Annotated in this window: 115 protein-coding genes and 1 pseudogene (2 of these 116 running past the window's edge); 52 read left to right on the top strand and 64 right to left on the bottom strand. The window is 62.4% G+C overall.

The window, feature by feature from the left end:
* The 3 genes from HCN58_RS13635 to HCN58_RS13625 all read right to left on the bottom strand — a co-directional run.
* Nucleotides 1-711, bottom strand: the 5' portion of a protein-coding gene (locus HCN58_RS13635) for a phenylacetaldoxime dehydratase family protein (protein WP_171579880.1). The gene continues 339 nt to the left of window position 1, outside the view; the window shows 711 of its 1,050 coding nt (coding positions 1-711); it begins with the start codon at nt 709-711; the stop codon falls past the left edge of the window.
* A 27-nt stretch (nt 712-738) separates the two neighbouring features.
* Entirely contained in the window at nt 739-1,752 is a 1,014-nt protein-coding gene (locus HCN58_RS13630) for a carbon-nitrogen hydrolase family protein (protein WP_171579879.1), read from the bottom strand.
* A 173-nt stretch (nt 1,753-1,925) separates the two neighbouring features.
* Entirely contained in the window at nt 1,926-2,879 is a 954-nt protein-coding gene (locus tag HCN58_RS13625) for an AraC-like ligand-binding domain-containing protein (RefSeq protein WP_311966810.1), read from the bottom strand.
* Between the two features lie 261 nt (nt 2,880-3,140).
* Here HCN58_RS13625 and HCN58_RS13620 point away from each other — a divergent pair, with 261 nt between their 5' ends.
* On the top strand, nt 3,141-3,773 hold the full coding sequence (locus tag HCN58_RS13620) for a GNAT family N-acetyltransferase (RefSeq protein ID WP_171579877.1): 633 nt from the start codon (nt 3,141-3,143) through the stop codon (nt 3,771-3,773).
* A 91-nt stretch (nt 3,774-3,864) separates the two neighbouring features.
* Here HCN58_RS13620 and HCN58_RS13615 read toward each other — a convergent pair whose 3' ends face one another.
* Nucleotides 3,865-4,167, bottom strand: a complete 303-nt coding sequence (locus HCN58_RS13615; protein ID WP_028346396.1) for a hypothetical protein — start codon at nt 4,165-4,167, stop codon at nt 3,865-3,867.
* Between the two features lie 145 nt (nt 4,168-4,312).
* Complete coding sequence (locus HCN58_RS13610; RefSeq protein ID WP_171579876.1) at nt 4,313-4,999, bottom strand: DUF2161 domain-containing phosphodiesterase; 687 nt, start codon at nt 4,997-4,999, stop codon at nt 4,313-4,315.
* Nucleotides 5,000-5,250: 251 nt separating this feature from the next.
* Here HCN58_RS13610 and HCN58_RS13605 point away from each other — a divergent pair, with 251 nt between their 5' ends.
* A complete protein-coding gene (locus tag HCN58_RS13605; protein ID WP_171579875.1) occupies nt 5,251-5,904 on the top strand; it encodes a GrlR family regulatory protein in 654 nt (217 codons plus the stop codon).
* Here the strand turns inward: HCN58_RS13605 and fabG are convergent.
* Nucleotides 5,901-6,581 carry a 3-oxoacyl-ACP reductase FabG gene (gene fabG, locus HCN58_RS13600; protein WP_171579874.1) on the bottom strand — a complete coding sequence of 227 codons (681 nt, stop codon included), beginning with the start codon at nt 6,579-6,581 and terminating at the stop codon, nt 5,901-5,903. The two genes, HCN58_RS13605 and fabG, sit on opposite strands and share 4 nt — an antisense overlap.
* Nucleotides 6,582-6,706: 125 nt before the next feature.
* Between fabG and HCN58_RS13595 the strand changes: the two genes are divergently transcribed.
* From HCN58_RS13595 to HCN58_RS13585, 3 genes are all read left to right on the top strand, one after another.
* Complete coding sequence (locus HCN58_RS13595) at nt 6,707-7,414, top strand: SGNH/GDSL hydrolase family protein (protein ID WP_171579873.1); 708 nt, start codon at nt 6,707-6,709, stop codon at nt 7,412-7,414.
* A gap of 107 nt (nt 7,415-7,521) precedes the next feature.
* The gene (locus tag HCN58_RS13590; protein WP_028346392.1) at nt 7,522-7,722 is read left to right on the top strand and encodes a hypothetical protein; all 201 of its coding nucleotides are present in this window, start codon (nt 7,522-7,524) and stop codon (nt 7,720-7,722) included.
* Nucleotides 7,723-8,025: 303 nt separating this feature from the next.
* Nucleotides 8,026-8,202, top strand: a complete 177-nt coding sequence (locus tag HCN58_RS13585) for a hypothetical protein (protein ID WP_171579872.1) — start codon at nt 8,026-8,028, stop codon at nt 8,200-8,202.
* 1 nt (nt 8,203) lies between these two features.
* On the opposite strand, the gene HCN58_RS13580 is transcribed toward HCN58_RS13585, so the two are convergent.
* On the bottom strand, nt 8,204-8,950 hold the full coding sequence (locus HCN58_RS13580; protein ID WP_171579871.1) for a tyrosine-protein phosphatase: 747 nt from the start codon (nt 8,948-8,950) through the stop codon (nt 8,204-8,206).
* 86 nt (nt 8,951-9,036) lie between these two features.
* Between HCN58_RS13580 and HCN58_RS13575 the strand changes: the two genes are divergently transcribed.
* Entirely contained in the window at nt 9,037-9,354 is a 318-nt protein-coding gene (locus tag HCN58_RS13575; RefSeq protein ID WP_235983603.1) for an MliC family protein, read from the top strand.
* A 90-nt stretch (nt 9,355-9,444) separates the two neighbouring features.
* On the opposite strand, the gene HCN58_RS13570 is transcribed toward HCN58_RS13575, so the two are convergent.
* A complete protein-coding gene (locus HCN58_RS13570; RefSeq protein ID WP_171579870.1) occupies nt 9,445-9,648 on the bottom strand; it encodes a DUF2735 domain-containing protein in 204 nt (67 codons plus the stop codon).
* Nucleotides 9,649-10,214: 566 nt separating this feature from the next.
* On the opposite strand from HCN58_RS13570, the gene HCN58_RS13565 reads away from it, so the two are divergent.
* The 3 genes and pseudogenes from HCN58_RS13565 (at nt 10,215) to HCN58_RS13555 (ending at nt 12,733) form a co-directional block, all read left to right on the top strand.
* Complete coding sequence (locus HCN58_RS13565) at nt 10,215-11,252, top strand: glutamine synthetase beta-grasp domain-containing protein (protein ID WP_171579869.1); 1,038 nt, start codon at nt 10,215-10,217, stop codon at nt 11,250-11,252.
* A gap of 190 nt (nt 11,253-11,442) precedes the next feature.
* Nucleotides 11,443-12,028 (top strand): annotated as a pseudogene (locus HCN58_RS13560) (GrlR family regulatory protein).
* 6 nt (nt 12,029-12,034) lie between these two features.
* Nucleotides 12,035-12,733 (top strand): substrate-binding domain-containing protein, encoded by a 699-nt coding sequence (locus HCN58_RS13555; protein WP_171579868.1) that lies wholly within the window; start codon nt 12,035-12,037, stop codon nt 12,731-12,733.
* On the opposite strand, the gene HCN58_RS13550 is transcribed toward HCN58_RS13555, so the two are convergent.
* Complete coding sequence (locus HCN58_RS13550) at nt 12,723-13,166, bottom strand: DMT family transporter (protein ID WP_376701173.1); 444 nt, start codon at nt 13,164-13,166, stop codon at nt 12,723-12,725. The genes HCN58_RS13555 and HCN58_RS13550 overlap by 11 nt on opposite strands.
* 126 nt (nt 13,167-13,292) lie before the next feature.
* Between HCN58_RS13550 and HCN58_RS13545 the strand changes: the two genes are divergently transcribed.
* Both HCN58_RS13545 and HCN58_RS13540 read left to right on the top strand, forming a co-directional pair.
* Nucleotides 13,293-13,451, top strand: a complete 159-nt coding sequence (locus HCN58_RS13545; RefSeq protein ID WP_171579585.1) for a hypothetical protein — start codon at nt 13,293-13,295, stop codon at nt 13,449-13,451.
* An 82-nt stretch (nt 13,452-13,533) separates the two neighbouring features.
* Complete coding sequence (locus HCN58_RS13540; protein ID WP_171579866.1) at nt 13,534-14,238, top strand: GrlR family regulatory protein; 705 nt, start codon at nt 13,534-13,536, stop codon at nt 14,236-14,238.
* A gap of 144 nt (nt 14,239-14,382) precedes the next feature.
* Here the strand turns inward: HCN58_RS13540 and HCN58_RS13535 are convergent, their stop codons facing one another.
* The 3 genes from HCN58_RS13535 to HCN58_RS13525 are packed head-to-tail and all read right to left on the bottom strand — an operon-like array spanning nt 14,383 to nt 18,006.
* The gene (locus tag HCN58_RS13535) at nt 14,383-14,583 is read right to left on the bottom strand and encodes a hypothetical protein (protein ID WP_171579865.1); all 201 of its coding nucleotides are present in this window, start codon (nt 14,581-14,583) and stop codon (nt 14,383-14,385) included.
* Entirely contained in the window at nt 14,580-15,773 is a 1,194-nt protein-coding gene (locus HCN58_RS13530; RefSeq protein ID WP_311966809.1) for a PepSY-associated TM helix domain-containing protein, read from the bottom strand. Before HCN58_RS13530 ends, HCN58_RS13535 begins: the two co-directional genes overlap by 4 nt.
* Complete coding sequence (locus HCN58_RS13525; protein WP_235983647.1) at nt 15,742-18,006, bottom strand: TonB-dependent siderophore receptor; 2,265 nt, start codon at nt 18,004-18,006, stop codon at nt 15,742-15,744. Before HCN58_RS13525 ends, HCN58_RS13530 begins: the two co-directional genes overlap by 32 nt.
* Before the next feature lie 710 nt (nt 18,007-18,716).
* Between HCN58_RS13525 and HCN58_RS13520 the strand changes: the two genes are divergently transcribed.
* Nucleotides 18,717-19,592 (top strand): S1C family serine protease, encoded by an 876-nt coding sequence (locus HCN58_RS13520; protein WP_171579863.1) that lies wholly within the window; start codon nt 18,717-18,719, stop codon nt 19,590-19,592.
* A complete protein-coding gene (locus HCN58_RS13515; RefSeq protein ID WP_171579862.1) occupies nt 19,589-19,966 on the top strand; it encodes a response regulator transcription factor in 378 nt (125 codons plus the stop codon). The genes HCN58_RS13520 and HCN58_RS13515 overlap by 4 nt, the downstream gene beginning before the upstream one ends.
* Before the next feature lie 29 nt (nt 19,967-19,995).
* On the opposite strand, the gene HCN58_RS13510 is transcribed toward HCN58_RS13515, so the two are convergent.
* The 5 genes from HCN58_RS13510 to HCN58_RS13490 form a co-directional block, all read right to left on the bottom strand.
* Nucleotides 19,996-20,220 carry a hypothetical protein gene (locus tag HCN58_RS13510; protein WP_171579861.1) on the bottom strand — a complete coding sequence of 75 codons (225 nt, stop codon included), beginning with the start codon at nt 20,218-20,220 and terminating at the stop codon, nt 19,996-19,998.
* Between the two features lie 11 nt (nt 20,221-20,231).
* Nucleotides 20,232-20,732 (bottom strand): hypothetical protein, encoded by a 501-nt coding sequence (locus HCN58_RS35755; RefSeq protein ID WP_235983601.1) that lies wholly within the window; start codon nt 20,730-20,732, stop codon nt 20,232-20,234.
* Nucleotides 20,729-20,953, bottom strand: a complete 225-nt coding sequence (locus HCN58_RS13500) for a hypothetical protein (protein ID WP_171579860.1) — start codon at nt 20,951-20,953, stop codon at nt 20,729-20,731. Before HCN58_RS13500 ends, HCN58_RS35755 begins: the two co-directional genes overlap by 4 nt.
* Before the next feature lie 13 nt (nt 20,954-20,966).
* Nucleotides 20,967-21,149: a hypothetical protein gene (locus HCN58_RS13495; protein WP_171579859.1), complete on the bottom strand. Its 183-nt coding sequence runs from the start codon at nt 21,147-21,149 to the stop codon at nt 20,967-20,969.
* A gap of 97 nt (nt 21,150-21,246) precedes the next feature.
* Nucleotides 21,247-21,696, bottom strand: coding sequence for a DUF2267 domain-containing protein (locus tag HCN58_RS13490; RefSeq protein ID WP_171579858.1), 450 nt, complete (start codon nt 21,694-21,696; stop codon nt 21,247-21,249).
* A 260-nt stretch (nt 21,697-21,956) separates the two neighbouring features.
* Between HCN58_RS13490 and HCN58_RS13485 the strand changes: the two genes are divergently transcribed.
* Nucleotides 21,957-23,579, top strand: coding sequence for an ABC-F family ATP-binding cassette domain-containing protein (locus tag HCN58_RS13485; RefSeq protein ID WP_171579857.1), 1,623 nt, complete (start codon nt 21,957-21,959; stop codon nt 23,577-23,579).
* Nucleotides 23,580-23,592: 13 nt separating this feature from the next.
* Here the strand turns inward: HCN58_RS13485 and HCN58_RS13480 are convergent, their stop codons facing one another.
* From HCN58_RS13480 to HCN58_RS13470, 3 genes are all read right to left on the bottom strand, one after another.
* Complete coding sequence (locus tag HCN58_RS13480) at nt 23,593-23,961, bottom strand: avidin/streptavidin family protein (protein ID WP_171579856.1); 369 nt, start codon at nt 23,959-23,961, stop codon at nt 23,593-23,595.
* Between the two features lie 102 nt (nt 23,962-24,063).
* A complete protein-coding gene (locus HCN58_RS13475; RefSeq protein WP_171579855.1) occupies nt 24,064-25,038 on the bottom strand; it encodes a glycerophosphodiester phosphodiesterase family protein in 975 nt (324 codons plus the stop codon).
* Nucleotides 25,039-25,159: 121 nt separating this feature from the next.
* On the bottom strand, nt 25,160-26,035 hold the full coding sequence (locus HCN58_RS13470) for a dienelactone hydrolase family protein (protein WP_171579854.1): 876 nt from the start codon (nt 26,033-26,035) through the stop codon (nt 25,160-25,162).
* Between the two features lie 118 nt (nt 26,036-26,153).
* On the opposite strand from HCN58_RS13470, the gene HCN58_RS13465 reads away from it, so the two are divergent.
* The gene (locus tag HCN58_RS13465; protein ID WP_171579853.1) at nt 26,154-27,029 is read left to right on the top strand and encodes an MBL fold metallo-hydrolase; all 876 of its coding nucleotides are present in this window, start codon (nt 26,154-26,156) and stop codon (nt 27,027-27,029) included.
* Nucleotides 27,030-27,050: 21 nt separating this feature from the next.
* The gene (locus HCN58_RS13460; protein ID WP_171580366.1) at nt 27,051-27,728 is read left to right on the top strand and encodes a nitroreductase; all 678 of its coding nucleotides are present in this window, start codon (nt 27,051-27,053) and stop codon (nt 27,726-27,728) included.
* Nucleotides 27,729-27,736: 8 nt separating this feature from the next.
* Here HCN58_RS13460 and HCN58_RS13455 read toward each other — a convergent pair whose 3' ends face one another.
* Entirely contained in the window at nt 27,737-29,818 is a 2,082-nt protein-coding gene (locus tag HCN58_RS13455) for a methyl-accepting chemotaxis protein (RefSeq protein ID WP_171579852.1), read from the bottom strand.
* Nucleotides 29,819-29,980: 162 nt separating this feature from the next.
* On the opposite strand from HCN58_RS13455, the gene HCN58_RS13450 reads away from it, so the two are divergent.
* Nucleotides 29,981-30,736 carry an SDR family oxidoreductase gene (locus HCN58_RS13450; RefSeq protein ID WP_171579851.1) on the top strand — a complete coding sequence of 252 codons (756 nt, stop codon included), beginning with the start codon at nt 29,981-29,983 and terminating at the stop codon, nt 30,734-30,736.
* 776 nt (nt 30,737-31,512) lie between these two features.
* On the opposite strand, the gene HCN58_RS13445 is transcribed toward HCN58_RS13450, so the two are convergent.
* Nucleotides 31,513-31,767 carry a hypothetical protein gene (locus tag HCN58_RS13445; RefSeq protein ID WP_171579850.1) on the bottom strand — a complete coding sequence of 85 codons (255 nt, stop codon included), beginning with the start codon at nt 31,765-31,767 and terminating at the stop codon, nt 31,513-31,515.
* Nucleotides 31,768-31,983: 216 nt separating this feature from the next.
* Between HCN58_RS13445 and HCN58_RS13440 the strand changes: the two genes are divergently transcribed.
* Entirely contained in the window at nt 31,984-32,223 is a 240-nt protein-coding gene (locus HCN58_RS13440; RefSeq protein WP_171579849.1) for a hypothetical protein, read from the top strand.
* A gap of 18 nt (nt 32,224-32,241) precedes the next feature.
* On the opposite strand, the gene HCN58_RS13435 is transcribed toward HCN58_RS13440, so the two are convergent.
* Nucleotides 32,242-32,676 (bottom strand): hypothetical protein, encoded by a 435-nt coding sequence (locus HCN58_RS13435; RefSeq protein ID WP_171579848.1) that lies wholly within the window; start codon nt 32,674-32,676, stop codon nt 32,242-32,244.
* Between the two features lie 311 nt (nt 32,677-32,987).
* On the opposite strand from HCN58_RS13435, the gene HCN58_RS13430 reads away from it, so the two are divergent.
* Nucleotides 32,988-33,776 (top strand): SDR family NAD(P)-dependent oxidoreductase, encoded by a 789-nt coding sequence (locus HCN58_RS13430; protein WP_171579847.1) that lies wholly within the window; start codon nt 32,988-32,990, stop codon nt 33,774-33,776.
* Between the two features lie 104 nt (nt 33,777-33,880).
* Here HCN58_RS13430 and HCN58_RS13425 read toward each other — a convergent pair whose 3' ends face one another.
* Together HCN58_RS13425 and HCN58_RS13420 are read right to left on the bottom strand one after the other, a co-directional pair.
* Nucleotides 33,881-34,036 carry a hypothetical protein gene (locus tag HCN58_RS13425; RefSeq protein ID WP_171579846.1) on the bottom strand — a complete coding sequence of 52 codons (156 nt, stop codon included), beginning with the start codon at nt 34,034-34,036 and terminating at the stop codon, nt 33,881-33,883.
* Between the two features lie 9 nt (nt 34,037-34,045).
* Entirely contained in the window at nt 34,046-34,279 is a 234-nt protein-coding gene (locus HCN58_RS13420; protein WP_171579845.1) for a DUF6894 family protein, read from the bottom strand.
* A gap of 250 nt (nt 34,280-34,529) precedes the next feature.
* Between HCN58_RS13420 and HCN58_RS13415 the strand changes: the two genes are divergently transcribed.
* Nucleotides 34,530-34,715 carry a hypothetical protein gene (locus HCN58_RS13415; protein WP_171579844.1) on the top strand — a complete coding sequence of 62 codons (186 nt, stop codon included), beginning with the start codon at nt 34,530-34,532 and terminating at the stop codon, nt 34,713-34,715.
* 213 nt (nt 34,716-34,928) lie between these two features.
* Here HCN58_RS13415 and HCN58_RS13410 read toward each other — a convergent pair whose 3' ends face one another.
* The gene (locus HCN58_RS13410; RefSeq protein WP_171579843.1) at nt 34,929-35,966 is read right to left on the bottom strand and encodes a hypothetical protein; all 1,038 of its coding nucleotides are present in this window, start codon (nt 35,964-35,966) and stop codon (nt 34,929-34,931) included.
* A gap of 211 nt (nt 35,967-36,177) precedes the next feature.
* Between HCN58_RS13410 and HCN58_RS13405 the strand changes: the two genes are divergently transcribed.
* Nucleotides 36,178-36,939, top strand: coding sequence for an alpha/beta fold hydrolase (locus HCN58_RS13405; RefSeq protein ID WP_171579842.1), 762 nt, complete (start codon nt 36,178-36,180; stop codon nt 36,937-36,939).
* 161 nt (nt 36,940-37,100) lie between these two features.
* On the opposite strand, the gene HCN58_RS13400 is transcribed toward HCN58_RS13405, so the two are convergent.
* Nucleotides 37,101-37,334: a DUF6894 family protein gene (locus tag HCN58_RS13400; RefSeq protein ID WP_171579841.1), complete on the bottom strand. Its 234-nt coding sequence runs from the start codon at nt 37,332-37,334 to the stop codon at nt 37,101-37,103.
* A gap of 324 nt (nt 37,335-37,658) precedes the next feature.
* Between HCN58_RS13400 and HCN58_RS13395 the strand changes: the two genes are divergently transcribed.
* The 4 genes from HCN58_RS13395 (at nt 37,659) to HCN58_RS13380 (ending at nt 39,610) form a co-directional block, all read left to right on the top strand.
* Nucleotides 37,659-38,009, top strand: coding sequence for a hypothetical protein (locus HCN58_RS13395; protein WP_171579840.1), 351 nt, complete (start codon nt 37,659-37,661; stop codon nt 38,007-38,009).
* 158 nt (nt 38,010-38,167) lie between these two features.
* The gene (locus tag HCN58_RS13390; RefSeq protein ID WP_171579839.1) at nt 38,168-38,758 is read left to right on the top strand and encodes an NADPH-dependent FMN reductase; all 591 of its coding nucleotides are present in this window, start codon (nt 38,168-38,170) and stop codon (nt 38,756-38,758) included.
* Between the two features lie 198 nt (nt 38,759-38,956).
* Nucleotides 38,957-39,310: a hypothetical protein gene (locus HCN58_RS13385; RefSeq protein ID WP_235983599.1), complete on the top strand. Its 354-nt coding sequence runs from the start codon at nt 38,957-38,959 to the stop codon at nt 39,308-39,310.
* A gap of 120 nt (nt 39,311-39,430) precedes the next feature.
* Entirely contained in the window at nt 39,431-39,610 is a 180-nt protein-coding gene (locus HCN58_RS13380) for a hypothetical protein (RefSeq protein ID WP_171579838.1), read from the top strand.
* A gap of 118 nt (nt 39,611-39,728) precedes the next feature.
* Here the strand turns inward: HCN58_RS13380 and HCN58_RS13375 are convergent, their stop codons facing one another.
* Nucleotides 39,729-39,953 (bottom strand): hypothetical protein, encoded by a 225-nt coding sequence (locus HCN58_RS13375; RefSeq protein ID WP_171579584.1) that lies wholly within the window; start codon nt 39,951-39,953, stop codon nt 39,729-39,731.
* A 115-nt stretch (nt 39,954-40,068) separates the two neighbouring features.
* Between HCN58_RS13375 and HCN58_RS13370 the strand changes: the two genes are divergently transcribed.
* Complete coding sequence (locus HCN58_RS13370) at nt 40,069-40,257, top strand: hypothetical protein (protein WP_235983598.1); 189 nt, start codon at nt 40,069-40,071, stop codon at nt 40,255-40,257.
* Between the two features lie 132 nt (nt 40,258-40,389).
* Here the strand turns inward: HCN58_RS13370 and HCN58_RS13365 are convergent, their stop codons facing one another.
* Nucleotides 40,390-41,298: a ketopantoate reductase family protein gene (locus HCN58_RS13365; protein WP_171579837.1), complete on the bottom strand. Its 909-nt coding sequence runs from the start codon at nt 41,296-41,298 to the stop codon at nt 40,390-40,392.
* Between the two features lie 247 nt (nt 41,299-41,545).
* On the opposite strand from HCN58_RS13365, the gene HCN58_RS13360 reads away from it, so the two are divergent.
* Nucleotides 41,546-42,130, top strand: coding sequence for a septal ring lytic transglycosylase RlpA family protein (locus HCN58_RS13360; protein WP_171579836.1), 585 nt, complete (start codon nt 41,546-41,548; stop codon nt 42,128-42,130).
* A 50-nt stretch (nt 42,131-42,180) separates the two neighbouring features.
* On the opposite strand, the gene pdxY is transcribed toward HCN58_RS13360, so the two are convergent.
* Nucleotides 42,181-43,035: a pyridoxal kinase PdxY gene (pdxY, locus tag HCN58_RS13355; protein ID WP_171579835.1), complete on the bottom strand. Its 855-nt coding sequence runs from the start codon at nt 43,033-43,035 to the stop codon at nt 42,181-42,183.
* A gap of 110 nt (nt 43,036-43,145) precedes the next feature.
* Between pdxY and HCN58_RS13350 the strand changes: the two genes are divergently transcribed.
* From HCN58_RS13350 to HCN58_RS13335, 4 genes are all read left to right on the top strand, one after another.
* On the top strand, nt 43,146-43,415 hold the full coding sequence (locus HCN58_RS13350) for a DUF2312 domain-containing protein (protein ID WP_171579834.1): 270 nt from the start codon (nt 43,146-43,148) through the stop codon (nt 43,413-43,415).
* Between the two features lie 544 nt (nt 43,416-43,959).
* Nucleotides 43,960-44,229 carry a hypothetical protein gene (locus HCN58_RS13345; protein WP_171579833.1) on the top strand — a complete coding sequence of 90 codons (270 nt, stop codon included), beginning with the start codon at nt 43,960-43,962 and terminating at the stop codon, nt 44,227-44,229.
* 357 nt (nt 44,230-44,586) lie between these two features.
* Nucleotides 44,587-45,225, top strand: a complete 639-nt coding sequence (locus HCN58_RS13340) for an FMN-binding negative transcriptional regulator (RefSeq protein WP_171579832.1) — start codon at nt 44,587-44,589, stop codon at nt 45,223-45,225.
* A gap of 454 nt (nt 45,226-45,679) precedes the next feature.
* Nucleotides 45,680-46,015, top strand: coding sequence for a hypothetical protein (locus HCN58_RS13335; protein WP_311966808.1), 336 nt, complete (start codon nt 45,680-45,682; stop codon nt 46,013-46,015).
* 12 nt (nt 46,016-46,027) lie between these two features.
* Here the strand turns inward: HCN58_RS13335 and HCN58_RS13330 are convergent, their stop codons facing one another.
* Complete coding sequence (locus tag HCN58_RS13330; protein ID WP_171579831.1) at nt 46,028-46,201, bottom strand: hypothetical protein; 174 nt, start codon at nt 46,199-46,201, stop codon at nt 46,028-46,030.
* Nucleotides 46,202-46,469: 268 nt separating this feature from the next.
* On the opposite strand from HCN58_RS13330, the gene HCN58_RS13325 reads away from it, so the two are divergent.
* Together HCN58_RS13325 and HCN58_RS13320 are read left to right on the top strand one after the other, a co-directional pair.
* Nucleotides 46,470-47,468 (top strand): Bug family tripartite tricarboxylate transporter substrate binding protein, encoded by a 999-nt coding sequence (locus HCN58_RS13325; RefSeq protein WP_171579830.1) that lies wholly within the window; start codon nt 46,470-46,472, stop codon nt 47,466-47,468.
* A 207-nt stretch (nt 47,469-47,675) separates the two neighbouring features.
* Nucleotides 47,676-48,665: an SH3 domain-containing protein gene (locus HCN58_RS13320; protein WP_171579829.1), complete on the top strand. Its 990-nt coding sequence runs from the start codon at nt 47,676-47,678 to the stop codon at nt 48,663-48,665.
* Between the two features lie 423 nt (nt 48,666-49,088).
* On the opposite strand, the gene HCN58_RS13315 is transcribed toward HCN58_RS13320, so the two are convergent.
* Nucleotides 49,089-51,158, bottom strand: coding sequence for an ATP-dependent helicase (locus HCN58_RS13315; protein WP_171579828.1), 2,070 nt, complete (start codon nt 51,156-51,158; stop codon nt 49,089-49,091).
* Nucleotides 51,159-51,535: 377 nt separating this feature from the next.
* Here HCN58_RS13315 and HCN58_RS13310 point away from each other — a divergent pair, with 377 nt between their 5' ends.
* The gene (locus HCN58_RS13310; RefSeq protein WP_171579827.1) at nt 51,536-52,456 is read left to right on the top strand and encodes a DMT family transporter; all 921 of its coding nucleotides are present in this window, start codon (nt 51,536-51,538) and stop codon (nt 52,454-52,456) included.
* 113 nt (nt 52,457-52,569) lie between these two features.
* Nucleotides 52,570-52,977 (top strand): hypothetical protein, encoded by a 408-nt coding sequence (locus tag HCN58_RS13305; RefSeq protein WP_171579826.1) that lies wholly within the window; start codon nt 52,570-52,572, stop codon nt 52,975-52,977.
* Nucleotides 52,978-53,460: 483 nt separating this feature from the next.
* Here the strand turns inward: HCN58_RS13305 and HCN58_RS13300 are convergent, their stop codons facing one another.
* Nucleotides 53,461-54,630 (bottom strand): DUF3644 domain-containing protein, encoded by a 1,170-nt coding sequence (locus HCN58_RS13300; protein WP_171579825.1) that lies wholly within the window; start codon nt 54,628-54,630, stop codon nt 53,461-53,463.
* 210 nt (nt 54,631-54,840) lie between these two features.
* On the opposite strand from HCN58_RS13300, the gene HCN58_RS13295 reads away from it, so the two are divergent.
* Genes HCN58_RS13295 through HCN58_RS13285 form a run of 3 tightly spaced genes read left to right on the top strand, consistent with a single transcriptional unit; the run spans nt 54,841 to nt 57,392 of the window.
* Nucleotides 54,841-55,545 carry a thymidylate synthase family protein gene (locus HCN58_RS13295; protein WP_171579824.1) on the top strand — a complete coding sequence of 235 codons (705 nt, stop codon included), beginning with the start codon at nt 54,841-54,843 and terminating at the stop codon, nt 55,543-55,545.
* Entirely contained in the window at nt 55,542-56,660 is a 1,119-nt protein-coding gene (locus HCN58_RS13290) for a uracil-DNA glycosylase (protein ID WP_210265987.1), read from the top strand. The genes HCN58_RS13295 and HCN58_RS13290 overlap by 4 nt, the downstream gene beginning before the upstream one ends.
* A 9-nt stretch (nt 56,661-56,669) precedes the next feature.
* On the top strand, nt 56,670-57,392 hold the full coding sequence (locus HCN58_RS13285; protein ID WP_171579823.1) for a hypothetical protein: 723 nt from the start codon (nt 56,670-56,672) through the stop codon (nt 57,390-57,392).
* Here the strand turns inward: HCN58_RS13285 and HCN58_RS13280 are convergent.
* Both HCN58_RS13280 and HCN58_RS13275 read right to left on the bottom strand, forming a co-directional pair.
* A complete protein-coding gene (locus HCN58_RS13280; protein WP_171579822.1) occupies nt 57,375-58,550 on the bottom strand; it encodes a nucleoside triphosphate pyrophosphohydrolase family protein in 1,176 nt (391 codons plus the stop codon). The genes HCN58_RS13285 and HCN58_RS13280 overlap by 18 nt on opposite strands.
* Nucleotides 58,551-58,765: 215 nt before the next feature.
* Nucleotides 58,766-62,512, bottom strand: coding sequence for a vitamin B12-dependent ribonucleotide reductase (locus HCN58_RS13275; RefSeq protein ID WP_171579821.1), 3,747 nt, complete (start codon nt 62,510-62,512; stop codon nt 58,766-58,768).
* A 732-nt stretch (nt 62,513-63,244) separates the two neighbouring features.
* Here HCN58_RS13275 and HCN58_RS13270 point away from each other — a divergent pair.
* Both HCN58_RS13270 and HCN58_RS13265 read left to right on the top strand, forming a co-directional pair.
* Nucleotides 63,245-64,141, top strand: coding sequence for a DMT family transporter (locus HCN58_RS13270; RefSeq protein WP_171579820.1), 897 nt, complete (start codon nt 63,245-63,247; stop codon nt 64,139-64,141).
* A gap of 101 nt (nt 64,142-64,242) precedes the next feature.
* Nucleotides 64,243-65,307 (top strand): ketopantoate reductase family protein, encoded by a 1,065-nt coding sequence (locus HCN58_RS13265; protein ID WP_171579819.1) that lies wholly within the window; start codon nt 64,243-64,245, stop codon nt 65,305-65,307.
* Nucleotides 65,308-65,342: 35 nt separating this feature from the next.
* On the opposite strand, the gene HCN58_RS13260 is transcribed toward HCN58_RS13265, so the two are convergent.
* The 4 genes from HCN58_RS13260 to HCN58_RS13245 all read right to left on the bottom strand — a co-directional run bounded on the left by HCN58_RS13260 (nt 65,343) and on the right by HCN58_RS13245 (nt 69,885).
* Entirely contained in the window at nt 65,343-65,675 is a 333-nt protein-coding gene (locus HCN58_RS13260) for an HNH endonuclease (protein WP_171579818.1), read from the bottom strand.
* 102 nt (nt 65,676-65,777) lie between these two features.
* Complete coding sequence (locus tag HCN58_RS13255) at nt 65,778-68,012, bottom strand: CHASE3 domain-containing protein (RefSeq protein WP_171579817.1); 2,235 nt, start codon at nt 68,010-68,012, stop codon at nt 65,778-65,780.
* Between the two features lie 15 nt (nt 68,013-68,027).
* Nucleotides 68,028-68,435 carry a response regulator gene (locus tag HCN58_RS35750; RefSeq protein ID WP_171579816.1) on the bottom strand — a complete coding sequence of 136 codons (408 nt, stop codon included), beginning with the start codon at nt 68,433-68,435 and terminating at the stop codon, nt 68,028-68,030.
* Nucleotides 68,436-69,126: 691 nt separating this feature from the next.
* Nucleotides 69,127-69,885 (bottom strand): BA14K family protein, encoded by a 759-nt coding sequence (locus HCN58_RS13245; protein ID WP_171579815.1) that lies wholly within the window; start codon nt 69,883-69,885, stop codon nt 69,127-69,129.
* Between the two features lie 269 nt (nt 69,886-70,154).
* On the opposite strand from HCN58_RS13245, the gene HCN58_RS13240 reads away from it, so the two are divergent.
* The 3 genes from HCN58_RS13240 (at nt 70,155) to HCN58_RS13230 (ending at nt 71,856) form a co-directional block, all read left to right on the top strand.
* Nucleotides 70,155-70,565 carry an NADH:ubiquinone oxidoreductase subunit NDUFA12 gene (locus HCN58_RS13240; protein WP_171579814.1) on the top strand — a complete coding sequence of 137 codons (411 nt, stop codon included), beginning with the start codon at nt 70,155-70,157 and terminating at the stop codon, nt 70,563-70,565.
* Nucleotides 70,566-70,640: 75 nt separating this feature from the next.
* On the top strand, nt 70,641-71,084 hold the full coding sequence (locus HCN58_RS13235) for a MarR family winged helix-turn-helix transcriptional regulator (RefSeq protein WP_171579813.1): 444 nt from the start codon (nt 70,641-70,643) through the stop codon (nt 71,082-71,084).
* Between the two features lie 70 nt (nt 71,085-71,154).
* Nucleotides 71,155-71,856, top strand: a complete 702-nt coding sequence (locus tag HCN58_RS13230; protein WP_171579812.1) for a DUF8737 domain-containing protein — start codon at nt 71,155-71,157, stop codon at nt 71,854-71,856.
* 535 nt (nt 71,857-72,391) lie between these two features.
* On the opposite strand, the gene HCN58_RS13225 is transcribed toward HCN58_RS13230, so the two are convergent.
* The gene (locus HCN58_RS13225; protein ID WP_171579811.1) at nt 72,392-73,096 is read right to left on the bottom strand and encodes a DJ-1/PfpI family protein; all 705 of its coding nucleotides are present in this window, start codon (nt 73,094-73,096) and stop codon (nt 72,392-72,394) included.
* A 110-nt stretch (nt 73,097-73,206) separates the two neighbouring features.
* Here HCN58_RS13225 and HCN58_RS13220 point away from each other — a divergent pair, with 110 nt between their 5' ends.
* On the top strand, nt 73,207-74,145 hold the full coding sequence (locus tag HCN58_RS13220) for a GlxA family transcriptional regulator (RefSeq protein ID WP_171579810.1): 939 nt from the start codon (nt 73,207-73,209) through the stop codon (nt 74,143-74,145).
* A gap of 14 nt (nt 74,146-74,159) precedes the next feature.
* On the opposite strand, the gene HCN58_RS13215 is transcribed toward HCN58_RS13220, so the two are convergent.
* The 5 genes from HCN58_RS13215 to HCN58_RS13195 form a co-directional block, all read right to left on the bottom strand.
* Nucleotides 74,160-74,645 (bottom strand): hypothetical protein, encoded by a 486-nt coding sequence (locus HCN58_RS13215; protein WP_171579809.1) that lies wholly within the window; start codon nt 74,643-74,645, stop codon nt 74,160-74,162.
* 265 nt (nt 74,646-74,910) lie between these two features.
* Nucleotides 74,911-75,792, bottom strand: coding sequence for a hypothetical protein (locus HCN58_RS13210; protein ID WP_171579808.1), 882 nt, complete (start codon nt 75,790-75,792; stop codon nt 74,911-74,913).
* Between the two features lie 156 nt (nt 75,793-75,948).
* Nucleotides 75,949-77,169 (bottom strand): citrate transporter, encoded by a 1,221-nt coding sequence (locus tag HCN58_RS13205; RefSeq protein WP_171579807.1) that lies wholly within the window; start codon nt 77,167-77,169, stop codon nt 75,949-75,951.
* Between the two features lie 62 nt (nt 77,170-77,231).
* Nucleotides 77,232-78,179, bottom strand: coding sequence for a LipP1 family hormone-sensitive lipase (lipP1, locus tag HCN58_RS13200; protein ID WP_171580362.1), 948 nt, complete (start codon nt 78,177-78,179; stop codon nt 77,232-77,234).
* A 129-nt stretch (nt 78,180-78,308) separates the two neighbouring features.
* A complete protein-coding gene (locus HCN58_RS13195) occupies nt 78,309-79,088 on the bottom strand; it encodes an SDR family NAD(P)-dependent oxidoreductase (RefSeq protein WP_171579806.1) in 780 nt (259 codons plus the stop codon).
* A gap of 338 nt (nt 79,089-79,426) precedes the next feature.
* On the opposite strand from HCN58_RS13195, the gene HCN58_RS13190 reads away from it, so the two are divergent.
* Entirely contained in the window at nt 79,427-80,419 is a 993-nt protein-coding gene (locus HCN58_RS13190) for a DUF2155 domain-containing protein (protein WP_171579805.1), read from the top strand.
* A gap of 43 nt (nt 80,420-80,462) precedes the next feature.
* Here HCN58_RS13190 and HCN58_RS13185 read toward each other — a convergent pair whose 3' ends face one another.
* A complete protein-coding gene (locus HCN58_RS13185) occupies nt 80,463-81,422 on the bottom strand; it encodes a LysR family transcriptional regulator (protein ID WP_171579804.1) in 960 nt (319 codons plus the stop codon).
* Nucleotides 81,423-81,525: 103 nt separating this feature from the next.
* Between HCN58_RS13185 and HCN58_RS13180 the strand changes: the two genes are divergently transcribed.
* Both HCN58_RS13180 and HCN58_RS13175 read left to right on the top strand, forming a co-directional pair.
* Nucleotides 81,526-82,707 carry an MFS transporter gene (locus tag HCN58_RS13180; RefSeq protein ID WP_171579803.1) on the top strand — a complete coding sequence of 394 codons (1,182 nt, stop codon included), beginning with the start codon at nt 81,526-81,528 and terminating at the stop codon, nt 82,705-82,707.
* Between the two features lie 29 nt (nt 82,708-82,736).
* Nucleotides 82,737-83,771, top strand: coding sequence for an aldo/keto reductase (locus HCN58_RS13175; protein WP_171579802.1), 1,035 nt, complete (start codon nt 82,737-82,739; stop codon nt 83,769-83,771).
* An 81-nt stretch (nt 83,772-83,852) separates the two neighbouring features.
* Here the strand turns inward: HCN58_RS13175 and aat are convergent, their stop codons facing one another.
* Nucleotides 83,853-84,533, bottom strand: a complete 681-nt coding sequence (gene aat, locus HCN58_RS13170) for a leucyl/phenylalanyl-tRNA--protein transferase (RefSeq protein WP_171579801.1) — start codon at nt 84,531-84,533, stop codon at nt 83,853-83,855.
* A 114-nt stretch (nt 84,534-84,647) separates the two neighbouring features.
* Between aat and HCN58_RS13165 the strand changes: the two genes are divergently transcribed.
* Both HCN58_RS13165 and HCN58_RS13160 read left to right on the top strand, forming a co-directional pair.
* Nucleotides 84,648-86,090: a DASS family sodium-coupled anion symporter gene (locus tag HCN58_RS13165; protein WP_171579800.1), complete on the top strand. Its 1,443-nt coding sequence runs from the start codon at nt 84,648-84,650 to the stop codon at nt 86,088-86,090.
* Nucleotides 86,091-86,399: 309 nt separating this feature from the next.
* The gene (locus HCN58_RS13160; RefSeq protein WP_171579799.1) at nt 86,400-86,786 is read left to right on the top strand and encodes a DUF1330 domain-containing protein; all 387 of its coding nucleotides are present in this window, start codon (nt 86,400-86,402) and stop codon (nt 86,784-86,786) included.
* A gap of 211 nt (nt 86,787-86,997) precedes the next feature.
* Here the strand turns inward: HCN58_RS13160 and HCN58_RS13155 are convergent, their stop codons facing one another.
* The 6 genes from HCN58_RS13155 to HCN58_RS13130 are packed head-to-tail and all read right to left on the bottom strand — an operon-like array spanning nt 86,998 to nt 91,624.
* Nucleotides 86,998-87,873 (bottom strand): amidohydrolase family protein, encoded by an 876-nt coding sequence (locus HCN58_RS13155; RefSeq protein WP_171579798.1) that lies wholly within the window; start codon nt 87,871-87,873, stop codon nt 86,998-87,000.
* Between the two features lie 22 nt (nt 87,874-87,895).
* Nucleotides 87,896-88,279 carry a RidA family protein gene (locus HCN58_RS13150; protein WP_171579797.1) on the bottom strand — a complete coding sequence of 128 codons (384 nt, stop codon included), beginning with the start codon at nt 88,277-88,279 and terminating at the stop codon, nt 87,896-87,898.
* A 29-nt stretch (nt 88,280-88,308) separates the two neighbouring features.
* Complete coding sequence (hpaH, locus tag HCN58_RS13145; protein WP_171579796.1) at nt 88,309-89,112, bottom strand: 2-oxo-hept-4-ene-1,7-dioate hydratase; 804 nt, start codon at nt 89,110-89,112, stop codon at nt 88,309-88,311.
* A gap of 3 nt (nt 89,113-89,115) precedes the next feature.
* Complete coding sequence (locus HCN58_RS13140) at nt 89,116-89,970, bottom strand: fumarylacetoacetate hydrolase family protein (RefSeq protein ID WP_171579795.1); 855 nt, start codon at nt 89,968-89,970, stop codon at nt 89,116-89,118.
* 47 nt (nt 89,971-90,017) lie between these two features.
* Nucleotides 90,018-90,635 (bottom strand): flavin reductase family protein, encoded by a 618-nt coding sequence (locus tag HCN58_RS13135; RefSeq protein ID WP_171579794.1) that lies wholly within the window; start codon nt 90,633-90,635, stop codon nt 90,018-90,020.
* Nucleotides 90,636-90,646: 11 nt separating this feature from the next.
* A complete protein-coding gene (locus HCN58_RS13130) occupies nt 90,647-91,624 on the bottom strand; it encodes a Bug family tripartite tricarboxylate transporter substrate binding protein (RefSeq protein ID WP_171579793.1) in 978 nt (325 codons plus the stop codon).
* A 170-nt stretch (nt 91,625-91,794) separates the two neighbouring features.
* Here HCN58_RS13130 and HCN58_RS13125 point away from each other — a divergent pair, with 170 nt between their 5' ends.
* Complete coding sequence (locus HCN58_RS13125; protein ID WP_171579792.1) at nt 91,795-92,583, top strand: IclR family transcriptional regulator; 789 nt, start codon at nt 91,795-91,797, stop codon at nt 92,581-92,583.
* Nucleotide 92,584: 1 nt separating this feature from the next.
* Here the strand turns inward: HCN58_RS13125 and HCN58_RS13120 are convergent, their stop codons facing one another.
* The 9 genes from HCN58_RS13120 to HCN58_RS13080 form a co-directional block, all read right to left on the bottom strand.
* A complete protein-coding gene (locus HCN58_RS13120; RefSeq protein ID WP_171579791.1) occupies nt 92,585-93,679 on the bottom strand; it encodes a sensor histidine kinase in 1,095 nt (364 codons plus the stop codon).
* Nucleotides 93,676-94,116: a response regulator gene (locus HCN58_RS13115; protein WP_171579790.1), complete on the bottom strand. Its 441-nt coding sequence runs from the start codon at nt 94,114-94,116 to the stop codon at nt 93,676-93,678. The genes HCN58_RS13120 and HCN58_RS13115 overlap by 4 nt, the downstream gene beginning before the upstream one ends.
* Entirely contained in the window at nt 94,113-95,645 is a 1,533-nt protein-coding gene (locus tag HCN58_RS13110) for a sensor histidine kinase (RefSeq protein ID WP_171579789.1), read from the bottom strand. Before HCN58_RS13110 ends, HCN58_RS13115 begins: the two co-directional genes overlap by 4 nt.
* A 106-nt stretch (nt 95,646-95,751) precedes the next feature.
* The gene (accC, locus tag HCN58_RS13105) at nt 95,752-97,113 is read right to left on the bottom strand and encodes an acetyl-CoA carboxylase biotin carboxylase subunit (RefSeq protein ID WP_171579788.1); all 1,362 of its coding nucleotides are present in this window, start codon (nt 97,111-97,113) and stop codon (nt 95,752-95,754) included.
* A gap of 87 nt (nt 97,114-97,200) precedes the next feature.
* Nucleotides 97,201-97,683: an acetyl-CoA carboxylase biotin carboxyl carrier protein gene (accB, locus tag HCN58_RS13100; protein WP_171579787.1), complete on the bottom strand. Its 483-nt coding sequence runs from the start codon at nt 97,681-97,683 to the stop codon at nt 97,201-97,203.
* Nucleotides 97,684-97,773: 90 nt separating this feature from the next.
* Nucleotides 97,774-98,253, bottom strand: a complete 480-nt coding sequence (aroQ, locus tag HCN58_RS13095; protein WP_171579786.1) for a type II 3-dehydroquinate dehydratase — start codon at nt 98,251-98,253, stop codon at nt 97,774-97,776.
* A gap of 390 nt (nt 98,254-98,643) precedes the next feature.
* Entirely contained in the window at nt 98,644-99,477 is an 834-nt protein-coding gene (locus HCN58_RS13090; protein WP_171579785.1) for a DUF1236 domain-containing protein, read from the bottom strand.
* Between the two features lie 187 nt (nt 99,478-99,664).
* Nucleotides 99,665-100,432 carry a DsbA family protein gene (locus tag HCN58_RS13085; RefSeq protein ID WP_171579784.1) on the bottom strand — a complete coding sequence of 256 codons (768 nt, stop codon included), beginning with the start codon at nt 100,430-100,432 and terminating at the stop codon, nt 99,665-99,667.
* 126 nt (nt 100,433-100,558) lie between these two features.
* A complete protein-coding gene (locus HCN58_RS13080) occupies nt 100,559-101,959 on the bottom strand; it encodes a M48 family metalloprotease (protein WP_171579783.1) in 1,401 nt (466 codons plus the stop codon).
* A 228-nt stretch (nt 101,960-102,187) separates the two neighbouring features.
* Here HCN58_RS13080 and HCN58_RS13075 point away from each other — a divergent pair, with 228 nt between their 5' ends.
* Nucleotides 102,188-103,375, top strand: coding sequence for a pyridoxal phosphate-dependent aminotransferase (locus tag HCN58_RS13075; protein WP_171579782.1), 1,188 nt, complete (start codon nt 102,188-102,190; stop codon nt 103,373-103,375).
* A 1,048-nt stretch (nt 103,376-104,423) separates the two neighbouring features.
* Here the strand turns inward: HCN58_RS13075 and HCN58_RS13070 are convergent.
* Nucleotides 104,424-105,317, bottom strand: a complete 894-nt coding sequence (locus tag HCN58_RS13070; RefSeq protein ID WP_171579781.1) for a ferritin-like domain-containing protein — start codon at nt 105,315-105,317, stop codon at nt 104,424-104,426.
* A gap of 493 nt (nt 105,318-105,810) precedes the next feature.
* Between HCN58_RS13070 and HCN58_RS13065 the strand changes: the two genes are divergently transcribed.
* Nucleotides 105,811-107,139 (top strand): dicarboxylate/amino acid:cation symporter, encoded by a 1,329-nt coding sequence (locus HCN58_RS13065; RefSeq protein WP_171579780.1) that lies wholly within the window; start codon nt 105,811-105,813, stop codon nt 107,137-107,139.
* 78 nt (nt 107,140-107,217) lie between these two features.
* Here HCN58_RS13065 and HCN58_RS13060 read toward each other — a convergent pair whose 3' ends face one another.
* On the bottom strand, nt 107,218-108,341 hold the 3' end of the coding sequence (locus HCN58_RS13060) for an Rne/Rng family ribonuclease (RefSeq protein ID WP_171579779.1). Its footprint extends 1,960 nt past the window's final position; only the last 1,124 of its 3,084 coding nucleotides appear in the window; the start codon falls outside the window, past its right edge — the gene reads right to left on this strand; it ends in the stop codon at nt 107,218-107,220.

Here is a 108,341-nt window from a genome sequence, read left to right as displayed (position 1 = left end):
TTCCTGCAACACCGGCTCGACATCGCCGAGGTACATTTCGCGTTCGGCGGCCTCGGTATCGCCCCAGTCCTGGCCCGACCGGATCAGGCAGATATTGTCATGCGGGATGATCCGGATGCGCGCACCATTGCGGATCGCACCGGCCGAGCCCGAGGCCGCCATCTCGCTGGTTTGGGACAACGGGATGCGATCGCGCATGCCGCCCCAATAGGCGTGCTCCAAAACCTCGCCGCTCATGCCGTCGGCGAGAACGGCGACACCTTCGGGTCTGCCAAGTGAAGAGAACAGCGTCTCATAGCCTTCCACGGATGGGTAAAGCGCCTCGATGAAGGTGCCGAATCCATCATTGGTCCGCTGCTCGCCGGTCCAGCGCTCGCGCAGGGCCGGAAACCAACGATCGAATTTTTGCCGCTCGCCCCAATAGGCCACCATGACGATGTTGCTGAAACCGGCCTCGTCGATATAGCTCGCGCGGTCCCAATGGGACGGGCCATCGGCGGCAGCGAAATCCGAAGCGAGTCGCGCCAAAGCCCGTTCCGCGGCGGCCGGGAGCGCGCCGCGGGATTGGATGCCGAAATAGGCCATCACCACCCGCGTGACGCTTGGCTTGTGCCGAGCCACGAACGACGGGTAGGGCGGCGCATAATCGTCACCGACGCGGCGGCGGCGCGTTCGCGCGGTTTGCAGATGCTCCGGGATCGCGGATTCCATGGGCCTGCTCCTTTCAGAATGGAAGCGTCAAGCCTGCAGCCTGATTTCGCTCATGACCTCGGCATCGACGGGAAGCGAGAAGTGCTCGACGCGGTTGGCGCGCGTGGTGTTGAGCAACAGCCGCGTGACGTCGGGCCGCGAATAATGCCCGGCCGGATCGGCGGCGTTCTTCGCCACCCCGATCATGCCGAGATCGATGTCGGCATACAAAATTCCTTCCTGGTCGGGCGGCAGTTTCTCGGCCAGCGAACTGCCGTCCGGCCCATAAATCACGGCGTGGCCGCCGCCGACATGCAGGAAGGCATGTTTCTCGGGAGAGTCGCAGAGCTCGTCGATCATCGCCTGCGAGACCACAGCGCAGGGGCCGAGGAAGAAGCACGAACCTTCGACCGCATAGACCTTGCTCGCGGCGTTATTGACCTCATGGCCGAGCGCATGCGCGAACGGATCGTACAGCGAAAAGCTCGGCCAGGCGCCGACATGCACCTGTTCGTTCTGGGCATACATCGCGTATTTCGATAGCGGCTGCAGGTGCTCCCAGCAGCACAGCGCGCCAAGCCTGCCGACGTCGGCGCGATCGTGAACCGCGAGGTCGCTGCCGTCACCTTCGCCGAACACGGTGCGTTCGGCATGGGTCGGACGCAGTTTCCGGCGTTTGGCAATGGTCTCGCCGTCGGGTCCGATCAGCCATTGCGCGATATAGAGACTGCCGCCGTCGCGTTCGGACAGTCCGAGCACGGCGGTCAGCTTGGCGCGTTTCACGGCCTGGCGGATCTTTTCCGCCTGCGGGCTGTCGAAGGCGAGCGAATTGTCGAAGTAGCGCTGCACAAAGCCGCGGCCGATCGCCCAGGCCGGCGCGCCAAGCCAGATCTGCCACGGATATCCGGGAATGAAGGTTTCGGGAAACGCGATCAGTTTCGCGCCATTTGCGGAAGCTTCCTCGATCAGGCTGATGGTCTTGTCGACGGTAGCATCGAGATCGAGAAAAACCGGCGCCGCCTGAACCACCGCCACCTTGTATTTCTGATGAACCAGACCCATCGCATCCATCCTCTCGCTTTGGCGATCGACACTTGCTGATGTCGAGCCTACAGCCATGGCCGCGCGCGCAGCTTGTCCGCAGCGGAACGAAAACTTGTCTTAACCTGCAGGTGAACGAGGCGCGCCTGACGTCTGTGGCGTGACGTGACGGATAAGGAGAGGTGGCGAAGACGTTATTTGCCCGGCTGCTCGCGCCATTCGCGCGGCGAGACACCAAACCGCTGCTTGAAGATGCGGCTGAAATGGGCGAGGTCGTTGAAGCCCCACGCGAAGGCAATCTCGCCGATGTGCCGGGCCTGGTAGGCGGGGTCGGCAAGATCACGCTTGCAGCGCTCCAGCCGTTGCGCCTGCACATAGCTGCGGAACGAGGACTGCTCGCCCGCCATCAGATCACTGGCGTAACGCGGAGAGATTCCGACCGCGGCTGCAGCGCGCGGCAGCGATAATTCGGGATCGGAAAGATGCGTCAGGATGTGGTTCTTGAGGCGATAGAGCAGCGCCGACCGGTGGGCCGACTGGTCCGGTAAGCGGGCATGCAGCCTCTCGGCAAGCGTCATCGCGAGCAGGTCGAGCGCCTGGTCGAGTAGGCGCGTTGCGGCTGCGGGATCAACCAGCTCGATCGTCTTGCTCACATTGCGCGCGAAATCATACGTCAGCCGTTCGAGCGGACGATCGCCTGCAAATGTCGTCGCGGTCAAACTATCGAACGAGCCGACGCGCTGCTGCAGCAATTTGCGCGGCATCTGGAAGATCGTCTGCGAAAAGCTGTCGTCGAAGCGTAGCTCGTAGGGTCGGGTGGTGTCGTAAATGACGAATTGTCCCGCGGATACAACAGCCTCGCGGCCATCCTGGAACACGCCGTTCACGCCATTATTGCCCAGCGCCATCAACACGAAATCTTCGCTGGCGCGGACTATTCGCGACGGCGTGCGGAATACCCGCTGTGCCGTGGAATCGACCTGCGTGAGCGCGACCTGCCCGATTCTGGATTGCGACACCGAGCCCCAAAACGCGCCGCGCATATCCGATTTGCAATCGAGCCCGACGAAGGTGTCGCACACGATATCCTGCCACACCGCAAGCCGGCGCTCCGGAAGGCAAGAACTGGTGTCGAGCACGACAGCCACAACGGGCCTCCGCGAACCATCCGGGTGTGTTGCCTGAGCTTGGCGCATCCTAAAATAAGCAAGCTCCATGCCCACTTTGCGCCGCGTGACGATCCTTAACAATTGGTTAATGGTGGATTGGCTAAACTGCTGCAAATGCTGCCGTTATTTAAGGCAGTATACGCAGCAGTCCGTTCTTGAATTTGATGTTGCGTCGCACAATATAGGTGGTCTAGGGATTCGGACGCCTCCTCGAGGGTTTTCTCAGAGGAGTTTTGGACTATGTACCTCACCGTTATTGCGGCTGCGCTTGCCGATAGCAGCGTGCGCACGCTGAGCCAGCAGGAAGAGTTGCCGCTGTTGCGCGATCACCTGCTGCGGCTTGACCGCACCAGCCGCCGCGACCGTTTCCACGGCTTCATGGACGACAGCTTCATCGAGCGCTACGCCGAGAAATGCGCCAATGACGGCACGACGATCATCGCCTTCTTTGAAAACGGCGTGGTTCGGGGAGCGGCGGAGCTGCATCCGCCGGACCAGTCACCGGATTCGCTCCCTGAGATCGCCTTCAGCGTCGAAGCGTCCGTGCGTCGTCGCGGCGTCGGCAGCATCCTCTTCCGCAAGCTGATCAAGGAAGCGCGGGCCAAGGGCTACAAGAGTCTTCGGATCACCACCGGCGCGCAGAACGACGCCATGCGGGGGCTCGCCAATAAGTTCGGTGCACACCTGGTGTTCCGTCACGGCGAATCCACCGGCACCATCGATCTGACAAAATATGATCAGACAGAACTCGCCACGACCTGGCTCGAGAGCACGCTGAATGCGACCCGCGCGGTCTTGGCTTTCAACAGCGCCTATCGGCGAATGCTGCTTCGGATGGCTGGCACAGCGCCGCACGAGTGGGGCGCCTCGTAAGGCAATAATGGCGGACGACCGTCGCTCACTCTGTCATTCCGGGCTCGTGCTTCGCGAGCCCCGGAATGACGGCAGGTAATGGTTGGGTTGTTCAGGTGCCGGTGCGCTTGTCGTTGCCGAAGCGCCTGACGACACGGCGCTCGACCACGACCGAACGCTGCGCGCCTTGCTCGCCCGCAATGACGCGGGTGGCCGATCGCGCCAGCGCGCGGCCGGTCTTCTTCACTTCGGCCAGCACTTCCTCATAGGGCAGCCCCATCAGCGCGGCGGCGATTTCCGCCTGCTGCTGCTGGTCGTCGGTGATCCCGACCGCGGCGAAGATTGCCTCCTCCAGCGTCGGCGGATCCCGCCGGACGCGTCGTGTGCCGTATTTCGTGTTCCAGTCTTCGCTCATAGGGGCCTCGCATTTGATTGCGGAGATACCTAGGTGCCCTAATGTTGCATTGCAATATGAATTTCGCGTGGCAATACAGCCATGCGTCTACAATTTCTCAAATCCGGTGGCGCTGTACGGTCCGGTGTCGTCAGCGTTCTTGCCGTCATGGCGGGGGATTGCTGGCGGCAACCAGATCCAGCGGCTGTTGCGGCCAGCGTTTCAGCGCGGCATGGCCGGCATCAGTCAACATGTAGATCCCGCGCTCGGCTCGGTCGAACCAGCCATAAACGTTGTGCAAGAGGATTTTACCGGCATCGGGAATCGCCGCCCGCAGATCCCTGACGCGCCGTGGCCCGGCCGATAACGCGGAGGCACAGGCCAGCGCCTGTTGGCGGTACGCTGTCATGATCGGCGCGCGCGTCGATCCGCCCATGACGGGATCGCCCTTGCGTTTCTGGTGCTCCGCGATCAGCCGCGACCGCTTTTTGGGGTCGCGGCGCGGCGCCGATGTCGGTGGCTTGACGATCACCTCGACATCGCCGGTGTTGGTGACGGCGAGCATGCCGAAGCCAAGCCGGCGGCAGAGATTGCGATAGCGCGCATCGTTTTCGCGGCCCTTGCCGCGGGCAGATAATTTGGCCGCGAGCCAGACCTCGTCGGCTGCGCCGGCGCGATCGACGGCCTGCAGGATCAGTTCCAGGTTGAAGGAAAGCTTCAGTTCGCCGATCACCACGATCGGGGGATCGTCGCCGCTCAGCGCCACCAGATCGCAGCCGCCGACCTCGCCCTTGACGGTGAAGCCAAGCTTTTCGAGGAAGCGTTTGACGGGAAGATAAAGCGCGGTTTCCAAGACAGGCTCCGGCGGCGCAGACGGCCGCGACTCAACTGGCCGACTCTAGCTGAATTCCGGCTGACCGTTTGATCGGATGGCACCTCAGCGGCTATTCTGCAGTGGGGACAAGACCAACTGCAACTTAAGGGAACCTGCGACCGATAGATCGCAGGGGCACTGGCCGGTGCCAATTCCGGAGTAAGCAGGGCGTGCTGTCAGGACTATACAAATTCCGTTTCACAACGGAGCGCGGGGAAGGTTCCGGCGTGATGTTCGCAACTGCGGGCGGCAGGCTTTATGGCGGCGATTCCGGTTCTTCGTTCATCGGCCATTTCACCGAGGCCGAAGGCGTCATCTCCGCCGAATGCATGATGTCGCGCCATTATCACGATCCCGGCTATGTACCGATGTTCGACATCGACAATATTGCGATGAAATTCACAGGCGTGCGCCGCGGCGAGGAAGTTCATTTCGAGGGCGGCAGCACGGCGTTGCCGGGAATCCGGTTCACAACGGTCCTGACCCCGATCAACGACGCCGACGCGCCGCCGCCCGGTGTGGTCGGCCCTGACGGGATCGGCAACGGACTGTATTCCATCCACATCCGTATGCTCGACGGAATCGATGCCGGCAACACCGGTGTCATGTTGCTGCAGGACGGCCGCATCAGGGGTGGCGACGCGTTCTTCGACTATGTCGGGGCGTACGCGGCGGCAAACGGCAAATGGAAGGGCGAACTCGTCAACCGCGAGCATACCCCGGCCAAGGGCGAACGGCCGGTATTTGGCGGCCACGAAGTCGGCATCGGGTTTTCCGGCACCTACGACCGCGACGGCGCGGAAGGCGAAGCCACCGCGCTCGCCGGCAAGCGCAGCATCCGCTTCAAGGCGGTGCTGCGAAAGCTGGGGGATGTTGAGGATTAAACCCTCCCGTTCACCGGCAGTAGCGCGCCGGTGACGGCGCTCGCGGCGTCGCTGGCGAGGAACAGGATGACCTCGGCCAATTCCTGTGGTGTCACCCATTTGGCGAAATCGGCCTTAGGCATGCTGGCGCGGTTGGCTGCGGTGTCGATGATCGACGGCAACACGGCATTGACCGTGATCTTGCCCTTGAGCTCGGCGGCGAGCGCCTCGGTGAGGCGGTGCACGCCGGCCTTGGAGGCGGCGTAGGCGCCCATGCCGGCACCTGCCTGCAGCGCGCCCATCGCGCCGACATTGACGATGCGGCCGGCGCCCGATGCGGTGAGGTGCGGGATCGCCGCGCGCGACGCGTTGAGCGCGGTCATGACGTTGAGCGCATACATGCGTTGCCAGGTTTTGGGATCGCCGTCCGCCACCGTCTCGAAGGCGAATCCGCCGGCGACATTGATCAGCGCATCCAGCTTGCCGAAATGCGCGGCCGCAGCGTCGATGGCCTTTTTGGCTACCGCCGCATCGGTGAGGTCGACGCCGCCGAGTTCGAACAGGTCCGCCGTGGCCGGGGCTTGCGTCGGCGCATGATCGACGCTCGCAATCCTGGCGCCCCGTGCCAGCGCTTCATCCACGACGACGCTGCCAAGTGCGCCGAGAGCACCCGTCACGATAATGACTTTTCCGTCCATGATGGGCCTCCATACGCTAAACACGGGAGCGAAGCCTAGCGCCGGGAGCTTTTCATTTGCAATGCGGCTTATTTCTGCATCCAAATGCGGGCATGCGATGAACCATTCCCGCGAAGGATGTTCACATGCCCGACGCGACCAGGCCCTGCGAGACACATCCCGATCTCGTCAGCTTCAAATACCCGCTGCGGTTTTTCAAGGAAGCTCTCAGGTACAAGCGAAAAGTCAGGATCGTCGCCATTGGATCGTCCTCGACGGCAGGTGTCCTACCGGTCTTGCCTTATCCGCCCCGGCTGGAATTACTCCTGCGGCGCAGCTTCAAATTCTATGGCCGCATGATTGACGTGCTGAATCGCGGGATCGGCGGGCAGGAGTCTCCGGAGGAATTATCGCGCCTCGAGACCGATGTGATCGACGAAACACCTGCGCTTGTCATCTGGCAGGTCGGCACCAACGCCGTATATCGCAACACCAGCTATAATCCGGATGAAGTGGGAAAGGCGATCGCGGTCGGTCTTGATTGGCTCGCCGGTTTGCAGATGGATGTGGTGCTGATGGACTTGCAATATACGCAAGCCATGGTTGACCAAGACCACATCAAGCAATCCAAGGCGATGGTAGAGCGGATAAAGGCCATTGGAGAGAAGGCCGGGGTCAACGTCTTCAGCCGCTTCGCGCTGATGAAGCGCTGGGTCGACGACGGCATTCCGATTCTCGATCTGGACGATGGAGACAATGCCCACCTTCATACGGGCGAATGGGCGACGAATTGCATCACGCACGCCCTTTTTGGTGCGATCGAGCGGGTGGTTGAATTGGACGGCGTCACGTAGGACTATGGAATGGGACGAAATCGATAAAATTTGCCGGAGTTCTGTAAGCCGTTTGCAGATTCCGTTCGGTAGAACCGGACTGCAACAAAAAGGCAGGGGGATTTGTCATGGGTTTGCCGGATCATGGTTTACCGCTTGTTCAGCTTAAGGAGCAGCGGCGCGACCTGGTCGTAGCGCTGCAGAATCGCAGCGGTCCGGTCTCGAGCTGGGAATTGATGCAGATCGCTGCGATCCAGCAGGCGATTTCGGCATTCGAGGACGTCATCGCCGATCTCGACGCCGAACTGGAAATGGAAGCGGCGGCCTGAGCCGATAACCGTTGTCTTGCGGGCCGCTCCGGCCCGCTTTACGGCGGGCGTCAGCCGGATAAGATCGCGCCATGCGCCTCGCTCTGGCATTTCCACTCGTTCTCCTCGCATTGTGTGTGTGCAGCCGACGGCTGGCGCGTCTGCGCAGGCTTGCGTTGCCGATCAACATGGTGGCCTTGTGTGCGGCGAGGGCAAGGCGGACAGCCGGGCTGTCGTCGAGGTCGCGAACAGCCGTTGGGACAGCGATTCCTTTGCGTATTACCGGATCGATGGTGAAACGGCGCCAAGCTCGATCTGTTCCGCGTGCGTACGGATCTGCCGGTGACGCTCGATGAGCGCGGCCGCGTTCGCTTTACCGCGATGCTCTATGTGCCCAAGAGCGAAACCAGCAACGACTACAAGGTACAGATCAACGTTCGGACGACAGGCGGCAAGCCGTCCGCGCAGGTCGTATCGATGCGGTGGATGAAGGCAGATTAGATCAGCGCTGCAGATAGCGCGCTTCGAGATGGGCGCGTTCGGCTTCGCCAAGACCGAGGCCATCGCGCAGATAGGTTTCGAGATCGCCATAGTCGGCGTCGATGGCTTCGAACGCTGCGGCAAGAAACGACGCCTGCACAGAGCCGAGCACCTGCCTGACGTGGTCGGGCAGATCGCTGCTGTGATTGGGATCCCTGCGGTAGAAGCGGTTGGTCAGGAGATAATCTTCCGAGATGATGTCGTCGGCAACGCCGAGCGTATGCAGGATCAGCGCGCAGGCAAAACCGGTGCGGTCCTTGCCGGCGGTGCAGTGGATCACCAGCGGCGCGCGATCTTCCAGCAAACGCGCAAACAGCGTCCGGAAGTGCTGCGTGTTTTTCTGCACATAGCTGCGGTAGGAGTCGCGCATGACCTCGATGGCGTGGTCCGTCGACAGCGGCGTGCCGGCGGCCGCGATGGCGCGCAGTGCCGCGACCACCGTCGGCTCGACCGGCAGCGAATGAACTGATATTTCGGGCATGCCACACAGGGCGGCGGCGCGCTCCTCGGTGCCGCGAAAGTCGAACGCGCTGCGGACGCCCAGCTCCCGCAGGATCGCGACATCGCCTTCGGTGAGATGGCCAAGATGGTTGGAGCGAAAAATCTGCCGCCAACGCACAATGCGGCCGTCGCTTGTCGGATAACCGCCGAGGTCGCGGAAATTGCTGGCGCCGGCGAGATTGAGGTGGCGGGTGGGGGAATCTGACATCATGCGGCAAGGGTTGGGACGGAGAACAAGGGACGGGTGTCGTTCGGCCCCGTCTCGTCTATACTGAACTCACAAGGGGGCGAAGCATGAATCGGCGGAACATAACGATTTTCGGTGCGGCGCTAGGGCTCGCCGCGGTTGCGACCATGCCATCGCCGGCATCGGCGCAGTCAAGCTTCAACAATTATCGTTGCGCCGACGGATCGCAATTCACCGTCGGATTTTTCCAATACGACAAGCGCGCCCATCTGCAGCTCGACGGCAAGGCGCTGACGCTGCCGAGGCGTTGGACCCTGTCGGGGTCGCGTTATCAGGGGAAGGGCGTGACCCTGAGGATCACCAAAGCCGGCATCACCACACTCAAGCACGCCAGACGGCGGACCACGACGTGCGAGCAGTCATGAAAAAGGGCCGAAACGATTTCGTTCCGACCCTTTTTAGTTCTCTGTCCGGGCCGCGCTTGCCCGGCGTCCCTGCCAAACACCTCCCAGGCATCAGTGATCCCGCTCGGTTTTGGCGTCCTCGATCGCCGCGGCGTGGTACCAGTTATCGCTGCAGTCCGCGACGTTGACCGGCTGGGCAGCGAACTCGGTCACGGCTTTGGTCTCGCCATAGCGACGTCCCCCGAGAGCCGCCCGGCCCCCGGCTGGGAATTGGTAGATCTTGGCTGACCCGTGATTCAAACTCTGATTCATCATTGCAGTCTCCCTTTGTCGAAGCGCGAGCTCCATGGTGCGCCCGACTCGTTCTCCAGTGGTTACGGAAGTCGATATTGTCGGTGCCCCGAGCGGGTGCAAGTGACCAAGAGATCGGCAGGGTTTGTCTATTTCGTAGGCAATTTCGGCGGTGCATTCTGCGAGGCAGCATTTGCATGACCAACGCGTGAGCCGACGAGATGGTTGCTCGGGTGAGCCGGCGTCCCACGCGGAAGCCTCAAATCGATGCCGAACCTTTAAGCGCTTTGCGGAGGGAAGGGAAAAATGCCGGAGAAATGGGCTGGATTCGGCTGGCAAGCCTGCCGCCAGACTGCCTGATTTGCCGGCCTGCCGCGGTCCTATGTCGCAGCTTTTATTTTGGGCCGCCGGCGGCTCGCCCTGCGGATGGCCCTTGCCGCACTGCAGCGGTTGGCACGTAACGTGCTTAGTAAGGAGAGGCCTGACGTGGCCGGGTACACGTATGCGGAGACCTCCAGGGGGCTGGGCGTCAAAATCCAGAATTCAAGGCTTCGGTTTCCCGCATTTCATAGCAACTCAAGAGAGGCTCAATGACCAAGTACAAGCTCGAGTATATTTGGCTCGACGGCTATACGCCGACGCCGAATCTGCGCGGCAAAACGCAGATCAAGGAATTCGACAAGTTCCCGACGCTCGAACAGCTTCCGCTGTGGGGCTTCGACGGCTCCTCGACCATGCAGGCCGAAGGCCATAGCTCCGATTGCGTGCTGAAGCCGGTCGCCGTCTATCCCGATGCTGCGCGTGAAAACGGCGCCCTGGTGATGTGCGAAGTCATGATGCCCGATGGCAAGACCCCGCACCCCTCGAACAAGCGCGCAACCATCCTCGACGATGAAGGCGCCTGGTTCGGCTTCGAGCAGGAATATTTCTTCTACAAGGACGGCCGTCCGCTCGGCTTCCCCTCGGACGGTTATCCGGCTCCGCAGGGCCCATACTACACCGGCGTCGGCTACAAGAACGTCGGTGATGTCGCCCGCAAGATCGTGGAAGAGCATCTCAACCTCTGCCTCGCCGCCGGCATCAACCACGAAGGCATCAACGCCGAAGTGGCGAAGGGCCAGTGGGAATTCCAGATCTTCGGCAAGGGCTCCAAGACCGCTGCCGACCAGATGTGGATGGCCCGCTACCTGATGCTGCGCCTCACCGAGAGCTACGGTATCGACATCGAATTCCACTGCAAGCCGCTCGGCGATACCGACTGGAACGGCTCCGGCATGCACGCCAACTTCTCGACCAAGTACATGCGCGAAGTCGGCGGCAAGGAATATTTCGAGAAGCTGATGGCTGCCTTTGACAAGAATCTCATGGACCACATTGCGGTCTATGGGCCGGATAACGACAAGCGCCTGACCGGCAAGCACGAGACCGCGCCCTGGAACAAGTTCAGCTACGGCGTGGCCGACCGCGGCGCTTCGATCCGTGTGCCTCACTCGTTCATCAAGAACGACTACAAGGGCTATCTGGAAGACCGCCGCCCGAACTCGCAGGGCGACCCCTACCAGATCGCTTCCCAGATCCTGAAGACGATCGCGGAAGTCCCGACCGGCGCCAAGGCGGCCGCGGCCTAAGGGACTTATTGCTACGGACCCGGGCAGCCGGGTTGCAAGCAGATCCGCCAGGGCGAAGCGCCTTGGCGGATCGTTGCGTTTTGATGACACGGCGTCTTGATGAGTTTGCTTCAAATACCCCGGCTCAAGGTCGTTTCCCTCCGCTATGAACCGCGCTAGACAGCGGGGTGGGTTTGCCGGGGACACGGCATTGTTTGAGGGATTTTACAAAGTCAGGTTTCAGCTTGGCGCCGCGGTCGGCCGCAGCGTGATGTATGCGCGCGACGGCAGAATGCTGGGCGGCAACTCGGCCTTCGCCCATATCGGCACTTATGAAAAGCACGACGACGGCGTCGACATCCTGATCCAGACCGTGCGCCATAACCCGGACCCGAATTACCGCGCGATGGCCGGTACCGACGATGCCACCCTGTTGGCGAAGGGCAGGGCAGACGGCAACCTCTATCGCTTTGAAGGCGGCTTGAAGGAATTGCCCGGCGTGGCGTTCCATTCGGTGATGACGCCGATCGAGCAGGAGGTCATCCCGATCGCCGGCAGCGTCGGTGAGGGCGGCATCGTCAACGGCCTTTTCTGAGAACGGCCGCTGGAAAGGCCAGATCCTCAATCAGGAGCACACGCCCGCCATGGGCGAGAATCCCATCTTCGGCGGGCATGAAATCGGCATCGGCTTTTCCGGCACCTGCGACGAGGAAGGTGCGCTGCTGGAGGCGACCGCGCTCGCCGGCAAGCGCAGCCTTCGCATGACCGCGGTCCTGAAACTAATGCGCCGGGTGTAGCGGCTGATGGCCGATACCGTGCGCGTCCTCTCGACGCTGGCATTGAAGGGCGCCATGCAAAGCCTGGCCAGCCAGTACCAGGCGGCCGGCGGCGCACGTGTCGACGCCGATTTCGCGCCTACCTTGGCCCTGTTGGACCGGCTGCGCGCCGGCCAGGCCGCGGACGTTGTCATGCTGACCCGCGAGGGGCTGGACGAGGTTGCGCGCGAGGGGCGGGTGGTCGTCGAGACATGCGTGGACCTGGCCCGCTCGTTCGTCGGCATCGCCGTGAAGGCCGGGGCGGCCCATCCCGATATCGCCACCGAGGGGGCACTGTGCGCGGCGCTGCTCGCCGCGCGCTCGGTGGCCTATTCACGGCTCGGCGCCAGCGGCATTCTGTTTGCAAAACTGATCGAGCAACTCGGCATTGCCGCCGAGATCAATGCGAGGGCGCAGATCATCCCGCAAGGTTTTACCGCTGAGAAGCTGGTGACCGGCGAGGTCGATCTGGCCGTCCAGCAAATCAGCGAGTTGAAGCAGGTCGTGGGCATCGAGGTGGTTGGACCCATTCCACGCGAACTGCAAACGCCCGCGATATTTTCCGCCGGGCGAATGGCGGCGGCGAACATGCCGGCCGAAGCAGACCGGCTGCTGCGATTTCTCGCGTCGCCTGCGGTTGCACCAGCATTGCGCGAGAGCGGGCTCGAGCCCGGACCTAATCCCTGATCAGGACGACGCCGGCGATCAGGAGCACCGCGCCTCCGAGCCGCGCGGCGCTGATCGGATGCGGCGTCAGCCCGAACGCGCCGAAATGATCGAGCGTAATTGCGGCGAGCACCTGGCCGGCGATGACAAGCGCAAACAGCGTCGCCGCGCCGAGCGAGGGCAGCAACAGGATCACCAGCAGGATGAACGCGCCGCCAAATACGCCGCCCGACCATGCATACCACGGTACGTCGGCTATTGCTTTCCAGGAGGGAACGCGCTCCCGGAACGCCATCACGGTAGCGATCATGGTTATGAGGCCGACGGCATAGCTGACCAGCCCCGCCCAGACCGGCGACGCCAGCGCCGTGCGCAGGCTGCCATTGAGCACCTGCTGGGTCGCGACGCTGACGCCGGCGCCGAGCGCAAGGAGATAGAGGAAGAAATGTTGCACGTAATCCCCCGTTAATTCCATGCCGGCCGAGCGATGCCGGCAGTATGAGACCAGACAACGCGAATAGCCGGATCGGAACAAGAGGACCTGCGCCGCAATTGTTGCGGACGGGGCTCGCAACAAGCGGTGCTGGCCATGATCCGAAAACTGCAGTCGGGCGAATACCGGCTCTATTCCCGCAAAATTAACCCGAAAACCGGCAAACGCCGTAATCTCGGAACCTTCAAATCACGGGCGGCGGCGGAAAAGCACGAACGCGCGGTGCAGTATTTCAAACGGCATTGAAACTGCGATAAAACGCGCGCTGGTTCCATGGCCGCGGCGGTGCTAAGCCCGGCGGACCATTCGATAGGCGGGAACGGCTTCGGTGCTGAGCGGACTCTACAAGGTCGAGTACGGCGTGAACGATGCGTTCGGCCGCAGCATCATGTGCATGCACAATGGCAAGCTATTGGGCGGCAATTCCGCCTTTGCCCATCTCGGCACCTATCAGGAGACGGCGGAGGAAATTGTCGGCGAGGTCATCACCCAGCGCCACAATGACGACCCCCACTACAAGCCGCTGATGGATACAGACGTCGCCGCTATCAGCGTGAGAGGCAGGCTGCAGGGCAACAAGATCCGTTTTGAAGGCAGCGCCGCGCCGCGACCGGGCGCCTTGTTCTGGGCCGAGCTGACGCGCCTCGACGACGAAGCGTTGCCGCCGGTTGGCACCGTTGGGCAGGGCGGGGTCGTCAACGGGCTCTATTCCCTTCAGCTCCGCGCGCTCGATGGTGTCAAGGCCGGCTTGTCCGGCGTCATGCTGCTGCTGGACGGCCGCATCCTCGGCGGAGACGCCTTTTTCTACTACCTCGGTTCCTACTCTTCGGCCAACGGCCGCTGGAAGGGCGAGATCCTTAACCAGGAGCATACGCCAGCAAGGGGCGAAAACCCCGTGTTCGGCGGCCATGAGGTGGGCATCGGCTTTACCGGCACCTGCGACGAGGCGGGGGCTGAACTCGAAGCTATCGCATTGGCTGGAAAGCGCAGCCTCCGGCTAGCCGCGACGCTGAAGCTGATGCGGCCCGCTTAGCCTTACTGCGTCATAAGCCCCTCATGGTGAGGAGCGCGAAGCACGTCTCGAACCACGAGGCCCGGTGTTTGCGGCCTACATCCTTCGCGACGCCCGCTCTGCGGGATCCTCAGGGATTTTTGAGCAGCTACTTACGCGGTAGAACTAGACGCGCCTTCGCCGCGCGAAAAACCAGGCAGTAACGATGACGGGCGCGCCTAGCGCGAGCCAGGAAAAATAGCGGCCGGGTCCGTCGGACAATAGCGCGCTTAATAGCCCAGCGACCGAGAGCACGCCGATCAGCAGCGGACCGCCATAAACGGTCCACCAATTGCCACTGGATCGCGAGTTGCGGGCCGTGGTCATCGCGACGGCTGCAAAGAGGGCTGCCCCGCGATCGCGTGGTTACGGTGCTTGCGACGTTTGACGATCCACAGATAGAGCCCGCTGACGATGACGACGATGGTCATGACGTCGAGCAGCGCCCAGATGATTTTCAGCGGCATGCCGCCATAGTCGCCGAAGTGCAGCGGTTGCGAGACCAGCAGCGCCTTGAGATAGACCGGAAGATCGCGCGCGTCGGAGACTTCTCCGGTTTCGCCATCGAGCAGCACCGGCTTGAGCAGCCGCGACGTCAGCGGTGTGTCGCCGCGCATGAACACCGCGAAATGATGCGAACTCGTGAACGGGGTGCCCGGAAAGGCGATGAAGGAGATGTTCATGCCCGGCGCTGTTGTCCGCGCTCTTTCGATCGTTTTATCGAGCGAGGCCAGATGCACCGGCGGCGGCTTGCCCGCGTACGGCTTGACCATGTCAGCGAGTTCGTTGGCCTTCCACTGGCTCAGCATTACTTCCGCAAGCGTGTTGATGACGCCGGTGGCACCGACCACCAGCGCCCATGCGATGGTTACGGCGCCGAGCAGATTGTGCCAATCAAACCAGGCAATACGGCGCGACTTGTCCCTGAGGGTGCCAAAGCTCAGGCGGCGGCTGAACGGCCAGTACAGCACCACGCCGGAGACGATCGCGACCAGGAACAGGAAGCCCATTGCGCCGAGGAATAGCTTACCGGGGTGGCCCGCAAACATATCGACGTGAAGCTTGAGGAATATCAGCATCGGGCCGCCGCCGACCGAGCCGAGCGGCTTGGCGGTGTGTGCATCATACGCCCTGAGCGTCGCGGCATCCGGATCGCCGTCGGCCTTGTTGTTGGTGAAGGCGATCACCGTATTCGGTTCGTCCTTGTCCCACAGGATGTACTGCAGCACGCGGCCGGGATCGTGCGCGAGCGCAGTTCGAGCGATTTCGTCGATGCTCTGTTTCACCGTGCCCGGCTGGACGATCTCGGGCTTCGGATCGTAGCCGAGCAGCTCATCGATCTCGTGATGGAATATCAGCGGTAGGCCCGTGATGCACAGCAGCAGCAGGAACAGCGTCGATATCAGGCTGCTCCAGGTGTGGACCACCGACCAGATACGAACCGTCCTCGCCTTCAGTGCAGCCTCCCGGCCGATCGCGTCCGCGCTACCATTTATAGGCGAGGCTCGCCGTGACACGGCGGCGATCGCCGTAGAAGCAGGATGTTGGCGACGCGCAACTCGCGACATAGATCTCATCGGTGACATTGATGAAGTTCAACGCCGCACGCCAGTTTTGCCATTCGTAATGGATCGCGGCGTCGCCGAGCACGACCGACGGAACTACGAGCGTGTTAGCGTCATTGGCGAATGAAGGGCCGATATAGCGCACGCCACCACCGAAGCCGAAACCAGTCAGCGGCCCCTCCTGGAAGGTGTAGTCCGTCCAGACCGATCCCACCTGTTGTGGCGTGTTAGTCGGCGTCCGGCCAAGCAGCGCCGCGTCCGTATGCTTGCTGTTGAACAGATCGTAGGTTGTGAATGCGCCGACCATCTTTAGTCCAGGCGCGACATTGGCGACGGCCTCGAGTTCAAGACCGCGCGAGGTGACCTCGCCGGTCTGAGTCTGCAGATTCGGCGGCACGCTGTTGGGATCCGTCGTGAGTACATTTTGTCGCTTCAGATCGAACACGGCGATGCCGAAGTGACCGTTAAAGCCGTTAGGCCGAAACTTCAGTCCGACCTCGGCCTGCTCACCGGTTTCCGGCAAAAGAAGCTGGTTCGAGGAGTTGACGCCGATGACCGGGTTATAGCTTGTCGCGTACGCAACATAAGGCGCAAGACCGTTGTCGAAATTGTAGATCAGGCCGGCGCGGCCGCTGAACTTGCTGTCTTCGCGGTTGATCTGCGTGGCGCCGGTCGGACGGTCGCCCTGGCTCGTCGACACCCAATCGTTGCGGCCGCTCAAGACCAGGGTAAAGCTCCCGAACTTGATCTGGTCCTGAATGTAGGTGCCGAGCTGCTGCTGGGTCAGGAGGAAGTTGCGGAACGGCGCGGTGGAGAACGGTATGTCGCCAACACCGTAGGACGGATTTAGCGCGTTGATCGGCGGCACTCCGCCAAAATCAAATATTTGATAGTCATCGATCCGATAGCTTCTCAGATCCACCCCAAACAGCATCGTGTGCTCCAGAGGTCCGGTATCGAAACGATATTCCAGTTGGTTGTCGAGATTGGCCTGATTGGCAGTGTTCTTCGCGTACCAATTGTACCGTGCGATGTCGCCCGTCGCCAGATTAGCATAGCCGTTGCCGATCAAGCCTCGATAGGTGACGTCGACATGGGCAAAGCGGGCATTCTGACGGAATGTGAAGTTGTCGGTGAGGTTCTTCTCGAACCGATAGCCGATCATCTCCTGTTCGCGTTTGAACGTATCAACGCTGGGATCGCCGACGAACAGTTTGGTCGGGATGCGGCCGAACGGTGCATCGGTCACCGTTCCGACATAGGGCAGGAAATTGATGCCGCGGGTATCCTGCTTCGACGCCGACGCCAGCACGGTGAACGTCGTATCCGCGTCCGGCTTGTAGGTGACCGACGGCGCGATGAAGTAGTTATTGTCGGGCGTGAAATCGACCTGTGTGCCGCCGTTCTGGACCTGGCCGACAACACGATAGAACACCTTTCCATTCTCGGCAGGCGTCGCGACCGGCCCGCCCACATCGAAGGAAAAATAGGCGTTACCAAGGTTATTCACGCCGGTCTCGAGATAGCGGATCGGCTCGACCGGAGGCGCCTTACTGACCGCGTTGACGATACCGCTTGGGCTTGAACCGCCATACAGCACGGCGGAAGGGCCGCGCAACACCTCGACGCGCTCCATATTGAAAGGCTGCAGCTTCCAGCTCGCATAAGATGTGTAGAAGAGCTGCAGCCCGTCGAGGAACAGGCCGACGTCGTCCGACTTGAAACCGCGGATCAAAAACCAGTCATTGCGGGTATCGGCGCCGAATGTCCCGGCGATGACGCCCGGCGAGTACCTCAGGATCTCGTCGAACTTGCCGGGCTTCTGGTCGCGAATCTGCTCGCTACCGATCACCGACAGCGACTGCGGCGTCTCCATTATCGGCGTGTTGGTCTTGGTGCCCGCCATCGAGCGGCCAGCAACGTAACCCTGGACCGCGCCGCGCGGGTTTTCGACGAAGCCGACGCCGCGTTGCGGCTGCGGCCTGTTGGATTGCGCTGTCTGCGTTGCACGCCGTGTCTGCCGCCGCTCTGGCGATGCTGCGCGACGGCGAGCCTCCGGCGATGCGACGACCACGGGGGGTAACGACTGTGCCCCCGATTGCGCCGAAGAGCTTGACTGCGCGAACGTCGACTGCGGCCACAACGCCAATATCGATACGGTCGCCAACGCGGCGATCCGGAACAAATCACGAGACTTCAAGATGCCACCCCAACCTGCAAGCAAGTACGTGCGCGCATTTTGAAAACTCGGCTGCGCAACGCACGGACGCATACGCGAGGGCGGGAGATTTCTCTAATGGAAAGGTTCTTAGAGTGGCTCTTAGAAAACTTCCAGGAATGGGTGCGAAGGATTGTTTTTCAAGTTACGGGCACGCAGCAGCTGTAAAGGTGGAACATCCGGCCATCTTGGTTCCTTCGCGCGGGCAACATTGGCTGCTCTCGGCAAAAAATGCAGGCAAAGTTTCGGAACGGGGCGCCCGCTTCGAGCGTTGACGGGTTGAGTTGATAGCTGTGGAAGGAAAAATCCGACCAAGAGCGTCAGCTCAAAATGCCCCGTCGGTATTGCGATTGGCCGGCGGGGTCTTTCATTTCGGAGAGGCTAGCGCCAGCTATGAACCGAAGCCGCGAGCCCAATGGCGTCGAACCCGAGAAGACGGAAGACGACATTCAGCGAGAACAACTCGGACCTCGCGGTGTACCTGGTGCGCCCGACCCTGCCAAAATGACGCCACAGCGCGAGAAGAAGACGCCAAAGCATATCGACCCCGGTCACACGGCATAGCAGCCGGGCAGCGCTACCGTTCGAATCCCTAAGGCATCCGCCTCCCCATCCGGCTAGTTCCCGAACGCACTTAGAACTCCCAGATTGGACTCAACCGATCCAGGAGTTCTGTCATGACCGACCCGGCCGCAACTATCCTTCCGTCGTTATCCTCCGCCCTTGCCGATATGGTCGCCCGGACCAAGTCCGCGATCGTCTCGGTTCGTTCGCATCGCTCGCGTGCCTCGGGCTTCATCTGGAAACCCGGCCTGATCGTGACGGCCGATGAAGCGTTGGCCGACGAAGGCGAAGTCTCAGTCAAACTTGCCGATGGAACGGCAGGGCCGGCCAGCATCGCGGGACGCGATCACACAACCGACATCGCGCTGCTGCGATTCGATACCGGGAATACTGCCCCGGCCGTGCTTTCGTCCGCCGTTCCAGATCTCGGCGCGCTGTCGGTCGTGGTGGCCGCCGAACACGGCGCTCCAACCGCGGCGCTCGGTGTGGTATCGTTGGTCGGCAGCCGCTGGCGCAGCCTTCGCGGTGGCGAGATCGACGCCAGGATCGAACTCGACGTGCGGCTGCGCCCCAACCATGAGGGGGGCCTTTCCCTCAATGCCTCCGGTGAGGCGATCGGCATGGCGGTCCGAGGCGTGCGGCGTATTCTTGTCATTCCGAGCGTGACGATCGATCGTGTCGCGGGGCGGCTTGAAACCCATGGCCGGATCGCGCGGGGCTATCTCGGGGTTGGACTGCAGCCCGTCGAACTTGACGATGGCATCGGCGCGATGGTGATGAGTGTCGACAAGTCGGGCCCCTCGGCCGCTGCCGGGATTCGACAAGGCGACGTTATCGTCGGCTGGAATGACCAGAAGCTCTCCAGCGTGCGCGAGCTGATACGGGCGCTCGGGCCCGACAGTGTCGGCTCGGTAGTCGACGTGGCACTTCGGCGCGCCGGAGAGCCGCTTCGGATCAAGCTGACGATCGGCGAAAGGGCGCCAGCGTGAGCGAGGAGATATCGCCAATCATCGTGGTCGCCCTCGAGATCGCCGATCCGGTGCTGGCGGACCGACTCGCATTACTCCTCGGCGGCGTGGCCGGTGTTCGCCTGGCGAGGCCCGGCGAATCCGCGGCGGTGGCGCTTGTGTCACGCGATGCGCAAGCCGTCGTTGAACCTGCTGATATCGACCTTACGCCGCGCGAACGCGACGTGCTCGCGCTGATGGCCGAAGGGGCATCCAACAAGGCCATTGCAAGACAGCTCGGAATATCCGTTCACACCGCTAAATTCCACGTCGGCTCGCTGCTCGACAAGCTCGACGCCACCGGGCGCACCGACGCCGTGGCCCATGCCGCGCGCCGCGGCGTAATCAATCTTTGAGACCGGCGCGGTCGGCCAGCGTCTCGATTCTATCCACGTCCCTTGTTGGCGGCGTGGTCCTTTAACTGTTCAGTTTGGGTCCACTTGCTGTCTTGACCCCGATCGCGCGAATGCTCGGTCTTGTCGCGGTTGGAAAGCACCATGTTATCGCCGATCAGGTCGTTCTGCACGTCGGTCATGGCGCCCGTCCCGGCGCCTTTGCCCTTCGCGCCAGGTCCGAGATGCTTGCCGTCTCCGTGTGCTCCACGTGTCATGATTTCTATCCTTATGGCTTTTGAGGCTTGTGGCCCGACTGCCCCGGATGATTGTGCTTGTTGTGCTGGCTTTCCTGGTTGAGGCCGCCGCGGCTTACCGGAAATTCCGATTGGCGCGCTTCGCGCTTCGCGGCTTTTGCACTGCCAGCATGTTGTGTGCGCGCGATCTCCTCCTCCATCTGTCTCGCGTCGGGGACATCAGGCCTCCTTTCGAGGATACGCAATTGCTGCTCGTGCGTCTTCTTTCCCTGCAGCGGCGTTCTCCGCGGGCCGCTGCCCCGATCATTTTGCGGCGGTCCGCGGCGACGGTCGCGGACTTCTGCCTTGTCGATGCCGCCCTGCGGATTGGTATCGTTCTCGATGTCGCCCTCGAAGGTATTGGCGCCCTCGAATTCCTCGAGTTCGTCGGAAGTTACCTGCGCCATCGTCGTTCCCTTGGAGCCTCCGATCAGCGGATTGCGAACAAGATCGACGTTAGTCGGTCTGTTCAGTTTCACATGCTTCGTGCTCATGACGCGTCCTTCGATGCGGGATGGGTGCCGCCGCCCTTTCGTTCCGGGTGGTGAGTGTGGTGGGTGTCATGCTCGCCTCCGCCGCCGGACACTTTGCTGTGCCGGCGCTGCGGATCATCGGCGGGCGGCTTCTCGACGTGCAGCGGCGCCTTGGCGTTCTCATGGGAAGCGCCCGGGCCGCCCTGGCGAATGCTCGCTGGCGTCTTGGTTGAAGTTGACATGGTGCGCTCCTGACTAGCGATCCTGCTGATAGCCCTGATGAGTCGTGTTTTGCGCGGTGTTGCCCTGTTGGCCCTGCTCACGGGGATTTTCAATGTGGCCGCGGCCCTTCCGAACTTCATGGGCGTTGCCGGACTTGGGATCGCCGGTACCCTTGTGGCTTTGATTGTCCTGCGGTACGGGCGGAGGTCTGGTCATTGCTGGCTCCAGTTGTTGATTGCCGTCGTGCTGCAAGACAACGCTCGGCGAACACCAGGGTTCTTGTCGACTTGCGGAACCGCGATCAGATGCCGCATCAGGCCGCCGATGAAACCCGGTTGTTACGGGGCCACAACGCCTGAACGTCTTCCGGCAGTGCGTGGCGCACCTTCTCGACCTGATTGGGATCGATATGATGGTTCAGAACACGGAACACCGCGTGCGCTGCATCTTTGGCATCGACCGGTTTCAGCGAACTAAGCTCTGCGGAAACGATAGAGAGAAATTCATCTGCCGATCGCCATGCCTTCGGTATTTCACTCGGCCGCCATTGGTCGTAATAGGTGCCGCGTATCAGTAGTGGAAGCTGCGCGCCGAGATGCGCCGCCAGATTGACCGGAACCCGGTCGCGGATAGTCCGCAATACCGAACCCAGAACATGCCATGCCAGCTTGCGATCGCGCGGCAGCGTTGTCATCACTTCGTCCAACCACGTGTTGGTGATCTGGAGCGTTCTGTCGAATACTTCGAGACCTGTTGCGCTCATGGGAACTCTCCGTCGGTTCAATTGGAGATGACGGGCTAACGATGCTGTTACAGATCGGTTCGCAGCGCTTGAAGGTTTTACTGCCAAGGCGCGAGTTCATTCGGCCACGCGGATATGTCTGCTGGGATGCAGTTGTAGCCGTAGCCCAGCACATCGTTAGGTAGCAACGGCTTGTTGCGGCGGACGTTTCGGAACCGCTTCCACAAGCACGCCAGATGTCCTAAGCAGCGGCCACAGCGATTTCCTCCCTTCAGGGCCCAATGATCCGTCTCGATAACGTAAGCAAGCAAGTCGGCCACCAGATCCTCTTCATCGAAGCCTCCGCAGCCCTTCAGAAGGGCGAGAAGATCGGCCTCGTCGGCCCGAACGGGGCGGGCAAGACCACGCTATTCCGAATGATTTCAGGCCAGGAACTGCCGGACGAAGGCCAGGTCTCGCTCGATCGCGGCATTACCATTGGCTATTTCAGCCAGGACGTCGGCGAGATGTCGGGCCGCAGCGCCGTTGCCGAAGTGATGGACGGCGCCGGGCCCGTCAGCGTCGTGGCAAACGAGCTCAGGGAGCTCGAGGCCGCGATGGCCGATCCGGATCGCGCCGACGAGATGGAAGATATCATCGCGCGCTACGGTGAGGTGCAGCACCGCTTCGAGGAGCTCGACGGCTATGCGCTGGACGGCCGGGCACGCGAGGCACTGTCGGGTTTAGGCTTCAGCCAGGAAATGATGGAAGGCGATGTCGGCGCGCTCTCGGGCGGCTGGAAGATGCGCGTGGCGCTGGCACGCATTCTCCTGATGCGGCCTGACGTGATGCTGTTGGACGAGCCGAGCAACCATCTCGACCTCGAGAGCCTGATCTGGCTGGAGCAGTTCCTGAAGGGATACGAGGGCGCGCTGTTGATGACCTCGCACGATCGCGAATTCATCAACCGTATCATCAACAAGGTCGTCGAGATCGACGGCGGCAGGCTTTCGACCTATTCCGGCGATTACGAGTTCTACGAGCAGCAGCGTGCGCTGAACGAAAAGCAGCAGCAGGCCCAGTTCGAGCGTCAGCAGGCGATGCTGGCCAAGGAAATCAAGTTCATCGAGCGCTTCAAGGCGCGCGCTTCGCACGCGGCGCAGGTGCAGAGCCGGGTCAAGAAGCTCGACAAGATCGAGCGCGTCGAGCCGCCGAAGCGCCGCCAGACGGTCGCGTTCGAATTCATGCCGGCGCCGCGCTCGGGCGAGGATGTCGTCAACCTGAAGAACGTCCACAAGAGCTATGGCAGCCGCAGCATCTATCAGGGGCTCGACTTCATGATCCGCCGCAGGGAGCGGTGGTGCGTGATGGGCGTCAATGGCGCCGGCAAGTCGACGCTGTTGAAGCTGGTGGCAGGCTCGGCCGAACCCGATGATGGCACGGTGGCGATCGGTGGCAGCGTCAAAATGGGCTACTTTGCCCAGCACGCCATGGACCTGCTTGACGGTGAACGCACGGTGTTCGAGTGGCTGGAAGATTCCTTTCCACAGGCGGGACAAGGTTCGCTCCGCGCACTCGCCGGCTGCTTTGGCTTCTCCGGCGACGATGTCGAGAAGAAGTGCCGGGTGCTCTCGGGCGGCGAGAAGGCGCGGCTGGTGATGGCAAAAATGCTCTACGATCCGCCGAATTTCCTGGTGCTGGACGAGCCGACCAACCATTTGGACCTCGCGACCAAGGAAATGCTGATCAATGCGCTGTCCGAATTCGAGGGTACCATGCTGTTCGTGTCTCACGACCGGCATTTCCTCGCGGCGCTCTCCAATCGCGTGCTGGAGCTGACGCCAGAGGGCATCCACCAATTTGGCGGCGGTTACACCGAATATGTCGCGCGCACCGGACATGAGGCGCCGGGATTGCGGAGCTGAGACGATAGGCTCGTCACACCCGCTCGAACGTATCTGCGTTGGTGCTGATTGAACGCCACCAGTTTAGTTTTTCCTTCTTGCCGGGTGCACCTTCTGCCGACGCCCGGATCGCGCTGTCAGCGACAACGAACCACATTGTTTCCATTTTTCCATCGCGCAGTAGCCCGGTGTAGGAGACCGCGGCATCTCCCGCTGCAGTTTCACCACCGGCGACAAAACTGATGCAGTCGCCCTGATGGATCCCGACAACGGGAATTTCCTGTCCGTAGAAGCCGCTATCTCTGAGCGCGGTCTTGAAGGTGCCGCTGATCCTGCGATTGGCATCGTCGGTAATGTCAACGATGGAGCCGTATTGATTTCGCCATTTGCCTTTCCACGACATCGGTGCATTCCCTTCCGCTAACGCCGACTAAAACGACAGCAAGCGAGGGATGTTCCGCTTCACAGCGAGTCGGTTCTCGGATTTTGCACCAATCCACGAACGCTATTTGCCCACGAGCGGGGCGATGGCCTCAATCTCGTTGGTCCAGACGCCTCCCGAATAGTTTTCCGGCAGCCGTGCAAACTGCTCAGGCGTATCGATCCCGGTCGAGAATTCGCCGCCGCGATAGGGACCGAGCACGAACACCTCGCTGTTGGCTGCTCGCATGCGGTTCAGGAAGCGGTCCGGCCATCCCCAGAGCCACGGGGCGACGTTGATCGGCACCATCAGCATCGCATTATTGCAGGCCTGCGGGACAAATCCAGTCCAGCCGTAGCCGATATAGCCGAGCAGGCAATCCTTGATGGTCGCGCGCGAGATCGTCCTCACGTCGGCGAAGGCCCGGCGCACGATCTCGACCGGCTCGTCGCCGCCATAGACCATGATTTGCGCCCGGCGTTCGCTGGAAAGCTTGGCCAGCACGGCCGCCAGCTTCTCTCCCTCGGACGGGTCGCGGCTCTTGACGTTGATCAGCAGCCGCTGTTGCGGAAAGGCGGCCAGCACCTCGGTGAGCGTCGGCATTAGGCCGATCCCCTTGCCGCGAAACGGAAAGGTCTTGCCACCGTCGGCTGTATAGCCGTGACCGATATCGAGCTTCTTCAAATAGGCCATGGAGTGTTCGCGGGTGACGCCGCGCCCGTCGGTGCGGCAATCCAGCGTCCAGTCGTGAAATACCGCGAATTCGCCGTCGGTCGTCGGGTGAACGTCGAGCTCGACGATATCGGCGCCGGCCGCAAGGCTGGCTCGCATGGATTCGATCGTGTTCTCCAGATATCGATGGCTTGACGGCAGCATCCGCGCCGCCGTGCAGGTGTCGTTCTTCAGCTCGCCTTGGTCGAAGCGCTGAGCGATGCCGCGGTGCGCGAGCAGGACGGGCTTGCCGTCCTGGTGGGCGGCGAGATGATTGGTGTTGTTGAGGTAGATCGCGGCCGCGAGAACGGTAACTGCCGCCGCCGCGTATCTGAGTTTCTTGTTCAAGACTTGCCCCCGCATGCAAGGCGCACTCGCTAGGCAGCATTTCTGTTCAATTTGCGGCGGCGAACGACGGAAGGCCGAAACGATGATGCGGTCTCCATTGTGCCGACGCCCGTCCGTTCTTCTAGTTCTTCAATCTCTCCACAAATGCGATCGCGCGCTTCATCGCATCCTCGAGCGCAGAGCGATTGCCTGGGATGGATTGGCGGCGTCGCCCTGGGTCGTCAAAGCCATGCGTCGCGCCGGGGTAGAGCACGACATCGATCTTGCCGCCTGCGGTGATGGAGCGCTGGGCCATGTCCTGGCACCTCGCAGCCGAGACCTCTTCGTCGTCCGAGCCGAGCAGCAAGGTGACCGGTACGCTGGTGGCGAGGGTCGGTGCGAGCAGGGCTTTCGGCCCGCAGCCGGGATAGAGCGCCAGCGCGGCGCGATAGCCGGAAGTCTTCGCGCCTCGCCGCTGCATCACATTCAGTGCGGTGCTGCCGCCATTCGACCAGCCCTCCAGGAAAATACGATTTGAAACAACATCACGCTGGCTGCGCAGCCAGCTTAGCGCGCCCTCGGCATCGAGTGGCCGTACGGTTTTTTCGTTGACGTCGGCGCGATCGGGATCGTCGTGGGTGAAGCGGCCAAAGCCGCGCGCCTTGCCACGCGGTCCAAAACTGTCCGGAAGCAGTGCAATGTAGCCGCGTTCCGCCCAATACTGGCCCCACATCATGTACCGCTTCGACAGGCCGCTCGCATTGCATACCGACGAACTGGTGCGCGACACCAGCGTGCAACCCTTGTTGACGTTGGCCGAGTAAGGCCCGCCGCGGCCGTGCAGCATAACGATGCCGGGGTAGGGACCCGGCGTTTGCGGCTTGAACAGATAGGCGACGATCTCAGTCGCACCATCGGCGCTCGGAAAAAACACCGTGTCGGGCGTTGCGAAGGCTGTCCGCGCCGGCAGCATTGCAAGCATCAGGAGAACGACCAGCTGAATCGATCGGTTAGCCATCTCAGCAGCATTTGCAATATTTCGGGCGGGCAATGCAAGGACGGCGTGACGGACCGTGCTCGACTTGTCGAGATCGGGGCCCGCAGCTACGCTTCCCAAAAAGGGAAGCGAACGAGCCATGAAGCAGCTCAGGATTGGCGATATCACCATCGATGCGGTGATCGAGCGCGAGGGGCCATGGCGGCGGCCGCAGGACTTTTTCCCGGCTTACGACGAGGCGGTGTTCAAGCATCACCTCGCCGGCATGGAGCCCGAGGTGTTCGACGCCGCGCTGGGATTAATGGTCATCACCTACCAGACCTTCGTGGTGCGGACGCCGTGCTATACCATTCTTATCGACACCTGTACCGGTGAGGACAAAGGCCATCCGCCGCCGTTCGACTTTCCCGGCAAGGAGCGCTGGCGCAACGAGCTGTTCGCGCTCGGCATCGCCTACGAGCAGGTGGACTACGTATTCTGCACCCATCTGCACATCGACCATACCGGCTGGAACACCACGCTGCGCGATGGGCGTTGGGTGCCGACATTTCCCAATGCCAAGTACATATTCCACAAGCGGGAATATGCGGCGTGGGAGGCGGAGCATGCCAGGGGCGCCAACCCGCCCGGCACGGTTTTTCGAGACAATTGCCTGCCGATCATCGAGGCCGGGCAGGCCGTCCTGGTTGACGACGATTACGCGCTCGACGATACCGTTACAATGACGCCGACGCCGGGGCATTCGCCCTGTCACTGCTGTGTCAACATCTTCTCAAAGGGCAAGCGCGCGGTGGTGGCCGGCGATCTCATGCATCACGTCATCCAGTGCCGCGAGCCGGAGTGGTCGGCCAAGCCCGACTGGGATCCGAATGAGTCGGCGATCTCGCGGCGGAAATTCTTTGCCTCCGTCGCCGGCACCGACACGCTGATCCTGCCGATCCATTTTCCAACTCCAACAGTCGGCCTGATCACGGCTGACGGCGACCGCTTCAATTATCGTTTCAAAAGGGATTGATTGACGATGGGAATGCAACGGATGGATTTCGAGACGCTGGTGCAGACCCGCAAAAGCGTCCGTGGTTTTACTAAGGAGCCGGTTTCTCGCGCCGTCATCGAGGACATCATCGAGGTCGCCAAGCGCGCACCGTCGTCGATGAACACCCAGCCCTGGCATATCCACGTCCTGACCGGCGAGCCGCTCGAGGAGGTGCGCCGCCGTAACATGGAGGAGATGATCGCCGGCGCCAAGCCCAAGCGTGACATCATCAGCCACGGCGAATACCAAGGCGTGCACCGCGGCCGGCAGGTCGATGTCGCCAAAAAACTGTTCGCCGTGATGGGCATTGCGCGCGACGACAAACCGATGCGGCAGGACTGGGTGCTGCGCGGCTTCCGGCAGTTCGACGCGCCGGTCTCGCTGGTCCTGACCTACGACAAAATTCTCGATCCCGGCGCGGTCTGCCATTTCGATCTCGGCGCGCTCTGCTATGGCATCGTGCTCGCCGCCTGGGACCGCGGGCTCGGCAGCGTCATCAACGGGCAGGGTATCATGCGCTCGGATATCGTCCGCGAGGTCGCCAATATCCCCGAGGACGAGGTCATCATGACCTGCGTCGCGATGGGCTATCCCGACGACAGGTTTCCCGCCAATGCCGTCCGCTCCGATCGCCAGCCGAATGGCGATTTCGTCCGCTACGTCGGCTTCGTCGACTGACTGGCGAGTTACGCCGCACGCACCTCTGACAGGAAGCGGTTGACCTGACCGGCGAGATCCTTCGACTGCGAGGACAATTGCTCGGCCGCGCCGAGCACCTGATTGGCGGCGGCGCCGGTGTCGTCGGCGGCCTTCTGAACGCCCGTGATGTTGGAGTTGACCTCCTGGGTGCCGCGCGCGGCTTCCTGCACGCTGCGGGAGATTTCCTTGGTCGCGGAGCCCTGTTCCTCGATCGCGGCGGCAATCGCGGTGCCGATCTGGTCGATCTCGGCGATCACGTTGGCGACGTTCTGGATCGCCGTCACGGTCTGGTCGCTTGCCGCCTGAATCGACGCGATCTGCTCGGAGATTTCGGTGGTCGCCTTGGCCGTCTGGCCGGCCAGCGATTTGACTTCGGAGGCGACGACGGCAAAACCTCGGCCGGCATCGCCGGCGCGCGCAGCTTCGATAGTCGCGTTCAGCGCCAGCAGATTGGTCTGGGCGGCAATGCTCTGGATCAGCGTCACGACGTCGCCGATCTTCTGCGCGCCCTCGGCGAGCGAGCGGGCGGTCTCGCCGGTGCGCCGTGCATTGTCGACGGCGCGGGCGGCGATTTCGGTCGATTGCGCGACCTGGCGGCCGATCTCGGAAATCGAGGAGGTCAATTCTTCGGTGGCGCTTGCAACCGTCTGCACGTTGGCGGAGGTCTGTTCGGAAGCAGCGGCGACGATCGCCGCCTGGCGGTTGGTGGTGGTCGCCGTCGACGACATCGACTGCGCGGTGTCTTCCATGACGAACGAGGCGGCCGACAACCCGCCGACGAGTTCGGTGACCTTGGCTTCGAACGTGCGGGTGAGTTCGTCGAGCACCTGGGCGCGGCGCATCTTGCCGTCGTTCTCGGCGGCCTGTTCGGCGGCGAGACGTTCGGCCTCGATCATGTTGTCCTTGAAGACGCGCACGGCTGACGCCATCGCGCCGATCTCGTCGCCGCGACCGGCGCCGGCGATTTCACCGGATACGTCGCCGCTGGCCAGCCGCGACATGGTGACGGTGAGGTCGACGATAGGCTTGCAGACGCGGCGGCGCACCATCACGATCAGCGTAGAGCTGGCGGCGACAACCGCGATCAGGCCTGCCAGCGCGATCAGGAAGCTGAATTGCGCGGAGGAATAGGCCTCACCGAGGACCTGTTCAGCGTTGTCGTAAAAGGCGTCGCGGACCGCAATGATGGACGCAAGACCGAGTTGCGTCTCCGCGTAATAGGTGTCCATGTCGTGTTCATATTTGCCGCTGATGGCGCCATCCTTGACGAGCTTCAGCTCTTTGCCGAAGCGATCGACATAGGCCGCGTTCATCTTGTCGAGCGCCGCGGCCACATTGGCCGGCGTAGAGGGATTGCCGCGCAATTCCTGCAGCGACATCAGAATTTGATCGTTTCGCCCCTGCGACCGGCTGATCTCCATCTTCTCGGCTTCGGTGGCTGGCCGATTGGCGCCGATGAGATTCTTATGCAGGCTGGAGTTGAGACCACCAACGTCGCGTAGCGTCCAGGCGATATTGGCATAGCTTGCCTGCCGGTAGGCCGTGCCGTCGAGCAGCGCAATCTTGCGTACCTGCTCGTCGAGCAGCGCCGTGACAGCCTTGTTGAAGACCGAGTTGTCGGAGACGATTTTCTTGGCAGCATCGCGGCGGGTTTCCACCGGACCGGTGAGGGCCTTGTCGATGGCTGCGCGCAGCGCGGCGAATTGGGTATTCAGAGCATCGATGCTGCTGCTGACAGCGGCACTGTCTTCGATTGTGCCCGCCAGGGTCGCCTTCACCCGGTTCATCTTGTCGCGCGCGCCGTCGGTATTCTTGCGATACTTGTCGAGTTCAGCAAGCTGCCTGGGATCCACGGTGGGAGGTCCAAACATGATGTTGGTGGCAAAACCGCGCTCGGGATTCATGTAGCGCGGGATGTCGCCGACCGCGCGAACCACCTCCAGTCGGCTTTGCGCGACCGAGACCTTGTCCATGGTCTGGTACTTCGAAACCGCCACATAGACGGCGAGCCCGCCGCCGACGGCGGAAAGCGAGACGATGGCAGCGGTGAGGAGAGTGCCGATTTTCATAGGATTTTAGACCATTTGCGCTGGTACGGACGTGCGGGCCACCAGTATAGGTGGTGCAACTTAATCCAGGGTTTACGGTTGGGCGCGTCACACCGGCGCCTTCCATTTAGGGTTCGATGCAGCGCGGCGTCGCTGCGGCTTTCAGGATGGAGGAGCGAGGAAATGAAGATCGTTATAATCGGCGGTACTGGCCTCATCGGTTCGAAATTGGCTCCGTTGCTCGCCTCGCGCGGTCACGAGGTGCTGCAGGCGTCGCCGAGCAGGGGTGTCAACGCCGTGACCGGGGAGGGTCTGCAACCGGCGCTCGTGGGCGCCGACATTGTCGTCGACGTCTCGAATTCGCCCTCGTTCGAGGACAAGGCGGTGCTCGCCTTCTTCGAGACCGGGACGCGCAATTTGATTGCGGCTGCGAAGCAGGCCGGCGTACGGCACTGCATTGCGCTGTCGGTCGTTGGCAGCGACCGGCTCGAGGGCAGCGGCTATCTGCGCGCCAAGCTGGCGCAGGAGCGGCTGATCGAAAATTCCGGTCTGGCCTACACCATCCTGCGCGCCACCCAATTCTTCGAATTCATCGGCGCGATCGCCGAGACCGGTCGCAAGGACGGCGCCGTCCATGTCTCCAGCCAGTTGATGCAGCCGTTGCTGTCCGACGAGGTCGCGATCGCGCTGGCCGACGTGACGCTCGGCGAACCCGCCAACGGCATCCGCGAGGTCGCCGGTCCCGAAGCGGCGCCGCTTGCAGATTTCGTCGGCCGCTGGCTTCGCAAGCAGGGCGATGCCAGCAAGATCGTGGCGGGCGCCGAGGTGCCGTATTTCGGCGCGCCGCTCGCGTTGCGCACGCTGGTGCCGAACGACGGCGCGCGGATCATGCCGACACGTTTCGACGACTGGCTGGGCAGGGTGGCTGGTGGGGCATAGATGCGGACGCCGATCGCATTACGAGCGGACAGTCTCGACGCGCGGGCGGTCGGCTCCCTCCCCGCAAGGTCCCGCAAGGGGGAGGGAACAGACCTTTCGCGTGGCGACGGTTTGCGTACAACGTTGCAAGACAGATATAACTCCGCGATCTCGTCGCATCATCTGCGCGAGTTTTCGCAAGAAAACCTCCCGCCCTCTCCAAACAGAAGGCGCAGGGAAGACCGGGTGCTTGCTGCACCCGCGGTCTCGTGTGCAAAGTGCGCAAAAGAGAACGCACACGAGCATACAGGTACAGCGGGAGCATCCCGGCCTTCCCTGCGCAATGGCTTTACGGCTTACTTCGAGCTCTCCCCGGTGAACGGCTCTTTTACCACCGTCGCTGCGCAAAATGAAATCTGCGCAACTTAATGCCAGCACCGCGACATCAGGACCACACGACTTCGCCGTACGCTTCCGGCGCGTACGTCTAGCGCGCCATTTGCGTCCACCGCATCTCACCACACGTTCGTGACGATCGCGAGCCGCCCCTCCATCGGGTGAGACGGGCGAAGTTATGCGACTGATTTGCCTCTCGCGTTAAGCGAAATATTTTTGATTCTTTTTGATTCCTGGCCTTGACACGATTTCGGAAAATCAGAATTGATTTGCCCAAGAGCGCGCAGGCCGCCGGCGGGATCTTGGCTCGCTCCGCGCCTGCAGCATCGTCCGGCGACGGCGCTACGCGACGTGCTCCTCACCAGAAGGGCTTAGTTACCGGCAGGTATGTGTTGCCGCATTCACTGCGTTTCGTCGGTCGCACTCTTTCCGGCAGAGCGGGGCTGGGCCGGGGCCTTGGAACCCATCGCCTGACACGGCAGCTGCGTCCATGTGCCGTCGGCCTCCTGCTGATAGGCGTGGCAGCCGACGGAAGCCGGCGCTTCGCTCGTCTTCGGCGCATGGGAATTCGTGCTGGAGTTCCTGGCGAGCGTCGGCGCCGCCAAGGTGAGGAGCGCGGCTGCCGAACCGAAGAAGATCGCTTGCCCTAGTCGCATCGGAAATTCTCCTTTTCTCGAAGACGATGTCTTTTTCCTAAGAAGGATTGTGGAATTTTTTTGGAATGCCGATGGGCGTACCGGCACTTGCTTAACGTTCTGCAAACGAGGGCCGCCTACGCGCGCCGCAGCGCAGGACGAATTCTGGTCTCGCGCGCAGGAACCAGTTCCTTCGGCCGTGCGTTGGCTTGGCATCATGCCGAAGGCACGGCCTCCATGCGTCCGGAAAAGTCTCTCTTCAATGCACTGCTCACCCATTTCCTGATGGGCGTTGCGCTCGGGCTATCGCTGGTCCTGCTGCTCGGCCTCATCGACGCCTTCCACGTCAGGGACCTCGTTGCCAAGAGCGACGCACCTGTTCAGACCACGGTGATGCTGGTCACGACCTACGGGTTGATGTTTGGCATCGGCGCAGCGCTGACGGGTCTGGTATTGACGTTGGAAGATGAGAGCTGATTAAAGCGGCCGGCCCGATCAGCGGCGCAGGCGGGCGATCGTGCCGGCGATGATCTGCATGGCGACGCCGGCCACCCATCCGCCCATGATCATCCATATCCATGCCAAATGCGGGTCGTGGCGCAGCACGATTACGCCGACGCACGCGAACGCCGAGAACGCAGCGAGGAAGGTCCCGATCGCGCTGAGCAGTTCCGGCGTGTCGATCTTGCCGACCCAGGCGTCATCGGCGGGCCGGCCGTTCGATGCGGTGATGGGCCGGGGCGGGGTATCGATGCCGAGATAAAAGCCGATGGCGCCGCCGATCATCATCAGCAGCAGGAAGGCCTGATTGGTGAGTGCGGAGTGGCTCGTTCCCACCAGCGCCGCCACAAACAATCCGTTCGCTGCGCCGGCCATGGCAAGCCCAAGGCGTTCCAGAACGTGGGCGATTTTTCTAACGCGGGTTCGCATCGTTGGCCTCCCGCTGATTGCCGGGGCAGGTTAGGCCGATTTCAGTGCGGGTGGAAGCAACCTGATGGTGCAGGGGGTGCCGATATTGATACAGGGCAACGTGCGGCCGTAACAGGTGCCTGGGGCGCAATAGCGAAGCATATTGCGCCGGCCGTGGTGGTTGGCGAATTATTGGCGAGTCTGGCTTTGTCATGTCCGGCGGAAAGCACATCGTCCTGCCAGATGATTCCGCGCGCCGATCTTGAGCATGTTAGAAAGAAGATGTGGATGGCCGGGCCAAGCCGGGCCATGACGGAGGAGGACACGCAAACATGAGCTTGTTCAGTAATCCATTCGACTTCACGCGCGAGGCGGCGCTCGTTACCGGTGCGGGTAACGGGATTGGACGCGCGATCGCGCAGGCGCTGGTCGGCGAGGGCGTGCGCACGGTATTTGCCGACGTGAACCCGGACACGGTGAGGGCGGCCGTCAAGGCCTCGCCCCGGCCGGAACTGGCAGTGCCCTGGGTCGGCGATCTGGCCGAGCCTGCTGCGCGCGAGGCATTGCTCGCGGAAGCTAATGCCGCCGTCGGGCGCGTGACGCATTTTGTGCACAGCGCCTCGCCGCCGCGGCGCGAATCCGATCACGTGCTTGGCGTCACCACGGAGATTTGGGCGCAGATGCACGCGGTGAATCTTGACGCCGGATTCCATCTTTGCCGTGAATTGGCGCGAAAACTGATTGCCGACAAACAGCCCGGCTCGTTCCTGCTCCTGACGTCGCTGCATGCGGGCACGCCGCGCAACCTGCCGCATTACTCGACGGCAAAGGCGGGACTTTCGATGCTGGTGAAGGAATTGGCCAAGATGTTTGGCCGCTTTAATATCCGCGTCAACGCGCTGGTGCCGGGCGCGGTCGCGGCCGGCGGATTCGTCGCCGATCCCGCGCTCGCAAAGCACATTCCGCTCGGCCGGCTCGGCCGGGCCGACGATCTTGCGCCGCTGGCGCTGGCGGTGCTGTCGAACCGGATATCGGCCTATGTCACGGGCGCCGCGATCGTGGTCGATGGCGGCCTGTCGCTGACGAACTGGTTTGAGCCGCCGGAGTTGGGGGATTTGTAGAGGGTTTGTAGGGTGGACAAAGGCGCACTTGCGCCGTGCTCTCCATCTCTTGGATATCGCTGTCGTGAATGGTGGGCACGCTACGCTTTGCCGACCCGACGAGACTACAGATTGGGCGCTTGCTTCGCGTGCCATTTCGGGCCGGGGCCGCGCATGTAGTGCAGCTCGGGGCGGTAAGGGTTGCGAGCAAGGTCGAGCAGAACCTGCCATCGCGCGGCGAGCTGGTTCAGGTATCGGAGAAGCGGTTGCATGGCGAGCATGGCGACCTCTCAATGCGGCTTGCCGAGCACGGACGAAAACGGCAGGGCGAAGATTTCGTCGTTGAGATCGTCGCTGACATGCAGCGTCCAATCGCGCCAGTCTTCCGGGCCTTGCGCCGTGATAAGCGACTGCACGACGCGGGCGGCGTGGTCGCGCGCCTCGGCCAGATTTCCGACGGCAAGACCGCGCTGATCGATGCGTACGCCCTCGGAATTGGAGCAGTGGAAATAGACCCGTGCCATGTCCGGCTCCCGCGATTGCGATTCACGCTGAAAAAATAGCAGGCGGAAGACCGGATTGATATTCGGGGAGATTGCGTCCGGGATACTACGGGGGTAGCGACCTCAGGTGGAACCCCCGCGGCCCGTAGACTTGTCCTAAATTATCTACAGCGGCAGGAGGAACGAGATTTTCGGTTCGGCCGTTTTCACGGAAGAAGCCGCGATAGTCGAAACGCCGCGGCGAGGACCGATGCAACCCCGGGAGAGCGACATGATGTCGGAAATGCAGATCCACACGATTGCGCGCCAGATGATGGAGAAGCACGGCCTCACCGCGATCGCGCAAGCCGCACACAATGCGCAGGCTTGCGAGAGCAATGGCGATATTGAGGAAGCCAGAGAGTGGCGTCATATCGAAGACGCCATGAAGCTAATGCGAGGCCCGCATCAAAGTTGAGGAGATCGTGCGGTCTCGAACCATCCCGTCATCTGAGGAGCGCGGAAGCGCGTCTCGAAAGGACGACGGCTCGGTCTGGGCCGTGCATCCTTCGAGGCTCGAGGAGCCTGACATCGGGCCGAGCTTCGCGCGGACCCGTTGGCTCGCACCTTCGGAATAAGCGCAAGTGCGCTTATTCATGAGATGACGGGAATGGAGCGAGTTCGCGGTTATTTACCGCAGCGGCATCGGCGGACGGACCACCGGCGCGCCGTCATCGGCCATCGATTGCTGCGGTGGTGCCGGCGGCAGCGGCGCGGGGGCGGCGGCTGGCGGCGGAGGGGGAATGTAGGCGGCTTGCGCCGGCGGATAATAAGCCGGCTTCGGTTTCCGGACAGACGGTGCAATCGCTGATCGAGGCGGCGGCGCCGCGGTTGTTACCCTCGAGCGATTCTGTTCGGGTCGGACCTCGGCGGGCCTCGCTTCCGAAGCTTTCACTTCGGCAGCTTTGGCAAAGTCACGCGCCATTTGCGCCTGGCTCGCCTTGAGCTGCGCGATGGTCGCTTTCAGCTCCTCGACCTGCTGGCCCATCACGGCGAGATCCTGCGCCATCGATTGCAATTGGGCCGATTCCGGTGCGGGAGCAGCGGCGGCCGTCGCGGCGGCCTCTGGTTGAGCCGGTGCTGCAGTTGCCGACGTTTCGGCTACGGCCTGATCGGTTGCCGCGGCCTGAACGGCCGGCGCTCCCGGTTGCTCGGCGACTGCGGGCTTGGCCGCCGAAGGCAATGCAGCCAGCACGAAGGGCGGCGCCCACTCGACGGCCATCGCCTTGGCCTGATCGCCATAATGCTGCCAGGCGGCGGCAGCAATAGCGCCGACAAGGGCCAGCAGCGCCATTACCAAGCGCTTCACCCATTTGGCCATTGGCTGCTCACCGGCGGGCTTTAGGCCATTCAGCATGATCTCCTCGCCCGGTCTGATGTTCTCGACCTGGACATCGCGCATGTCGGTCGCGCGAAAAGTCGGTTCGACCTGCGGGGTTGGCGCGCTGACCGAAATCGCGGGCGCGACGTGAACCTGCGGCTTTGCCGCGGCTTGGACTTGCGGCGCGACATGGACCTGCGGCGCTACCGGATGGACTTGCGGCGCGACTGAAGGGGTGGCCGGATCGTGGGCCAGCGGCGGCGACTTTTCGGCATGCGCGGCCAGCAGCGATTCGATCGCAAAGACGTCGTGCGGATCGGTGTCTTTCAGTGGTGGCGTGGATTGCATTGGCGGTCCCTTACTCAGTCCAATGTCACCCGGATCGGGGGCGGCGAGCATGCTTTGCTGCGTGGAAAACCTCTGCCCAGGCCGTCACACGGCCAGCGAGGTTTGACCAAAGCAAGGCGAGAGCGTGGAGAGGTTGGGGCTGAGGGTTCCCGGAACTGGAACTGCAGCCGAAAGATCATATCTGCAGGCGGCCGGGCGCGGGGGGATATGCATGCCATTTGCCGTTCATCGCGGACTCAGAATTCATTACACAGTGGAGGGCGAGGGGCCGCTTGTCGTGCTGCAGCACGGCCTACTGATGGACGCCGCTGCGTGGAAGCAGGTCGGGTTTGTCGATGCGCTGACCGACAGATACCGCGTGGCATGCGTGGACTCGCTCGGCCATGGGCTGAGCGATAAGCCTTCTGAGAGCGACCACTACCGTCAGGAGCACCGGGCCGCCGGCATCGTGGCCGTGATCGATGATATCGGCTGCGCTCGCGCCCATCTGGTAGGACACTCGATGGGGGCGTGGCTGGGCGTCGGTGTCGCGAAATATTATCGGGCGCGCTTGTCGTCGCTGGTGTTAGGGGGCTGGGATGTCCTGAACGGTATACCGCCCACAAGTCAGGGGCCGCTGCAGTTCAGCGCCTTCATGAAGTTTGCGCGGCTGACAGCACCGCACCTGACCAGATGGGTCACGACGGAGTCTGAGCCTGGTGTGCGGGCCTGTTTCGATGCGCTTGGTCAACTCGACGGCGCGGTCGAGGCCGTGCTGGACGCTGGTTTCCCGGTGATGATCTGGGAAGGGCAGAGCGACCCCGCGCACGACCAGCGAAAGACGTTTGCCGATGCCAACGGCCTGCCGTTCTTGTCGACCGCCGGTGATCACCTTGGAATGGTGTTCGCCCATGGCGCCGAAAGCGCGAAGGGCATACGGAAGTTTCTGGATCTGGCGCAGAATGCGCCAAACGCGCGGTCGGCCGGGGCTTAGTGGGCAGCGCCGGCGTTGCCCGCCCGACGCCTGGCGTGCCACTTCGGACCGGGGCCACGCATGTAGTGGCGCTCGGGACGATAGGGGTCGCAGGCGCGCTCGATCAGGCGCTGGCACCGTGCCATCATCGCATCGAGGCCGCGGAGCAGCATGGCAACCTTTCAGTGCAACTTACCGAGGACGAAGGCGAACGGCAGAACGAAGATCTCGTCATCGAGATCGTCATTCACATGCACGACCCAGTCGCGCCAGTCTTCGGCGTCGCGTCCCATGATCATCGAGCGAACGATGCAGGCCGCGCGATCGCGCGCCTCGGTGAGGTCACTGACGGCTTCGCCGGATCGGTCGATGCGGACTTCGCGGGAGTTTGAGCAGTGGAAATAGACCTGGGTCATGTCGGGCCTCCTGCTGCAGGCGATCTGCCTTGTTGGTTGCAGGCTAGCCGGACAAGGTTCTGGCGCTCCGTGACGCACGTCACGGTCGCTGTTTAAGATTTTATTAAGACTGTAATGGCCAAACTTTAGGCAATGGAATCGCAGCGGAACCGGACCTCCCGAGCCGGCAGTTGCAAGAGAAGGCCGGCGGCGTAACGCCCGTCGGCCTTTTCTCTTGCGACATGCAGCAAATCGTCGCTGAAGTTCACGGCGCTGTGAATCCGCCTCCGGAACCAGCATCTTACCTTGCCCGTTCGCTCTTCATGTTCAGATGGAGAATGAGCGATGACAAAACTTAAGCTGCTCGGCGCGGCCGCCATCCTGGCGACGGGGCTTGCGACGCCTGCGCTGTCGCAGGAAGCCACCCAGGAACCCGGCATGATCGGGTTCAACTACCCGAACTCCAACTATCTCCGCGGCGGATACGGCGTGCGCACGCCGAGCCGCTATGATTACAGCTACTACGGGCCAGGCGCCTATTACGGCCCGCGCGTCTATTATCGTCCGGCCTATGTGGGCGGACCGGTCGGTTTGGCGGCCGGCGTGGCGGCCGGCGCAATCGGAACGGCGGCTGCGATCGCGGGCGCGCCGTTCGTTGATTCCTATGCCTATTATGACGAGCCCGGTTATTGGTAGAGCCGGATTCGCAACCTCAACAAAGCGGCCGCAAGGCCGCTTTTTTGTTGGCTGCTTGGTCCTCCAGCGGATGGCTGGGGACAGCTCAGGCCTTGCGTGAGAAAGGCGCGCATGGTTCCAGTGTCCTCATCGTCCAATGTGTTAGGGGCCGAGGTTTTATGAGCAACCGCATTCTCGTCTTTTACGGCTCCTACCGTTCCGACCGCATGGGCATTCGTCTCGCGCAATTCGTCGTCGAGGGATTTCGCGCCCGCGGCGACGATGTCGAACTGATCGACGCCAAGGCAATCGGCCTGCCGATGCTGGACCGGATGTACAAGGAATATCCGAAAGGCGCGGCGCCCGCGCCGCTCGAAGAACTTGCGGGAAAGATCCGCACCGCCGACGGATTTGTGTTCGTGACCGGCGAATACAATTGGGGCATGCAGCCGGGGCTGAAAAATCTCACCGACCATTTTCTGGAAGAATGGTTCTGGCGGCCGGCGGCGATCGCGAGCTACTCGGCCGGACGCTTCTCCGGCGCACGCGCCGCGCTCGCCTGGCACGGTACGCTGTCGGAAATGGGCATGGTGGTGATTTCGAGCTCGATCGCGGTCGGGCCGATCGCGCAGACGCTGAGCGAAGATGCAAAGCCGATGGGCGAGGGCGGCAAGGCGCTGGGGCACGTGTTTCCGCGCTTCGCCGATGATCTCGCCTGGTGGATGGAAGCGGCGCGGGCGCAGCGGGAGCGGAAGAAGCCGCCATATTGAGGGGGCATGTGTAGGATGGGTGGAGCGGAAAGCGATACCCATCGATTGCTCCATGCCTCGAATGAAGCGCAATGTTGGCGAAAACGCACCCACTTTTCGCCACGGCTGGACAGCAGATTGCGAATTGTCAGCCATCTTCCGCCGTTCTTGAGCCGCCGCAGGCAGCTCGTCCATTTGCTTCATGCACAGGTAGAATTGATGTCGCCAACGAAAGCGCGCTGCGGTCTGCTTTTTCTTGCGTTCATGGTGGCGCTCTCCGGCCCGGCGGCTGTCGCGCAGAATCTGGATCAGGGCAAGCCGGCGTCGAAACTGTTTGCCGAAGGTTGCGCGTCCTGTCATCGCAGTGCCCGCGGGCTCGCCAAGGGGCGCTTTCACCTGACGCTCTATCTGTTCCTGCAAAAGCACTATTCGAGCGGTTCGAGCTCGGCCTGGGCGCTGACCTCCTATCTGGAATCCATCGATAGCGGAAAGCGCGTCGCGGCGAAGCCACAGGCAGCATCAGCCGCGTCGCGATCGTCGATGCGGCCGCCGGCGCCGGTGCCGGCGCGATAGGCCGCGCGCGCCGCCATCGCTTGCTCACGGCAACGCTGCGAAATCTCCCCGACGCGGCCATCTTTTCGACTTTTGCCGGCATAGCATCATGAACATGCGCGGTGGCGGGGAGTAATGATCATGGTAGTTGCTGAACTTCAGACCAAGGTGGAGAAGTACGAGATCCGGGCCGGCAAGTGCGAAGCGAAGGCCAAGGAGGCCACGGACAAGGCACAGCAGGCCTTCTACGAGGGGCTGGCCGGCTACTACGCAAGCCTGGCAACGGATTTTCGCAAGATCCTCGAGAAGCGAACCGCCTAGGCGGCATTACGATGCAGGGCGGATTAGCGTCAGCGTAATCCAGCGGCTTCTTGCGCGCGTGAGAATGAATGGCGGATTACGCTGGCGCTAATCCGCCCTATGATCTGACGAGCGTCCGCTATGCCCCGCCGATCGCGCGGGTAATCACTCCGCTGCCGCCGCAATTCGGGCAGGGAGCGCCGCCGATGCGGCCCTTGCCGTGACATTCGGGGCAGATGTCGTCGCCGGTGCCGGGCGTTCCGCGGGCTGCCTCATCCCCGGGATTGAGCATTGAATTGGTCGCCTGCATCTGGGCATTCGAGCGCGATTTTGCGCTTTGCGAGTTTGGCGCCTTGTTCCGCATGGTGCGTTCCTTCGTGGCTGTTCGCCGACAACGCCGCTGCGGCGAGGAGGTTGCGAGGGATGCGCAACCTTCGCTGCTGCAAAAGCGTTGGCAAGGCATGACGGAACATCCGACAATGCACCCCATGACGGGCTTCAACCCATCCGAGCCCGCCGTCCTGCACGACCGCGCGAGCGACCAGATCGTCACCTGGACCGGCGATGAGGCCGATGATTTCCGCCGCTCCAGCCGCGCGCGCGACGACGGCACGGTGGCGTGGCGGGAATATGTGTTTGATGGATGGGGTAATGTGATGGGTGGGTGAGAGTGCGCGGACCGCGCAGGGCGGATTAGCCAACGGGTCGCGCGAATGCGCGCCCGATGATAAACTCCGCGTAATCCGCCGATCCCGACACGAAGGCCGATCCCGACACGAAGAATGGCGGATTACGCTTCGCTAATCCGCCCTGCGGCCTTCCTTGCCGCGTTCGGCGAGCTTCACCATCACCTGCAGCGCCTGATTGGTCGGCGTGGCAATGCCGAGCTCGGCGCCCTTGCGCACCACATGGCCGTTGAGAAAATCGATCTCGCTGGGCTTGCCGCGCGCAAGATCCTGCGCGGTGGACGACATCTGGTTCGGCATCATGGTGGGGATGTTCAGGATATGCGCGATGAGATCGTCTTGGATCGAGGCGCCGCAGGCCCGGGCGACGGATATAGCTTCCTGCACCGCGCTGATGACGACATCGCGGGTGCCTTCGACCTCCAGCATCGGTCCGTAGGAGATGCCCGCCACGGCGGAAAGTGCGTTATAGGCGCAGTTGATGATCAGCTTGCTCCACAGCGTCCGGTCGATGTCGTCGGCGATCGTCGTGCCGATGCCGGCGGCTTGAAGCATTTCGGCCAGTGCTGCGCTCGCGGCCGAGGGACCGATGGCGAGATCGCCGCCGCCGTGATGCCTGACATGGCCGGGCCCGGCCATCTCGCTGCCGACATAAACAACGACGGGAATGACGGCGTGGCCGGTGACGGCAGAGAGACGCCGTGCATTGTCGACGCCGTTCTGCAGGCTGAGAACGGATGTTTCCGGCCGCAGGTGTCCGGCGAGCGACCTTCCGGCCTGTTCGGTGTCGGCCGACTTCACGCAGACCAGCACCAGATCGGGCGAGGCGAGAGCGGTCGTGTCGGTTGCGGCGCGGGCGGGCAGGTACTCCCTAAAACTCCTGGTATCCAGCAGCAGGCCATGGGTGTTGATGGCATCGACATGCGGCTGCCGCCCGATGAAGGTCACGTCATGCCCGGCTTTGAGTAGCAGTCCCCCATAGTAGCATCCGACCGCTCCGGCACCGACGACTGCGACTTGCATGATTGTCTCCCGATCGGCTGATGCAGTTCGAGTAGCTGATCTAAGCTGATGCCGCAATTCTGGGGCTGGCGTCGACCCGTTGGCTCATCCGGGCGAATTTCTGTGACACAATCACCACACTCGAACCGAATTGCGCTGAGGGAGCCATGCCTGATCGCGTCCGGCCACGCTTCCGCCCGGATTCGGTCCCGCGATCACCCCGTGTTGGTTTTCGGCTTGGGCTGGGGCGCGAGCGGGGGATTGCAACATGTCTTCCATTGGCTGCACCAGTACTTCGTGCGTTGACGTCCGGGCAGGCCGGATTCAATTTGAAGCGCGATCAATCACGGCCGCGCGCGCAGGGAAATTCGTGCGGCTGCTTGCTGTCACGCTGGGAGCGGCATCGCTCGCGGCCTGCGCGCAATCTTCGGTCGTCACCCAAAAATCCGAACTTCGCGCCAGCCGTCAGACGTCTCTGGATCAGAATCGAACGATGTCGTCCATGATGAAAAGGCGGGTCGCCGCGGTGAGAAGACACACCGCGTCTCGCAAGGATGCAAGCGGCCTCAAGACGGCTTCGCGTGGGACTGCCAGCTTCTACACTGAGGGAACAAAGACAGCGAGCGGCGAAGAGTTCAACACGCTCGAAATGACCGCCGCCCATCCAACGTTACCCTTCGGCACCAAGTTGCGCGTGACAAACCTCGCGAGCGGCCGGTCGGTGACCGTACGGGTCAATGACCGCGGTCCCTATGTTCAGGGCCGTATTGTCGACGTCTCCTATTCCGCGGCCGACGCGCTGGGAATGGTGGGGAAAGGTGTTGCCAAGGTCAAACTCGACGTCGTGGAGTAGCGCGTAGGGCGGGCTGAACTTTTCCCGGATTGCGCTTCGCTCCATCCGGGCTACGGGTTAATCGCAATACACTCGAATTTGCGCGGCGGATGCGTCAGCAGTTCGGCGCTTTCGACGATGCGCATTTCTTCGGTGGCGCGGATCGCGGTGCGTTCCAGCACGGCGAAGATGGCAGACGCCGCGTGGCTCAGCGCTTCCGGCGTGTCGGCGCCACGGAGCCGGGCGGATACCAACAGCGCGGCAAACAGATCGCCGGTGCCGTTCGGGCTGATCGGAAGTTTTGGCGTGCGCACGCGAAAGGCTTGCGCGCGCTCGATCGCGAGCGTCTCGATCTCGCCTTGAGGCGTATCGGCGAGCTCGGCGCTGGTGACGACGACCGTCGATGGGCCGCGTACTATTAGCGCGCGCGCCGCTTCGATCGCCTGATCGATTGTCGCGGCCTTCGCCCCGCACAGAAATTCGAATTCGAAATGATTGGGCGTGATAATATCGGCGAGCGGCAAGAGATGATCGCGCACCAGCGGCGGGATGTCGGCGTGAACGAACAGGCCGCGGTCGCGATCCCCGAGCACGGGATCGCAGCAATAGCGCAGCGCGGGATTGCGCACCTTTGCGCGCGCGACGAAATCCGCAACCACCTGCGCGTTGTCGGCTGAGCCGAGATAGCCCGACAGGATCACGTCCGTGCTATCCGCCGCGCCGCGCTCCTCGACCCCGCGCAGGAGATCGGCGACCAGCGCGGCATCGAGCACGCTGCCGCGGAGGGTCGGATAGCCCGGCCGGTTGCTGAGCAGCGTGGTCGGCACCGCCACCACGTCGATGCCGTGCATCTGCATCGGAAACACCGCGGCGCTGTTGCCGACATGGCCGAAAGCGACCTGCGACTGAATCGAAATCACGTTCATGCGGATGAGTCTGGAAAATACCGAATTGCCGAGGCGGGAACCTGCCGAGGTTAACACATTGGTTATTTGTTTGCGGGCATTTTCACGACCTCATTCAAAAGGGAGTCACCATGTCTGACGTCACCATTCCCGGCGGTCGGATCCGTTCTTTCGTTGAGCGGATCGAGAACATCGACAGCGAATTGCAGGAGCTGAACGAGCAGAAGAAGGAAGTGTTTTCGGAGGCCAAGGGCGAAGGGTTTGACGTCAAGATCCTCAAGGAGATCATCAAGCTGCGCAAGCAGGACCAGGACGAGCGCGACGAACGCGAAAGCCTGCTCGATCTCTACATGCGCGCCATGGAAACCGCACCGGCAGAAAAGGAAGCGAAGGCGGCGTGATGCTGTCGGCACATTGCTGAATAGGTTTTACTTTCGTCATGGCCGGGCTTGTCCCGGCCATCCACGTCTTCTGCTTCTAGATGACGTCCCTCAAATTCATCGCGAGAGCGGCGGATTACGCAGCTCAGCATGAGAGGTCGGCGCTCGTGGCTTACCCCTCTCCCCAACCCTCACCCGCAAGGGGGGAGGGAGCCCGGCCGGCGTGTTCGCCTTACAGGAGGCGTGCTCATGCAGAACGGCGCTCACCGCGATCAGTGAAGCGTATGAGGCTCCGCCGCGTCAGGGACGCAGCGTGGCCCCTTGCGGGAGAGGATTCGGGAGAGGGGTGCCGCTTGATCCGCTGCCACATGAAACTTGCGACCTGCGTTGCGCCCGGCTTTCCCGGCTGCAATGAGCCAAAATCCAGCGAACCTTCTCGCCAGATCGCACGACCAACGGCCGGTTCCGCATTCTATCATCGCATGTGTGCATTGCAGCAATGTACTATTGCAGCGCAGCAAAATGACTATTAAGTCTGTAATTCAAGCTATTAAGGAGAACTGACGTGAAGAAGATTTCGCTGTCCATCGCTGCCGCCGCTCTGCTCGCGATGACGGCGGCAACCGGCGCTGTCGCAGCCGAGTTGCCGGCCTATGAAAAGGCGGGCTTGCCGGTCTCGGCCGTGCAGGTTCAGGTGCTGGGCGCAGAAAACGTCCAGGAAGCGTCGCCGGTCGCCACGTTGGCCACTCCGGTCCAGCTCAGCGTCCTGACGCCGCGGAACAGGATCGCGACCGCACAAGGTCAAACCGAAACCACCGGTCGCGCCGTCCGCTGAACGCAGCCGTTTGATCGGCGCTTGAGCTGGCGCTGACTGAGCGCCTTGCCCGAAGTTTCAAAAGCCCGCGATGTCCTCGCGGGCTTTTTCGTGATGAGCGCGCTCCGCAGCGCGCGCAAACAGGAATCAAAACGTGTTGTTAAGAGTTGGCCCGCGTTGATTTCTCGCGATTCCGATTCGTTCCTTGCGAACAAAATGGAGTCGGATGGAGAACAAAGCTGTGGTGCTGCTTTTCCCTGCTAACGGCCGCCGCTATCTCGGGCCGAGCACGACCACATTGCTTTCCGCATCCTTGGTAATGTCAGGCCGAATGGGATAGCCTCAACGAAGCCGATATCCTCCAGCGAGCGCTTGGCCATGCACATTCTTCGTCCCCAGTTTCGCATCGAGAAGAGCCGCGCGCTCGCGTTTGCGGCCGAGCGCGGTTTTGGCGTGATCGTCGCCGCAGACGAGCGCGGCCCATGCGCCTCGCACGTGCCGTTCGTGCTGAAGCAGCGCGATGAACGCGTGATTGTCCAGATCCACCTCACGGCCAAAAATCCGCTTGTCGAGCTCGCCGACGGCAACAGGCGCTTCCTCCTGGTCGTCTCGGGCGACGACGCCTATGTCTCCAACGACTGGTATGCCTCGCGCGACAACGTCTCGACCTGGCTCTACGAGGCTGTGCATCTCTCCGGCGTCGCGTACTTGCGTGAGCGCGACGAGAACCGCGCCCACGGCGACGCGCTGCTCGCGGCCGCCGAGGCGCGCCTGCCGAAACCGTCTTGGGATCTTGCGCAGATGGAGCCCGCCAAGCGCGAGACGATGCTCGCCTCCATCCGCCTCATCGAGCTCGTCGTCGATGAGATCGAGGGCCAGTCAAAGCTCAACCAGCACAAGAGCGATGAGGATCATGTGCCGGTCGCCAACCAGTTGGCGCGCGCGGAGGAGACAGGAAGCCGGCGGCTGGCGGAGCGGATGCGGGCGCTGCGGCCGGGGCTTGGGTATGAGCCGTAGCCTCGGATGACCACAGTTTTTTCGGCTAACCGATTGCGAGAAAAAAAACTGCTCCAGGAAAGATGCTCCACAGAACGCTCATTCTCATATTCTGATGGCCCGGAGGGTTTCAGACCATAGTAGCCGGCGATCCCAGCCGATGAGGCTCCGCGCAATCCGCCGTTCGTCGCGCGCGAATGGCGGATCACGCTTGCGATACTCCGCCCTGCGAATCGCGAACCATTTGTTAGGAATTGATCCGCGCCGATTTGCGCTGATACGATTCGTTCTCTGCGAACGAAATGGAGTCGGATGCAGAACAAAGCTGCGGAAGTGATTGCGTCGGGAACCGCCACCAAATCGCCCCAACTGCCGAAGTTTCATGCTGTGTCGCGATGTCCAGTGCCGGAACACATTGCCCCTGCCGCTCGTTCTAACGCGTGTAACAGCTCAATGCGCTCGACAGGAGTAGTCCATGCGAAATGTCATTTTTCCAATCGTCACCGCCTTGGCGCTTGGCGCAGCGACACCTGCCGTCGCCATCGATTCCGGTGACCAGATCTCGATGGAAACCGCGCTCGACGTCGCGACCGGCCTCGGCGTCGTGACGGTATCCTATACCCAGTTCCTCGGCGATGAGTGGGAGATGGCCGTGACCGCGCGGGCCGCTGGATGGAGGTCTATGTCGACTCGCGAACCGGCGAGGTGCGCTACGTCAATCGCGGATGGTAGTCGCGCTCTTCACCCCGAGCCCCGACGAGCGGCCCGTCAGGCAGCAGAAGCCGTGGTTTCGACAATGGTGCACGCCTGAGCGAAACCCGGCTCACCCAAACAGCGCGACATAGATCACGTAGAGCCAGCCCAGAATGCCGTGGATGATCGCCCACAGGATTGAGTGGTTGTTGGTATAGGAGATCGCGATGGCGAGCGCCGAGCCGAAGCCAACGCCGTATTTCGCGCCCTCGAGGCGAACCCCGTAAGACCGATTTCCGTTCATGCTGATAGCGTAGCCCGCTGACGTCCCTTCAAACAAGGCCGGATGACGCCAGAGTGCCTCATCCGCATTGAAGGACGCCGTCGGGGCTCTTTTGTCGCGATATGCGGGCTTTGCAGCTTCGCTTGTACCCCATAAGCTGAAGTCAGCCGAACGCGCCCCAGCCCTGGTCGGCAGATCGTCGCGTAGCGCAGATCGAAGACTGGAGCGAAGGAGCAAAGAACAGCGAAAAGCTGCGGCGCGGCGCATGGCCTTGCAGGGGAGGACACCGATGCCGCTGTCTATCGACCGCCGTCGCGCGCTTGCGCTCCTTGGCTCTTTCGTTGCCGCGCCATGGCTGGCGCCGCGCGTCGGGCGCGCCGGAGAGAGTTGGCCGATCCGCTCCGTGAAGTACGTCAACGGCTTTCCGGCCGGCGGTGCCACCGACACGCTGTCGCGCCTGATTTGCCAGAAGATGAGCGAATTGTCCGGCCAGACTTTTGTGGTCGAGAACAAGGCCGGCGCCGGCGGCGTGCTGGGCGCGGACTCGATCGCAAAAGCGCCGGCGGACGGCTACACGGTCGGGCTCGGCGGCATCGCCTCCAACGTGCTGGCGATCGGCAGCTACGCAAAACTCCCGTATCATCCACGCGAAGATTTCACCTTCATCTCCGGCATGTGGCAACTGCCGAACATCCTCACCGCGAAGAAGGACCTGTTCTCCGCGGACCTGAAAGAACTGCTCGCGGCGTTCAAGAAGGAGCCGGGCAAATATACCTACGCCTCCGCCGGCTTCGGTACCACGCTGCATCTCTCCGGCGAGATGATGAACAGCATGGCCGGCGTCCAGGTCCGCCACGTGCCCTATCGCGGCGCAGCTCCAGCGCTGAACGACCTGCTCGGCGGCAATGTCGATCTGTTATTCGACAATCTGCCGGGTTCTCTGCCGAGCGTGCGCTCCGGCGCGATCCGGCCGGTCGCGGTCACCGCGAAGCAACGGCTTAAGGAGCTTCCCGACGTGCCGGCGATGGCCGAACTGCTGCCCGGCTACGAGATCACCTCATGGGCCGCGCTCGTCGGCCCCGCCAACATGCCGCCCGACCTCGTCGCGCAAATCAACGCGCTCACCGCGAAGGCGCTCAACGACCCCTGGCTGCAACAGCGCTACGCCGACCTAGGGGCCACCACCTGGCCGACCACGCCGCAGGAGGTCACCGCGTATCGTGACAGCGAGGAAGCGCGGCTGCTGCCGATCATGAAGGCGGCCGGGATCAAGCCGGAGGGCGGATAAGGGGAAGGGATGCTCGTGGTCTCCGAGGCTCGCCTGCCGAGATCGCCCTGAGAGTTTGCGCAGATGGAGCCCCTGACAACGAGAGCCGACAAACGAGAGCGCCGCGTCTCGCGCCTGCGAGACGCCTGCATCCTTCGGCTAACGCGACTCCTTCTCAGGGAACACCTGTTTCGCTGCGGCGTTCCTGCTCGTGAGGAGGAACTCGCCATGAAACTGAGAGGGTTGTTTATCGCAGCAGCCATGCTGCTGATGCCGACCGCCGCACTGGCAGCGCCGGGCATCGTCACCACCACGGTCAGCCTCAAGGCAGGGCCCGGTGAAGGCTTTCCGACGGTCGACCGCATTCCAGGCGGCGCCCGTGTCAACATCCACGGGTGCTTCAGAGGCAAGGCCTGGTGCGATGTGAGCTGGTCGGATGATCGCGGCTGGGTGTCGTCGCGATATCTCCAATATCTCTACCGCAACCGCTACGTCTATCTGCCCGACTATGTCGACGAGATCGACGTTCCAGTCGTGCCGTTCGTGCTGACCTCGTACTGGTCGAGCTACTATGCGGGACGTCCCTGGTATCACCGCCGCGCCCACTGGACCGGCTACTGGCAATCGCATGAACGTTTCGCGACGCGGTTGACGATCGAACGCTCGGCGGCCCGGATCGGCCGCGCGGCGGCAGCGCGCGACGCTGCGCTCCCCGAGGCACGGACGCGTGCCCGTGTCGAGGAACGGACGCGCGCCGGTGTGACGGAGCGGAGCCGCGCCGGTGTGGCGGAACGCGTGATGCGGGAGAGGGACATCGTGACGCGTGGCGGAGGCGAAGCGCGCGAACGCGCTGCGGTGCAAGACCGCATGATGCGCGACAACGCGCGGATGACGCGCGAGAGCCCAAGAGCGGCCGTGCGCGAGCAGCCGATGACCCGCGCTCCCGCGCAGACGCCGCCGATCGTGGCCCGCGGCCATGACGAACCGCGTGCGGCCGCGCCGCGGATCGACCGTGCCGCGCCCGCGCCTCACATGACGCAGCCCAATGCGATGCGCGGCGGCGGTGGCGCACACGCGCAGATGCCGACCCCGGCGGCCCCGCGCGCAGCAGCGCCCGCCATGCCGCAAGGCGGCGGCGCGCCGCACATCAACGCCGCCCCGCGCGGTGGCGGCGGACCGGCCGGCGGCGGAGGCCCCGGAGCGGACAGGCGGCAGTAAGCGAAAGCCCGGCCTTGAGCCGGGCTTTTTCTTTTTGAGAAGCTGCCGAGATCCCAGACGCGGTGCAGATACTCTTTCCCGGTACACCCCAAGGCCCAGACACAAAGGCCCAGACACAAAATCGCGAAAACAACCCCATGCAAAGTAGAACAGGCCCAGGGTTCGCATCATTCACGCCTCTTGCGTCCGCTCGTCTCGACCCCGCAAGCGGGAGAGGTGAGGCGCGCCTGTGGCCAAGGCGATCTGACCTGAAGTCATCATGCTCCTAGCCCAGTCCAGGCGAAGCGCACCGTCGGTGCATGTCTGGATAGCGCAAGGGAAATCGTGGGTCCAAGGGCAAAAGGAGCCCGCAGTAAGCAGGAAGCGCGGGCAGTAAAAGGCACGGCGATTGCGCTGTCGCGTAGTCCTCGATCGTGAGGAAGGCTAGCGCCACATGCCGCGCATGCGTTCGCGGATGTCGATCTGCACGGTTTGATTTGGCGTCGAGCGTGCCGCCGGGTTCGCCGCCGGCCAGGTCTGCCGATCGAACAGCTTCACCAGATGGTCTGGTATGAAACGCGTGCGGGACGCATAGACGTGGCGGTCGCCGCGGGCCGCCTGACCGTGCACGAAGAAGCGCTGCGGCACGATCAGGTGCAGATCGTCCTTGGCGCGCGTCATCGCGACGTAGAGCAGGCGCCGCTCTTCCTCGAGTTCAGCCGTCGTGCCGGCGCCGAGATCCGACGGCATGCAGCCGTCGACCACGTTCAAGGCGTAGACCGACTTCCATTCCTGCCCCTTGGCGGAGTGGATGGTGGACAGGATCAGATAGTCTTCGTCGCGCAGCGGTGGCCCGGAGCGATCGCTGGTCGCATCCGGCGGATCGAGCGTGAGCTCGGTCAGGAAGCGCTCGCGCGAAGGATAACCCGAGGCGATCTGCTCGAGCTGCAGCAGGTCGGCCAGCCGCATCTCGGCGTCTTCGTGGATTCGCTCCAAATGCGGGGTGTACCAGAGCCTGATGCGTTCGATGTCAGCAGGCCATTCCGAATAGCTGATATTGCCGAGCGTTTCGACGAAGGCGGTCCAGTCCTGGCCGGCGCGGGGCGGCATGGGCAACGCTGCGAGCGCGGAGATCGGATCGGCCATACCAGTGGTTTGATCGAGAATACGCTGGGCCGACGCCGGGCCGATGCCCGGCAGCAAATGAAGCACGCGGAATCCGGCAACCCGGTCCCGCGGGTTCTCGACGAACTTGAGCAGCGCAAGGACGTCCTTGACGTGGGCGGCGTCCAGAAACTTCAGACCGCCGAACTTGACGAAGGGAATATTGCGCCGCGTCAGCTCGACTTCCAGCGGACCGCTGTGTGAGGACGTCCGGAACAGGACAGCCTGCTCCTTGAGCCGCGATCCCTGTTCGCGGTTCGACAGCACCTGCTCGACGATGTAGCGCGCCTGGTCGGCCTCATCGCGAACCGTGACCAGACGCGGCAGTTGAGCCGAACAGCGCTCGGTCCAGAGATTTTTGGTGAATCGTTCTCGCGCAAGTCCGATCACGCCATTGGCGGCCGCCAGAACCGGGTGGGTGGAGCGATAATTGCGGTCGAGCGTGACGATCTCGGCCCTCGGGCTGAAATGGTCAGGAAAATCCAGAATGTTCCGGACGGTGGCCGCGCGAAACGAATAGATCGATTGGGCGTCGTCCCCCACCACCGTCAGGCCGCGTCCATCCGGCTTGAGCGCAAGGAGTATCGTCGCCTGCAGCCGATTGGTGTCCTGGTACTCGTCGACCATGACATGATCGAACCGGCCGCCGATCTCCTGCGCGATTCCCGGGTCGGATACCATCTGCGCCCACCACAATAGGAGATCGTCGTAGTCGAGGACGTTCTGCTTCTGCTTGGCCTCGACATAACCGGCGAACAGTTGCTTGAGCTCATCGGCCCATCCCGAACACCAGGGATAATGCTGTCCGAGCACCGCCTCGAGAGGCGCTTGCGCGTTCACGCAACGGGAATAGATCGCAAGGCATGTGCCCTTGGTGGGAAAACGAGTTTCGGTCTTTGAAAATCCGAGCTCGTGGCGCACCAGGTTGAGCAGGTCGGCCGAATCCTCGCGATCATGAATCGTGAAGGCCGGATCGAAGCAGATAGCTTCAGCGTATTCGCGCAGCAGCCGCGCTCCGATGCCATGAAAGGTTCCTGCCCAGGTCAGCGCATCCGTCATGATGCCGGCCTTATCGCCGAGGACGCGGCGCGCGATGCGTTCGACACGCTGCGTCATCTCGGAAGCGGCACGGCGCGAAAACGTCATCAGCAGCATGCGGCGCGGGTCGGCGCCCTTGATGATGAGGTGGGCCACACGATGAGCGAGCGTGTTGGTCTTCCCGGATCCCGCGCCGGCAATGACGAGAAGCGGCGAGCCGATGGTCCCATCCGGGGCGATGCCGTGCTCGACGGCCCTGCGCTGCTCCGGATTCAGGCTTTCCAGATATTGATCGGTAGTTTCAGCCAGCACGAATCACCCCATGTCATCGGAGACTCGGCCGATTCGCAGGAGGTCGCAACGGCGAATGTCCACTCTTTCCGGTTAGTCGGCAAACGCGTTGTTAAGGATTGGCTCGCGCCGATTTGCCCGATTCCGATTCGTTCCTTGCGAACAAAATGGAGTCGGATGGCGAACGAACCTGTGGTGCTGCTTCACGCGTGAGTAGGGCGGGTTAGCGCAAGCGCAACCCATCGACCTGGTCACTCAGAACGGCGGACTACGCCTTCGGCTAATCCGGCTAACGCTCGCTGAAGCGGCGCCAGAAGCAGGCGGCCTGCGGCGGCGCGCCCGTCAGCCCTGCATGGGCGTGGGTTGATCAGTGGTGTGGGCTGACGTAAGCGTCCGCCATGAACCAGCCGAGCAGCGGCGGCGATGCTCCAGCCCAGAAACCTGACACGAAACCTGCCCTGCTTGGGGTCGCGTGCGGCGCTGGCGCGGCGCTGTTCTGGGCGCTCGGCTTTGTCGCGACCCGGCACGGGCTGAAGGTCGGCTTCACGCCGCCGGACCTGCTGATGCACCGCTTCGTGTGGTCCGGGCTGGTGTTCCTGCCGCTCGTGCTTCGCGCCGGCATCGCTGATCTCGGCGGCATCGGATGGGGCCGCGGACTGGTGCTGATGGTGCTGGGCGGGCCAGTGATGTCGCTCATCAGCTATACCGGCTTCCTGTTCGTGCCGCTCGGCCATGGCAGCGTCATCCAGCCGTCCAGCGCGACGCTCGGCGGCCTGCTGCTGGCCGCGCTGTTCCTGCGCGAGCGGGTGCCGCCCTCGCGCGTAGCGGGGGCGCTCGTCATCGTCGGCGGGCTTGGGGTGATCGGTGCCGAGTCGATCGGCCATATCGGCGCCGATGGCGTGCTGGGCGATCTGCTGTTCGTGATGACCGGCTTGATGTTCGCGGTGTTCGGCACGCTGCTGCGCCATTGGCGCGTCTCCGCGTTCTCGGCCGCCACCGTCATCAGCGTGCTGTCGCTCGCGCTGCTGCCGCTCTATGCGACCTTGGGCGGGTTCGCCCGCGTGGCGGCGCTGGGCTGGGCTGAAAACGCGCTGCAGGCGCTGGCACAGGGCATCCTGGCCGGCCCCGCTGCGCTGTATCTGTTCGCATTCTCGATCCAGACCATCGGCGTCGCCCGCGCCGCGGTGTTCCCCGCGACCGTGCCGGCGCTGACGATCCTCGCCGGCTGGCTCCTGCTCGGCGAGCCCCCGACCGCGCTGCAGGCGGTGGGATTGGTCACGGTGCTGTTCGGCTTCTATCTGGCGCAAAGGCAGCGTTAAGGCGGAAAACCCTTGAGCCTGAACGAGAGGAGGCCTCGCAACGACAAAGGCTTATCGAGTTGGAGAAAGCATCCCGGCAAGTCCGAAATGGAAATCGCTGTCATGGTGACCGCATGACAAGGCTTCGGCTCTTTGCCGCCCTCGGGCCGTTTCTTGCCTGGCTCTACTGCATCGCGTTTCTCGCCGCCCGGACTGACGGGCCGATTTTCGAGGATAGGCGGTATTGGCTGCCGTCGTTCATGGTCTGCTACGCGTTCTCGATTCTTCCCATGCTCTTTACCGCGTGGGTGGACCGCCGACTGTCAGACAGATGGTGGCGTTCAATCGCCTGTGGCCTGGCGGGCTTCGGAATCGCCTTCGTCCTGTACTACGGCCTCATGCACGAGGGCCCCTCGGCGGCAGAGAATGCGAAGATCTTCCAGCAGGACTGGTTCTATGTGGCACTTGTGTGGGCGTTACCCGCCGTTGTCTGTTCGTGGGTGATGGGACTGATGAACCCTAGGGAAAGCGTAGATGCGTGATGACCGTAAGCATATGGATTAATGGGCAACCGCTGTACACGCGCTCAGCCGTGAACAGGACCGAAAAGGACAACATGGGGCGGACCATCTACAATCTGGACGACGGAAGCCAGCTTGCACATTTGCGGGAAGACGGCGCTATCACGCTGGCGAAAGCCATGCTCGGCACGATTAAAGAGCCGAAGACGCGATGGGTGAGCAAGCCTAGCGCCTCCGAAAAGCAATACCCCCGCGTTCTCTATGAGCGCATGGGGTCCGGAGACATCGATCGGTCATCGATTGCACGATTCCGATTCGTTCCTTGCGAACAAACGAGAGTCGGATGGCGAACAAAGCTGCGGTGCTGCTTCACGCGTGAGTAGGGCGGGTTAGTTAGCGTAAGCGTAACCCGCCGACTTGGTTACTCGGAACGGCGGATTACGCCTTCTAATCCGCCCGACGCTCGCTGAAATCGATCGGCCGACCACTCCAGAGGAGCAGCGCCTACGCGATTCTCGCGTTCCTATACTGATCTCCGGCAGCTTCGAGTTCGTGCTTCACGAGTTCCAACCAGTTCTCGTAGAAGTACCATTGTGAATCTGACAGGAGTACGCCGTATCCATTCTTCGGATTTTTTGCATCATAACGCTTCCAGAGCTCTGTATGGTGATGCAATGAAAAGCGGTGAAATCCAGCTCTTCGCATCTCCTTCACAATTGAGCTGGGCTTATATTTCGGTTTCTCCTTCTCTCGGACCAACACTCGCTGGATAGAGTCGGCAGTTTCTGTGCCCGCACGCACAAAGGTCACAACTTGATCAGCCTGACCTTCGCGATTGCAGGCTTGCTCCACAAATACTATTTTGAAGGCATAGCGTACGTCTCTGTAGATGTCGTCGGGTACGCCGCGGTCGTAATCGTCAATAACGCCTTCGATTGTTGGGAGGATGTCTGCATTTCCGTACAGCGCTTTAGCTTGGTCCTGCGCAAAGGACGCCATTTGGATAGCAACGCCAAATTCAGTGTCGATCCGATACTCGCTCCCAAAAAGCTTCGCCAAAGTCGTATTGAAATTCAGGGCGGTTGCCTGCAATTTTGACGCAACTTTCTGATCGATGTTTCCAGTGGAGCGATGTTCTACTTCATGCCTTAGATTCAGAATAAAATCGAGGTTCGCTTTCGTCGCATCGTCCAGAGGACATTGTTGTTCTCGAAGGCACTTCGCTAGATCCCATAGCTTTAGCTGACCAGCTGCGGTCTTCTCGACCACATACACTCCGTCTTTAATGCTGTAATAGTAATACGAGATGTTTTGCTTCCGATAATATGCGTGCAGCAGATATGTCCAAGCGATCATCGATAAAACGACAAAAATTTCCGAGCGAAAGGACACTCGTGGATTGTTATACGACTGGATGGCAGAGATCATCGCTTCTCTTGATTTTGCGATGAGTTCTTCGATCTCGCGTATCTTCCCCTTGCTAACCGAGAGCCTCGGCCAGCGCGTCTTGAATTGAGCAAGCTCTTCTTCCGTCGAGGCTGCGACGCCTGGGAAATATCGACCTGTTCTTATTCCACTGATAACGCGATGGTTCACCGTGCGACGAGGTCGGGTGAAATATGAAAGTATCTGTTGATCATTGAGGTCTGTTTGCTCACAGAACGCTTTAATCAACCCGACTTCCCAGTCGTTGAGTGAGCGCAATGACATGAATGAATGACCAAGATAGTGGGGCCATTTCTTATAATGATGGATGCCTGTGGCCGCAACTCTGGGCTGTCATGGCATACACCCTGACGTGACCGATCTATTTCGCAGGATCGCCCGATACCACCCTGGATGGATGCGTGATATACTGACCGAATCGAGGTTGAGGCGAGCCGAATGGCAATTATCGTTCAGGGAGCCGACCCCGTTCAGGCGTGGAAGAGCGGTGGTCAAGTCCTGTTGAGTAGTTCTCCACACGCAATACAGAATCTCATTACCGAAATCGAGGCTCCTACTGTCGTTGACGAAGAATGGTACTCGCGCTTTTGCCCCAAAAGCGTTGGCGCTTTGGATCGTCTTTCGGTGGTCGCAAAAGTACTTTTCCCCGACATCCCAAGGAGGCCCCGAGAGACGCGGCTTGAGTATTATGGAAGATACGAGAAGCTGCTAACTCGTGCTCTTAAAGCTGGAAGTCTTCACTCTGCTTGGGGTGGGACGTACTTTCAGCGATTGATGTCGCTCGACGGTTCAGAAAATCAAATCGAACGAGCGATCCGGGTTCTTAACAGTTGGACAGTTCGCGGAGAAACTGCGATCGTGATGCACACGTCGAGCCCTGCGGTCGATGGGCTGCGGAAAAGAGGGAGTCCTTGCCTGCAGTACATCGAGATCATTTGGAACAAGGGCGATGTGCTGGACCTAGTAGCGGTTTACAGGAACCACGATTTCTTGAACAAGGCGCTAGGTAACTTTATTGGATTGGGGCGTTTGCTCAGCTTTATTGCAAATGAAGGCCGAAAGCACCCAGGTCGCGTGATCTGTCATTCGGTTCATGCGTACGTGGATCAAGTGGCGAAGTTCGGGACACTAATCGCGCGATGAAAAAGGACCAATCGAGCGTCGCGCTGGTTTTTGATGAGTTGGTCAGCGACGTCCAAAAATGTGCGCTTTGCGATCGGATGGGCGCTAGCCGACGGATCTTGGGGAGGTCGAGCGGAGACCTCTCCGCGCTTATGATGTTTGTCGGCGAGGCGCCGGGCCGGCTGGGCGCGGATGATACGGCGATTCCGTTCCATGGAGACAAGGCAGGCGAGAACTTTGAGAAGCTAATCGCCCAAGTCGGCATCAGCAGATACGATTTCTTCATTACGAACGCTGTGCTGTGCAATCCAAAAGACGAGAACGGCAACAATGCAACGCCCACCAAGCGTGAGGTGGCAAATTGTAGCGGGTTTCTGCGCCGGCAAATCGCTATTATTCAGCCGCGGATCGTTGTGACGCTGGGCAATCAAGCTCTCCAAGCTCTCAAGTATATTGAGGATCACTCGTGCGAACTGAGTGCCGATGTCAGGACAGCAAAGCCATGGCACGGAAGGATTCTTATTCCACTCTATCATCCAGGTCAGCGCGCACTGCTGCATCGTAGCTTCCTGAACCAACTGGCCGATTACCGATTTGTAGCGGAGCAATATCGTAAATTAGTTAAGCCCGCACGGAAGGCCGTCGTTCGAGCACCTACGCGGCCGGACGTCGCCAATCTGGCTTCGATCATACTGAGGGTAAGCGGTTCGATCTCATATTTTCGACTGCACAAACTTTTTTACTTGGTTGAGTATCATCACTGTAGGTCGGAAGGCAGGCGCCTTACAGCGTCATACGCAATCCGTCAGAAAGACGGGCCGTACTTTACAGACCTGCACCTAAGCAAACTTAGGAAGGCGATCCCGGGCCTGGCGGTCGCGAGCAAGAATGAGCGCTTGATGCTTGCCCTTGAAGACCCCGCGGATTTTTTTGAACGGCCGACAGATAGCGTCGACTCGAAGGTCGAAAGCTTTGTTTCGGATGTCGTATCTCAGTATCGAGACAAGTCGGATGAGCAGCTCAAGACAGTCGTCTATTTGACAGCGCCAATGCGCAGCATGTTGCGGAAAGAACGCTACGGCGGCGCAAATTTGTTCAACGCTCCAATTAACTTCTCCGCCATGAGCGCTTCGTGAGAGGGAGAAATGTTTAGATTTCTTCGGTTTGAAATCGGAGGAGGATCGACTCTGGTCTGGACGCTGATTTTTCTGAGCCCGTATTTGAATGTTGAAGCTCTTGCGAGGGTGGATGCGGTGAAAGTCCTCGCTTTTGTTTTTGGCTCTGTGTCAGTTGCCATTCCATTGGGAAATGTAATTCATCAAGCGTCCGATTCACTGCTTAGTCCATACGCTTCTAGGCGTCTTCTTTTTTGGCCACGTGCAGTACTGGCCTATCTCAAGTCCGAGTTGGGGCCAACAGCTGCTTCATTTCGCGATCAGACATTCCAAGCGATTTTGGTATTTTCGAAAGCGAGAAATCGGGTAACTAAGAACGCTATATCCAACACCACACTCGATAAGTGCTCCCAAGTTAGCGAGAGTCAGACTGATTTTAAGGCAGACATTCTGCGAGAGGAGATCGCTAATAGATATTCGTATTACTATGCGCGGGTTGAAAACGGAGCAGTTGCGCCGATTTTGGGCTGGTTATTTTGCGTACCAGGACTCAAGTTGTTTGAATCAACGATCTACATTCTGCAGCGGCCAACATTCCCGGTATGGTGGCTTGTAACTGCTGCCACGATCGCGGGTATACTTATCTTGTGGCGAGTGCCGCAACTTTTCAGAGAGCTGGATGACTTGGAGGTGGCATTGGTTTCTCTGCAGCGAGACTGTTGGCCGCGCATGGGGCTAAATGGCCTTGATTGATAAGCTGCGGTTATTCAGGTCCAGAATTAGCCGGCCCTTCCGATGCCGCTGCAAGAAGCGAAATGCTGCATAGCCGTCCAAAATCGCTTTTTCCCAGAGCCAAAGCGGGCAATGTTTGGGTTCATAGCCACTAACAAACTCTCGTACGCGCTTGAGTAACGTAAAACTGAGATCTCCTTCGTGCTGCCCCTCAAAGAAGTTCAACTGCTTTGCATAGGCGAAAATGAACGTTGAGACCCCTTCCTCGATCAAGATGGCTCGGGCACCGTCCTCTCCTTCGTCTATTTTTGGAGTTGATTTCCGCTTTAAGCGAAACAGAGCCCTCAGAACTGGCGACCAGCCCAACACGGCAGCATAAGAATAGTGAAAGACGTCATGGAACCGGTAGTCGTCGGGCTCCATTATATTGTCAGTAACGCGATCGCCAATCAAAATCCCGCTGCAGCGCTGGAGGACATAGAGCTTTTCAATCCCCGGCCCGCGGGCGACTGTTCGCTCATAGATTTCGACTTCCAAATGTCGCGGAAGTTTCTCTTCGGCGATGTCACTGGCTTCGTCAAATAGCGGGGGGAAATGTCGTTCTTCAGGCCAACGATCGAATATCTTTGTCAGGTTTTCGTTCGCTGCGTTCTCGAGAGTAACGCCGGCTTCGTTGGCTGTTTGAATCAGAATATGAAATATTTCGCGAAGGTATGGACCCCATTCATCTCCTTCAGGAAGCGATTGCTGTTGAGCGTTGGCTAATGCTCCAATGGCAGCCACTAGTCGCAAGAGTGTTATTTCGAAGTTGGAAGTAGGCGCTGCGAAGGGCAAGTGAGCTTGTTGCTGCAGGTCGGAGAACCTTATTTCATTGTCTGCAGTGGCATAAGACGAAATGGATTGCTCTGGCGGACGCGCTATAGCGCTCAAGGCTAATTTCATACGACTGGCGATTACAGCAAGATACCAGAGCACGTCGCCAAGCTCCTCCACGACATTCGCTTCGTAGCCAACGTACGATCCGCTGTCTCGCTGCTTCTTCTTTACTTCATCAAGTAGCGTTCCAGCTTCACCGAAGAGGCCTAACAGTAGGAATCTGGTCGGCTTGGTTGTCCTAGTGCGATCGGTCTCAGACGCGGCTGTTTGATATTGATGCAGTGTGAGGGTGGGAGAAGCCATATCTCGTCCATCAAAATAAAGGAAAACAACAGGAGCGGTTACCTAATATAGAAGCGTCATTATAGTGCACGTAAAGCGAGAGTAAAGTCTCGGCGGTATGAGCCGAAGCGAGACAGCTGTTCTCGGATCGCACCAAAAAAGATGGGGGCGGCCTTTCGGCCGCCCCCATGCTTAGTTACGAATCTAATTGAGCGTCGGTACGACTGGTGACCGGCCTACGAACACCCCGTCGTGCTTCCACACGTATCGCACTTCATGCACGTGCCATTCCGCACCAGCGTGAAGTTGCCGCACTCCGAGCACATCTCGCCTTCGTAGCCCTTGGCTTTCGCCTCAGCCCGGCGTTCGGCCTTGCTTGGGGCAACCGCTACGGCTGCGCTGCCGGACTTGCTCCATTGCAGGGCTCCCAGCTTTTCTGTCGGCGACAGGTCGTGCTGGGTTTCCTGCCTTAAGGCCACCGCGCCTTCGTGGGCGTCGGAGGCGCGGGCGCTGGGGCCGTGGCCGCCGATTGCGGTGACGTTGTGGGAGCCGCGGGCGTCCGTATCGCCGCCGCGCATTACGACGAGATTATCCGTGCGCGAGCGGGTCAGGCCCTTGGACAGATACTTTGTCGCCTGCTGGCCCTGGTCGGACGGCTCCTTGCCTTCCTCGACGCCCTTGCCGAGCGCGTCGAAATTCGACTCGGTCGGATCGACATGCGCGAGATCGAAGCGCGACATGTAGCTGACCGCGAGCTCGCGGAACACATAGTCGAGGATCGAGGTCGCATACTTGATCGAGTCGTTGCCCTGCACGGGGCCCGCCGGCTCGAAGCGGGTGAAGGTGAAGGCGTCGACATATTCCTCCAGCGGCACGCCGTATTGCAGGCCGAGCGAGACGGCGATGGCAAAGTTGTTGATGAAGGAGCGGAGCGCGGCGCCCTCCTTGTGCATGTCGATGAAGATCTCGCCGAGGCGGCCGTCGTCATACTCGCCGGTACGCAGATACACCTTGTGGCCGCCGACCACCGCCTTCTGGGTGTAACCCTTGCGTCGGTCAGGCATCTTCTCGCGCTCGCGCATCACGACGATGCGCTCGACCAGCTTCTCGACGATCTTTTCCGAGACCTGCGCGGTGCGCGCGGCCATCGGCTTCTCGTAGAGCGCCTCCACCGCATCGTCCTCGTCATCATCGTCGGCGATGAGCTGCGAGTTGAGGGGCTGGCTCAGCTTCGAGCCGTCGCGGTAGAGCGCGTTGGCCTTCAGCGCAAGCTTCCAGGAGAGCAGATACGCGGCCTTGCAATCCTCGACGGTGGCGTCGTTCGGCATGTTGATGGTCTTGCTGATCGCGCCCGAGATGAACGGCTGCGAGGCCGCCATCATGCGGATGTGGCTCTCGACCGAGAGGTAGCGCTTGCCGATCTTGCCGCAGGGATTGGCGCAGTCGAACACCGCGTAATGTTCTGCCTTGAGGTGGGGAGCTCCCTCGACCGTCATCGCGCCGCAGATGTGCACGTTGGCGGCCTCGATCTCGCGTTTTGTAAATCCGAGCGCGGCAAGCAGGTCGAAACCCGGGGCTGCGATGGTCTCCGGCGCGATATTGAGCGTGTCGCGCAAAAAGTCCTCGCCAAAGGTCCACTTGTTGAAGGCGAACTTGATGTCGAACGCGGTCGGCAGCGCAGCTTCCACTTTCGCCAGCGCTTCGTCGGTGAAGCCTTTTGCCTTGAGGCTGGTGGCGTTGATGCCGGGCGCGTTGGAAAGCGAGCCGTGACCGACGGCATAAGCATCGATCTCGGCGATCTCGCTTTCGCGATAACCGAGCACGCGCAGCGCCTCGGGCACCGCCTGGTTGATGATCTTCCAGTAGCCGCCACCGGCGAGCTTCTTGAACTTCACCAGCGCAAAGTCAGGCTCGATGCCGGTGGTGTCGCAATCCATGACGAGGCCGATGGTGCCGGTCGGCGCCACGACTGTCGTCTGCGCGTTGCGGAAGCCGTTGGCTTCGCCGAGGGCGAGGGCGTCGTCCCAGGCCTTGGTCGCATGCGCGATCACGTCTCCTTGCGGGCAGGAGGCGTGGTCGAGCGGCACCGGGTTGACGCTGAGCGACTCATAGCCGGAGGCGAGGCCATGCGCGGCGCGGCGGTGGTTGCGGATCACGCGCAGCATGTGCTGGGCGTTCTTCTTGTAGCCGGGGAAGGTGCCGAGCTCGGCCGCCATCTCGGCCGAGGTCTTGTAGGCAATGCCGGTCATCACAGCGGTCAGCGCGCCGCACAGCGAACGGCCTTCCTTCGAGTCATAGGGCAGGCCCATGGTCATCAGGAGACCGCCGATATTGGCAAAGCCGAGGCCGAGCGTGCGGAACTCATAGGAGAGTTCAGCGATCGCTTTCGACGGGAATTGCGCCATCATCACGGAGATTTCGAGCACAATGGTCCAGAGCCGGCACAGGTGCTCGTAAGCCTCGACATCGAACCGCTTGGTGGTGGTCGAATAGAACGTCAGCAGGTTGGCCGAGGCGAGGTTGCACGCCGTGTCGTCCAGGAACATGTATTCCGAGCACGGGTTCGACGCGCGGATGTCGCCGGACGCCTTGCAGGTGTGCCAGTCGTTCATGGTGGTGTTGAAGTGCAGGCCCGGATCGGCCGAGGCCCAGGCGGCGTGGCCGATCTTCTCCCAGAGCTCGCGCGCCTTGAGAGTCTTGGTAATCTTCTTGTTGGTGCGGCCGATCAGATTCCAGTCGCCGTCGGTTTCGACGGCGCGGAGGAAATCGTCCTTCAGCGAGACCGAGTTGTTGGAGTTCTGGCCCGAGACCGTGAGATAGGCTTCCGAATCCCAGTCGGTGTCGTAGATCGGGAAGTCGATGTCCTTGTAGCCCTGCTTGGCGAACTGGATCACCCGCTTGATGTAGTTGTCGGGCACCAGCGCGCGGCGCGCGAGCTTGATCTCGCGGCGGAGGGCAGGGTTCTTTTCGGGGTCGAAGCAGTCGTCGCCCGAACCCTCGCAGTTCACGCAGGCCTTCAGCACGGCCTTGAGGTGCTTCTGGTTGATCTTGGAGCCGGTGACGAGGGCGGCAACCTTCTGCTCCTCCTTCACCTTCCAGTCGATATAGGTCTCGATATCGGGGTGATCGACGTCGACCACGACCATCTTGGCGGCGCGGCGCGTGGTGCCGCCCGACTTGATCGCGCCGGCGGCGCGGTCGCCGATCTTCAGGAAACTCATCAGGCCGGAGGAACGGCCGCCGCCGGACAGGCGCTCGCCTTCGCCGCGCAGGCGCGAGAAGTTGGAGCCGGTGCCGGAGCCATATTTGAACAGCCGCGCCTCACGCACCCACAGGTCCATGATGCCGCCCTCGTTGACGAGGTCGTCCTCGATGCCCTGGATGAAGCAGGCGTGCGGCTGCGGATGCTCGTAAGCGGACTTCGATTTCGTCAGCTTGCCGGTCTTCCAGTCGACGTAATAGTGGCCCTGGCCGGGGCCATCGATGCCGTAGGCCCAATGCAGCCCGGTGTTGAACCATTGCGGCGAGTTCGGCGCGACCATCTGCTTTGCGAGCTGGTAGCGCAGCTCGTCACAAAACGCCTGCGCGTCTTCATCGCTGGAGAAATAGCCGCCCTTCCAGCCCCAATAGGTCCAGCAGCCGGCGAGGCGGTCGAACACCTGCTTGGCGCTGGTCTCGCCGATGTAGCGCTCGTTTTCCGGCAGCAGGGCCAGCGCCTCGGTGTCGGGCACCGAGCGCCACAGCCACGACGGCACGGTCTCTTCCTCGACCTTCTTCAGACGCGCGGCGACGCCGGCTTTCCGAAAATACTTCTGGGCGAGAACGTCGGAGGCGACCTGCGACCAGAACTGGGGCACTTCGACGTTCTCGAGCCGGAACACGACCGAACCGTCCGGATTCCGGATCTCCGATGTCGTCAGCCTGAAATCAATCCCTGCATAGGGTGACTGGCCGGAAGTGGTGTTGCGCCGCTCGATTCGCATAGTGTCGTGCCCCGTCTTCTTTGCCCGGTCCGCATTTCCTGCGGTTGCCGGATGTTTCAGTGAGCGAACTTTCGGCACCAAGGTTGAAGACAACCTTGGGCCTGAGATCCGCAAGCTCTACCGGTGGACCCGGCCCTGTTTCTGTCTTCGCCACCCCAAGATCGGCTCCGTCTGGTTCGACGGGACTGATCCTCCAACTCAACGCCGCAACTCGTCGCCTGAGCCATTCGGCTCTTTTTGAGGCCCGGGATCACCCCCGAATATGGGCAGACAAGCCCTCGATCCGTGCCTCAACCGGCTGACGGAGTGCTCGTTCGGAACCCATTTGGGAGCGATCGGCGGGACCCAGAACTTAACTCGCGCCGTCCAGGAATAAGGCTAGGCCAAACCCGTCGTGCCCGTCAAGGAGTAGTACGAGTTCCTGAATCAAACACTAAATATGGTGGAAAGTGAGGGATAACAGGGGGTGTTCCCGCGCCTGTGATGGTGCCAAGTATCAGTGAGTCCTCAGGGATTCCCAAGGAAAAAAATTTGTCCCTGCGGTGTGGAAACAGGCTTCGTCCCGCTGTTCACAGGGCAGGTATTTTTTGAGCTTTCGGGATTGCGTTCGAAAGACTCACGTAAGGCTACGGAGCGGGAGGGCTGGCATGTCCGCGCGCCCGTGGTCGTGCGTCCCGATAAGCGGCAAGGTGAGGGCCGATTCCATCGCTTTTCCATCCCTTGCCGGGCTCCATGACAGAATCAAAACCCGCCGCGCCGGCGCGGATCGCGCCAGCAGGCCTGATGTTCCTCGCCATCACCTCGGTGGGCTGGGGATTCAACTGGCCCGTCACGAAGTATCTCCTGAGCGAACTGCCGCCGCTGACCCTGCGCGGCTCGACGGGCGTGATCGGCGCGGCGCTTTTGGCCGTGCTGGCGCTGGCGCGCTCGCAAAGCCTGAAAGTCGAACGGCATTTGTGGCCGCGGCTGATGCTCTCGGCGCTGCTCAATGTCACCGGCTGGATGGTGCTGATGGGGCTGGCGTTGCTCTGGCTGCCGGCGAGCGAGGCGGCGCTGATCGCCTACACCATGCCGGTCTGGGCCTCGCTGCTGGCCTGGCCGGTGCTCGGCGAGCGGCCGACTATTCTGCGCACGGTAGCGCTGGTGATGGCGTTCGCAGGCCTTGCCGCCATCATGGGCGGCAACGGTTTTAGCGCGACCGCCGCCAAACTGCCGGGAATGGTGATGGCGCTTGGCGGCGCGTTTGGCTTTGCGCTCGGCACCGTGCTGGCGAAGAGATTGCCGGTGCCGCTGCCGCCGATCCCGGCCGCGGCCTGGCAGATCGGGCTCGGATGTTTTCCGATCGTCATCATCGGCCTCGCCGTCGAGACCACGCATATCGAAAAGGTTACGCAACTCGGCTGGTGGCTTTTGGTCTATTCGACCGTGATCCAGTTCTGCATCGCCTATGTCAGCTGGTTTGCCGCGCTGGCCCGTTTGCCGGCATCAGTCGCCGCGATCGGCACCATGGCGGTGCCGGTGATCGGCGTCGTGGCGTCTGCCATCGCGCTCGGCGAACCGCTCGGCCTGATCCAGATCGCGGCGCTGGTGTTCACGCTCGCCGGCGTCGTGCTGGCGACGCGGTCGTAAGGCAGGTCTATCCAATTGTAATGCTTGCCGGTTTGCGCTAGCCGTCGGGGCGGGATAGTTCTGGTATATCTGTATCTGGCATAATCCGTGAAAGAGAGAGTATGGCGCGCAACATTTTGATCCTGGGGGCGTCGTACGGCTCCTTGCTGGCGACGAAACTTTTGATGGCCGGTCACAACGTGACGCTGGTTTGCCGGAAGAAGACGGCCGAGCTCATCAACCGCGACGGCACCGAAGTTCGCATCAAGCTGCGCGACGAGGCGGTGCACCGGGCGATTTTTTCGCGCGACCTGCCCGGCAAACTGGACGCAACGCCGCCGCAGGACGTCGACCTTTCACGTTACGACCTGGTCGGTCTTGCGATGCAGGAGCCGCAATACACCAACCACACGATCCGGGTTTTGATGATCAAGATCGCCGAGGCCAAACTGCCTTGTCTGTCGATCATGAACATGCCGCCCTTGCCCTATCTCAAGCGCATCCCGGCACTGGCGGATATGGACCTCGAGGAGGCCTATACCAATGCGCAAGTTTGGGATCGCTTCAGACCGGGGCTGGTGACGCTCTGCTCGCCCGATCCACAAGCGTTTCGCCCGCCGGAAGAGGCGGCGAACGTGCTTCATGTCGGCCTGCCGACCAACTTCAAGGCTGCCGCCTTTGCCGACGAGAAACACAACAAGCTGCTTCGCGAGCTGGAAGCCGACATCGACGCGGTGATGCTGGACGGCCATGACGTTCCGGTGAAGCTGAAGGTGTTCGACTCGCTGTTCGTGCCGCTCGCCAAATGGTCGATGCTCTTGACCGGCAACTACCGCTGCATCACGCCGAACGAGCCGCAGTCGATCCGCGACGCGGTGCACGGCGATCTGAAACTGTCGCAGTCGATCTATGACCATGTCGACGGCATCGCCCGCCGTTTGGGCGCCGATCCGCAGGACCAGGTGCCGTTCGCGAAATACGCCAAGGCGGCCGAAAGCCTGCTCAAGCCGTCATCGGCGGCCCGCGCGGTCGCCGCCGGCGCTCCGTTCATCGAGCGCGTCGACTTGCTCGTGAAGCTGATCTCGCATCAGCTCGGTGCGCCCAGTGCCGAGATCGACCGCACCGTCGAGATCGTGGATCAGAAACTGAACGAGAGGATCGTGGCAGGCGGATCCGGCGCGCAGTGAGTGCCACCGCGGCCTTTCGGATCCGGATCATGCCCCTAGAGGGCAGTTTGTTTCACTAATTCGGGAATAAGCTGCTTGAGCTTCGCATGACTGATGAGCGGGGTAGCGGCGATCTCGGCGAGGCGCTGTTCGACGTGGGACCATTGATTCGTCTCGCGCGGGTCGGTGTCGCCCTTGGCGAGATTGCAGGGGTAGCAGGACAGCACGCGGTTGCTCCTGCTATTCTGGCCTCCCTTTGAGAGCGGGATGAAATGGTCGATGCTGGCCTTGACCTTGCCGCCCGTCTTTATCCGGGGAAGTCCAACGTCGCAGTAGGCGCATCGTCCGCCCCAATCGAAATAGCAGCGCTTGTAGATCACGTCGGCCATTGGTCTCGGCCCTTCCCCCGAATCCCTTCGTCCAAGTCTCACCCTTTCATATATCAAGTCGGCATTGAAAGGACGCCGCAAGTGGAGAGGCTTGCGCCTCGTTTACCCCGACAGCGCGCGGCGGACCATGTTCGCCAACTGGGACTTCCGGTACGGCTTGGTCAGCAGCAGCACGCCGGGATCGAGGCGGCCCTGATGCACGATTGCGTTGTCGGTATAGCCGGACGTATATAACACCTTGATGCCGGGGCGGAGCTTCAACACCTTGTCCGCGAGTTCGCGTCCGGTCATGCCACCGGGCATGATGACATCGGTGAACAGAAGGTCGAACGCCTGACCGCCTTCGATCAGGTTCATTGCTGCCGGCCCATTGGCGGCGGCCACCGTCCGGTAGCCGAGGCTCTGCAATTGCGCGGTGACGAAGTTGCGCACCAGCGCGTCGTCTTCCACCACCATGATGGTCTCGTTGCCATGCGGTAGCGCCGCTGCCGCGGGCGGTACGGCCTCGATCTGGCCGCGGGCAGGCGGCAGATAGAGCTTGATCGTGGTGCCGTGGCCGAGCTCACTGTAGATCCGGATATGCCCGCCGGATTGCTTGACGAAGCCGTAGACCATGCTCAAGCCGAGGCCTGAGCCCTTGCCGACCTCCTTGGTGGTGAAGAACGGCTCGAACACTTTGTCCAGCACGTCCTGCGGCATGCCGTCGCCGGTGTCGCTGACCGCGAGCATCACATAAGGGCCGGGCTTTGCGTCAGGGTTAGCCTGCGCATAGGCTTCGTCGAGCACGACGTTGCGCGTCTCTAAAAGCAACTTGCCGCCGTTCGGCATCGCGTCGCGCGCGTTGATCGCCATGTTGAGCAGGGAGTTCGCGAGCTGCGATGCGTCGATATGGGCAATCGCCACTTCCTGCTCGAGAATGGAGTTGACCTCGATCTGCTCGCCGAGCGTCGGGCGAAGCAGTTTTGCGATATCGAGCACGGTCGCGTTGATGTCGACATTGCGCGGCTGCAGCGGCTGGCGGCGGGCGAAGGCGAGCAGATGCTGGATCAGCTCGCTGCAGCGTTCCGCTGCCTGGTCGATCAATTCGGCCGTCTTCTGCAACGCCGGCTCATGCGCAAGGCCCGCGACCAGCGTTTCGGTGGTGCCGGTGATCACAGTCAGCATGTTGTTGAAGTCGTGCGCGACGCCGCCGGTAAGCTTGCCGATGGCATCGAGCTTTTGCGCCTGCTGCAGCTTGTGCTCGGTTTCGCGCGACGCCGTGATGTCGTGATAGACCAGCGCCGCGCCGCTGATCGCGCCCGAGGCGTCGCGCAGCGGCCGGCCGCTGATCACGAGATGGACGGGTGGATTGCCGCTGACCGGGCGCACCACGATTTCGATGGCGTCGAACGCTTCGCCGCGCAGCGCGCGCGAGGCGGGCATATCATGGACAGGCAGCGGCGTGACGCCGTCGGCATGGAAAACCGCGCTGAGCGAGCGTAAGAGCTCGATTGTCATGCCCGGACGGTAGCGCAGCATCTTCTCGGCGGCCGGGTTCGAGAGCAAAACCTCGCCCCTGGTGTCGATGACGAGCACGGCCTCCGCCATGCTGTGAAAGGTGCTGCGCAGAACTGCGGCCGAAAGCCTGAGTTCCTCGTGCGCGGCAACCAGATGCTCGGTGCGCTCGGCGACCGCTGCCTCCAGAGCCTCGTTGGTGGCCTGGGTGGCACTCAGCGAATCCTGCAGTTCCCGGCGCGAGCGGCGGGCGGCCAGCGTCAATACGGTGGCGAGGACCAGGATCAGCGCGACGCCGGCGAGATCGATCGCCAGCAGCAGGCTGCCGTTGGTTTCGGATTCGGCGCGCCTGGCGAAAAGCAGCCGGCGCTCTTCCGCCACCGCCTTTTCCAGGTTTCCGGCTATGGCGGCCGTCGCCGCGCGGTCCTCCTGGCCGACGCGCGCCGCGACGGCGGCGCCGTCGCCAGCGGTCCGCAGCCTGATCAACTCGCCATTGAGGGCGATCTGCTGCTCCACCAGCGCTTTGGTCTCTTCGATCAGTTGCTTTTCGGTGGGATTGGCCTTGACCGCCTCGACCAGGGCGGCCAGCGCCGGCAGGATCGCGTCGCTGGCCTCGCGGTATTCCCTGGCGAACTCCTGATCGCCTGACAGCGCAAAGGCGCGCGCCGCGCTTTCCGCCCGGCTCAGCAGCGGGCGTATATCCGAGAGTTTCCCGAGGATTCCGAGCGCGCGGTCGACCGAGGCCGTGTCGGACCGCGACTTGAGGTCGAGACCGATCGAGGCAGCGCCGATAACGAGGAGGATAGCGAGGCCAATTCCAAGAATGATACGCTGCGAGGGCATTGCCAGTTGTTTACTTCACGATTTCGACTGCTGCACGGAAGCTTTCGGTTTGGTGATGCATTGATTGACCGAGGTCAACAACGCCTCCGGCGTGAAGGGCTTGCGCAGGCAGCATGCCGCGCCGAGCTCGATGGTCATCCGCAGGAAATCCGGCGCGCGCTCGGTGTTGGCGAAGGCGTAGCCCGACATCGCGATAACAGGTACATCCGGCTTGCGCTCGTGAAACATCCGGATCGATTCGAAGCCGCGCATATGCGGCATGAACACGTCGATCAGCATGACATCGAAATCGGAGGCTTCGAGCGCGCGCATTCCCGCTTCACCACCGTCGGCAACGGTGACCTCGAAACCCTTGCGCGACAGACAAACCTCGATGGCAACGCACACCATCGGGTCGTCATCGACCACGAGAACGCGCGGCACGATGATTCCTTCTTCCTCGGGCGGCGGCCAGGCGAGTCGCACGTCCTTTGTGACGATTAAGTCGAAACGCCGACAGGTCGTCTGTATGGTAGAGTGCACATAAAAGTTGCCGACGGCAATTCCGTTTCGCTGTATCAGAACGAGAACAAATTCACCGCCGGTTCCGGATCTCATCCCGCCATCTCGCCAACCAAGTAGGGCGCGCTGCCGCCCGGCGGTCGCCCCTCGGGCTCAGCCTGCTCGTCATTCAGTCAGTGGTGTGGGGTTTCAACTTTCCGATCATGAAACATTTATTGTCCGAATGGCAGCCGTTGTCCTTGGGCGGCCTGTGCGACATCGTCGGCGCCGCGATCGGGCTCGGGTGGCTGCCGATCGCGATCGTGACTTGCGATCGAGCAGTCGCAGCTCGCTGATCTGTCACTGTCGGCTGGGCTTCGCTGCTCCACACGGCGCTGATCCGGTTCTGAAGTGTGCTGGTTTGCCGCGCTGGAGCGGCTGCCGGCGACGACGCCCTCGATCGATTTACAGGTTCCTTCATCGGGGTGCTTGCAGCAGCGCGAGCTGCTCGGCCCGCGAGAGATCGCGGCGCTGGTGTTCACGCTCGGCGGCGCGGTGGTGCCGCTGCGCCTATCTCTTGAACGAAAAGGGCGGCACACCGGAATGTGCCGCCCTTCAGACTCACGCTATCGAACTATTGCGCCGGGCAGGGGTGACGTTGGCCGTCATAGCCGAGATACGTTCCCGATGCCGGATCGTAGGATTTGTACCGCCTCATGCAATACGCCACGGCATCATCCCCGACGGGGGGCGCCGCGGCGACCACGGTGTCGTCGTAATATCCGTACGAGTCATCGTAGTAGTAAGGACTGTCGTAATAGCCATAGGCCGACCCGATGCCGGCACCAATCGCGAAGCCCGGCCAGAAGCCGCCACGATGGCGGTGATGAAAGCGGTGACCGCCATAATAGCCGCCGCCGGCGTAACTGCCGCCGCCCACGACGGCTGTGCCGCCGGTGCCGGGAGTCGGGCGGAATCCAGTGGTGGGAGCTGTCCGGAATCCTGTGTCGGTACCGGCTCTAAAACCACCACCACCAACAGCACCGCCGGCCGCCATGCCGCCGGCTCGAACGCCGCCGCCACCACCTGCCATGCCGCCACCACCTCTAAAGCCACCGCTGCCACCGATAGCTGCGCCGCCGCCGCCACCTCTAAAGCCACCGCCGCCACCGATAGCTGCGCCGCCGCCGCCACCTCTAAAGCCACCGCCGCCGCCAATAGCCGCACCGCCGCCGCCGGCTGCGCCGCCACCGCCACCACCCCTGGCGCCGCCACCACCGCCACCGCCACCAGCGCCTCTATCCTGCGCCTGAACGGCGCTGAGGCTTGGCGCGATCATCGGCAACACAAGCGCCATCGCTGCCGCGGTACTCAAAACCTTTAGACTGATCATTTTAGGCTCCATTTGCGGGGATATAGGCCCTAACCCGTTCAAGGGGCGGACGTTCCAGAGCCCGCGCACTGATTGCACGCGAGCTCAGCCTGTCGGATCGGAACTGTATGCGGAATGAACGGATTGTGCCGATTCCGCGATCATGCGTGGGCCCAATCGAGCGTGGCAAAACCGGCCTTCCGGAGGACTGAAATGTCCGCCTTCGGCTGGACAATCCGTCCCGCCGGTGGCATCAGAGCGGCACCCTAGTTCGAACCGGCCGAGTCCTCATGAAGCTGTTTCTGCTGAAATTTTTCACTTGGTGGAACGGCCAGACGTTCGGCACGCAATTATGGACCTGGCGGTTCGGCGAATTGGTCGGCCAGGACGAGCAGGGCAACCGCTACTACCGCACTAAGGGCGGCAAGATCGATCCGACGCTCGGCTTCGAGCGGCGCTGGGTGATCTATAACGGCTACGCCGAGGCGAGCCGGGTGCCGCCGTCATGGCATGGCTGGCTGCACCACGTTGTCGATACGCCGCCGACCGAAGCGCCGTACACCCCGCGCGAATGGGAAAAGCCGCACGTGCCGAACCTGACCGGCACGCCCGCGGCCTACCGCCCCTCCGGCTCCACGCTCGCAAGCGGCCGCCGTCCCAAGGCGACCGGCGACTACCAGCCCTGGACGCCGGGAAACTGACTTCACGTTTATTTTAAAGGGAACAGCTTCGGGTTGCGCTTGCGGGCGAAAATAGGTGTAGCTACACTGATCTTCATGAAGCAACCGAATGATCCCGATGCCGCTGACTACATGGCCGCTGCCGGCTGTTTCTGTCTGGCATCGCGGCAGGCCGCACGAAAGATCACGCGGCTGTACGATTCGTATATGCAGGAATCGGGAATTCGGATCACACAGTTCACCATCCTGTCGCAGTTGATGCTGCGAGGCGAAATGCCGATCGGCAAGCTGGCCGGCATTCTCGGCATGGAGCGTACCACGCTGACCCGCAACCTGGCGCTGCTCGAGCAGGAAAAGTGGATTTCGATCAAGACGGGTGACGACCCCCGCGCCCGCATGATCGGCATCACCGGGCAGGGGCGGGGCGTGGTGCGCCGGAGCTTTCCTTTCTGGTCGAGGGCGCAGGCGCAAATCGGTAAGCTGCTCGGCGCTGATGGTCAGGCCGCGCTGAAGCTGTTGAGTTCTCGAAATCTGGGATGAAACGATCCGGTCCTTCGGCCGAAGTTTCGTCCATCCCGATAGGTGTAGTTACACGTAAAGGAGAGATACCATGCTCGACTTCATCGGAACCATCGTGCTCGTCGCCGCGATCATCGTCAGCATCAATGCGCTTACCGGCGCGATGCCGATCAGCACATCGCAGCGTATCGCTCTTTCGATCGGCGCGGGTCTGTGGGCCGGTCTGGCTGCCGCGCTGGCAGCCGCGAACCAGTTCCGCGGCGCAAGTCCGCTGGGGCCGCTGATGATCGGCGCCGTCATCGCGTTTCCGCTGGTGGCGACTGCCGTTGCGGGCTCGATTTCCGCGTCGGTGCGCGCGTCGCTGCTTGGGATGCCGATGCCGTTCCTGATCGGCCTCAACGTCTGGCGCGTGGCGGGAGGATTCTTCATCCTGCTCGCGGCCGAAGGCCGGCTTGCCGGACCGTTCCCATACTCGGCGGGTTGGGGCGATGTCATCACCGGTGCATTGGCGTTGCCGGTAGCTTGGCTCGCGCTACGCGGGCAAGGCAAGTCGCTGGTCTGGGCCTGGAATGCATTCGGCATGCTCGATCTCGTGGTCGCGATTACGCTCGGCGTCATTTCGGCGAATGGCTCGCCATTGCAGATGATCCACGCTGGACCGGGTTCGGAAGCGGTGCAGATGCTGCCGTGGTCGCTGATCCCGACCGTATTGGTGCCGATGTTCCTGATCGTGCACGCCGTCATCTTCAGACAGCTGGCCCGCGCCGGAGTAGGCGCGGAAGCCTCGCAGTGAAATTTGCGCGGGCAGTCAGTGATCCGCGCGTGTGTCATGACGTCCTGTTTGGTCTTGCGCCAGGTCTGTGGATAACGGGATCAGCGGGGACATCCGCCGCAGCCACCTTGTGCTCTCCGCGTTATCGCGGCTCAATGTACCCATCTTACGGAGATGGGAAACCATCGCGTCGGTGCCGGGCTCCAGCTCGCGACTGCCCCGGCGAGCAGCGGCCACCGAGTAGGACACGGCCGGGAGATAGGCCCCCGGTGCAGAGGTTCTGAAATCGCCCGCTAATGCGTGGCTGCCGTAGGACAGGAAAGGCCGTCTGGGAAACCAGGCGGCCTTTTTCTCTTCCATACGGCAGAGGTGCTCGCGCCAGTCCTAGCACCGGAGCTACGTATCCCGGACGCGGTGCAGCGTGCAACGATGCACCGCATAGCCGCGACCCGTATGAACGTAGGTCCCGGCTCTGCGGCGCAGCTTACCGGACGATGCTTCGCATCGCCGGGAGAACGCTGCACCGCGTCCGGGACACGAATGCAGAGGCACGACGCTATCCCAGCCGCGCGGCGGCGCGGTCGATCATTTCGCCGCGGCGTAACTGCGCTTGCGCAATCCGGTCCTTCATGAAGGCGAGGACTTCCGGCGGCGCGGTATCGGGCGAGCCGGAATTGAACGGCGGCGCCGGGTTGTATTCGAGCCGGAGCTGGATCGCCTCCGCCGTCTTCTGATCGTGCAGCAGCGAGACCAGCGTCAGCGCGAAATCGATGCCCGCGGTGACGCCGCCGCCGGTAACGCGGTTGCCGTCCACGCAGACGCGCGTTTTTGTCGGGATCGCGCCGAAAGCCGAGAGGAAATCCATCGCCGTCCAATGGGTAGCCGCGCGAAAACCTTTGAGCAGGCCGGCGGCGCCGAGCACCAGCGATCCCGTGCAAACCGAGGTAATGTATTTCGCGCCCGGGGCCTGCTTGCGCAGGAAAGCCAGCATCTCCTCGTCGTTGATCATGTCGTCGGTGCCGAACCCGCCGGGCACGCAGATCACGTCGAGCTGCGGGCAGTCGGCAAAGGTCGTGGTCGGCGTCAGCACCAGCACGGAATCGCTCGTGACCGGCTCGATCCTTTTCCAGATCAGATGCACCTCGGCATTCGGGAGGCTGGAGAACACCTGCAAGGGACCGGTGAAATCGAGCTGGGTGACGCGCGGAAACAGCACGAGACCGATCTGAAGGGGCGTGGATGGTTGAGATGGCGCGGACATCGTGACCTCCGGAAAATTTGGCTTGACGAAGGCCATCCTGACATGGTCGCTTCTTGTCAGAAATGGCGTATTTCCCTCATTTCGGGACATCGGACAAACAGGCAAATATCATGATCGCCGTTCTCGTGTTTCCGGATTTCCAGTTGCTCGATGCGGCCGGGCCGATTTCGGCGTTCGAGATCGCGGCGCGCTTTGCCGAGGGGGCGCCGGCGATCCGGGTTCTGGCCGTGACGCCGGGGCCGGTGCGCTCGTCGTCTGGCGTCGAGATAGTCGCGAGAGGATTGAAACCGGCATCCGCGATCACGACGCTGATCGTCGCCGGCGGCGAGGGCGTGCGGCAGGCGGCGACCTGTGAAAAGACGATCGGCTTCGTGCGCACGATTGCCAAACGTGGCGTGCGCATCGCCAGCGTCTGCTCCGGCGCCTATGTGCTCGCCGAGGCCGGCCTGCTCGACGGCCGCCGCGCCACCACGCATTGGCAGCGCACGCGGCATTTTCTGAAAACCTATCCGCAGGTGAAGCTGGAGCCCGATCGCATCTTCGTGCGCGATGGGGACGTCTGGACCTCGGCCGGGATATCAGCCGGCATCGACCTGTCGCTGGCGATGATCGCGGAAGACTATGGCGACGAGATCGCGCAAAAGACGGCAAAGCAGCTGGTGCTCTATCACCGCCGTAGCGGCGGCCAGTCGCAATTCTCCTCGCTTCTGGAATTGAAGGCGCCGAACGGACGCTTCGGGCCGCTTTTGGCCTGGGCGCGCGAAAACCTCGACGCGCCGCTGACCGTCGAAGATCTCGCCGAGCAGGCCGGCATGAGCTCGCGGCACTTTACCCGCGCCTTCATGGCCGAGACCGGCACCACGCCGTCAAAGGCGGTGGAGCGGCTGCGCATCGAAGTGGCGCGGCAGCGCGTGCAGTCCTCCAGCGAGGCAATCGAGCGTGTCGCGCAAACCACCGGCTTCCGCGACCCCGAGCGGATGCGCCGCGCCTTCATCCGCGCTTTCGGCCAGCCACCGCAATCGCTGCGCCGTGCGGCGCGGGCAGGGTAGGTAAATGGAGGCCGCTACCTCCGGAAATCCACCCGGCCTTGCGCAAAGTATCCATCTATTCTCTGATCGCTTACCACCAGGCCGACCCAGGGCACCGTGATCTCCGGGTTGTTCAGGTTGATGTACTTGCCGACCAGCCGCCGCGGGCCTTCGCGCCTTGCGTCGATCAGTCCCCGGCGCGCGCCGGAATTCCAGTCGAACAACAGATACACGCGGTCTCCCACGGTTCTCGCTTCACCCCGGCCCTGTTTCCATTTATCGGGAGCATCGCCCGGGATGGTAGGGTCCGCAGCACCCTTCCAGCGGCTCGACCATTCACCATCGATCGTGCCGTGCTGGTAGCTCGCGTTTCCAGAGCTCCACGGCTTTGCATTCTCGTCGGCGGCGGATTCTTCCGGCACCGTGATGCGGGCGAACTGCATCACGTCGTCATCGTTGGGATTTGGAACGTCCATGACACCGAACGGATTTCGGATCGTCAGATCGCTTTCGGATTTCATTGGCCTTCTCCAACTGCAATCGTCTTCTTGATTCAACGGCACGGCTTGGTTCGTGAACGTTGGGATCGCAGGATGGAGGCGTGGCGGCCACCCGATTTCCGGGGGAACTTTGAGAAGGGCGATTCCTTAAGGAGCGGCACTGATTTCCAGATCGGCGACCACGCCAAAATGATCGCTGGGCCAGATACCGTCTATCGGTTGGTCGAACGCGAGCGACGCGGCCTGAACCGCACAGGGCACACTGATCAAGTACCGTTCACTGGGCTCACGCAACGTCGGCTTGCGCGCTCTGCGTCTCTTCGGCGAGCAACGCGTCGAGATCGACGAGCTGCGGATCGTCGTCCTGCGGTTCGCCGTTGCCTGCGCTGCCGTGAAGATGCATCAACGTCTGCACGCGGCGGGCGTTGAGATGGTCGACGTGCTGATGCTGCAGCGCCACCGGCAGCAGCGCCTTGGGCAGCCCGACCAGTGTGAAGGCGGGAACTTTGCGCACCTTACCGTCCTCGTACCAACGCAGGGGGTGGAGGGTGTACATCAATTGCCGCTCGGTCTCTGCCGATGACGGTTGCTCCGACAGGGATGGCACGGGGCTGGCGAGGTTGGCGTTGCCCGCGCGCGTGCGTACCGCGGCGGAACGCAGCTCCCAGCATATCAAGTCCGCCGCCGCGCGGACCTCGCTACGCACCGCATCCACGCTGGTCGAGAACCGGGTGGCTTCAGGTATCGACAGCGAGCTTTTTGTAACGGCCTCGACCAGCGCTGCGGCGCCGGCTTCAAATCCGGGCGCCGCCCGCTCGATCGCCGCAGCCATCGCCTCGATCTGGTCAGCTATCGCGTCGCGGTCGCGCTGGGCCTTGGCATCAGCGAGCGCGCGCTCGGCCGAGGCCACCTGATCGTCAAATTCCACCAATTCGGCGCGCAGCGTCTTGGCGCGGTCTTCGACGGCGCGCATGCTGGCTTCGGCGCGATCGAGCCGGGAATTATCGGCACCCGCTACCGCCAGCCGTTCGGCAGCGGCACGTTTTTCTGCAAGTTCCGATTCGGCGACGCTCAACCGCTCGGCCAGCTTCTGCCGCGCCGCCAGCTTGTCCTTCAGCGCAACCTCGAAGCGCTCGATCGGGCCGAGCTCGCGCTTGAAAAATGCCATTGCAATCACCTCGCGGATTGCTGCCGAATCACCGGCAGAGTTGTTGCGTGCGAGAGCTAATCGGAAACTTGGATAACATTGCGGCCTGAGTCGGTACAGCCGTGGCCGGCCAATCTATGATGGCCGACGCGAGGCCGGCCGTCACCTTCAGTCCCGCTAAACCCGCGGGTCGGGGTGCCAGCCAAGAACGGCGAGCATCACGAAGAAGCCGATGACGTAGGCCACCGCTACAGGCCAGCCCTGGCTGACCCAGCGTCCGACGGATTTCGCCTCCGGATACATGTTCGACAACGCCACGCCTGCCGACGAGCCGAACCAGATCATCGATCCGCCGAATCCGACGGCATAGGCGAGATAGCCCCAATCATAGCCGCCTTGCTTGAGGGCGAGCGCGGTGAGGGGAATGTTGTCGAACACCGCGGAGACGAAGCCAAGCCCAAGCGCGGTCGGCCACGACGCCACCGGCAGCCGATCGACCGGCATCAGCGAGGCCGCCGTGACCAGCGCGAGCAGGAAGACGGTGCCCTTGAAGGTTTCCGGCATCACCTTCCAGTCCGGCGCGCGCAGGCCTGCGGTGAGCAGAATGACCGCCCAGACCGCGATGCCAAGAACGGGTACGGTTTCCAGAACGGCCGGGAATTTCAAGTTGGCAATGATATTTGCTGCCAGCGCGGCGACGAGAATGGCGGCGACGATGAACACGCGCGTGCGGTCGATCTTCAGTCCGCTCGGCGGATTTTTCTGGATCGGCGAGAAGCGCTGCTGCTGGATCGAGGCCGGCACCGCAAAGATCAGCATCGCGACCACGGCCGCGATATAGGCTTCCACTACCGCGACAGGACTGACGCCTGCGATCCACATCATGGTTGTCGTGGTGTCGCCGACGACGCTGCCGGATCCGCCGGCATTGGAGGCCGCGACGATCGCTGCGAGATAACCGATGTGAACCTTGCCGCGGAACACGTGCCGCGCCACGGTGCCGCCGATCAGCGCGGCCGCGATATTGTCGAGAAAGCTCGAGATCACAAACACCAGAGCCAGCAGCACGACGCCGCCCTTCCAGTCGTCCGGCAACAGGGCCGGCATCTCATCCGGTATTCGGCTATCCTCGAAATGCCGGGACAGCAGCGCAAATCCCATCAGCAGCAGGAACAGATTGGCGAGCGTGACCCATTCAAACGCCATGTGGTTGCCAAGGCCGCCGAGACCCGCACCGTGCTTGAAGCCGGTGAAGACCAGCTTATAGAGCACGATGACAGCCAGGCCCGTCAGTGCGACGCGCAGCGTGTGATGATGGAAAAGTGCGACGCCGAGCAGCGTCAGCGCGAACAGGATAAAGTCGACGGGTATGCCAAATAGGAGGATTGGTTCGATCACAGCGGCCCCGAATATGCGCAGGAGAAATTCACGAGTTCACAGATTGCGTTGCGCAATGTGCATTATTTCAGCGCCTTCAGCCAGCCGGCGATTTCGCTGACGGCGACGTTGGCCTGCTGCAGCAGCTTGCCCATGGTGAAGAAGCCGTGGAACTGGCCCGGGAAATGCCGGTAGGTCATGGGCACGCCGGCTTCCTTGAGCCGCGCGGCATATTCGGCGCCCTCGTCGCGCAGCGGATCGGCGCCCGCGGTCAGCACATAGGCCGGCGGTAAGCCGGCGAGCGTTTTTGCGCGCGCGGGCGAGGCTTTCCAATGATCGATGTCGGCCGCGCCGTTCAGATAATGGTTGCAGAACCATTTGATCACGGAGTGCGTCAGCAAAATACTGGTCTCGGGTTCGCTGTGCGAGGGATGCTTCATCGCAAAGTCGGTGGCGGGATAGATCAGCACCTGGCCGGCGAGTTTCGGGCCGTCGCCGTCGCGCGCGGCGAGCGCCACGACGGCGGCGAGATTGCCGCCGGCGCTGTCGCCGCCGACCAGCAAGTGGGCGGCGTCGATGCCGAGCTGGCCGGCATTGGCGGCAATCCACTTGGTCGCGGTGATGGCGTCGTCGGCGGCGGCGGGAAATTTGTGCTCCGGCGCCAGCCGGTAGTCGACCGAGATCACGATCAGCTCGCCCTCATGGGCAAGCTTCTGGCAGGCCACTTCATGGGTATCGAGATCGCCGATCACCCAGCCGCCGCCATGAAAGAACACCAGGCACGCCGCAAGGCCGTTGCTCTTGCGCAGTGTCTTCGGCGTGTAAATGCGCGCCGGAATCGTGCCGTGCGGCGCCGGGATCGAAAGCGGCTTGTTCGATTCGAGTTCGGGCGGTTCGGGATTACTGACGACGCGGGCGGCGCGATAATATTCGCGCGCTTCCGGCGCGGTCAGCGTCTCATAGGCGGGACGGCCCGCCTCCTGGAAAGCCTTGTAGACGGCGGCGGCATCGGCATCGAGCGTGACGGGCATGGTGGCGAAGACCTCATGTTCCAGATTGTCATTCCGGGGCGCATCGGAGATGCGAACTATGATGTGCAATTGCACATCTGATAATTTCGAGGGTCCGGGTTCGATGCTTCGCATCGCCCCGGAACGACGTCAGGCAGCCGTGCGGCCGCCATCGACGGTGTAGGCGGAGCCAGAGACATAGCTGGCCTCGTCGGAGGCGAGGAACGCCACGATGGAGGCGACTTCGGACGCCTGTCCGAGCCGGCGCGCCGGAATCCGGTCGACGATCTTTTCGGTCGGCGGCGGCTCGTTGCCGGGATTGCGGCCCTGCAGGATCGTGCTCAGCATCCGGCTATCGATCAGGCCGGGACAGACGCAGTTCACCCGCACGCCGGTGCCGGTGCATTCCCAGGCAGCGCTCTTGGTAAGACCGATCACCGCGTGCTTGCTGGCGCTGTAGACGGCGATCATCGGCGAGCCGATCAGGCCGGCGATGGAGGCGGTGTTGATGATGCTGCCCTTGTTCTGCTTCAGCATCACAGGCAGCACATGCTTCATGCCGAGAAAGACGCCGACCACGTTGACGTCGAGCACGCGCCGAAAACTCTCGAGCGAATATTCCGGGATCGGCTTGATGTCGCCCTCGACGCCGGCATTGTTGTAAAAGGCATCGATCGTGCCGAACCTGTCGACGGTGGCGCGGACGTATTCCGCGACTTCTTCCTCCCGGGTGACGTCGGCGGTGACCGCGAGCGCTTCGGCCGAGGCCGGCAGGTCCTTGATGGCGGCCGCAAGATCCTGCTCTTTGCGGTCGACCGCGACGATGCGGGCGCCGCGTTCGGCGAGCAGGCGGATGGTCGCGGTTCCGATGACGCCGGCCGCGCCGGTCACGACGGCAACCCGGCCATCCAGGCGAATTCGATCGGGCATATTTTGAGGTTTCCTCTGGCTCGTCCGGTTATTCCGGCTTTTGCTGGTTTTCGCGCGTGGCCGCGCGACGGGAGCGACTATTTCATCTGAAACGGGGCGTGACTAGATCAGGGGGCGACCATCGGAGGACCGGTTTCCGCTATTCGGGCCATCATCGAGATCACGGGGCGATTATCCGGAAACCGGTTTACACCTTGCCAGACCGCAATCGTGTGCGGCGGGAAGGCGGCAAACCGCCCTTTCCCCGCCGTATTCACCGTGTTAACCGGGAGGGACGCGAGCGGCGGATAAGTCTGTACTATGTCGCGAGCCCGATTCGCCCATTAAAGCCGCGCGAGATGCTTCGAACCATTGCCCTGACCGGTCTTGCGGCCCTGATTGCCGCCACCATGACCACGCTTGCGCCGCCCGCGCAGGCGCAGATCGGCAATATCTTTTCCGATCCGCCGCTGCGGCCGCCGGGCGCCATTCCCCGCGGCAATCAGCAGCAGCAACAGTTCCCCGATGACGACGAGGAAGTGCCGGAACTACCGCGCGGCCGCCTGCTGCCGACCCCGAACCGTCCGCCGCCGGGGCAGGGCGCGCCGCCGCCGGGGAGCTTCCAGTCGCAGCCGCTGGCGCCGCCGCCCGGCACCACCGCCCCTCCGCAGGGGACGCAGCCGGGCGTCGCGGTTCAGCCGCCGCAGCCCGGAGGTCCGGGCGTCGCCAATGCGCCGCCGGGACAGCGCCAGCCCCAGCCCCAACCCAAGGGCGTGCCCAATTCGCCGGCGACCCTGCAGCCGGGCGACGAGGTCGTGTCCGAGCCGCCGGCAACCAAGATCACCAACAAGAAGGCGAGCTTCTCCGGTCTCGACAAGATCACCGGCCGCATCATCAATTTCGACGAGGACATCGGCGAGACCGTGCAGTTCGGCGCACTGCGCGTGAAGACCAGTGCCTGCTACACCCGACCGTCGACCGAAGCTGCCAACACCGATGCATTCGTCGAGGTCGACGAGATCACACTGCAGGGCGAGGTGAAGCGGATATTCTCAGGCTGGATGTTCGCCGCCAGCCCCGGTTTGCACGGCGTCGAGCATCCGGTCTACGACATCTGGCTCACCGACTGCAAAGGCCCTGACCAAACCATCGTCAGCGCGCAGCCTGATCCGGCGAAGTCAGCCGCGCCGCCGCCGGCTGCGAAGCGTCCGCCGCCGCCGAAGCAGGCGGCGCCGCGCCCGCCGGGACCGCCGCCGCAGCCGCAATTCCAGCAACAGCCGCAGCAAGCGCCGCCGCCACCCCCGCCGCAGCAGCGTCCGGGCGGCCTGTTTGGCGGATTGTTCGGGAATTAGGGCGTCCGTGCTTGCGCGGGGGCATTCTATTCGTCCCAAACATCTAGTATCCGCCGTGCAGCTTCCACTTGCCGTCGGCCGTGCGCCTTAGGGTGGGGTCGCCCATCCGGATGTGCGTTGCGAGGAAATCGATGAAGGTGCGCACGCGCGCCGGCAGCGGCCCGGCGTGGCCGACGTAGATCGCATGGATGTCTTCGCGATCCCCGGGATTGTAGTTCTGCAGCATCGGAACCAGACGCCCGGCCTCGATGTCGGGACCGATGTGGAATAGAGCCAGGCGTGCGCAGCCAACGCCGCCGAGCGCGAGCCGGCGGACCGCTTCGCCGTCGCTGGCGCGCGCGGCCGGCGGCGGCAGCACCTCCTCGATCCGGTCGCCGCGACGGAATGGCCAGCCGCGAATGCTGCGCGGAAAAGTCCAGCCGATGCCGCGATGGCTGGCGAGTTCAGCCGGCGTATTCGGCGCGCCGAAACGGGCAAGATAGGTCGGCGCGGCTACCACCGCCATGCGGCTGGTCCCGAGCTTGCGCGCAACGAGGCGCGAAGCCCCCAGCGGCCCGACGCGGATGGCTACGTCGGCGCGCTCCTGCATCAGGTCGATGACTGTATCGGTGAGGGCGATGTCGAGCGTGATCTCCGGATGCTCGATGAGGAAGCGCGGCAACAGTGGCATGACGTGCCGCATGCCAAACGGGATATTGCTGTTCACCATCAGATGCCCGCGCGGCGCCGCACCGGAGCCGGCCTCGCGCTCTGCCTCATCGATCTCGCCGAGGATGCGCAGCGAGCGCTGGTAGAAGGCTTGGCCTTCCTCAGTCAGTTGGAGCTTGCGCGTCGTCCGGTTGACGAGCCGCGTGCCGAGCCGGGCTTCCAGGCGCGATACCAGCTTGCTGACGCCGGATGGGGTCAGGCGAAAGCTCTTTGCCGCGGCGGTGAACCCGCCGAGGTCGACGACGCGGACGAAGACCTCCATCTCGGCGGAACGATTGGTGTCGAGTCGGGTCATGTTGACTTCACGTCACAAATGATTGGACTGCCGGCACTCTAATTCTTCTGCCGCCCTTCCGCTATTTGCGTTGCAGCAACCCTGTCCTTGTCCGGAGCAACGCATGCCTGCCGCCGTCCTTGCGCTGACCGCCGGTGCCTTTGGCATCGGCACCACAGAATTCATCATCATGGGTCTCCTGCTGCAGGTCGCCGCCGACATGCAGGTCTCGGTCTCCGCGGCAGGTCTGCTGATCTCCGGCTATGCGCTCGGCGTGTTCGCGGGTGCGCCGATCCTGACGCTGGCGACGCGGCGGATGCCGCGCAAGGCGGTGCTGCTTTCTCTGATGGCGATCTTTACCTTCGGCAACGCCGCTTGCGCGCTGGCGCCGGACTACGGGCTGTTGATGGCGGCGCGGATCCTCACCTCTCTCGCCCATGGCACGTTCTTCGGCGTCGGCTCGGTGGTGGCGACGAGCCTCGTCGTTGAGGACAAGCGTGCCTCAGCGATTGCCACCATGTTCATCGGACTGACGGTGGCGACTCTGCTCGGCGTGCCCTTTGGTGCGTGGTTCGGCCTGATGCTGGGATGGCGCGCCGCATTCTGGGCGGTGACCGCGATCGGGGTGGTCGCCTTCGCCGTGCTGGTCGTTCTCGTTCCCGGCAATGTGGGCGGCAATGAGAAAGCCCCTTCGCTGCGCGAGGAGCTGGCGGTGGTCGGCCGTCCGCGGGTCCTTCTCGGCCTCGCCATGACGGTGTTCGGATTTGCCGGCCTGTTCGTCGTAATTACCTATGTCCAGCCGATCCTGACGCGGCTGACCGGCTTCTCTGAACCGGCGGTCTCGCCGATCCTTCTCGTGTTCGGCATCGGCCTGTCGATCGGCAACGTTGCGGGTGGGCGGCTCGCCGACCGTGGTCTCGGACGCGCCCTGATCGGCACGCTTGCCGCGCTTGCGCTAGTGCTCGTCGCACTTGCGGCGGTGCTGTCGATCAAAGGTCTCGCCGTGGCGTTCATCTTCCTGCTCGGCATCGCCGCCTTCGCCACAGTGGCGCCGCTGCAGCTTCGCGTGCTCGAAGCTGCCGGCGCGGAGGGGCGCACGCTCGCATCTAGCCTCAACATCGCGGCCTTCAATCTTGGCAACGCGCTCGGCGCCTGGGCCGGCGGGCTTGCGATCGACCGCGGCTTGGGCCTTGCCGCGCTTCCGCTCGTCGCGGCGGCGATCACCGCGGCGGGACTCCTGCTGGCGCTATGGAGCATGCATCTGGACCGGCTGGTACCTTCCGCTGCGGCGTGCCCGGCGGAATGAAAGCAAAAGGATCGAAAGGGAGCACGACGATGGAATATCGCAACCTCGGTGCCTCGGGCCTGAAGGTCCCCGTTATCAGTTTCGGTACTGGCACGTTCGGCGGACAGGGGCCGCTATTTTCGGCCTGGGGCCGAAGTGGCACCGAGGAGGCGAGGCGGCTAATCGATATCTGCCTCGAGGCCGGCGTCAACCTGTTCGACACCGCCGACGTTTATTCGAACGGCGCGTCGGAAGCGATTCTCGGCGCCGCGATCAAAGGCCGCCGCGACAGGGTGCTAGTTTCTACCAAGACGAGCTTGCCGACGGGTGACGGTCCATTCGACGCCGGCTCGTCGCGACATCGCCTGGTGTCGGCGGTGGATGCTGCTTTGCGGCGGCTCGGGACCGACTACATTGACTTGCTGCAGCTCCACGCCTTCGATGCCTTCACGCCAATCGAGGAAGTGCTGTCAACGCTTGACGGGCTCGTCCGTGGTGGCAAGTTGCGCTATATCGGCGCCTCCAACTTCTCGGGCTGGCAGTTGATGAAGTCACTCGCCATTGCCGACCGTCACGGCTGGCCGCGCCATGTGGCGCACCAAGTCTACTATTCGCTTGTCGGCCGCGACTATGAGTGGGAGCTCATGCCGCTCGCCCTCGATCAGGACGTCGGCGCGCTGGTCTGGAGCCCGCTGGGTTGGGGGCGTCTCACCGGCAGGATACGACGAGGCCAGCCGCTGCCGGCGGGCAGCCGCCTGCGCGAGACGGCGCAGTTCGGTCCACCGGTCGACGAGGAGCGGCTCTATCGCGTCGTCGATGTCCTGGATGCCGTCGCGACCGAGACCGGTCGCAGTGTGCCGCAGGTCGCGATCGCATGGCTACTCACCCGCCCAAGCGTGTCGTCCGTGATCATCGGCGCGCGCGACGAAACGCAGCTGCGCGACAATCTCGGCGCCGTGGGCTGGTCATTGACCGGCGAGCAGGTCGCGCTCCTGGACAAAGCGAGCTCGGTGATGCCCTCCTATCCCTACTATCCCTATCGTGTCCAAGAAGGCTTTGCGCGATTGAACCCACCGCCGGTTTGAGCCAATTGGAAGCGGGCGACACAATGCTTGGTAGCTTTCGATCGCCCGGCGCTGCTTTCGCGTACCAGGCTTGGACGCAAATCAATTGCGTTTGGCGATGATCGCGAGAGCTTGCGCGCCGCTGACCGGCTGACTGACCGACAATTTGCGGAAATCCGCTGGCTCCCCCGCGATCGCCTTGTCAAGTAATGCGCGATAGCGGCGCCTTGGAATTTCGACCGCTCCGAAGCTGCGCAGATGTTCGGTGACATATTGCGTATCGAGCAGCTCGAACCCGCCTGCGATCAGCCGCGCCACCAGATGCACCAGTGCCACTTTGGAAGCGTCGCGGGCGCGGTGAAACATGCTCTCGCCGAAGAACGCCCGCCCCAGGCTGACGCCGTAGAGGCCGCCGACCAGGTCGCCGTGCTGCCAGACCTCGACGCTGTGGCAGTGCCCGAGCTCGTGGAGCCCGAGATAGAGATCGCGGATGCGCTTGTTAATCCAGGTGTCATCGCGGCCAAGCTGCGGCGCCGCGCAGCCCGCGATGACCGCCTTGAAGGCGGTATCGACGGTAATGCTGAAAGTGTCCGAACGTACGGTGCGGGCAAGCCGAGAGGCGATGCGGAAGCCGTCGAGCGGAATCACCCCGCGCATTTCCGGCTCGACCCAGAACAGCGTCGGATCACCGGCGCTCTCGGCCATCGGAAAGATACCGCAGGCATAGGCCCGCAGCAGCACGTCGGGCGTGATTTCGGAAGCAGCAGACTCGCGCGAGGTCATGCGCGGGAGAATAGCAGGACGGCACGGGCCTATGCTACGCTTCAAACAAAAAACGGCGGCGCCGGCCGGATCGCGGGTAAGCAGAGAATTCCGCCGAAATGAAAGAGGGGACGCGTGAAAATCACCTGGAAGACGATTACGCCGCTATTGATCTGGCTGGTGCTCTATCTCGTGCCGGTTCCGGCCGGCCTGAACGCCAATCAATGGCACTATTTTGCGATCTTTGCCGCCGTGATCGCAGCGCTGATCCTTGAATCGATGCCGGTCGGCGCCGTCGGGGTGATCGGGCTGACCTTTGCGGGTCTGTCGGGATATGTCGAGCATGATCCGAACAAGGCGCTGCGCTGGATGCTGGGCGGCTTTTCCGAAAGCACGGTGTGGCTGATCGTCGGCGCCTTCGTGTTCTCGATCGGCTACCGCAAGAGCGGGCTCGGCCGCCGGCTTGCGCTGCTGCTCGTGCACCATCTCGGCCGCCGCACCATCGGGCTCGGCTATGCGGTCGCCTTCTCCGATCTCGTGCTGGCGCCGGCGACGCCATCCAACACTGCGCGAAGCGGCGGCACCATCTATCCGATCGTCAGTAACATCCCGCGCATCTATGGTTCCGAACCGGGCCCGAGCGCTGGCAAGATCGGTACCTATGTGATGTGGACGGCGTTTGCGACAACCGCAGTGACGAGTTCGCTGTTCCTGACCGCGCTGGCACCGAATGCCGCCGCGCTCTCGATCGCCAAGAGAATCGCAGGCGTCGAGGTCAGCTGGTCGCAATGGTTCATCGGCTTTGCGCCGCTCGGCATCCTCCTGCTGATCCTGGTGCCGCTGTTAAGCTACGTGGTCTGCCGGCCGGAGGTGAAGGAAAGCCCTGAGATCGTCGAATGGAGTTCGACCGAGCTCAAGACGATGGGGCCCTTGTCGCGCAACGAATGGATCATGGCTGGCCTCGTGCTGCTGGCGATGTTCCTGTGGATCTGCGGCTCCAATCCGACCATCAGCCTGCCACTGCTGGGCTCGAATTTCATTAACCCGACGATGGTGGTCTTCGTCGTGATCTCGCTGATGCTGCTGACCGGCGTGATCGAGTTCGAGGACATCGTGCGCGAAAAGAGCGCGTGGGAAGTCTTCTTCTATTTCACCTCGCTGCTGACGCTGTCATCGGGTCTCAACGAAATCGGCTTCATCAAATGGGTGGCGGAGGGTTATGCCAAGGAGCTCGCTGGGCTGGGCCCGACGGTCGGGCTCATCCTGCTGGTCTCGTTCTTCTTCTGGGTTCACTATTTCTTTTCAAGCATCACCTCGCACGCTGCGGCGGTGTTGCCCGTGGTGCTCGCGGTCGGCAGCAGCATTCCCGGATTGCCTATTCCGACGCTGACGCTGCTCTGCGTCTATTCGCTCGGTCTAATGGGTGTGATCTCGCCCTACGCGACCGGGCCGGCGCCGATGTATTACGGCAGCGGCTATATCGGGAAGGGCGCGTTCTGGAAGCTCGGCCTGATCTTCGGCGTGATCTATTTCGCCGGTCTGCTCTTGATCGTGCTGCCCTGGCTGAAGGTGGTATGATCGGAGCGCCTGGGGTGCATACTAGTAAATCGACTTTGATTGGTGCGCCTCAATCGACGTCCTGCCGCCCTTCCAACGATCCGGCTGACGTTGTACGCTGAATGAACGGACATCGAGTTGGTCCGCGAGCTGTCACTGGGGCGTGCCGAAGTCCCCGTTTTATATTGGCAGCGTCGATGCTGTCGGCAGGCGTCGCACTTCAAATAGACCGACAGTCTTTTTTAGCCGGTGCGTTTTGGCATTCGCAATCGCACGGTCGTGCGAGCCTGCACGACCGAATCGTTTCCGCAGTGACCAGGGAGAAACGTCATGAATACTCACTATTCAGTGACATTGGCGATGCTGGCGGGCTTAGGACTCGGTGCAGTCGCGGTTGAGAGACTTCATGCTCAGGCTAGGCCGCCGGTATACCAAGTCGTTGAAATCGAGCCCTCGAACACGGAGGCCTACGTAAAGGACTACGTGCCGAAGGCTCAAGCCGCGATCAAAGCGGCCGGCGGCAAGTTCCTTGCCGCCGGAGGTAAAACCACGACAATCGAAGGAGAGCCGCCGAAGCCACGCGTTGTTGTCATCCAATGGGATAGCGTCGAGAAAATCCAAGCTTATCGCGATTCAGCGGCGTTCAAAGACCTCCTGCCGCTCCGCAGCAGTCTGGCGAAGTTCCGCTCCTACGCCGTTGAGGCGGTACCTCAATAGCTGTTCACAATGGGCCTGCCGGATTGAAGGCCGCCTTAGCTGGCGGCCTTTTTCCTCGCGCGGAGGCGTTTGAGTTACGGCAGCTTTGCTGCACGTCTCTTTCGGGTCATTCGCGATCGGGTCGAGCCAGCAGCAATTCGGGCCACATCCGCTTTGCCCGCGAACGCGGAAGCCATCTCGTGTCGGGCCAAGCGCTCATGAGCGCCACGCCCTAGTCCTTGAAGCCGAACAGTTCGGCCGGGTTGGTCACCAGGATTCTCCGTATCTCCGCCTCATCGGGCGCGTAACGATAGAGCAGCTCGAGCAGGTTGGCGTCGTTGGGCGGCTGCACCACCGAGACCGGGTGCGGCCAGTCGCTCGCCCACACGCAGCGGTCCGGCGCCGCCTCGATATAGGCGCGCGCGATCGGAATGACGTCGTCCCAGGGCGGGCCGTTTTTCGAGGTCTTTTCGCCGAGCGACAGCATCACCCAGAAATTGCCCTTCGACAGCAGCCCCAGCATCTTTTGCAAATTCGGATCGTCCTTCCCGCGTGTCGGATCAGGGCGCGCCATGTGGTCGATCAGCACGGGGACGTCGAGGTTTTCATACTGCGCGACGCTGGAGACGATACCGTCCTTTTCCGGCTGGATTTTTGCGTACCAGCCGAGTTCGCGAATTCGTGCGATGGCGCGCGCAAAGTCCTTGTCCGAGAGCACCGCGCCCAATTCCTGCCGGAAGCTGAAACGGGCGCCGCGCACGCCGGCGTCGTGCAGCTTGGCGAGATAGGCGTCATCGGCTTCCGCAAACACCAGCGCGTTGGCGCAGCCGCGATAGTTCGGTCCCATCGCCGCGAGGCCGTCGAGCACCACCGAATGATCGGCGCCATAGGTCGTGGTCTGCACGATGATGCCGCGCTCGATGCCGAGCGCCTTGTGGACGCGAAGCGCTGCCTCCCAGGTCGCGGTCGGCATCTGGTAGGCGGCACCTGGCCGCACCGGATATTTTTCCAGCGGCCCCAGCACGTGAAACTGGCTGTCGATGCTCTTCGGCGGCGGCAGTTTCGAGGGACGGCGCGGGTGCGGATCGAACGGAAGATAGGTCGGCATTTTGGATTCCTTGTCAGGGCGCTCAGCCGATCACGGCGGTGAAATCGCATTGCACGAGCGCGCCGTTCTCCATGTCCATTTGCAACGCGTGGCGGGCAGGGCGAGAATGCTCGTCGGGAAACATCTTCAGCCATTCGGTATTGACTGGCGCGCGCTGATTGCGGTCCTGCAGCCACACCGTCATCTTGATGATGTCATCCGTCGTGCCGCCGCCGGCCTCCACGATGGACTTCATGTGCGCGAACATATTGGCGCATTGGTCTTCGATGCGCTCCGGCATCGCGCCGGTGGCGGGGTCGCGGCCGAGAATGACGCCGGACATCAGGAGATTGCCGATGCGGCAGGCGTTGGGAATGGGGTTGGCGTGCTTGAATTCGCCGATGTGAATGCTCTTGCGCCTTGTCATCGCTGCTCTCCCTCCGGGATGATTCTTGTTCAGACGAACTGGCAGGACACCGATCCGAACTTCCCGTAATCGGCATGAAATGTGTCGCCCCTGGCGATCTCGACCGGCCGGGTAAACGATCCCGCCAGCACTACTTCGCCGGCTTCGAGATACTCGTCCTGCGCAGCCAACCGATCGGCGAGCCAGGCTACGCCGTTGGCGGGGTGATTGAGCACGCCGGCGGCGATGCCGGTCTCTTCGATCTGGCCGTTGCGGAACAGCAGCGCGCCGATCCAGCGCAGGTCCGCGTCGAGCGGCCGAATGGGCCGGCCGCCGACGACCAGCGCGGCATTCGCGGCATTGTCGGAGATCGTATCCATCACCTTGCGCGGCGCCTTCGTCTCGGGATCGACGCGATGCATGCGGGTTTCCAGGATTTCGAGCGCCGGCGTGACGTAATCGGCGGCGTTGAGCACGTCGAACAGCGTGCAATCCGGGCCTTTCAACGGCGTCTTCAGGACGAAGGCCAGTTCGACCTCGATGCGGGGTGCGCGAAAACGGTCGAACGGGATCGCCGAGGAGTCGGGATAGAACATGTCCGCAAACAGCACGCCGTAGTCCGGCTCGGAAATACCGACGGCGTTCTGCATCGCTTTCGATGTCAGGCCGATCTTGTGGCCCCTGATGATGCGGCCGCGGGAGAGCTGCAGCTTGGTCCAGGCGCGCTGAATGGCGTAGGCGTCCTCGATCGTGAGATCCGGATATTCGCGCGTGAATGCTCTGATCAGCGATTTGCTGCGCTCGGCGTCATCGAGGCGCTGTGCCAGTCGTTCTACGGTTTGTTGATCGAGCATCGGCTATTGCTCCGCCGCCACGATGTTGCGAAGGATGCCGATTTTTCCGGACTCCACCTCGACGATGTCGCCGACCTTGAGCCAGCGCGGCGGCGTGAAACGGGCGCCCGCCCCGGTCGGGGTACCGGTCGCGATCATGTCGCCGGGTTTTAAGGTGGCAAAGGTGGAGAGATAGGCGATCAGGTAATCGAACGGGAACATCAGCCGCTCGGTGGAGTCGCTCTGGCGAACCTCGCCGTTGACGCGGGTGATGATATCATGCGGCCCGCGCGGATCGCATTCGTCTGACGTGACGATCCACGGGCCGATGCTGCCCGAGCGGTCGAAATTCTTGCCCTGGGTGACGTTGAACTTGCCGTGGTGCAGCCAGTCGCGAACGCTGCCCTCGTTACACAGCGTCATGCCGAAGATGTGCTCCCATGCGCGCTCGCGCGGGATGTGCCGGCCTTGCTTGCCGATCACGATCACAAGCTCGCCTTCATAGTCGAGCTGTTCGGAGACCTTCGGCTTCTCGATCGGCTGGCCGGAGCCGACGATAGAGGAGGGATTGCGGACGAACAGGCTCGGATATTTCGGCAGGTCCGAATTGTCCTTGTACTCGGCGTTGCGATCCCTGTAGTTGACGCCGATGCACCAGAGCTTTTCCGGAGCCGGGATCGGTGGCAGCAGCGTGAGATCATCGAGTGCATGGTCTGGCTTCTGCCCGGCAATCGCCTGACGCGCGCTATCCAGTCCGCCCTCGGCGATCAGCGCCCGCAGGTCGGTAAACTCGGTTCGTTCGGTCAGGTCGACGACCCCGCCTGGGATGCTCGCGCCAAAGCGCGGCTTACCGTTTGCAAGATAGCTCAGAAGATGCATGCGATCGGTCTCCGGATCAGCGCGGCGCGCGATGGCACCGGCCCGCTTCAGGATTCAGTTTTCGAAGTCTGGAACACGGGTTTTAAGGTGACGATCTCACCGAGCTTGGCGTAACGCGGACCTGCGATGCGGGCGATCGGATCGAGCGCCTCGGTTTCGATCTTGCCGTTGTTCAAAAGGCCATCCCTGATGTGGAAGACCAGCACTTCGCCGACGATGAGCCGGCTGCGGGTTTCGCCGAATTCGAGGCACTGGCGGAAGCGGCATTCCATCGCAATCGGCGCGGCCGCGAGACGAGGGACCTTGATCCGCTCTCCCGGCAACGTCGAAAGCCGCAACTCCTCGACCTCGCTGACGTCGGGCGGGTGTTCGGTGGAGCTCTCGTGCACCGCCGTCATCAGGCTGGAGTCCGCGATGTGAACGACATACTCTTCGTTGTTGAGGATGTTCTGAGCGGTATCCTTGTAGATTCCACCCTTGCGGCCGACGCTGATGGCAAGCATCGGCGGCTTCGGCGAAACGAACGTGAACGCAGAGAACGGGGCGAGGTTGAGCACCCCGCCGCTCGACAGGCTGGTCACCCAGGCAATCGGGCGGGGCACCACGACCCCGGTGATCAGCCGATACGCCGTCTCAGCGTCGAGATATGCAGGATCGATCCGCATCGGGATGTGCTTCAATCAGCCTTGATGTTCGCCTTGCGGACGATGGGAATCCACTTGGCGTCCTCGCGTTCGAGGTAGCTCGTGAACTCGGCCGGAGTCATCGATACGGCCTCGGCGCCGAGTGCGTTGAACTTCTCGACGATGGCGGGATCTTTCAGGATCTCCGCGAGGGTGTCGTGGAGCTTGGTCACGATCTCAGCCGGCGTGCGTGCGGGCGCGAACAGGCCGGTAAAAGTCTGGCCGTCAAAGTCCTTGTAGCCGAGTTCAGTGAAAGTCGGGACATCCGGCAGCCAGGAGGCGCGATGGCTGCCGGTGACGGCCAGCGCACGCAGCATGCCGCTCTTGATCGAAGGCAATCCGACCGAAATCTGGTCGAGGGCAAACTGTACCTGTCCACCGATCAGATCGTTGAGAGCGGGCGCGTTGCCGCGGTAATGCACCGTCAGCCATTGCAGGCCCAGCGTCGACTGCATGAGTTCGCTGAGCAGATGGTTGGTGGTGCCCTGGCCGGGCGAGGCCATCGTCAGCTTGCCCGGATCGCGGCGCGCAAGATCGATGAATTCCTTCAGGTCGTTCGCCTGCACCGACGGGTGCACTTCGAGCACCAGCGGCGTCATCGTAATCGAGGTGATGGGAACGAAATCCCGCTTCCAGTTATAGGCCTCGCGCTTGGCGATCTCGGGCGCGAACAGCACGGGACCGTTTGCGCCGACGAACAGGGCGTAGCCGTCGGGCGGCATTTTCGCGAACGCCTCGCCGGCGATCAGGCCGCCGGCTCCGGCCTTGTTTTCCACGATGAAAGGCTGGCCGAGCTTCGCCTGCAGCCTGTCGGCGATGACACGCGCGGCGCTATCGACATTGCCGCCGGCGGGATATGGCACGATCAGCCGTACCTGCCGCGCCGGCCACTGCTGGGCGTCTGCCGGTGTGTTCAACGCTATCGTGAACAGTGCCGCCAGCGCGACGCCTGCGATCGCGAAAAATTTCATCGCATTCTCCCGAAAAGCGGCACACCTGCCGCTACATTCTTGTTTTGCGCGAGCCCCGTCCCAGCAGCATGCGCATGTGTTGTTCCGCGCCGGCGATCTTGCGCGCGGCCCTTTCGCTGTCGACCAAATTGTGGTGTTTTTGTCCACATTGTGGACAGTGGACAAGGCGTATGACGAACGGTCGGTTAAAGTCGCAGGGGCCGCTACAGGGTGGGCAGGCGATCCGTCGCGCGTTAGCCGTGCTGCGGACGCTCGCGGTCGGCGGCGAAAGAGGCGTACCTCTGGCTGAAGTCGTGCAGGCGACCTCGCTCGCTCGCCCTACGGTCCATCGCATCGTGCATGTGCTGATCGAGGAAGGGATTGTCGAGCGCAGCGAGCGGACGGGAAATTATGTGGTCGGCCGCCAGGTGCCCGAACTGGCGCTGGCGCGTCCGTCGCGCTCGCCACTGTTGATTGCAGCCGAGCCGCATCTCGCGGCGGCGTCTGCACAGCTCGGCGATACCCTGTTTCTGACGGTGCGCACCGGGCTCGACACCTTGTGCGTCGCGCGCCGCATCGGCAGCTATCCGATCCAGGTGTTGTCGATCGAAGTCGGTGTACGGCGTCCCTTGGGCGTCAGCAGCGCTGGGGTGGCGATCCTGGCTGCCATGCCGTCGGCAGAGGCGCGCAAGATCGTGCTCGCCAACGAAACGCGGTTGGGTGCTTACCGGACGGATGCGGCCACGGTGCTCGGCCAAATCCAGCTCGCGCGCCGCCGGGGCTACAATCTGCGCGACGTCGGCCTGGTGCAGGGAACGAAGTCGATTTCGGCCTGGATCCGGACCCCGGACGGTCAGCCCGCCGCCGCGATTACGCTCTCCGCCATCCGAAACAGGTTGATCCCGCGCCGCGCGATCGAGGTGGCGGACGTTCTTGTCTCGGCTGCGCGGGCGATCGAAGCGGCGACGGCACGGTACTAGCCTAACTCGCCGCCGCGTTGGTCGATTTCGGCGGCGGCGCCGCCGGGACGCGGCGGAAGCGCAGCACGATTCTGGTGCCGTGGTGGTTGGGATCGCGCTCGGCACTGGCGTCCAGCTTGGCGGCCATCGCGCTCACGATGCGTTGTCCCATGCCGGTGGAGCGCGGGTCTGACTTGGCGTTGAGGCCGACGCCGTCGTCCGCGATCGCGACCACGAGGTCTTCGCCTTCGGGCTTGAGCTCGACGTGAATGGGACCGGCGCCGTCCGGATAGGCGTATTTGACGGCGTTCATCACCAGTTCGTTGACAATGATGCCGATCGCCACCGCACGGTCGGGGTCGATCTCGATCGGTTCGGCCTTGAGCGTCAGCCGTGACATCTTGTTGCCCTCGGCCGAACGGCGGAGATCTTCCAGCAGGGCTTCGAGATACTGGTTCAAGAGCACGCTCTTGAGATCGTGCGAGGTGTAGAGACGGCGATGCACCTGCGCGACGGCGGCGACGCGGCCCATCGCACTGGTCAGCGCCGCCTTGACGTCCTCCTGGGTTGCCGAATTGGCCTGCAGGTGCAAGAGCGAGGCAATGATCTGCAAAGAGTTGCCGACACGGTGATTGACTTCGCGCAGCAGCACTTCGCGCTCAGCAGCGAGCGCCGCATAGCGGTCGCGCGAGGCGTGAACCTCGGCTTCGGCCTCGTCGCGGGCCCGTTGAAGCTCGGCCTGCCGGAGCGCGCCGTCCATTGCGACCTGAAGCAGCGGAATGAAATCGCCCTGCGTATCCTTGACGAGATAGTCGGCGGCACCGGCCTTTAGAGCCGTGACGGCAATCGCCGAATCCTGCGCGGCGGTCACGAACACCACCGGCGGGGCGTCCGCGATCGCCATGATCCTTTCCAGCGTTTCGAGGCCGTCGAGCCCTGGCATGTACTGGTCGAGCGCAATCACGTCGATACCGCCTTGCGCCAGCCGCGCCAGCCCTTCTTCGCCACTCGCTGCGTGTACGACCTTGAAGCCGGCCCGTGTCAGGCCGCGGTCGACCAGCCGGGCCAGCCCGGCGTCGTCATCGATATAGAGCAGTGTCGGCGTCGCGGGTTTCATATGGCGGCCGGAGGGACCTGAATGACGGAGAAGAACAGACCGAGCTGGCGAATGGCGTTGGCGAAGCTTTCGTAGTTCACGGGCTTGGTGATGTAGACGTTGCAACCGAGTTCGTAGCAGCGCTTGATCTCCTGGGAGTCGTCGGTCGTGGTCAGCACGACGACCGGCGTGGTCTTGAGATACTGGTTTTCCTTGACCCGCTTCAGAATGTCGATGCCGGACGTATCGGGCAAGTTGAGATCGAGCAGGATCAGGAGCGCGCCGCCCTTGTGGTCGAGGCCCGTCCCGTCCTTGCCGAACAGGTAGTTCAGCGCTTCTGTACCGCTGGTGAACGGTATTATCTCATTATTGACACCGGATCGGCGTATATTCCGCTCGATCAGGCGAGCATGGCCCTCGTCGTCCTCGATCATGATGATGGTGACTGGATTGCTCATGTCCGTATGTTCCGGTTACCCGCTGGCCAATTGATAGGCAGCGTGATCGTGAATGTGCTGCCCTGGTGAAGTTCCGACGCAACCGACATGGTTCCTCCCAGGCGGCGCACCAAGGCGCGGACATGGGCAAGTCCGATGCCTTGTCCCGGCTTGTCCTGGGTTCCGGCGCGGCGGAATAAATCGAAAATGCGTTGATGGTCCTTCGGATCGATGCCGCGGCCATTGTCAGATATCTCGAAAATCGCAAAGCCGAGCTTGGTGCGGCCGCGAACCGTGATTTCGCCGGGGACGCCGGTCTTGAGATATTTGAGCGCATTGTCGATCAGATTGGAGAATATCTGCTCCAGCGCAAGGCGATCGCTGACGATATTCGGCAATGCGTCGATCCGGATCTCGGCTTGGGCTTCTGCGGCTTGATGCGCCACGGTCGCCACGATGCCATCGATCAGCTCCCTGGTATCGATCCAGACCGGTTCGAACTCGCGCCGCCCCTCGCGGGTGAGATTAAGGATCGCCGATATCAGCCGGTCCATCTTGCCGATCGATGACTTGATGAAGCTGAGCGCCTCGGAGAAATCCTCCGAGAGCTTCTTGTCAGGACCCTCGAGTACGGGCTCAGCAGTGTCGGTGGCGTTTTCCGGGGCGGGCGGCGCTTCGGATTGCACTCGGGAAAGCGCTGCGATGCGTTTGAAGATGTCGCCGCGCAATTCCTCCAGCTCGCTGGTGAAGCCCATAATGTTCACGAGCGGCGAGCGCAGATCGTGGCTGACGATGTAGGCGAAGCGCTGGATTTCGTCATTGGCCTCGCGCAGGTCGGCGGTGCGCTCGTCGATGGTGGTCTCGAGATTGAGATTGCTGTCGCGCAATTGCGTCTCGGCCTCGTCGCGGGCGCGCGACGAGCGTCGCACCAGAAAAATTGAAATTCCCGCGAGCGCGATCACGAGGCCCGATCCCGCTACCGTCACCAGCGAGGCTAGCTGCTGGGTGCGGTCTGCGGTCACGGTGCGTGCCAGAAAAAGCCGATCTTCCTCGGCCCGCATTGCCTGTGCGACATCGCGGATGATCGTGCTCGTATCGCCGGCAGCCGCTTCGCGTACCACGGCGGTGGCACTCTGGGGATCGCCCTGCTTGACGAAGTTCATCTCTCTGGCGAATTGGCCGAGGCGGGTCTCGATCGCCGGCCGCAGCTTCCTTAAGTATTCGACCTGGGCGGCGTTGTCGCCGGTCAATCGCTCCAGCTTTTCGAGATAGGGCAGGATATTGGACACGGCAGAATCGTGGTCGCGGAGAAACTCCGGTCCCGAGGTCAAGAGATAACCCCGGGCGCCGCTTTCGGCCCGCCGTATCTCCAGCAGCAAGGCGTTGAGGTGATTTTCAACCTCGACGGTGCGAACCACGGAAGCATTGGCTTTTCGCGCTTCGTTGACGAGCACGACCGAAGCGGCGCTGATGGCCACCAGCACCAACAATGCCGCGGCGAGCAGCAGGATTTGTCCCATGGCGCGCCGGCGCTGAGCATCAGCGGTCACAAGATCTCGGTTCATAAAGACGAAACCGCCCTGCCAAAAGGGACCCCAGCATCCCATAATGCGCGAGGGTCCAATTGGTTCCATTGCCGGTGGACATCTGAGGCAGCTATGGCAGCTTGCCGTCCACGGGCTGGCCGGCGAGGTACTGCTCGAGCCAGTGAATGTGGTAGTCGCCGTTGATGATATCGGTCTCCCGGACTAGCGCCCGGAATAGCGGCAGGGTGGTTTCTATGCCGTCAACCACCATCTCGTCGAGCGCCCGGCGCAGCCGCATCAGGCATTCGGCGCGGGTCTTGCCGTGCACGATCAGCTTGCCGACCAATGAATCATAATAGGGCGGAATGACGTAACCCTGATAAACGGCGGAATCGATCCGCACGCCGAGCCCGCCGGGCGGATGGAATTGCGTAATCTTGCCGGGCGAGGGGCGGAAGGTCTGCGGGTTTTCCGCATTGACGCGGCATTCGATGGCATGGCCGATGATGGCGATCTCTTCCTGCTTTGCGGGCAGGTCGCCGCCGGCGGCGATGCGGATTTGCTCCAGCACGAGGTCGATATCGGTGATGCTCTCGGTGACGGGATGCTCAACCTGGATGCGGGTGTTCATCTCGATGAAGTAGAACTCGCCATCCTCATAGAGAAATTCGATGGTGCCGACGCCGAGATATTTCATGTCCCGCATAGCCTTGGCGCAGGTCTCGCCGATCTTGGCGCGGGCGGCGGCGGCGAGAACCGGCGAGGGGCCTTCTTCCCAAACCTTCTGGTGCCGGCGCTGCAGCGAGCAATCGCGCTCGCCGAGATGGATCGCACCGCCACGGCCATCGCCGAGAATCTGGATCTCGATGTGGCGCGGCTTCTGCAGATATTTTTCGAGGTAGACCGAGGCGTCGCCGAAAGCGGATTTCGCCTCATTGGAGGCGGTGGACAGTGCGAGCATCAGGTCGTCGGCGGTGCGCGCCACCTTCATGCCGCGCCCGCCGCCGCCGGCGGCAGCCTTCACCAGCACCGGGAAGCCGATCGACCTGCCGATCGCCAGCGCGTCGTCGTCGGAGGAGACCGCGCCGTCGGAGCCGGGCACCACCGGAATGCCGAGCCTCTTGGCGGTCTTCTTGGCCTCGATCTTGTCGCCCATTAGGCGGATGTGCTCGGCCTTCGGGCCGATGAAATGCAGATTGTGCTCGGCGAGGATTTCGGCGAAGCGGGCATTCTCGGAAAGAAAGCCGTAGCCGGGATGCACGGCATCGGCGCCCGTGATCTCGCAGGCCGCGAGCAAAGCAGGGATGTTGAGATAGGAGTCCTTTGACGGCGGCGGCCCGATGCAGACGCTCTCGTCAGCGAGCCGCACGTGCATGGCATCGGCGTCGGCGGTGGAATGCACCGCAACGGTGTTGATGCCGAGTTCCTTGCACGCGCGCAGCACGCGCAACGCGATTTCGCCGCGATTGGCTATGAGGATCTTGTCGAACATGCGGCTCCCGCCGGCGAGTAGCGAATGGCGAATGGCGAATGGTCAGCGCAAGAAACCATTCGATACTCGCCACTCGCCATTCGCCATCTACTCAATAATGACCAATGGTTCGCCAAATTCGACCGGCTGGCCGTCCTCGACGAGAATTTGCGTCACCGTGCCCGCGCGCGGCGACGGGATCTGGTTCATCGTCTTCATCGCTTCGATGATCAGGAGAGTCTGGCCGGCCGAAACCTTGGTGCCGACCTCGATGAACGGCTTGGCGCCGGGCTCCGGCGCCCAATAGGCGGTGCCGACCATCGGCGAGGGGACCACGCCCGGATGCTTGGCCAGATCGGCCCCCGCAGGGATCGCCGCCGCCGCAGCCGGCGCCGGCTGGAAGCTCGGCATCGCCGCCGCCACGCTGATGTTGCGCGCGACGCGCACCCGCAGGCCGGCGCGCTCGATCTCGATCTCGGTCAGGCTGGTCTCATCCAGCAACAGCGCGAGTTCGCGAATGAGCGCGCTGTCGTCGCTCTTCAGATTGGCGGCTGATTTGTCCGCTGTCTTGTTGTCGGGCTGGCGGGCCATGCTCTTGATCCGGAATTCTCGATGTGGGTGACGGCTTAAGCGTCAGGATTGGTGTCGTTTGACGTCAGGTTTTGAGGTCAGTTCTTGAAGTCAGGTCTTCGCTCTGGCGCCGAGTTTGGCGGCCAGGCCTGATATTGCGAGCCGGTAGCCGTCGATGCCGAAGCCGCACAGCGATGCAAAGGCGGCCATGGCCGTGAAGGAGTGGTGACGGAAGCTCTCGCGCGCGTGAATGTTGCTGATGTGCACTTCCACTGTCGGGATTTTCACCGCGACCAGCGCATCGTGCAACGCGATCGAGGTGTGCGAATAACCACCGGCGTTGATGATGATGCCGGCCGCCTTCTTGGCGTGCGCCTCATGGATGAAGTCGATCAGTTCGCCCTCGCGGTTGGATTGGCGGCAATCGGCCTTTAGGCCGAACTGCGCTGCCGTTTCGACGCAAAGTTTTTCGACATCGGCGAGGCTCGCATGGCCGTAGGTTTCCGGCTCGCGCGTCCCCAACATGTTGAGGTTCGGGCCGTTGAGCACATAGATCGTCGCGGCAGAGGCTTGGGCGCTTCCTTGGGCCATCTGGATTCCAGCAAAAAGGGGCGGGCGGGTCGCGGGGTTATAGGTAACAACGCGGCCAAGGGAAAGCCTTTAGGCCGCTCTGGACCCTTTCATGGGCCTTATCCTGTTCATAAAAAGGCGCATATAACCCGCTGAATTTACTCATTAACCAATGCGGCTGAATCGACTGCCGGGCCGCCCGCGCGCCGATTATCCACCCGCCATTCGTCTTCAAGGCATCCCTTGGGGCCGAATGCGATGGAAACAATGCTGCTCATGGTGGAGCGGCGCCATGACAGGTAAACCAGGTTGTAGCCCCGCCGTCATTTCGACTGCTGTGGCTGGTCCCGCCTTCGTCAGCGAAAAGGGCGGGCATTTCTGCCCGCCCTGATCCTTGCGAAAAGCCCGCGATTAGGATTCCAGAACCGCCACGATTTCGTAGGTGTTCGGATCCACGATCACGATCTGCTCCTTGACGAGGATGTACTTGTACCTGCGCCATTCCGGATAGATGGTCACGACGCGCTCCGGCAGCGTATGGAACGTCACGTCGCGCGGTACGTGGGTGCCGACCGAAACCGAGAAGTTCACGTTCGTCACCGGCTGAACGTGCGTCTCCTTGATCGCGGTGGTGATCTGGGTGCGCTGCTCGGTCGAGAGCTTGGCGCCCGCGCCGGCCTGACCCGTTGTCGTGCTTTGGCCCGCGGCTCCGCCCTGAGTCTGGGTCTGCGTCTGGGTGCGGTCCTGCTGACCCTGGGCCTTCTGGTCACGGTTCTGCATTTGATCGCGACCCTGGGTGGTCTGGTCACGCTGCTGGGTCGTGGACTGATCACGATGCTGCGTCGTGCTCTGATCACGTTGCGTCGTGCCCTGGCCGGTCGTCTGGCCCTTTTCGCCCTTCTGTTCGGCCTTCTGTTGGTCGGCCTTCATGCCGCCGCGGTCCTCCTTGCCCTCGGCCTTCATGTCCTTGCCGCCCTTCATGTGTTCGTCGGCGCGCTGGTTCTTTTCGGCGCCCATCGACTTCTGCTCGGACTGCGCACCCTTCATCTCGGACTTGCCACCGCTATCGCGTTGCATGGTGCCCGACGAGGTGCCGCCGCGCTCAGAAGAAGGCGCGCTCTGCTGCGCTGCAGAACCGGCCGACCCTGCGTCGCCCCGTCCCATGCCGGTGCCCTGCGCATTCGCAAAGCCGGTTCCGGCGATCAGGGCCGCCGCGGCGACCGTCATCAGAAAGCGATTACTCATCGAATGTCTCCTCACGTATTTGCATTGCCCGCGCCGACAACGAAAGGAATTGCCTGATGTTCCTGATAGTTGGCGGTTCCGCGGACTTTGTTTTGTGAACGCGGGATGAACCGTTGCGCAGCATAATGCCGCAAAGAAAAAGGCCGGCTGTCGAGCCGGCCTTTTCACGCATGCGCGAAGCGTCGCCTCAGCAGGTCGCCTTGCCACAACGGGCGTTGGCGATCTTTTCCTTGAGGGCCTCGGCGCCGACCGCGCCGATCACGACCTGCTTGCCGATCACGTAGCTCGGCGTGCCGTTCATGCCCATGGCCTCGGCGAGCTTGAAATTTTCCTCGAGCGTGCTGCGCACTTCTGCGCTGTTCAGATCCTTCTCCAGCTTCGCCATGTCGAGGCCAACTTCCTTGGCAACGGCCATCGCGCGTGCCTTGTCGGCGGCGCCGCGGCCGGTGAGGAGCTTCTGATGGAAGTCGAGATATTTCTTGCCGGTCGGATCCTGCATGCGCACGGCGACGGCGACCTGGGCGGCTTCGACCGAGCCTGCGCTCAGCACCGGAAATTCCTTCAGTACGACCTTCAGCTTCGGGTCGGTCTTCATCAGCTCCATCATGTCGGCCATCGCACGTTTGCAGTAGCCGCAATTGTAGTCGAAAAATTCGACGAAGGTGACGTCGCCATCCTTGTTGCCGAGCGTCACGCCACGCGGCGAGTTGAAGATCGCGTCCGCATGATTGGCGACGCCGGCTTCGTGCTTGGCGGCTTCGGCTGCGGCCTGACGCTTGCTGAGTTCGGTCATCGCCTCTTCGAGCACTTCGGGATGCGCGATCAGGTAATTGCGGACAATGGCCTCGATGTCGCCGCGCTGGGTATCGGTGAAGCTCTGCGCGGCAGCAGGCTGCGGCGCGCCGCAAAGCGCCAACGCGAACAGTGCGGGGATGAGAAGACGGAACGAGGGCATTGTTAAATCCTTGTGCGGCGGGTTCCCGGGCAATTCTGCTGAAGGCCGGCTCCTGGAGAATATCTTGGTTCGGGTCGGCCAAGTCCTTGGTGACCAAGTCCGATTATAGCCGAATGCGGTTCAATTCTAGTTGCCCTTCTGGCCGGGCAGCGGCTTGGTGTTCACGATGTCGTCAGCCTTGACCCATCCCGGCGTCCCGATCGCGAAGCGCGTTTTTGCCCGCGACGCAAGATCGCGCGCCGTCTTGCTGTCGCCGCGCAGGTAGGCGGCCTGGGCCGACGCCAGGTCCGCCTGCGCGTAATCTCCTTTTCGGCCATAGGCCATCGCAAGCTGCATGTAGCCGATCGGCGCCTCGGTCTCGCGCGCCACGGCCGCGCGCAGGATCGCAATCGCCTCGTCGGTGTAGGCGTTGTTGCCGGTTGCCACGAGGGCCTGCCCAAGCAGCATCTCGATAAGCGGTGCGTTGTTGGAGAGCGCGACGGCCTTGCGCAGCGGCGCAATCGCCTCCTGCGGCTTGCCGCCTTCCAGCAGCGCCTGGCCACGCACTTCGTGGAAATAGGGATTGTTGGGCTGCTGTTGAATCAGGGCATCGATCTGCGCGAGCGCGCTGCGGAGGTCGCCGTGCCGATAGGTTGCAATGGCGTGGGCATAACGCGCGGGCAGGCTGTTGTTGGACAGCGGATAGCGCCGGTACACGGTGTCCTGCCGCTCCATGAAGGCCGAGATCTTGGCGCGCACCATATCGTGGCGCAGTTGCAGGGCAGGGTCGTCCTTTTTGTCCCAATAAGGGCTCGACCTTGCTAGCTCTTCGAGCGCAGCGACGCGCTGAGACGGCATCGGATGCGACTGGACGTAAGGGTCGGAGCCGCGCGCGGCGAACAGGCTTTCGTCGGTGAAGCGTTTGAAGGTCTCGTACATGCCCCTGGCGGACTGGCCGGTGGCAGTCAGAAACTTCACGCCGGCCTTATCGGCGTTCTCCTCCTGCTGGCGCACGTAGGAGAGCAGGTTGCGGCGGATCATTTCTCCCGGCGCGGAAAACATCGCCGCGCCGGCATTGGCCAACCCGCTGTTGCTGCCGCCTTGCGCGCCAGCGACCATCGCGCCGGCGCCAAGCAGCATGGCGATGATCATCTGTGTCTGGGCCTGCGCGATCTGTTCGCGCATCTTGGCGAGATGGCCGCCGGCAAGATGGCCGGTTTCATGCGCCATCACGCCGATGATCTGGTTCGGCGTCTCCGATTGCAGGATCGCGCCGTAGTTCACGAAGATGCGGCGGCCGTCGGCAACGAACGCGTTGAAGACGCTTTGGTTTATGATGACCATCTGGATGTTCTGTTTTTCCAGGCCGGCGGCGCGCAGGATCGGCCGCGTATACTCGCGGAGCAATTGTTCCGTCTCGGTGTCGCGGAGCACCGGCGGGCCCTTGTTCTCTTGCGCAAGCGCGGCCATCGGCGCGACGGCAAGGGCGACCGCAGTCGTCAGCGCAGTCAACTTCAGTGATATCTTGCGTAGGGTGATGCGGAGCATGAGCGGTCTTTGGCGATTGGCGGTGCGTCCGGATGTGGCCGGACGCCGGTTCAGTTTCTGATTAGATCAGAAACAGGCCCAGTTTGTTATTTCAACGCGTTTCTTCACCCAAGCCGGTATCACTTCGCTCGAAAAAGCTATAACAAGCCACCGAATGCGGCCAGTCTGGGGCGCTAACCGGTTCGGGAACCCGAATTCGGCCGGCGCCCGTGCAAATAGCAGGTATCGATGCTGGAATCGACACTCAGAGATCGCGCGAAAGCGCTGCTGACGCCTTCGACACGGAGTGATGTTCCGCCCTTCATGGTGATGGACGTGATGGCGGCCGCGGCCCGCATCGAGGCGGCCGGCGGCCATGTCATTCACATGGAAGTGGGGCAACCGGCGGCGCCCGCGCCCAGGACCGCGATCGCGGCCGCGCACGTGGCGCTCGATGAGGGGCGGATCGACTACACCTCCGCACTCGGTATGCCCACGCTGCGTGCGCGGATTGTCCGGCACTACCACGATACTTACGGCTGCACTGTCGATACCGACCGCATCGTGATCACGACGGGCTCGTCCGGCGGATTCATTCTGGCGTTCTTGTCGATGTTCGAGCCGGGGGATCGCGTGGCAGTCACGGTGCCGGGGTATCCGCCGTATCGGCATATTTTGACCGCGCTGGGCTGTGAACCGGTGCTGATCGAGACGTCGAGCGCGACACGCCACGCGCTGACCGGCGAAGCGTTGCTGGCGGCGCATCGCAAGGCACCGCTGAAGGGCGTATTGGTCGGCAGTCCCGCCAATCCGACGGGAACGATGATGTCGCGCGAAGCGCTCACCGGCCTGATCAATGCGGCGGAAGGCGCGGGCATCCGCTTCATTTCCGACGAAATCTACCACGGCCTCGACTATGCGTTCCCGGCGGTAACGGCGGTAGAACTCTCGCCGCAGGCGCTCGTGATCAACTCGTTCTCGAAATACTTTTGCATGACCGGCTGGCGGGTCGGCTGGATGGTGGTACCGGAGCCTCTGGTGCGCCCGATCGAGCGACTGCAGCAGAACCTGTCGATCTCGGTGCCGACGCTGTCGCAGATTGCGGCCGAAGCGGCATTCGAAGGCCGCGAAGAGATGGAGGCGATCAAGCGCGGGTACCAGGAGAACCGCCGCATCCTGATCGAGGGATTGCCGAAGGCCGGCCTCACCAAGTTCCTGCCGGCCGATGGCGCGTTCTACCTCTACGCCGATGTTTCGGATTTCACCTCCGACAGCTTTGAGTTTGCCGGCCGCATGCTGGATAAGGCGCATGTGGCGGCGACGCCGGGCGTCGATTTCGATCCGATTCACGGCCGCAGCTTCATTCGCTTCTCCTACGCGCGCTCGGCCGACGAGATGCGCGAAGCGGTGGCACGCATCGCGCGCTGGCTCGGCTAGCACCTGGATTCCTGGAGCGCAGCCAATTCGAGTGATGCGAATTTGATGAAAACCGGACAGTCGGCCGCGAACTCAGCATGTCTGGTCGCCACAAGATCGGCCGCATCGAGGCGGCCGATCCGAACAGTGCAGCGTGAAGGGTGTTACTTCAGGTCGTCTTGAGTTCTCCGTTCATCCCGTTCGGGTAGAAACCGCCCTTGGTGATACCGGAGCGGCGCAGCACCCGCATAGGCGGTCCCGCCGATATCCTCGAACAGCGTAGGTGGGAAGAAGAGGTAATATGGCTACCCTGATTTTGTGGGAGGGCACCTCGCTTGGCGCTGCCCGGCCTTAAGCTGCGATCTGCGTGAGACCTCGCTGCAAAGGAAAAGTCGGCAAAGCGCGGACAACGCGTCCCTCGGTAAATTGTTTTGATCATCTGGAAGACCGCGAATGGTCCCTCCACAACCCAGGAGGATACCCGTGAGCGAGCACTCGAAAAAGGAATCCATTTCGCGTCGCAATTTTATTGGAAAAACCCTTTCTGGAGCGGCACTTGCCGGGATGGCGCTGCCGGCATTGGCGGCGCCGTCGATTTCGCCTCTGCCATTAGATGACGGGCTGCTGCAAGAGATACGCGGCCGGCGAAAAGTCAGCAAAGCATCGGCCCAGTATCGCGATAGTCCAAATGGAGCCCAGCGCTGCGGCGGCTGCGTCCATTTCCGCGGAGGGACCTGCGAGATCGTCGAGGGACCCATCAGCGCCAACGGCTGGTGTCGCCATTACAGAGCGGCCGGTAGAGGCCGAGCGCCCGGAGCATCCGGTGGCGGCGGTGCGCGTGGAGGCGGAGGCAGTTACTAGAACTGCTCCAACGCGTACGGCACCGTAAGCGGTGTCTGCGCTGACAGTCTTTTTTAGCAGAGCGGTATATTGGCTGTGCCGCGACCATAGCGGCGCAGCAATGAATGTCTGGGTGGTAGCAAATTCCGCGCGCAGGCGCGCTTCGGCAGGGATGACCATTTCTGTCTCGCCGGCCGTCCGAACGCGTGCGGCAGAGTATGTAGCGCAATCAGGTGGTCTTGATTTCTCCGTTCATTCCGTTCGGGTAGAAACCGCCCTTGCTGACACCGGCCTTCTCGGCCAGATAGACGATACGCAGCACCTCTTGCGGCGTACGCGTGAACGCAATCGCGTCAGGGGTCGAAGGCACGAAGTTGGCTTTGCCGTCGACTCGGATCCCCTGGTCTTCTTTTTCGGGGGTTCCGTCAATTTTATCCCGGGCATCCGAAATTGCGTTGGCGGCGTCCCATGCCTTTTCGCCCATCATGTAGAGCTGGGAGCGGGCCATTCCCATGTGGTAGGCCTCAACAGCAAGTATGCCGGCCGACGCCTCCACGAACTCCTTTTTCTTGAGCAGGGGAACTGCACCCGCGTAAGCAGTCACGCCGACGTCTTCGAACAGCATGCCGCCGAGCAGGACCGACATGTCATCGGCAAATGGGTCGAAATCGGCAGGCAATCCGGCAGCCTGAGCTGCAGCCTTGAAACCGGCGTCGAAGTCGATCGCAGGTCGTGAAATGACGTTTCGGCCAAGCGTCTTGCGATAGAAGCGAACGTGGGCCAGTTCGTTCTCCGCCGTCTCTTCGATGAATTCGCGGATCGCCTTCTCTTTGAATTGGGCCTCGTGGCCGCCCACGACCCTGCCAGCATCCATACCGGCATCGGTATCGCTGATGCCCTTGCCGGTCGTTGCGCGCAAATAGAACTCGGCTTCCATGTACTCGAGGTTCAGCGCGAAGGTGAAAATGTCCTCGTCGTCGATCGCCGCTCCTTTCTTGGCGATCCCGACACCCGTAGTCTCGCGCTTCTGCTGGGCATAGGCAGGCGGAATGAGCAATCCCGCGAGTCCGGCGACTGATAGGCCGGCGATCGATTGCCGGCGGGAAATGCGCAATGCATCCATGGCGTAACCTCCTCTATTCTGGATGAGGGGCCGCGCCGCTGTTCAACGCTCTTGAGGGCGCTCATGGCGCGACCTCGGCACCAGCGCCTGGTGCTTGGGGCGCACAACGTGAAGCGAGGCGGCAAGTTCCAAACGACAGTGACCGATGTGCGGCTCGTAGAAATTCGGTAAAAAAGATGGCGACGACCTTCGCAGGATCGGCTCTGCCGCAATTGCATGCGATAAGGTAATGCGCTGTCCGCAACCAACCCTACGTTCGCCGAAGCCTCTGGATATTATGGGCTCGCGTCCGGGCGCGTAGCCATCCGCGTTCATCTCGTTCCGTCGCATCGCGCCGATTGGGAAGAATATTCTTTCGGCAGACCGCAATACCGTTTGGCCTGTTGATGATCGAGCAACGCCATTGACTCCGCTTACCCAAAGTAATTTGGCTGTGTGCGACGGATTGGCGCATGTACGACCTGTCCGCGAGTTCTGAGGGGAGTAAGCGTGCATGACGGCAACGATCGCGACTGAAGCACCGGTAAGTGCGGCAAAGCCATGGTACCGCGTTCTTTATGTTCAGGTCTTGATCGCGATCGTGCTTGGCGCACTGTTCGGCTGGCTGTGGCCAACGCTTGCAACCAATGACTGGATCAAGGCGCTCGGTGACGGCTTCATCAAGCTGATCAAGATGGTGATCGCACCGATCATCTTCTGCACCGTGGTATCCGGCATCGCGCATATACAAGATGCCAAGAAGGTTGGCCGCATCGGCGTCAAGGCGCTGGTCTATTTCGAGGTCGTCTCCACCTTTGCGCTGGTGATCGGTCTCCTCGTCGGCAACCTGGTCAGGCCCGGCGCGGGCTTCGGCGGCGGCATGGCGAACGCGCAGGCTGTTGCCGGCTATGCCAAACAGGCGGAAGCGCAGAAGAGCGTCGATTTCTTCCTGCACATCATTCCCGATACGGTGGTCGGCGCGTTTGCGCAGGGAGAAATTTTGCAGGTCCTGCTGTTCTCGATCCTGTTCGGTTTTGCGCTGATGGGCCTCGGCGAGCGCGGCCATACCATCCGCGCTTTCATCGATGATGCTGCGCATGCCGTGTTCGGCGTCATCGCCATCGTGATGAAGGCAGCTCCAATCGGTGCGTTCGGCGCGATGGCGTTCACGATCGGCAAATTCGGGACTGGCGCGATCCTGAACCTGATCGGGCTGATCGCGACGTTCTACGTCACCGCGGCGCTGTTCGTGTTCGTGGTGCTCGGCGTGATCGCGCGACTGGTCGGGTTCTCGATCTTCAAGTTCCTGGCTTACATCAAGGACGAGCTTTTGATCGTGCTCGGCACGTCATCCTCGGAAAGCGCGCTGCCGTCCTTGATGGAAAAGCTCGAGCGGCTCGGCTGTTCCAAGTCGGTCGTCGGCCTCGTGGTGCCGACCGGCTATTCGTTCAATCTCGACGGCACCAATATCTATATGACGCTGGCGACCCTGTTCATCGCGCAGGCGCTCGGCTTCGATCTCACCTTCACTCAGCAACTGACCATCCTGCTGGTCGCGATGCTGACCTCGAAGGGGGCCTCCGGCATCACCGGCGCCGGCTTCATCACCCTGGCGGCGACGCTCGCCGTGGTCGATCCGCGACTGGTGCCCGGCATGGCCATCGTGCTCGGCATCGACAAGTTCATGAGCGAGTGCCGCGCGCTGACCAATCTCTGCGGCAACGGCGTTGCTTGCGTGGTGGTGTCGTGGTGGGAGGGCGAACTCGACAAGGAGCGGCTGCATGCCAATCTCAACAAGCGCATCGATCCGTCAGACGTGGAGACCGCTATCACGACGGGCTGAGGCTGTCGGCAGCTAAAGAAATCGCCAACAAAAAAACCGCCCGGTTTCGCCGGGCGGTTTTCTGTTGCGTTCGATCGCTTATTCGCCGCTGCCGAAGCGCCGCGACCACCAGCCCGCCTTGCGCGGTGCGGCTTCGCTGGCCGGAGCCGGCGCAGGTTCGGCTGGAGCGGGCGCGGGGGGCGCGCTTGGCTCTGGCGCGTTCTGGCTGACGGAGGGCGCCGGCTCGGCCGGAGCGCTGGTCAAGAAGCTGACTTTCTCGCGCACGGTCGAACGCCGCCGCGCGGCCGCGCGCTCGGCCTCTTGCCTGGTTTCCTCAGCGGTTGGCGTCGGCGCGCTCGCAACCGGCTCCGGCTGGGCATCAGCCGCAGGCTGTATCTGCGCCGCCGGCGAGACCGGCTCAGGCTGAACGTCGGCCTGCACCAGCGATGGCGCGGGTTCGGACGATCCGCCGTCGAAATCGGCAACGGCGCCGCTCGCCTCCGGAGCCGGGGTCGGCCCGAGTTCGTCTGCGATCGACCCGGCAAGACCATCTTCCAGTCCGGTACCACGCCGGCGGCGTCCGCCGCGACGGCCGCGGCGGCGCGGACGCCGTTCGCCACCGGCAGGTTGATCGCCACGGACCATGCCGGCCTGTTCGTCGCCTTCGTCCTCGTCGGATTCGCCGTCTTCGGCAATCGCCCCTTCGACGGCCTCGCCGGCGACGCGTACCGCGTCACTGTCCTCGCGCGGGGCGCCGCCTTCACGCGGTTCGCCACGGCCGCGCCGGCGCCGGCGCCGCTTGCGGCGGTGACCGTCTCCTTCGCTTTCGCCCACCGCTGCCTCGGCGGCATCGTCGGTCAGCCCCTCGGTCTCATCGGTTTCGATCTCGGATTCGGCTTCAATGTCGAACGCCTCGTCGTCGTCATAGGCTTCCTCGACCTGCGGCGGGAAGGCGGCAGCCTGCGCCGCCAGCAACGCCTTGGCGGCTTCCAGCGTGTGCACCTGCTCGCCGCGGTCGATGACGTATGACTGTTGGCCGCTCACGGTGGCGTCGGCGACGACGGCCAGCGAAACCTTGAAGGCGTTTTCGAGGTCGCGCAGGTGGCCGCGCTTGTGGTTGAGCACATAGAGCGCGACGTCGGTGCGGGTCCGCACGACCAGATTGTGGGTCGCGCCCTTCATCAGGATTTCCTCGATGCCACGGAGCAATTGCAGCGCAACTG

Source organism: Bradyrhizobium australiense (genome assembly GCF_013114825.1).
Lineage (GTDB): Bacteria > Pseudomonadota > Alphaproteobacteria > Rhizobiales > Xanthobacteraceae > Bradyrhizobium > Bradyrhizobium australiense.
Note: the sequence above shows the minus strand (reverse complement) of the source record. Positions and strands in the feature narration are given on the sequence as shown.

Excerpts from the sequence above, each read along its gene's own strand:
- HCN58_RS13630 (WP_171579879.1), bottom strand. The coding sequence starts at position 1,752 with ATGGGTCTGGTTCATCAGAAATACAAGGTGGCGGTGGTTCAGGCGGCG.
- HCN58_RS13620 (WP_171579877.1), top strand. The coding sequence starts at position 3,141 with ATGTACCTCACCGTTATTGCGGCTGCGCTTGCCGATAGCAGCGTGCGC.
- HCN58_RS13615 (WP_028346396.1), bottom strand. The coding sequence starts at position 4,167 with ATGAGCGAAGACTGGAACACGAAATACGGCACACGACGCGTCCGGCGG.
- HCN58_RS13605 (WP_171579875.1), top strand. The coding sequence starts at position 5,251 with ATGTTCGCAACTGCGGGCGGCAGGCTTTATGGCGGCGATTCCGGTTCT.
- fabG (WP_171579874.1), bottom strand. The coding sequence starts at position 6,581 with ATGGACGGAAAAGTCATTATCGTGACGGGTGCTCTCGGCGCACTTGGC.
- HCN58_RS13595 (WP_171579873.1), top strand. The coding sequence starts at position 6,707 with ATGCCCGACGCGACCAGGCCCTGCGAGACACATCCCGATCTCGTCAGC.
- HCN58_RS13590 (WP_028346392.1), top strand. The coding sequence starts at position 7,522 with ATGGGTTTGCCGGATCATGGTTTACCGCTTGTTCAGCTTAAGGAGCAG.
- HCN58_RS13580 (WP_171579871.1), bottom strand. The coding sequence starts at position 8,950 with ATGTCAGATTCCCCCACCCGCCACCTCAATCTCGCCGGCGCCAGCAAT.
- HCN58_RS13575 (WP_235983603.1), top strand. The coding sequence starts at position 9,037 with ATGAATCGGCGGAACATAACGATTTTCGGTGCGGCGCTAGGGCTCGCC.
- HCN58_RS13570 (WP_171579870.1), bottom strand. The coding sequence starts at position 9,648 with ATGATGAATCAGAGTTTGAATCACGGGTCAGCCAAGATCTACCAATTC.
- HCN58_RS13565 (WP_171579869.1), top strand. The coding sequence starts at position 10,215 with ATGACCAAGTACAAGCTCGAGTATATTTGGCTCGACGGCTATACGCCG.
- HCN58_RS13555 (WP_171579868.1), top strand. The coding sequence starts at position 12,035 with ATGGCCGATACCGTGCGCGTCCTCTCGACGCTGGCATTGAAGGGCGCC.
- HCN58_RS13535 (WP_171579865.1), bottom strand. The coding sequence starts at position 14,583 with ATGACCACGGCCCGCAACTCGCGATCCAGTGGCAATTGGTGGACCGTT.
- HCN58_RS13520 (WP_171579863.1), top strand. The coding sequence starts at position 18,717 with ATGACCGACCCGGCCGCAACTATCCTTCCGTCGTTATCCTCCGCCCTT.
- HCN58_RS13510 (WP_171579861.1), bottom strand. The coding sequence starts at position 20,220 with ATGACACGTGGAGCACACGGAGACGGCAAGCATCTCGGACCTGGCGCG.
- HCN58_RS35755 (WP_235983601.1), bottom strand. The coding sequence starts at position 20,732 with ATGAGCACGAAGCATGTGAAACTGAACAGACCGACTAACGTCGATCTT.
- HCN58_RS13500 (WP_171579860.1), bottom strand. The coding sequence starts at position 20,953 with ATGTCAACTTCAACCAAGACGCCAGCGAGCATTCGCCAGGGCGGCCCG.
- HCN58_RS13495 (WP_171579859.1), bottom strand. The coding sequence starts at position 21,149 with ATGACCAGACCTCCGCCCGTACCGCAGGACAATCAAAGCCACAAGGGT.
- HCN58_RS13490 (WP_171579858.1), bottom strand. The coding sequence starts at position 21,696 with ATGAGCGCAACAGGTCTCGAAGTATTCGACAGAACGCTCCAGATCACC.
- HCN58_RS13485 (WP_171579857.1), top strand. The coding sequence starts at position 21,957 with ATGATCCGTCTCGATAACGTAAGCAAGCAAGTCGGCCACCAGATCCTC.
- HCN58_RS13480 (WP_171579856.1), bottom strand. The coding sequence starts at position 23,961 with ATGTCGTGGAAAGGCAAATGGCGAAATCAATACGGCTCCATCGTTGAC.
- HCN58_RS13470 (WP_171579854.1), bottom strand. The coding sequence starts at position 26,035 with ATGGCTAACCGATCGATTCAGCTGGTCGTTCTCCTGATGCTTGCAATG.
- HCN58_RS13465 (WP_171579853.1), top strand. The coding sequence starts at position 26,154 with ATGAAGCAGCTCAGGATTGGCGATATCACCATCGATGCGGTGATCGAG.
- HCN58_RS13460 (WP_171580366.1), top strand. The coding sequence starts at position 27,051 with ATGGATTTCGAGACGCTGGTGCAGACCCGCAAAAGCGTCCGTGGTTTT.
- HCN58_RS13455 (WP_171579852.1), bottom strand. The coding sequence starts at position 29,818 with ATGAAAATCGGCACTCTCCTCACCGCTGCCATCGTCTCGCTTTCCGCC.
- HCN58_RS13450 (WP_171579851.1), top strand. The coding sequence starts at position 29,981 with ATGAAGATCGTTATAATCGGCGGTACTGGCCTCATCGGTTCGAAATTG.
- HCN58_RS13445 (WP_171579850.1), bottom strand. The coding sequence starts at position 31,767 with ATGCGACTAGGGCAAGCGATCTTCTTCGGTTCGGCAGCCGCGCTCCTC.
- HCN58_RS13440 (WP_171579849.1), top strand. The coding sequence starts at position 31,984 with ATGCGTCCGGAAAAGTCTCTCTTCAATGCACTGCTCACCCATTTCCTG.
- HCN58_RS13435 (WP_171579848.1), bottom strand. The coding sequence starts at position 32,676 with ATGCGAACCCGCGTTAGAAAAATCGCCCACGTTCTGGAACGCCTTGGG.
- HCN58_RS13430 (WP_171579847.1), top strand. The coding sequence starts at position 32,988 with ATGAGCTTGTTCAGTAATCCATTCGACTTCACGCGCGAGGCGGCGCTC.
- HCN58_RS13425 (WP_171579846.1), bottom strand. The coding sequence starts at position 34,036 with ATGCTCGCCATGCAACCGCTTCTCCGATACCTGAACCAGCTCGCCGCG.
- HCN58_RS13420 (WP_171579845.1), bottom strand. The coding sequence starts at position 34,279 with ATGGCACGGGTCTATTTCCACTGCTCCAATTCCGAGGGCGTACGCATC.
- HCN58_RS13415 (WP_171579844.1), top strand. The coding sequence starts at position 34,530 with ATGATGTCGGAAATGCAGATCCACACGATTGCGCGCCAGATGATGGAG.
- HCN58_RS13410 (WP_171579843.1), bottom strand. The coding sequence starts at position 35,966 with ATGCAATCCACGCCACCACTGAAAGACACCGATCCGCACGACGTCTTT.
- HCN58_RS13405 (WP_171579842.1), top strand. The coding sequence starts at position 36,178 with ATGCCATTTGCCGTTCATCGCGGACTCAGAATTCATTACACAGTGGAG.
- HCN58_RS13400 (WP_171579841.1), bottom strand. The coding sequence starts at position 37,334 with ATGACCCAGGTCTATTTCCACTGCTCAAACTCCCGCGAAGTCCGCATC.
- HCN58_RS13395 (WP_171579840.1), top strand. The coding sequence starts at position 37,659 with ATGACAAAACTTAAGCTGCTCGGCGCGGCCGCCATCCTGGCGACGGGG.
- HCN58_RS13390 (WP_171579839.1), top strand. The coding sequence starts at position 38,168 with ATGAGCAACCGCATTCTCGTCTTTTACGGCTCCTACCGTTCCGACCGC.
- HCN58_RS13385 (WP_235983599.1), top strand. The coding sequence starts at position 38,957 with ATGTCGCCAACGAAAGCGCGCTGCGGTCTGCTTTTTCTTGCGTTCATG.
- HCN58_RS13380 (WP_171579838.1), top strand. The coding sequence starts at position 39,431 with ATGGTAGTTGCTGAACTTCAGACCAAGGTGGAGAAGTACGAGATCCGG.
- HCN58_RS13375 (WP_171579584.1), bottom strand. The coding sequence starts at position 39,953 with ATGCGGAACAAGGCGCCAAACTCGCAAAGCGCAAAATCGCGCTCGAAT.
- HCN58_RS13370 (WP_235983598.1), top strand. The coding sequence starts at position 40,069 with ATGCACCCCATGACGGGCTTCAACCCATCCGAGCCCGCCGTCCTGCAC.
- HCN58_RS13365 (WP_171579837.1), bottom strand. The coding sequence starts at position 41,298 with ATGCAAGTCGCAGTCGTCGGTGCCGGAGCGGTCGGATGCTACTATGGG.
- HCN58_RS13360 (WP_171579836.1), top strand. The coding sequence starts at position 41,546 with ATGTCTTCCATTGGCTGCACCAGTACTTCGTGCGTTGACGTCCGGGCA.
- pdxY (WP_171579835.1), bottom strand. The coding sequence starts at position 43,035 with ATGAACGTGATTTCGATTCAGTCGCAGGTCGCTTTCGGCCATGTCGGC.
- HCN58_RS13350 (WP_171579834.1), top strand. The coding sequence starts at position 43,146 with ATGTCTGACGTCACCATTCCCGGCGGTCGGATCCGTTCTTTCGTTGAG.
- HCN58_RS13340 (WP_171579832.1), top strand. The coding sequence starts at position 44,587 with ATGCACATTCTTCGTCCCCAGTTTCGCATCGAGAAGAGCCGCGCGCTC.
- HCN58_RS13335 (WP_311966808.1), top strand. The coding sequence starts at position 45,680 with ATGCGAAATGTCATTTTTCCAATCGTCACCGCCTTGGCGCTTGGCGCA.
- HCN58_RS13330 (WP_171579831.1), bottom strand. The coding sequence starts at position 46,201 with ATGAACGGAAATCGGTCTTACGGGGTTCGCCTCGAGGGCGCGAAATAC.
- HCN58_RS13325 (WP_171579830.1), top strand. The coding sequence starts at position 46,470 with ATGCCGCTGTCTATCGACCGCCGTCGCGCGCTTGCGCTCCTTGGCTCT.
- HCN58_RS13320 (WP_171579829.1), top strand. The coding sequence starts at position 47,676 with ATGAAACTGAGAGGGTTGTTTATCGCAGCAGCCATGCTGCTGATGCCG.
- HCN58_RS13310 (WP_171579827.1), top strand. The coding sequence starts at position 51,536 with ATGAACCAGCCGAGCAGCGGCGGCGATGCTCCAGCCCAGAAACCTGAC.
- HCN58_RS13305 (WP_171579826.1), top strand. The coding sequence starts at position 52,570 with ATGACAAGGCTTCGGCTCTTTGCCGCCCTCGGGCCGTTTCTTGCCTGG.
- HCN58_RS13295 (WP_171579824.1), top strand. The coding sequence starts at position 54,841 with ATGGCAATTATCGTTCAGGGAGCCGACCCCGTTCAGGCGTGGAAGAGC.
- HCN58_RS13290 (WP_210265987.1), top strand. The coding sequence starts at position 55,542 with ATGAAAAAGGACCAATCGAGCGTCGCGCTGGTTTTTGATGAGTTGGTC.
- HCN58_RS13285 (WP_171579823.1), top strand. The coding sequence starts at position 56,670 with ATGTTTAGATTTCTTCGGTTTGAAATCGGAGGAGGATCGACTCTGGTC.
- HCN58_RS13280 (WP_171579822.1), bottom strand. The coding sequence starts at position 58,550 with ATGGCTTCTCCCACCCTCACACTGCATCAATATCAAACAGCCGCGTCT.
- HCN58_RS13275 (WP_171579821.1), bottom strand. The coding sequence starts at position 62,512 with ATGCGAATCGAGCGGCGCAACACCACTTCCGGCCAGTCACCCTATGCA.
- HCN58_RS13270 (WP_171579820.1), top strand. The coding sequence starts at position 63,245 with ATGACAGAATCAAAACCCGCCGCGCCGGCGCGGATCGCGCCAGCAGGC.
- HCN58_RS13265 (WP_171579819.1), top strand. The coding sequence starts at position 64,243 with ATGGCGCGCAACATTTTGATCCTGGGGGCGTCGTACGGCTCCTTGCTG.
- HCN58_RS13260 (WP_171579818.1), bottom strand. The coding sequence starts at position 65,675 with ATGGCCGACGTGATCTACAAGCGCTGCTATTTCGATTGGGGCGGACGA.
- HCN58_RS13255 (WP_171579817.1), bottom strand. The coding sequence starts at position 68,012 with ATGCCCTCGCAGCGTATCATTCTTGGAATTGGCCTCGCTATCCTCCTC.
- HCN58_RS13245 (WP_171579815.1), bottom strand. The coding sequence starts at position 69,885 with ATGATCAGTCTAAAGGTTTTGAGTACCGCGGCAGCGATGGCGCTTGTG.
- HCN58_RS13240 (WP_171579814.1), top strand. The coding sequence starts at position 70,155 with ATGAAGCTGTTTCTGCTGAAATTTTTCACTTGGTGGAACGGCCAGACG.
- HCN58_RS13235 (WP_171579813.1), top strand. The coding sequence starts at position 70,641 with ATGAAGCAACCGAATGATCCCGATGCCGCTGACTACATGGCCGCTGCC.
- HCN58_RS13230 (WP_171579812.1), top strand. The coding sequence starts at position 71,155 with ATGCTCGACTTCATCGGAACCATCGTGCTCGTCGCCGCGATCATCGTC.
- HCN58_RS13225 (WP_171579811.1), bottom strand. The coding sequence starts at position 73,096 with ATGTCCGCGCCATCTCAACCATCCACGCCCCTTCAGATCGGTCTCGTG.
- HCN58_RS13220 (WP_171579810.1), top strand. The coding sequence starts at position 73,207 with ATGATCGCCGTTCTCGTGTTTCCGGATTTCCAGTTGCTCGATGCGGCC.
- HCN58_RS13215 (WP_171579809.1), bottom strand. The coding sequence starts at position 74,645 with ATGAAATCCGAAAGCGATCTGACGATCCGAAATCCGTTCGGTGTCATG.
- HCN58_RS13210 (WP_171579808.1), bottom strand. The coding sequence starts at position 75,792 with ATGGCATTTTTCAAGCGCGAGCTCGGCCCGATCGAGCGCTTCGAGGTT.
- lipP1 (WP_171580362.1), bottom strand. The coding sequence starts at position 78,179 with ATGCCCGTCACGCTCGATGCCGATGCCGCCGCCGTCTACAAGGCTTTC.
- HCN58_RS13195 (WP_171579806.1), bottom strand. The coding sequence starts at position 79,088 with ATGCCCGATCGAATTCGCCTGGATGGCCGGGTTGCCGTCGTGACCGGC.
- HCN58_RS13190 (WP_171579805.1), top strand. The coding sequence starts at position 79,427 with ATGCTTCGAACCATTGCCCTGACCGGTCTTGCGGCCCTGATTGCCGCC.
- HCN58_RS13185 (WP_171579804.1), bottom strand. The coding sequence starts at position 81,422 with ATGACCCGACTCGACACCAATCGTTCCGCCGAGATGGAGGTCTTCGTC.
- HCN58_RS13180 (WP_171579803.1), top strand. The coding sequence starts at position 81,526 with ATGCCTGCCGCCGTCCTTGCGCTGACCGCCGGTGCCTTTGGCATCGGC.
- HCN58_RS13175 (WP_171579802.1), top strand. The coding sequence starts at position 82,737 with ATGGAATATCGCAACCTCGGTGCCTCGGGCCTGAAGGTCCCCGTTATC.
- aat (WP_171579801.1), bottom strand. The coding sequence starts at position 84,533 with ATGACCTCGCGCGAGTCTGCTGCTTCCGAAATCACGCCCGACGTGCTG.
- HCN58_RS13160 (WP_171579799.1), top strand. The coding sequence starts at position 86,400 with ATGAATACTCACTATTCAGTGACATTGGCGATGCTGGCGGGCTTAGGA.
- HCN58_RS13155 (WP_171579798.1), bottom strand. The coding sequence starts at position 87,873 with ATGCCGACCTATCTTCCGTTCGATCCGCACCCGCGCCGTCCCTCGAAA.
- HCN58_RS13150 (WP_171579797.1), bottom strand. The coding sequence starts at position 88,279 with ATGACAAGGCGCAAGAGCATTCACATCGGCGAATTCAAGCACGCCAAC.
- hpaH (WP_171579796.1), bottom strand. The coding sequence starts at position 89,112 with ATGCTCGATCAACAAACCGTAGAACGACTGGCACAGCGCCTCGATGAC.
- HCN58_RS13140 (WP_171579795.1), bottom strand. The coding sequence starts at position 89,970 with ATGCATCTTCTGAGCTATCTTGCAAACGGTAAGCCGCGCTTTGGCGCG.
- HCN58_RS13135 (WP_171579794.1), bottom strand. The coding sequence starts at position 90,635 with ATGCGGATCGATCCTGCATATCTCGACGCTGAGACGGCGTATCGGCTG.
- HCN58_RS13130 (WP_171579793.1), bottom strand. The coding sequence starts at position 91,624 with ATGAAATTTTTCGCGATCGCAGGCGTCGCGCTGGCGGCACTGTTCACG.
- HCN58_RS13125 (WP_171579792.1), top strand. The coding sequence starts at position 91,795 with ATGACGAACGGTCGGTTAAAGTCGCAGGGGCCGCTACAGGGTGGGCAG.
- HCN58_RS13120 (WP_171579791.1), bottom strand. The coding sequence starts at position 93,679 with ATGAAACCCGCGACGCCGACACTGCTCTATATCGATGACGACGCCGGG.
- HCN58_RS13115 (WP_171579790.1), bottom strand. The coding sequence starts at position 94,116 with ATGAGCAATCCAGTCACCATCATCATGATCGAGGACGACGAGGGCCAT.
- accC (WP_171579788.1), bottom strand. The coding sequence starts at position 97,113 with ATGTTCGACAAGATCCTCATAGCCAATCGCGGCGAAATCGCGTTGCGC.
- accB (WP_171579787.1), bottom strand. The coding sequence starts at position 97,683 with ATGGCCCGCCAGCCCGACAACAAGACAGCGGACAAATCAGCCGCCAAT.
- aroQ (WP_171579786.1), bottom strand. The coding sequence starts at position 98,253 with ATGGCCCAAGGAAGCGCCCAAGCCTCTGCCGCGACGATCTATGTGCTC.
- HCN58_RS13090 (WP_171579785.1), bottom strand. The coding sequence starts at position 99,477 with ATGAGTAATCGCTTTCTGATGACGGTCGCCGCGGCGGCCCTGATCGCC.
- HCN58_RS13085 (WP_171579784.1), bottom strand. The coding sequence starts at position 100,432 with ATGCCCTCGTTCCGTCTTCTCATCCCCGCACTGTTCGCGTTGGCGCTT.
- HCN58_RS13080 (WP_171579783.1), bottom strand. The coding sequence starts at position 101,959 with ATGCTCCGCATCACCCTACGCAAGATATCACTGAAGTTGACTGCGCTG.
- HCN58_RS13075 (WP_171579782.1), top strand. The coding sequence starts at position 102,188 with ATGCTGGAATCGACACTCAGAGATCGCGCGAAAGCGCTGCTGACGCCT.
- HCN58_RS13070 (WP_171579781.1), bottom strand. The coding sequence starts at position 105,317 with ATGGATGCATTGCGCATTTCCCGCCGGCAATCGATCGCCGGCCTATCA.
- HCN58_RS13065 (WP_171579780.1), top strand. The coding sequence starts at position 105,811 with ATGACGGCAACGATCGCGACTGAAGCACCGGTAAGTGCGGCAAAGCCA.